The sequence below is a fragment of the Ruegeria sp. CDSA089 genome, from assembly GCF_059612205.1.
In genome coordinates, this window is sequence record NZ_JBXWQD010000002.1 from 1 (window position 1) to 111,748 (window position 111,748).

The 111,748-nt window shown below is 59.2% G+C and carries 109 protein-coding genes and 1 tRNA gene (1 of these 110 cut by a window edge); 59 read left to right on the top strand and 51 right to left on the bottom strand.

Annotated elements, in window-relative coordinates; translation table 11 throughout:
- Window positions 1–60 precede the first annotated feature (60 nt).
- Window positions 61–135 (bottom strand) — tRNA-Gln (locus tag AC2FJ6_RS05620).
- A 303-nt stretch (window positions 136–438) separates the two neighbouring features.
- Here AC2FJ6_RS05620 and AC2FJ6_RS05625 point away from each other — a divergent pair.
- Window positions 439–1,347 (top strand): haloalkane dehalogenase, encoded by a 909-nt coding sequence (locus tag AC2FJ6_RS05625; protein ID WP_170768959.1) that lies wholly within the window; start codon window positions 439–441, stop codon window positions 1,345–1,347.
- Between the two features lie 2 nt (window positions 1,348–1,349).
- Here AC2FJ6_RS05625 and AC2FJ6_RS05630 read toward each other — a convergent pair whose 3' ends face one another.
- Window positions 1,350–1,829: an SH3 domain-containing protein gene (locus tag AC2FJ6_RS05630; RefSeq protein WP_237217116.1), complete on the bottom strand. Its 480-nt coding sequence runs from the start codon at window positions 1,827–1,829 to the stop codon at window positions 1,350–1,352.
- A 179-nt stretch (window positions 1,830–2,008) separates the two neighbouring features.
- Between AC2FJ6_RS05630 and AC2FJ6_RS05635 the strand changes: the two genes are divergently transcribed.
- From AC2FJ6_RS05635 to AC2FJ6_RS05650, 4 genes are all read left to right on the top strand, one after another.
- Window positions 2,009–2,995 (top strand): 2-hydroxyacid dehydrogenase, encoded by a 987-nt coding sequence (locus AC2FJ6_RS05635; protein WP_170787414.1) that lies wholly within the window; start codon window positions 2,009–2,011, stop codon window positions 2,993–2,995.
- 45 nt (window positions 2,996–3,040) lie between these two features.
- Entirely contained in the window at window positions 3,041–4,834 is a 1,794-nt protein-coding gene (gene ggt, locus AC2FJ6_RS05640) for a gamma-glutamyltransferase (protein ID WP_480875689.1), read from the top strand.
- Window positions 4,835–4,861: 27 nt separating this feature from the next.
- Entirely contained in the window at window positions 4,862–6,259 is a 1,398-nt protein-coding gene (locus tag AC2FJ6_RS05645) for an FAD-binding oxidoreductase (protein ID WP_496668640.1), read from the top strand.
- Between the two features lie 137 nt (window positions 6,260–6,396).
- The gene (locus AC2FJ6_RS05650; RefSeq protein ID WP_170768963.1) at window positions 6,397–8,904 is read left to right on the top strand and encodes a GcvT family protein; all 2,508 of its coding nucleotides are present in this window, start codon (window positions 6,397–6,399) and stop codon (window positions 8,902–8,904) included.
- Window positions 8,905–9,255: 351 nt separating this feature from the next.
- Here AC2FJ6_RS05650 and AC2FJ6_RS05655 read toward each other — a convergent pair whose 3' ends face one another.
- Complete coding sequence (locus tag AC2FJ6_RS05655; protein ID WP_170768964.1) at window positions 9,256–9,909, bottom strand: DUF938 domain-containing protein; 654 nt, start codon at window positions 9,907–9,909, stop codon at window positions 9,256–9,258.
- Window positions 9,906–10,979 (bottom strand): NAD(P)/FAD-dependent oxidoreductase, encoded by a 1,074-nt coding sequence (locus AC2FJ6_RS05660; RefSeq protein ID WP_170768965.1) that lies wholly within the window; start codon window positions 10,977–10,979, stop codon window positions 9,906–9,908. Before AC2FJ6_RS05660 ends, AC2FJ6_RS05655 begins: the two co-directional genes overlap by 4 nt.
- 142 nt (window positions 10,980–11,121) lie before the next feature.
- On the opposite strand from AC2FJ6_RS05660, the gene AC2FJ6_RS05665 reads away from it, so the two are divergent.
- Together AC2FJ6_RS05665 and AC2FJ6_RS05670 are read left to right on the top strand one after the other, a co-directional pair.
- Window positions 11,122–11,490, top strand: coding sequence for a hypothetical protein (locus AC2FJ6_RS05665; RefSeq protein WP_170769817.1), 369 nt, complete (start codon window positions 11,122–11,124; stop codon window positions 11,488–11,490).
- A gap of 3 nt (window positions 11,491–11,493) precedes the next feature.
- Window positions 11,494–12,726 carry an HlyD family secretion protein gene (locus AC2FJ6_RS05670; RefSeq protein WP_170768966.1) on the top strand — a complete coding sequence of 411 codons (1,233 nt, stop codon included), beginning with the start codon at window positions 11,494–11,496 and terminating at the stop codon, window positions 12,724–12,726.
- A gap of 27 nt (window positions 12,727–12,753) precedes the next feature.
- On the opposite strand, the gene AC2FJ6_RS05675 is transcribed toward AC2FJ6_RS05670, so the two are convergent.
- The 8 genes from AC2FJ6_RS05675 to xdhA form a co-directional block, all read right to left on the bottom strand.
- Window positions 12,754–14,508, bottom strand: a complete 1,755-nt coding sequence (locus AC2FJ6_RS05675; RefSeq protein ID WP_170768967.1) for an adenylate/guanylate cyclase domain-containing protein — start codon at window positions 14,506–14,508, stop codon at window positions 12,754–12,756.
- 118 nt (window positions 14,509–14,626) lie between these two features.
- Window positions 14,627–15,700 carry a BMP family ABC transporter substrate-binding protein gene (locus AC2FJ6_RS05680; protein ID WP_170768968.1) on the bottom strand — a complete coding sequence of 358 codons (1,074 nt, stop codon included), beginning with the start codon at window positions 15,698–15,700 and terminating at the stop codon, window positions 14,627–14,629.
- A 32-nt stretch (window positions 15,701–15,732) separates the two neighbouring features.
- The gene (locus AC2FJ6_RS05685; protein ID WP_170768969.1) at window positions 15,733–16,653 is read right to left on the bottom strand and encodes an ABC transporter permease; all 921 of its coding nucleotides are present in this window, start codon (window positions 16,651–16,653) and stop codon (window positions 15,733–15,735) included.
- Between the two features lies 1 nt (window position 16,654).
- A complete protein-coding gene (locus tag AC2FJ6_RS05690) occupies window positions 16,655–17,737 on the bottom strand; it encodes an ABC transporter permease (RefSeq protein WP_170768970.1) in 1,083 nt (360 codons plus the stop codon).
- 62 nt (window positions 17,738–17,799) lie between these two features.
- Entirely contained in the window at window positions 17,800–19,317 is a 1,518-nt protein-coding gene (locus tag AC2FJ6_RS05695; RefSeq protein ID WP_496668642.1) for an ABC transporter ATP-binding protein, read from the bottom strand.
- The gene (xdhC, locus tag AC2FJ6_RS05700) at window positions 19,314–20,249 is read right to left on the bottom strand and encodes a xanthine dehydrogenase accessory protein XdhC (RefSeq protein WP_496668644.1); all 936 of its coding nucleotides are present in this window, start codon (window positions 20,247–20,249) and stop codon (window positions 19,314–19,316) included. Before xdhC ends, AC2FJ6_RS05695 begins: the two co-directional genes overlap by 4 nt.
- On the bottom strand, window positions 20,249–22,651 hold the full coding sequence (gene xdhB, locus AC2FJ6_RS05705; protein ID WP_170768973.1) for a xanthine dehydrogenase molybdopterin binding subunit: 2,403 nt from the start codon (window positions 22,649–22,651) through the stop codon (window positions 20,249–20,251). The genes xdhC and xdhB overlap by 1 nt, the downstream gene beginning before the upstream one ends.
- Window positions 22,648–24,045, bottom strand: coding sequence for a xanthine dehydrogenase small subunit (gene xdhA / locus AC2FJ6_RS05710; RefSeq protein WP_170768974.1), 1,398 nt, complete (start codon window positions 24,043–24,045; stop codon window positions 22,648–22,650). The genes xdhB and xdhA overlap by 4 nt, the downstream gene beginning before the upstream one ends.
- Window positions 24,046–24,389: 344 nt before the next feature.
- On the opposite strand from xdhA, the gene dnaE reads away from it, so the two are divergent.
- On the top strand, window positions 24,390–27,890 hold the full coding sequence (gene dnaE / locus AC2FJ6_RS05715) for a DNA polymerase III subunit alpha (protein ID WP_496668646.1): 3,501 nt from the start codon (window positions 24,390–24,392) through the stop codon (window positions 27,888–27,890).
- Window positions 27,891–28,100: 210 nt separating this feature from the next.
- On the opposite strand, the gene AC2FJ6_RS05720 is transcribed toward dnaE, so the two are convergent.
- Entirely contained in the window at window positions 28,101–28,295 is a 195-nt protein-coding gene (locus tag AC2FJ6_RS05720) for a SlyX family protein (RefSeq protein ID WP_170352274.1), read from the bottom strand.
- A gap of 124 nt (window positions 28,296–28,419) precedes the next feature.
- Between AC2FJ6_RS05720 and hisS the strand changes: the two genes are divergently transcribed.
- From hisS to hisG, 3 genes are read left to right on the top strand one after another with little or no spacing between them, the layout of a single operon-like run.
- On the top strand, window positions 28,420–29,940 hold the full coding sequence (gene hisS / locus AC2FJ6_RS05725; protein ID WP_170768976.1) for a histidine--tRNA ligase: 1,521 nt from the start codon (window positions 28,420–28,422) through the stop codon (window positions 29,938–29,940).
- Between the two features lie 3 nt (window positions 29,941–29,943).
- On the top strand, window positions 29,944–31,032 hold the full coding sequence (locus AC2FJ6_RS05730) for an ATP phosphoribosyltransferase regulatory subunit (RefSeq protein ID WP_170768977.1): 1,089 nt from the start codon (window positions 29,944–29,946) through the stop codon (window positions 31,030–31,032).
- Complete coding sequence (gene hisG, locus AC2FJ6_RS05735; RefSeq protein WP_170768978.1) at window positions 31,029–31,718, top strand: ATP phosphoribosyltransferase; 690 nt, start codon at window positions 31,029–31,031, stop codon at window positions 31,716–31,718. Before AC2FJ6_RS05730 ends, hisG begins: the two co-directional genes overlap by 4 nt.
- On the opposite strand, the gene AC2FJ6_RS05740 is transcribed toward hisG, so the two are convergent.
- Window positions 31,715–32,146 carry a DUF1489 family protein gene (locus AC2FJ6_RS05740; protein WP_170768979.1) on the bottom strand — a complete coding sequence of 144 codons (432 nt, stop codon included), beginning with the start codon at window positions 32,144–32,146 and terminating at the stop codon, window positions 31,715–31,717. The genes hisG and AC2FJ6_RS05740 overlap by 4 nt on opposite strands.
- Window positions 32,147–32,275: 129 nt before the next feature.
- Between AC2FJ6_RS05740 and AC2FJ6_RS05745 the strand changes: the two genes are divergently transcribed.
- The 4 genes from AC2FJ6_RS05745 to AC2FJ6_RS05760 all read left to right on the top strand — a co-directional run bounded on the left by AC2FJ6_RS05745 (window position 32,276) and on the right by AC2FJ6_RS05760 (window position 36,689).
- Complete coding sequence (locus tag AC2FJ6_RS05745) at window positions 32,276–34,558, top strand: adenosylcobalamin-dependent ribonucleoside-diphosphate reductase (RefSeq protein ID WP_170768980.1); 2,283 nt, start codon at window positions 32,276–32,278, stop codon at window positions 34,556–34,558.
- A gap of 180 nt (window positions 34,559–34,738) precedes the next feature.
- Window positions 34,739–35,233 (top strand): hypothetical protein, encoded by a 495-nt coding sequence (locus AC2FJ6_RS05750; RefSeq protein ID WP_170768981.1) that lies wholly within the window; start codon window positions 34,739–34,741, stop codon window positions 35,231–35,233.
- 200 nt (window positions 35,234–35,433) lie between these two features.
- The gene (gene rpsD / locus AC2FJ6_RS05755) at window positions 35,434–36,054 is read left to right on the top strand and encodes a 30S ribosomal protein S4 (protein WP_170325974.1); all 621 of its coding nucleotides are present in this window, start codon (window positions 35,434–35,436) and stop codon (window positions 36,052–36,054) included.
- Window positions 36,055–36,200: 146 nt separating this feature from the next.
- Entirely contained in the window at window positions 36,201–36,689 is a 489-nt protein-coding gene (locus AC2FJ6_RS05760; RefSeq protein ID WP_170768982.1) for a hypothetical protein, read from the top strand.
- Window positions 36,690–36,694: 5 nt separating this feature from the next.
- On the opposite strand, the gene AC2FJ6_RS05765 is transcribed toward AC2FJ6_RS05760, so the two are convergent.
- Window positions 36,695–37,156 (bottom strand): Lrp/AsnC family transcriptional regulator, encoded by a 462-nt coding sequence (locus tag AC2FJ6_RS05765; protein WP_170768983.1) that lies wholly within the window; start codon window positions 37,154–37,156, stop codon window positions 36,695–36,697.
- Between the two features lie 102 nt (window positions 37,157–37,258).
- Here AC2FJ6_RS05765 and AC2FJ6_RS05770 point away from each other — a divergent pair, with 102 nt between their 5' ends.
- The 4 genes from AC2FJ6_RS05770 to AC2FJ6_RS05785 all read left to right on the top strand — a co-directional run bounded on the left by AC2FJ6_RS05770 (window position 37,259) and on the right by AC2FJ6_RS05785 (window position 41,548).
- Window positions 37,259–38,674 carry an aminotransferase class V-fold PLP-dependent enzyme gene (locus tag AC2FJ6_RS05770; protein WP_170768984.1) on the top strand — a complete coding sequence of 472 codons (1,416 nt, stop codon included), beginning with the start codon at window positions 37,259–37,261 and terminating at the stop codon, window positions 38,672–38,674.
- Window positions 38,675–38,739: 65 nt separating this feature from the next.
- Window positions 38,740–39,825 carry a histidinol-phosphate transaminase gene (hisC, locus tag AC2FJ6_RS05775; RefSeq protein ID WP_480875654.1) on the top strand — a complete coding sequence of 362 codons (1,086 nt, stop codon included), beginning with the start codon at window positions 38,740–38,742 and terminating at the stop codon, window positions 39,823–39,825.
- Window positions 39,822–40,736 (top strand): prephenate/arogenate dehydrogenase family protein, encoded by a 915-nt coding sequence (locus tag AC2FJ6_RS05780; protein WP_170768986.1) that lies wholly within the window; start codon window positions 39,822–39,824, stop codon window positions 40,734–40,736. Before hisC ends, AC2FJ6_RS05780 begins: the two co-directional genes overlap by 4 nt.
- A gap of 2 nt (window positions 40,737–40,738) precedes the next feature.
- Window positions 40,739–41,548 (top strand): extensin-like domain-containing protein, encoded by an 810-nt coding sequence (locus AC2FJ6_RS05785; protein ID WP_480875652.1) that lies wholly within the window; start codon window positions 40,739–40,741, stop codon window positions 41,546–41,548.
- Here AC2FJ6_RS05785 and AC2FJ6_RS05790 read toward each other — a convergent pair.
- Window positions 41,545–42,546, bottom strand: coding sequence for a DUF2125 domain-containing protein (locus tag AC2FJ6_RS05790; RefSeq protein ID WP_496668648.1), 1,002 nt, complete (start codon window positions 42,544–42,546; stop codon window positions 41,545–41,547). The two genes, AC2FJ6_RS05785 and AC2FJ6_RS05790, sit on opposite strands and share 4 nt — an antisense overlap.
- Before the next feature lie 67 nt (window positions 42,547–42,613).
- Between AC2FJ6_RS05790 and AC2FJ6_RS05795 the strand changes: the two genes are divergently transcribed.
- The 3 genes from AC2FJ6_RS05795 to AC2FJ6_RS05805 all read left to right on the top strand — a co-directional run bounded on the left by AC2FJ6_RS05795 (window position 42,614) and on the right by AC2FJ6_RS05805 (window position 46,121).
- Complete coding sequence (locus tag AC2FJ6_RS05795; protein WP_170768989.1) at window positions 42,614–43,144, top strand: gamma-glutamylcyclotransferase; 531 nt, start codon at window positions 42,614–42,616, stop codon at window positions 43,142–43,144.
- A gap of 70 nt (window positions 43,145–43,214) precedes the next feature.
- Complete coding sequence (locus AC2FJ6_RS05800; protein ID WP_170768990.1) at window positions 43,215–44,396, top strand: biopolymer transporter ExbB; 1,182 nt, start codon at window positions 43,215–43,217, stop codon at window positions 44,394–44,396.
- A gap of 3 nt (window positions 44,397–44,399) precedes the next feature.
- Entirely contained in the window at window positions 44,400–46,121 is a 1,722-nt protein-coding gene (locus AC2FJ6_RS05805) for a peptidoglycan -binding protein (protein WP_170768991.1), read from the top strand.
- A 19-nt stretch (window positions 46,122–46,140) separates the two neighbouring features.
- On the opposite strand, the gene AC2FJ6_RS05810 is transcribed toward AC2FJ6_RS05805, so the two are convergent.
- The 3 genes from AC2FJ6_RS05810 to gloB form a co-directional block, all read right to left on the bottom strand.
- Window positions 46,141–47,028: a YHYH protein gene (locus AC2FJ6_RS05810; protein ID WP_170768992.1), complete on the bottom strand. Its 888-nt coding sequence runs from the start codon at window positions 47,026–47,028 to the stop codon at window positions 46,141–46,143.
- Between the two features lie 158 nt (window positions 47,029–47,186).
- Entirely contained in the window at window positions 47,187–49,511 is a 2,325-nt protein-coding gene (gene clpA, locus AC2FJ6_RS05815; protein WP_170768993.1) for an ATP-dependent Clp protease ATP-binding subunit ClpA, read from the bottom strand.
- A gap of 175 nt (window positions 49,512–49,686) precedes the next feature.
- On the bottom strand, window positions 49,687–50,454 hold the full coding sequence (gene gloB, locus AC2FJ6_RS05820; protein WP_170768994.1) for a hydroxyacylglutathione hydrolase: 768 nt from the start codon (window positions 50,452–50,454) through the stop codon (window positions 49,687–49,689).
- A 62-nt stretch (window positions 50,455–50,516) separates the two neighbouring features.
- Between gloB and AC2FJ6_RS05825 the strand changes: the two genes are divergently transcribed.
- From AC2FJ6_RS05825 to AC2FJ6_RS05855, 7 genes are all read left to right on the top strand, one after another.
- A complete protein-coding gene (locus tag AC2FJ6_RS05825; RefSeq protein ID WP_170768995.1) occupies window positions 50,517–51,251 on the top strand; it encodes a class I SAM-dependent methyltransferase in 735 nt (244 codons plus the stop codon).
- 313 nt (window positions 51,252–51,564) lie between these two features.
- Window positions 51,565–52,125, top strand: a complete 561-nt coding sequence (locus AC2FJ6_RS05830) for a F0F1 ATP synthase subunit delta (protein ID WP_170352320.1) — start codon at window positions 51,565–51,567, stop codon at window positions 52,123–52,125.
- Entirely contained in the window at window positions 52,126–53,664 is a 1,539-nt protein-coding gene (atpA, locus tag AC2FJ6_RS05835; RefSeq protein WP_170352321.1) for a F0F1 ATP synthase subunit alpha, read from the top strand. It abuts the gene before it with no gap.
- Between the two features lie 12 nt (window positions 53,665–53,676).
- Entirely contained in the window at window positions 53,677–54,555 is an 879-nt protein-coding gene (locus tag AC2FJ6_RS05840) for a F0F1 ATP synthase subunit gamma (RefSeq protein ID WP_170768996.1), read from the top strand.
- 20 nt (window positions 54,556–54,575) lie between these two features.
- The gene (gene atpD / locus AC2FJ6_RS05845) at window positions 54,576–56,000 is read left to right on the top strand and encodes a F0F1 ATP synthase subunit beta (RefSeq protein ID WP_170768997.1); all 1,425 of its coding nucleotides are present in this window, start codon (window positions 54,576–54,578) and stop codon (window positions 55,998–56,000) included.
- A gap of 12 nt (window positions 56,001–56,012) precedes the next feature.
- Entirely contained in the window at window positions 56,013–56,423 is a 411-nt protein-coding gene (locus tag AC2FJ6_RS05850; RefSeq protein WP_170768998.1) for a F0F1 ATP synthase subunit epsilon, read from the top strand.
- A 117-nt stretch (window positions 56,424–56,540) separates the two neighbouring features.
- Entirely contained in the window at window positions 56,541–56,891 is a 351-nt protein-coding gene (locus AC2FJ6_RS05855) for an H-type lectin domain-containing protein (RefSeq protein ID WP_170768999.1), read from the top strand.
- A gap of 12 nt (window positions 56,892–56,903) precedes the next feature.
- On the opposite strand, the gene rpiB is transcribed toward AC2FJ6_RS05855, so the two are convergent.
- Both rpiB and AC2FJ6_RS05865 read right to left on the bottom strand, forming a co-directional pair.
- Window positions 56,904–57,344 carry a ribose 5-phosphate isomerase B gene (gene rpiB, locus AC2FJ6_RS05860; protein WP_170769000.1) on the bottom strand — a complete coding sequence of 147 codons (441 nt, stop codon included), beginning with the start codon at window positions 57,342–57,344 and terminating at the stop codon, window positions 56,904–56,906.
- Window positions 57,345–57,404: 60 nt separating this feature from the next.
- Complete coding sequence (locus AC2FJ6_RS05865; protein ID WP_170753405.1) at window positions 57,405–58,424, bottom strand: ribose-phosphate pyrophosphokinase; 1,020 nt, start codon at window positions 58,422–58,424, stop codon at window positions 57,405–57,407.
- A gap of 108 nt (window positions 58,425–58,532) precedes the next feature.
- On the opposite strand from AC2FJ6_RS05865, the gene AC2FJ6_RS05870 reads away from it, so the two are divergent.
- Window positions 58,533–59,135, top strand: a complete 603-nt coding sequence (locus tag AC2FJ6_RS05870) for a 2-hydroxychromene-2-carboxylate isomerase (RefSeq protein ID WP_170769001.1) — start codon at window positions 58,533–58,535, stop codon at window positions 59,133–59,135.
- A gap of 8 nt (window positions 59,136–59,143) precedes the next feature.
- Window positions 59,144–59,956 (top strand): alpha/beta fold hydrolase, encoded by an 813-nt coding sequence (locus AC2FJ6_RS05875; RefSeq protein WP_331252062.1) that lies wholly within the window; start codon window positions 59,144–59,146, stop codon window positions 59,954–59,956.
- 40 nt (window positions 59,957–59,996) lie between these two features.
- Here AC2FJ6_RS05875 and AC2FJ6_RS05880 read toward each other — a convergent pair whose 3' ends face one another.
- The 8 genes from AC2FJ6_RS05880 to AC2FJ6_RS05915 form a co-directional block, all read right to left on the bottom strand.
- Window positions 59,997–61,031 (bottom strand): threonine aldolase family protein, encoded by a 1,035-nt coding sequence (locus AC2FJ6_RS05880; protein WP_170769003.1) that lies wholly within the window; start codon window positions 61,029–61,031, stop codon window positions 59,997–59,999.
- A complete protein-coding gene (locus AC2FJ6_RS05885) occupies window positions 61,031–61,504 on the bottom strand; it encodes a YcgN family cysteine cluster protein (protein WP_170769004.1) in 474 nt (157 codons plus the stop codon). The genes AC2FJ6_RS05880 and AC2FJ6_RS05885 overlap by 1 nt, the downstream gene beginning before the upstream one ends.
- The gene (locus tag AC2FJ6_RS05890; RefSeq protein ID WP_170769005.1) at window positions 61,501–62,433 is read right to left on the bottom strand and encodes a bifunctional riboflavin kinase/FAD synthetase; all 933 of its coding nucleotides are present in this window, start codon (window positions 62,431–62,433) and stop codon (window positions 61,501–61,503) included. The genes AC2FJ6_RS05885 and AC2FJ6_RS05890 overlap by 4 nt, the downstream gene beginning before the upstream one ends.
- Window positions 62,434–62,480: 47 nt before the next feature.
- Window positions 62,481–62,924: a MaoC family dehydratase gene (locus AC2FJ6_RS05895; protein WP_170769006.1), complete on the bottom strand. Its 444-nt coding sequence runs from the start codon at window positions 62,922–62,924 to the stop codon at window positions 62,481–62,483.
- 100 nt (window positions 62,925–63,024) lie between these two features.
- Window positions 63,025–63,900: a TIGR01459 family HAD-type hydrolase gene (locus tag AC2FJ6_RS05900; RefSeq protein WP_486533165.1), complete on the bottom strand. Its 876-nt coding sequence runs from the start codon at window positions 63,898–63,900 to the stop codon at window positions 63,025–63,027.
- A 106-nt stretch (window positions 63,901–64,006) separates the two neighbouring features.
- Window positions 64,007–65,083: a DUF389 domain-containing protein gene (locus AC2FJ6_RS05905; RefSeq protein WP_480496759.1), complete on the bottom strand. Its 1,077-nt coding sequence runs from the start codon at window positions 65,081–65,083 to the stop codon at window positions 64,007–64,009.
- A gap of 130 nt (window positions 65,084–65,213) precedes the next feature.
- Window positions 65,214–66,134, bottom strand: a complete 921-nt coding sequence (locus tag AC2FJ6_RS05910) for a manganese-dependent inorganic pyrophosphatase (protein ID WP_170788168.1) — start codon at window positions 66,132–66,134, stop codon at window positions 65,214–65,216.
- A 99-nt stretch (window positions 66,135–66,233) separates the two neighbouring features.
- Entirely contained in the window at window positions 66,234–67,214 is a 981-nt protein-coding gene (locus AC2FJ6_RS05915) for a TraB/GumN family protein (protein ID WP_496668650.1), read from the bottom strand.
- 139 nt (window positions 67,215–67,353) lie between these two features.
- Here AC2FJ6_RS05915 and AC2FJ6_RS05920 point away from each other — a divergent pair, with 139 nt between their 5' ends.
- The 6 genes from AC2FJ6_RS05920 (at window position 67,354) to AC2FJ6_RS05945 (ending at window position 73,217) form a co-directional block, all read left to right on the top strand.
- Window positions 67,354–68,028 (top strand): DUF2161 domain-containing phosphodiesterase, encoded by a 675-nt coding sequence (locus AC2FJ6_RS05920; RefSeq protein ID WP_170769024.1) that lies wholly within the window; start codon window positions 67,354–67,356, stop codon window positions 68,026–68,028.
- 152 nt (window positions 68,029–68,180) lie between these two features.
- Window positions 68,181–68,468: a co-chaperone GroES gene (gene groES / locus AC2FJ6_RS05925; protein ID WP_170352338.1), complete on the top strand. Its 288-nt coding sequence runs from the start codon at window positions 68,181–68,183 to the stop codon at window positions 68,466–68,468.
- Window positions 68,469–68,523: 55 nt separating this feature from the next.
- Window positions 68,524–70,164: a chaperonin GroEL gene (gene groL / locus AC2FJ6_RS05930; protein ID WP_170440794.1), complete on the top strand. Its 1,641-nt coding sequence runs from the start codon at window positions 68,524–68,526 to the stop codon at window positions 70,162–70,164.
- 250 nt (window positions 70,165–70,414) lie between these two features.
- Window positions 70,415–71,257, top strand: a complete 843-nt coding sequence (locus tag AC2FJ6_RS05935) for a DMT family transporter (RefSeq protein ID WP_170769025.1) — start codon at window positions 70,415–70,417, stop codon at window positions 71,255–71,257.
- Window positions 71,258–71,295: 38 nt separating this feature from the next.
- Complete coding sequence (locus AC2FJ6_RS05940) at window positions 71,296–72,069, top strand: alpha/beta fold hydrolase (protein WP_170769026.1); 774 nt, start codon at window positions 71,296–71,298, stop codon at window positions 72,067–72,069.
- A complete protein-coding gene (locus AC2FJ6_RS05945; RefSeq protein WP_496668652.1) occupies window positions 72,066–73,217 on the top strand; it encodes an alpha-D-ribose 1-methylphosphonate 5-triphosphate diphosphatase in 1,152 nt (383 codons plus the stop codon). Before AC2FJ6_RS05940 ends, AC2FJ6_RS05945 begins: the two co-directional genes overlap by 4 nt.
- Window positions 73,218–73,279: 62 nt before the next feature.
- Here AC2FJ6_RS05945 and AC2FJ6_RS05950 read toward each other — a convergent pair whose 3' ends face one another.
- From AC2FJ6_RS05950 to AC2FJ6_RS05965, 4 genes are all read right to left on the bottom strand, one after another.
- Complete coding sequence (locus tag AC2FJ6_RS05950) at window positions 73,280–74,347, bottom strand: 5-(carboxyamino)imidazole ribonucleotide synthase (RefSeq protein ID WP_170769028.1); 1,068 nt, start codon at window positions 74,345–74,347, stop codon at window positions 73,280–73,282.
- Between the two features lie 3 nt (window positions 74,348–74,350).
- Window positions 74,351–75,106 (bottom strand): NAD(P)-binding domain-containing protein, encoded by a 756-nt coding sequence (locus AC2FJ6_RS05955; protein WP_170769029.1) that lies wholly within the window; start codon window positions 75,104–75,106, stop codon window positions 74,351–74,353.
- A complete protein-coding gene (purE, locus tag AC2FJ6_RS05960; protein WP_496668654.1) occupies window positions 75,103–75,588 on the bottom strand; it encodes a 5-(carboxyamino)imidazole ribonucleotide mutase in 486 nt (161 codons plus the stop codon). Before purE ends, AC2FJ6_RS05955 begins: the two co-directional genes overlap by 4 nt.
- Before the next feature lie 66 nt (window positions 75,589–75,654).
- A complete protein-coding gene (locus tag AC2FJ6_RS05965) occupies window positions 75,655–75,879 on the bottom strand; it encodes a YdcH family protein (RefSeq protein ID WP_170736696.1) in 225 nt (74 codons plus the stop codon).
- 163 nt (window positions 75,880–76,042) lie between these two features.
- Between AC2FJ6_RS05965 and AC2FJ6_RS05970 the strand changes: the two genes are divergently transcribed.
- From AC2FJ6_RS05970 to AC2FJ6_RS05985, 4 genes are all read left to right on the top strand, one after another.
- Window positions 76,043–76,456, top strand: a complete 414-nt coding sequence (locus AC2FJ6_RS05970) for an Hsp20 family protein (protein ID WP_170769031.1) — start codon at window positions 76,043–76,045, stop codon at window positions 76,454–76,456.
- A gap of 5 nt (window positions 76,457–76,461) precedes the next feature.
- On the top strand, window positions 76,462–76,686 hold the full coding sequence (locus AC2FJ6_RS05975; RefSeq protein WP_170769032.1) for a DUF1150 family protein: 225 nt from the start codon (window positions 76,462–76,464) through the stop codon (window positions 76,684–76,686).
- Window positions 76,687–76,768: 82 nt separating this feature from the next.
- Window positions 76,769–77,653: a PhzF family phenazine biosynthesis protein gene (locus tag AC2FJ6_RS05980; RefSeq protein WP_496668656.1), complete on the top strand. Its 885-nt coding sequence runs from the start codon at window positions 76,769–76,771 to the stop codon at window positions 77,651–77,653.
- Window positions 77,653–78,519, top strand: coding sequence for a glycosyltransferase family 10 domain-containing protein (locus AC2FJ6_RS05985; RefSeq protein WP_480875605.1), 867 nt, complete (start codon window positions 77,653–77,655; stop codon window positions 78,517–78,519). Before AC2FJ6_RS05980 ends, AC2FJ6_RS05985 begins: the two co-directional genes overlap by 1 nt.
- Window positions 78,520–78,565: 46 nt before the next feature.
- On the opposite strand, the gene AC2FJ6_RS05990 is transcribed toward AC2FJ6_RS05985, so the two are convergent.
- From AC2FJ6_RS05990 to trxB, 4 genes are all read right to left on the bottom strand, one after another.
- The gene (locus tag AC2FJ6_RS05990) at window positions 78,566–80,284 is read right to left on the bottom strand and encodes a bifunctional sulfate adenylyltransferase/adenylylsulfate kinase (RefSeq protein ID WP_496668658.1); all 1,719 of its coding nucleotides are present in this window, start codon (window positions 80,282–80,284) and stop codon (window positions 78,566–78,568) included.
- 217 nt (window positions 80,285–80,501) lie between these two features.
- On the bottom strand, window positions 80,502–82,172 hold the full coding sequence (locus AC2FJ6_RS05995; RefSeq protein ID WP_170769036.1) for an adenylate/guanylate cyclase domain-containing protein: 1,671 nt from the start codon (window positions 82,170–82,172) through the stop codon (window positions 80,502–80,504).
- A gap of 58 nt (window positions 82,173–82,230) precedes the next feature.
- Complete coding sequence (locus tag AC2FJ6_RS06000; protein ID WP_496668660.1) at window positions 82,231–82,680, bottom strand: RES family NAD+ phosphorylase; 450 nt, start codon at window positions 82,678–82,680, stop codon at window positions 82,231–82,233.
- A gap of 4 nt (window positions 82,681–82,684) precedes the next feature.
- A complete protein-coding gene (gene trxB / locus AC2FJ6_RS06005; RefSeq protein WP_170769038.1) occupies window positions 82,685–83,626 on the bottom strand; it encodes a thioredoxin-disulfide reductase in 942 nt (313 codons plus the stop codon).
- Window positions 83,627–83,840: 214 nt separating this feature from the next.
- Here trxB and AC2FJ6_RS06010 point away from each other — a divergent pair, with 214 nt between their 5' ends.
- Window positions 83,841–84,341 carry an Lrp/AsnC family transcriptional regulator gene (locus tag AC2FJ6_RS06010; protein ID WP_170769039.1) on the top strand — a complete coding sequence of 167 codons (501 nt, stop codon included), beginning with the start codon at window positions 83,841–83,843 and terminating at the stop codon, window positions 84,339–84,341.
- A 116-nt stretch (window positions 84,342–84,457) separates the two neighbouring features.
- On the opposite strand, the gene AC2FJ6_RS06015 is transcribed toward AC2FJ6_RS06010, so the two are convergent.
- The 5 genes from AC2FJ6_RS06015 to lgt form a co-directional block, all read right to left on the bottom strand.
- Window positions 84,458–85,240: a Hint domain-containing protein gene (locus AC2FJ6_RS06015; protein WP_170769040.1), complete on the bottom strand. Its 783-nt coding sequence runs from the start codon at window positions 85,238–85,240 to the stop codon at window positions 84,458–84,460.
- A gap of 333 nt (window positions 85,241–85,573) precedes the next feature.
- A complete protein-coding gene (locus tag AC2FJ6_RS06020) occupies window positions 85,574–85,702 on the bottom strand; it encodes a hypothetical protein (protein WP_269149749.1) in 129 nt (42 codons plus the stop codon).
- Window positions 85,703–85,965: 263 nt separating this feature from the next.
- On the bottom strand, window positions 85,966–86,730 hold the full coding sequence (gene pgeF, locus AC2FJ6_RS06025; RefSeq protein ID WP_170769041.1) for a peptidoglycan editing factor PgeF: 765 nt from the start codon (window positions 86,728–86,730) through the stop codon (window positions 85,966–85,968).
- On the bottom strand, window positions 86,727–87,794 hold the full coding sequence (locus tag AC2FJ6_RS06030; protein ID WP_170769042.1) for a class I SAM-dependent methyltransferase: 1,068 nt from the start codon (window positions 87,792–87,794) through the stop codon (window positions 86,727–86,729). The genes pgeF and AC2FJ6_RS06030 overlap by 4 nt, the downstream gene beginning before the upstream one ends.
- Window positions 87,791–88,678 carry a prolipoprotein diacylglyceryl transferase gene (lgt, locus tag AC2FJ6_RS06035; protein ID WP_170769043.1) on the bottom strand — a complete coding sequence of 296 codons (888 nt, stop codon included), beginning with the start codon at window positions 88,676–88,678 and terminating at the stop codon, window positions 87,791–87,793. The genes AC2FJ6_RS06030 and lgt overlap by 4 nt, the downstream gene beginning before the upstream one ends.
- Window positions 88,679–88,775: 97 nt before the next feature.
- On the opposite strand from lgt, the gene AC2FJ6_RS06040 reads away from it, so the two are divergent.
- From AC2FJ6_RS06040 to AC2FJ6_RS06060, 5 genes are all read left to right on the top strand, one after another.
- Complete coding sequence (locus tag AC2FJ6_RS06040; protein WP_170352360.1) at window positions 88,776–89,024, top strand: accessory factor UbiK family protein; 249 nt, start codon at window positions 88,776–88,778, stop codon at window positions 89,022–89,024.
- Window positions 89,025–89,334: 310 nt separating this feature from the next.
- The gene (locus AC2FJ6_RS06045; RefSeq protein ID WP_170352361.1) at window positions 89,335–89,835 is read left to right on the top strand and encodes a type III secretion system chaperone family protein; all 501 of its coding nucleotides are present in this window, start codon (window positions 89,335–89,337) and stop codon (window positions 89,833–89,835) included.
- Between the two features lie 37 nt (window positions 89,836–89,872).
- Window positions 89,873–90,688 (top strand): pyrroline-5-carboxylate reductase, encoded by an 816-nt coding sequence (proC, locus tag AC2FJ6_RS06050; RefSeq protein ID WP_170769044.1) that lies wholly within the window; start codon window positions 89,873–89,875, stop codon window positions 90,686–90,688.
- Window positions 90,681–91,019 (top strand): tRNA-binding protein, encoded by a 339-nt coding sequence (locus AC2FJ6_RS06055; protein ID WP_170769045.1) that lies wholly within the window; start codon window positions 90,681–90,683, stop codon window positions 91,017–91,019. Before proC ends, AC2FJ6_RS06055 begins: the two co-directional genes overlap by 8 nt.
- Entirely contained in the window at window positions 91,019–91,969 is a 951-nt protein-coding gene (locus AC2FJ6_RS06060) for a 2-hydroxyacid dehydrogenase (protein WP_496668662.1), read from the top strand. The genes AC2FJ6_RS06055 and AC2FJ6_RS06060 overlap by 1 nt, the downstream gene beginning before the upstream one ends.
- Here the strand turns inward: AC2FJ6_RS06060 and AC2FJ6_RS06065 are convergent.
- Window positions 91,966–92,544 (bottom strand): thymidine kinase, encoded by a 579-nt coding sequence (locus tag AC2FJ6_RS06065; RefSeq protein ID WP_170769818.1) that lies wholly within the window; start codon window positions 92,542–92,544, stop codon window positions 91,966–91,968. The two genes, AC2FJ6_RS06060 and AC2FJ6_RS06065, sit on opposite strands and share 4 nt — an antisense overlap.
- Before the next feature lie 357 nt (window positions 92,545–92,901).
- On the opposite strand from AC2FJ6_RS06065, the gene AC2FJ6_RS06070 reads away from it, so the two are divergent.
- Window positions 92,902–93,363: a hypothetical protein gene (locus AC2FJ6_RS06070; RefSeq protein WP_170769047.1), complete on the top strand. Its 462-nt coding sequence runs from the start codon at window positions 92,902–92,904 to the stop codon at window positions 93,361–93,363.
- Window positions 93,364–93,434: 71 nt separating this feature from the next.
- Here the strand turns inward: AC2FJ6_RS06070 and AC2FJ6_RS06075 are convergent, their stop codons facing one another.
- Complete coding sequence (locus AC2FJ6_RS06075; RefSeq protein WP_480898441.1) at window positions 93,435–94,085, bottom strand: immunity protein Imm33 domain-containing protein; 651 nt, start codon at window positions 94,083–94,085, stop codon at window positions 93,435–93,437.
- A 121-nt stretch (window positions 94,086–94,206) separates the two neighbouring features.
- Complete coding sequence (locus AC2FJ6_RS06080; RefSeq protein ID WP_480898444.1) at window positions 94,207–95,331, bottom strand: beta-ketoacyl-ACP synthase III; 1,125 nt, start codon at window positions 95,329–95,331, stop codon at window positions 94,207–94,209.
- A gap of 169 nt (window positions 95,332–95,500) precedes the next feature.
- Here AC2FJ6_RS06080 and AC2FJ6_RS06085 point away from each other — a divergent pair, with 169 nt between their 5' ends.
- From AC2FJ6_RS06085 to AC2FJ6_RS06095, 3 genes are read left to right on the top strand one after another with little or no spacing between them, the layout of a single operon-like run.
- The gene (locus AC2FJ6_RS06085; RefSeq protein ID WP_170769050.1) at window positions 95,501–95,968 is read left to right on the top strand and encodes a MarR family winged helix-turn-helix transcriptional regulator; all 468 of its coding nucleotides are present in this window, start codon (window positions 95,501–95,503) and stop codon (window positions 95,966–95,968) included.
- The gene (locus AC2FJ6_RS06090) at window positions 95,965–97,002 is read left to right on the top strand and encodes an efflux RND transporter periplasmic adaptor subunit (protein ID WP_170783852.1); all 1,038 of its coding nucleotides are present in this window, start codon (window positions 95,965–95,967) and stop codon (window positions 97,000–97,002) included. The genes AC2FJ6_RS06085 and AC2FJ6_RS06090 overlap by 4 nt, the downstream gene beginning before the upstream one ends.
- Before the next feature lie 13 nt (window positions 97,003–97,015).
- Complete coding sequence (locus tag AC2FJ6_RS06095) at window positions 97,016–100,066, top strand: efflux RND transporter permease subunit (RefSeq protein WP_170769052.1); 3,051 nt, start codon at window positions 97,016–97,018, stop codon at window positions 100,064–100,066.
- A gap of 60 nt (window positions 100,067–100,126) precedes the next feature.
- Here the strand turns inward: AC2FJ6_RS06095 and carB are convergent, their stop codons facing one another.
- Window positions 100,127–103,471: a carbamoyl-phosphate synthase large subunit gene (carB, locus tag AC2FJ6_RS06100; RefSeq protein WP_170769053.1), complete on the bottom strand. Its 3,345-nt coding sequence runs from the start codon at window positions 103,469–103,471 to the stop codon at window positions 100,127–100,129.
- Between the two features lie 176 nt (window positions 103,472–103,647).
- Here carB and AC2FJ6_RS06105 point away from each other — a divergent pair, with 176 nt between their 5' ends.
- The 4 genes from AC2FJ6_RS06105 to aspS all read left to right on the top strand — a co-directional run bounded on the left by AC2FJ6_RS06105 (window position 103,648) and on the right by aspS (window position 107,900).
- On the top strand, window positions 103,648–104,775 hold the full coding sequence (locus tag AC2FJ6_RS06105; protein WP_170769054.1) for an aminodeoxychorismate synthase component I: 1,128 nt from the start codon (window positions 103,648–103,650) through the stop codon (window positions 104,773–104,775).
- A complete protein-coding gene (locus AC2FJ6_RS06110) occupies window positions 104,730–105,377 on the top strand; it encodes an aminotransferase class IV family protein (RefSeq protein WP_170769055.1) in 648 nt (215 codons plus the stop codon). The genes AC2FJ6_RS06105 and AC2FJ6_RS06110 overlap by 46 nt, the downstream gene beginning before the upstream one ends.
- Entirely contained in the window at window positions 105,374–106,045 is a 672-nt protein-coding gene (locus AC2FJ6_RS06115) for a CPBP family intramembrane glutamic endopeptidase (protein WP_331252063.1), read from the top strand. Before AC2FJ6_RS06110 ends, AC2FJ6_RS06115 begins: the two co-directional genes overlap by 4 nt.
- A gap of 79 nt (window positions 106,046–106,124) precedes the next feature.
- Complete coding sequence (aspS, locus tag AC2FJ6_RS06120; RefSeq protein ID WP_170769056.1) at window positions 106,125–107,900, top strand: aspartate--tRNA ligase; 1,776 nt, start codon at window positions 106,125–106,127, stop codon at window positions 107,898–107,900.
- A gap of 63 nt (window positions 107,901–107,963) precedes the next feature.
- Here the strand turns inward: aspS and AC2FJ6_RS06125 are convergent, their stop codons facing one another.
- Together AC2FJ6_RS06125 and AC2FJ6_RS06130 are read right to left on the bottom strand one after the other, a co-directional pair.
- Window positions 107,964–108,098, bottom strand: coding sequence for a hypothetical protein (locus AC2FJ6_RS06125; RefSeq protein WP_269149750.1), 135 nt, complete (start codon window positions 108,096–108,098; stop codon window positions 107,964–107,966).
- A 1-nt stretch (window position 108,099) separates the two neighbouring features.
- Entirely contained in the window at window positions 108,100–108,816 is a 717-nt protein-coding gene (locus AC2FJ6_RS06130) for a response regulator (protein WP_170769057.1), read from the bottom strand.
- 134 nt (window positions 108,817–108,950) lie between these two features.
- On the opposite strand from AC2FJ6_RS06130, the gene mce reads away from it, so the two are divergent.
- Both mce and AC2FJ6_RS06140 read left to right on the top strand, forming a co-directional pair.
- A complete protein-coding gene (mce, locus tag AC2FJ6_RS06135) occupies window positions 108,951–109,355 on the top strand; it encodes a methylmalonyl-CoA epimerase (RefSeq protein WP_170352375.1) in 405 nt (134 codons plus the stop codon).
- Between the two features lie 16 nt (window positions 109,356–109,371).
- Entirely contained in the window at window positions 109,372–109,647 is a 276-nt protein-coding gene (locus AC2FJ6_RS06140; protein ID WP_170769058.1) for a DUF1467 family protein, read from the top strand.
- A gap of 3 nt (window positions 109,648–109,650) precedes the next feature.
- Here AC2FJ6_RS06140 and AC2FJ6_RS06145 read toward each other — a convergent pair whose 3' ends face one another.
- The gene (locus tag AC2FJ6_RS06145; RefSeq protein ID WP_170769059.1) at window positions 109,651–110,340 is read right to left on the bottom strand and encodes an EI24 domain-containing protein; all 690 of its coding nucleotides are present in this window, start codon (window positions 110,338–110,340) and stop codon (window positions 109,651–109,653) included.
- Window positions 110,337–110,915, bottom strand: a complete 579-nt coding sequence (locus AC2FJ6_RS06150; RefSeq protein ID WP_496668664.1) for a nitroreductase family protein — start codon at window positions 110,913–110,915, stop codon at window positions 110,337–110,339. Before AC2FJ6_RS06150 ends, AC2FJ6_RS06145 begins: the two co-directional genes overlap by 4 nt.
- A gap of 136 nt (window positions 110,916–111,051) precedes the next feature.
- On the opposite strand from AC2FJ6_RS06150, the gene AC2FJ6_RS06155 reads away from it, so the two are divergent.
- A complete protein-coding gene (locus AC2FJ6_RS06155) occupies window positions 111,052–111,327 on the top strand; it encodes a DUF167 domain-containing protein (protein ID WP_496668666.1) in 276 nt (91 codons plus the stop codon).
- Here AC2FJ6_RS06155 and AC2FJ6_RS06160 read toward each other — a convergent pair.
- Complete coding sequence (locus AC2FJ6_RS06160) at window positions 111,324–111,563, bottom strand: DUF8831 family protein (RefSeq protein ID WP_170769820.1); 240 nt, start codon at window positions 111,561–111,563, stop codon at window positions 111,324–111,326. The two genes, AC2FJ6_RS06155 and AC2FJ6_RS06160, sit on opposite strands and share 4 nt — an antisense overlap.
- A 122-nt stretch (window positions 111,564–111,685) precedes the next feature.
- Between AC2FJ6_RS06160 and AC2FJ6_RS06165 the strand changes: the two genes are divergently transcribed.
- A protein-coding gene (locus AC2FJ6_RS06165; RefSeq protein ID WP_170769062.1) for a M48 family metalloprotease crosses the window boundary here: on the top strand, window positions 111,686–111,748 show its start. It continues 645 nt past the right edge of the window; the window shows 63 of its 708 coding nt (coding positions 1–63); it begins with the start codon at window positions 111,686–111,688; the stop codon falls past the right edge of the window.

The following is a 111,748-nucleotide window of genomic DNA, read 5'->3' on the forward strand; positions in this document are numbered from 1 at the left end:
GGGGCATTTCTCGGAGGGTTTAGCCCCAAGCGCCTACAGTCGTTCCATGTTCTGATGAGCTGGCTGGGGTGGTAGGATTCGAACCTACGATACACGGTACCAAAAACCGCTGCCTTACCACTTGGCTACACCCCAACGGTGAGGCGCTATCTACGATTGTTGTTTGGGGGGTTCAAGCCCTTTCCCGCAAAAATATGAACGCAGTCAGAAAAAAAGTTTGCCAAGATATGTAACCGTTGGAAACATAGCTTTGAGTTGCTTTTCCGTGCCGGTCATTTCGCGGTTTACCAAGAAAACGTCGGCGGCGCAGGTTGCTTGTTTCAAGTAGATGTCGTTGGTACGATTCTGCGGTAAGTTTCCCAGGGGGTTTTGGCGCGCCGGGATCGCGAAGACTGGCACTCGGCCAGGCCAGTGAAATTGCAAAAGGATAGACCGGAAATGAAGTTTCTACGCACGCCGGACGAGCGGTTCCAATCTCTGGAAGGTTACGATTTCGAACCGCATTATTCGATGGTCGATGATACCGAAGGCGGAGAACTTCGGATCCACCATGTGGACGAAGGTCCAGCGGACGCCAACCCTGTTCTGATGATGCATGGCGAACCAAGCTGGTCTTTCCTCTATCGTCACATGATCAAAGGCTTTGTCGCGCGCGGACATCGGGCGGTTGCGCCGGATTTGGTCGGGTTTGGTCGGTCTGACAAACCGACCGAGCGCTCGGATTACACCTATGCGCGCCACGTGTCGTGGATGGGGGACTGGCTGCGCGGGGTGGATCTGACGAATATCACTCTGGTCTGTCAGGATTGGGGCGGGTTGATCGGATTGCGCCTTTGGGCCGAGATGCCGGACCGCTTTGCCCGTATCGTGGTTGCCAACACGGCCCTGCCTACCGGCGATCAGCCGATGGGAGAGGCATTCGAAAACTGGCGTAAATTCAGCCAGGAGGTTCCCGTGTTCCCGGCGGGGGGGATCTTGAAAGGCGGTACGCAAAAGCCGATGTCAGACGACACGATTGCCGCCTATGACGCGCCATTCCCGGACGAAAGCTATAAGGCCGGGGCGCGGCAGTTCCCGATGTTGGTGCCAGCATCGCAGGACGATCCTGAGGCTGAGCCAAACAGAAAAGCCTGGGCTCTTATCCGCACTTTGCAGACCCCGGTGTTGACGGCTTTTGGGGCGGATGACAAGGTCATGGCTGGGATAGATACGGTGTTTCAGCGGCTCTGTCCGGGGGCCAAGGGGCAGCCCCACACAATCCTGCCGGACGCCGGTCATTTTCTGCAGGAAGATGTCGGGGCGGAACTGGTCGATCTGACCTGCGATTTCATCGCCCGAACGTCCTGACGCTATTCCCGAACTTCTTCGGGGTCGACGCCCCAGAGGTTGGATTTCAGCGTCCAGCCACGGTGCCCTCCGGCCGAGACATGGCACCAGTCCAATGTGCAGCTGCCCAGGCGCGCAACTACGCCGGATTCGAATTGCGCGCTGATCTGAGCGCTGGAACTGGGGTTGGCATAGACCGGCAACATATCCGTTTCGATCAGAACGGTGCGCGCACCGGATAACAGGGCGTAGTGCACCCAGCCTCCAGCGCCGTCACGGTCCTGAACCCTGCGCCAGTTGCCATATTCGGCGGTGATTTGCAGCGGCATGCCGCGCCGCTTGAACACCCAGTCGATTCGATGAGTCAGGGAGGGCCCGCGCCGCACATTGCCCTCGGCCGCCTTCATCGAGACATAGCGTGGCAGCGGCAGATTCGTGACCGGACCGCGCTTGTCCTGCGCGCTGGCGGCCAGACCTCCGGTCGAGATCAGAAAAACGCTCAACACCGACGCTAAACGGCGCTTTAGGGGTAGAAAACCTCTCACGGACTGCCTGCTCTTGTGCCTGTTGATCTTGTTGCGAAAAAAGCTTGGTTCAATGCCATGGGGTTCTTGTGCCCCGCCTTTTCCTGCGCCACGATGACATGGCGCGCGCAGGTTTGCAAAGCAGTGGGAGTGCACAGGTGCCAAGAGAACGTCTGAGTGTTGTCGTAACGCGACGGTTGCCCGAGGCGGTGGAAACGCGGTTGAGCGAGTTGTTCGATGTAAAGCTGCGCGACGACGACGCCCCAATGACGCGGGATGAGCTGGTCGCAGCGGTCAAAACGGCGGATGTGCTGGTTCCCACCGTTACCGATACGATTGATGGCGGGGTGCTGGGGCAGGCGGGTGAAAACCTGCGGCTGATCGCGAACTATGGCGCTGGCGTCGATAATATTGATGTGGCCACCGCGCGTCAGCGGGGCATCCTTGTCTCCAACACGCCCGGTGTGCTGACCGATGACACGGCGGATATGACGATGGCGCTGATCCTCGCCGTGACCCGTCGTATCCCCGAAGGCCTGACAACCATGCAAAAGGGCGAGTGGGAAGGCTGGGCCCCGACCGCCTTGCTGGGTGGCCGGATCGGCGGACGTCGGCTGGGTATTCTTGGCATGGGCCGGATCGGTCAGGCCGTGGCGCGTCGCGCCAGCGCTTTTGGAATGCAGGTGCATTATCACAATCGCCGCAGGCTGCGCGCTGAGACGGAACAGGCGCTTGAGGCGACCTATTGGGAAAGCCTGGACCAGATGGTTGCGCGTATGGACGTGATTTCGATCAACTGTCCGTCCACGCCCTCGACTTTTCACCTGATGAACGCGCGGCGGCTGAAGTTGATGAAACCCTCGGCCGTGATCGTGAATACCTCGCGGGGCGAGGTGATAGACGAAAACGCGCTGACCCGGCAGATCCGCGCTGGTGAGATCGCAGGGGCAGGTCTGGACGTCTACGAACACGGCACCGACGTGAACCCGCGATTGCGACAGTTGCCCAACGTGGTTCTGTTGCCCCATATGGGGTCCGCCACGCTGGAGGGTCGGATCGAGATGGGCGAAAAAGTTATCATTAATATCAAAACATTCGAAGATGGGCACCGCCCACCGGATCAGGTGGTTCCTGCCATGCTTTAATCGGCACGGCCGACTGGCCGGGTATCAATTTTTCAGGAGGATACTATGAAACGACGTCTGATTTCCGGCTTGTTCCTGTCGGCTTTGGCCTTTGCGTCACCGGTTTTCGCGCAGGAGGCTGCCGACGCGGTTTCGCCCGAAGGCGGGTCCGTAGGCCAGGTTCAAGGCCTGACCGCCGAGGTCATTGCCGCGCTTGAGGCGAAGATGGAGGGCAAGCCGGTCACTGCGCAGAACTGGATGGTTGCAGCGGCCAACCCGTTGGCGGTTGAGGCCGGGGCCAAGGTGCTGCGGGCAGGGGGGTCGGCTGCGGATGCGATGGTCGCGGTTCAGGTGGTGCTAGGCCTGGTCGAGCCGCAATCCTCTGGTCTGGGCGGTGGCGCGTTTCTGGTCTGGTATGATGCCGCGACTGGCAAGATGACCACGCTGGACGGGCGCGAGACAGCCCCGCTTGAGGCCACTCACCGGCTGTTCCACGACGAAAATGGCGAACCCCTGAAATTCTTCGATGCTGTAGTCGGGGGACTGTCCGTTGGAACACCGGGAACGCCAGCCCTGTTAGAAGAGGCGCATCGCCGCTGGGGTCGAAGCCCGTGGCCCAGCCTGTTTGCGGATGGGATTGCGCTGGCCGAGGACGGATTTCTGGTTTCTCCACGACTGGCGGGGCTGGTCGAAAAGGACGCCGAACGGTTGTCGCGCTTCCCTGTGACGGCGGAATATTTCCTGCCTGATGGCAAGCCGTTAGAGCAGGGTCAGCGCCTGATGAACCCCGACTATGCGGAAACACTGCGCACTTTGGCCAGCGAAGGCGCGGCAGGGTTCTACGGTGGCGAGATCGCAGCAGGGATCGTCAGCACGGTGCGTGGGGCGGAAGGAAACCCCGGTGTGCTATCGGGCATTGACCTGGCCCTGTATCAGGTGATCGAGCGCGAGCCGGTCTGTGCCGCCTATCGTGCCTACGAGATCTGCGGCATGGGGCCGCCCTCTTCGGGCGCGCTGACAGTTGGGCAGATTTTGGGCATGCTGGATGGTTATGGTCTGGCGGCCATGGGACCGGAAGATGTTCAAAGCTGGCGGCTGATCGGCGATGCCTCGCGCTTGGCTTTTGCCGACCGGGGGCGGTACATGGCTGATCACGACTTTGTCCCGATGCCGACCAACGGGCTTGTTGACCCGTCTTATCTGTCCGAGCGTGGCGGTCTGTTGAATGAGAGCGAAGCCTTGATCGACGTGGCGCCGGGCAACCCGGCCTTCGATCATGCATCAAACTGGGCGGATGATGAATCTCTGGAATTGCCGTCGACCTCGCATATCTCGATTGTCGATCAATATGGCAACGTCCTGTCCATGACGACCACGATCGAGAACGGCTTTGGCTCTCGATTGATGTCCAACGGGTTTCTGCTGAACAACGAATTGACCGATTTCTCATTCAAGACGCATCGCGATGGCGTGCCAATTGCCAACCGGTTGGAACCCGGCAAGCGCCCGCGTTCGTCGATGAGCCCGACAATCGTGATGCAGGACGGCGCGCCTGTTCTGGCTATTGGCTCTCCGGGCGGCAGCCGGATCATTGGCTATGTGGCCAAGTCGATCATCGCGTGGGCGGATTGGGATATGGACGTGCAGCAGGCTCTGTCCCTGCCGCATCTGGTCAACCGGTTCGGGACTTATGATGTTGAGCTGGGAACAGCGGCCGAAGGGTATGCAGATCAGTTGACTGCGCTTGGGTATGAGGTCAATCCACGGGATCTGACCTCGGGCCTGCACGCGATTGAGATCGGGGATGTCCTGATCGGCGGCGCAGATCCACGTCGCGAAGGAATTGCGCTGGGCGAATAGCCCCGGCGATCAGGGGGGAGGAACAGTATGGTGCAGGCAGTCGCTTTGCCTCGGAACGAGGCTGGGATCGAAACGGTCATAGGCGTTCTAAAGCAGAAATTCGGCGACCGCCTGCAAACCGGCCAGGCCATTCGGGAACAGCATGGGCATACGACGACCTGGATTGAAAATCAGGCCCCGGACGCTGTGGTGTTTCCTCAGACCACCGCAGAAGTGTCCGAGATCGTCAAAACCTGCGCCACGCACAAAGTGCCGGTGATCGCCTTTGGCACGGGTACCTCGCTCGAAGGGCATGTAAATGCGCCGGCAGGGGGTATCTCGGTCGACCTGACCCAGATGAACAAGGTTCTGACCGTGAATGCCAGTGATCTGGACTGTGTCGTGCAGCCCGGCGTCACGCGTGAGGATCTGAACACGCATCTTCGCGATCAGGGGTTGTTCTTCCCCATCGACCCCGGCGCCAATGCCTCATTGGGGGGGATGGCGTCAACGCGGGCTTCAGGGACGAATGCAGTGCGCTATGGCACGATGAAGGACAATGTCCTCAGCCTCGAGGCGGTGATGCCGGACGGGCGGATCATTCGCACCGGGCAACGGGCCAAGAAATCCTCGGCCGGGTACGACCTAACGCGGTTGTTGATAGGGGCCGAGGGGACGCTAGGGGTCATCACGGAAATAACTTTGCGGCTGCAAGGCATCCCCGAGGCGATTTCTTCGGCGCGCTGTTCCTTTCCAACCGTGGATGCGGCTTGCCAGGCGGTGATGATGACCATCCAATACGGCGTTCCCGTGGCCCGGATCGAGTTGCTGGACGAAATGTCGGTAAAGGCGGCCAATGCCTATTCCAATCTGACATTGCCCGAAACGCCACTTCTTTTGCTCGAATTCCATGGCTCGGAAAACGGCGCGATCGAGCAGGCAGAAACCTTCGGTCAGATTGCCGAAGAATTCGGCGGTACCGATTTTGCGGCAACCTCGACCACTGAGGAACGCAGTAAGCTGTGGCAGGCGCGGCACGACATCTATTGGGCTTGTCTGCAGCTGCGTCCGGATGCACGCGGGATTTCAACCGATGTTTGCGTGCCCATTTCGCGTTTGGCCGAATGTGTCACCGCCACACAAAACAAGGCAGAGGAACTTGGGTTGATCGCGCCTATGGTCGGCCATGTCGGGGACGGGAATTTCCATACCTTGTTGCTGATCGATATGGAAAACGCCGACGAGGTGGCCAATGCCGATCAGTTTGTCGGCTGGTTGAATGAATTGGCCATTTCGATGGACGGCACCTGCACCGGCGAGCATGGAATAGGGCAGGGCAAACGCCCCTATCTGATCAAGGAGCTGGGGGACGCAACCCGCTATATGGCGGCGATCAAGGTGGCGCTCGACCCGGACAATATCATGAACCCCGGCAAGATCCTGTAGCGGCTTTCACTGTCATTTGAGCGATTGCTGACGCCAAAAGTCGGTTTTGCACTTTTTTGCGTCGGCTGGACTTGGCGCTTAGGCCTCGGGCTTGGGCATAAACCTTGCAAATTAGACTCAATCCGGAGAACGGGCGAATGAAAACCCAAGTCAAAGCACTGGTCGTTGGCGGTGGTGCCGTCGGGACCTCGATTGCATACCACCTTGCCAAGGCAGGCTGGGACGATGTGATGCTGATCGAACGTGACGAGCTGACCTCGGGCTCCACTTGGCACGCGGCTGGCCTGCTGCCACTGTTCAACATGTCCTACGCGACAACCCACATCCACAAATACTCGGTCGATTTCTACAAGACACTTGAGGAAGAGACTGGCTTGAATGCTGGCTTTGCCGTGGTCGGCAACCTGCGCATGGCGCAGACGCAAGAGCGTATGGACGAATACATGCTCTATGCCTCGACCGCCGAGACCTGCGATGTAGCCTATGAATGGCTCACACCCGAACAGATCAAGGAACGCTGGCCGCTGATCGAAACCGGCGATCTGAAAGGTGCGATCTATCACACTGAAGATGGCTATATTAACCCCGCAGACGTAACGCAGGCGATGGCCAAGGGTGCCCGTCAGCGCGGTGTTGATATCGTGCGCAAGATGCAGGCTGACGCGTTCCACTGGAACGGCACCCATTGGGAAGTCACCTGCACCAAGATGGTCGAAAAGGGCGGCAACCTTGTTCCGTCCGACGAGCAGGTTGTCATCACAGCCGAGCATGTCGTGACCGCCTCGGGCAACCACGCACAGCGCACCGCCAAAATGCTGGGTATCAAGATGCCCGCCATCCCGGTCGAGCACACCTTCATCGTCATGGACAAAGATCCCGAACTGGTCAAATGGCGCGAAGCAGGCAACCCCGAGCATCCCGTCGTCCGTGACGCCGACAACGAGTCTTATGCGCGCGAGGAACGTGGTGGCTGGATTCTGGGCATCTACGAACACGGCGCGCCCGCACAGTTCGAATATGGTGTGCCGGACAGCTTCCGCGCGGACCTGTTCCCGCTGGATATCGACCGGATTGCCGACCAGTACATGGCGATGGCCGAGCGTGTACCCTCTTGCGCCGAATCCGGCCTGAAAGACGATTTCAACGGCCCGATCTGCTATACGCCTGATGGCAACCCGCTGGTTGGCCCCGCTCCGGGCCTGCGCAACATGTGGCTGGCCGAGGGCTTCTCGTTCGGGATCACTGCTGCAGGCGGCACCGGCTATTATCTGGCGCAGATGATGGTTGACGGCGAAGCCGAGATCGACATGGCCTCGCTGGACCCCAAACGGTATTCGTCGAACTGGATGACCACCGAATTCGCGGCGCGCAAGAACGAAGAATGCTACGAGCACGTCTACATCCTGCACCACCCCGACGAAGAGCGCGAAGCCTGCCGTCCGCTGCGTACTGTTCCGGCCTATGACCGCCAGAAAGCGCGTGGCGCACAATTCGGCTGGGTGAACGGCTGGGAACGTCCGAACTATTTTGGCCCCGTCGATGCGCCGGATAACTTCGACAAGGAAAGCCGCAGCTTCCGTCGCGGTGGTTGGTGGAAACACGCTGTGGAAGAGGCCAAAGCGATCCGCGAAGGCGTTGGCCTGATCGACGCGTCGGCCTTCACCAAGCATGTCGTCAAAGGCCCCGGCGCGACCCAGTTTCTGGATTGGTTCACCTGTAACAAGCTGCCCAAGGTCGGTCGCATCAACCTGACCTACGCGCTGACCTCGCATGGGACCACCCGCACTGAATACACCATCGTCCGCAATGGCGAGAATCACTACTACATCGTCTCCGCAGGTGCCTGGACCGAGTATGACGCGGACTATCTGCGAAAAGCGGCCGAGGACAAGATGGAGGAGTTTGGGTATATCGAGATACAGGATGTGACCACTCAGTGGGGTGTCTTCGCCATCGCCGGACCCAAGTCGCGTGATGTCCTGAAAGCGGTCATCAAAGACGCCGATCCGGAAACCGCACTGTCCAACAAGCGCTTCCCATGGCTGTCGGCCCGTCAGATCGAACTGGGCATGTGCCCCGTGAACGCCATCCGTGTGGCCTATACCGGTGAGCTGGGTTGGGAACTGCACCACCCGATCGAAATGCAGAACTATTTGTTCGATCTGTTGGAAAAGGCTGGTGAGAAACACGGTATGAAGCTGGTTGGTGCCCGCGCGCAGAACTGGCTGCGTCAGGAGAAATCCTATCGCGCCTTCGGCACCGAACTGGGCCGCGACGCGACCCCCCTCGAGGCCGATCTGCCGCGCTTTGTCGACCTGTCGAAAGACTTCTACGGCAAAACCAAGCTGGAAGAGACCGGCGTGCGCGTAAAGTGCTGCACACTGCTGATCGACGGACCAGACGATGCTGACCCGTGGGGTCGCGAAGCGCTCTATACGCCGGAAGGCGCGCGCGTGGGTCGTTTGACCTCGGGCGGGTATTCGGTGGCCTTCGAGAAATCGATCGGCATGGGCTATGTGCCCCCCGAGCTGGCAGTTGAAGGCACCAAGCTACAAGTCAAAATTCAGGACAAGCTTTGGGATGCGGTTGTGACTTGTGACAGCCCCTATGATCCTAAGAACGAAACGATCCGTAAAGACGGTTGATTCTGAGCTTAGCTTTAGGCGGGGCTCCAAAATGGGCCGCCTAAGGCGGCCCATGCCTCCGGCGGAGGTATTTTCAAACAGAAGAAGCGGGGGCTGGTGACATGATCCAGCCCCCCTGCTTTTGGCTAGGGGGGCCTTCTCCTGTTACGGCCAACGGCGCCTCCGCCTGTACCGCAAAATCACTATTGCTCATCAGAGTTAACGACCCGTTACTTCTTCTGTTCAAAAATACCTCCGCCGGAGGCAAACCTGCTTAAGCAGGTTTTCGTGGCGCATCTCCGGGGAGAAATATTACGTGGTTTCCGAAGATGGATTGGATAGGGCCCATCCTTGGCAGAGAACTTATTCTCATCAAGTGCCCGAGTTTTCCGCAATGAAAGCGATATTGTTTGCGGGCATCTCTGATGTTTTGAGAATCGTTAGACCTCGGGCCTGCATATACGCGGCAATTTCGGAGTCATTCTTATAGCCGATCTCGGGGTCTTGTTGGACCAGGGCCTGGTGAAACCGTTGATCACCATCGCTGGTCAATTTGCCCGCGCGCATGAAAGGACCGTATAGGATAAATCGCCCTTTAGGCTCCAGTGCCTTTGAAACCTCAGTTAGAATCGTGCAGGTTTCAACCCAGCTGATAAGATGGGTCAGATTAATCAGGACGATAAGATCCTTGCCGCCAAATTCTCGATGCCATCCCTCCGCCGTGGCGTCCAGAGTGGCGGCGACTTTGATGTTCTCTTGCTCGACCGCGTATGTATTGATGCTGGCGCGGCGGTCGGGGTCGATCTCAGTCGGGTGCCAGGTCAGGCCGGGCAGTCGCTGGGCAAAGGCGCTCACATGCTGGCCTGTCCCGCTGGCAATTTCCAATGCGTTCCCGCTGTCAGGGGCCCATTGCGCCAGCAGATCGCAGAGCACATCTGCATTGCGGGTCGCAGCAGGCGCGACCATTCGGGCGCCCTCGACCTGAGTTGCAACGCTGGCGTTAGGAGGAAGGGTTCGTTTGCTCATTGTCGCAGCCTGTCGGGTTTAAGGGCGTTCACAATTTCCGCGTCCAGTTCCGGCGGTGCGCCGATTGCCAAGTCGGCAACTAATTTAGACGCGGCCGCCGCCGTTTGAAACCCGTAGCCACCCTGGCCAGCCGACCAGATAAAATTGGGTTCGATCGGGTCCGGTCCCAGAACCAGCGTCCCATCAGGCGCAAAACTGCGTAGCCCCGCCCAGTTTGTCTCGACCCGCGTGACGGCTTCGGTCACCATTTCTTCATAGCGCGCAAGCCCTTCCGCCAAGACCAAGTCGTCGGCATAAGCGTCTTGCGGTGGTACCGGGTCAGCCTCGGATGGCGAGACGATCAATTTCCCAGCATCGGGCTTTGCGTACCAGCTTTCCCCAGCACCCAGCAGCATTGGCCAATCTCGCAAATCATGACCGCCCGGCGCGGGAAGACGCGCCATCGATCGACGTAGTGGAGATATCCCGATCGGTTCGATCCCTGCCAATGCCGCGACCTGGTCCACCCACGGCCCGGCTGCGTTGACAATTACGCGAGCTTCAAAGCTGCCGTTGGCCTCGACAATCCAGTTTCGATCCCGGCGCAGCGCGGTGACGCGGGATTTCGTCAGAATGTCTCCGCCATTGCGTCGGATCGCTTGTGCAAAGCTCTGCATAAGACGGTCGGTATCGATGTCGAACGCGGCGTCGCTGATCGCTGCAAAGCGAACGGCGTCAGCGTTGAGGATTGGGATTCGATTCACAGCTTCGGCAATTGATATGGGATGCATGTTCAAGGATGCGGTATCATTGGACATTTGCAGGGCTTGATCTGCTCGACCCACCAGCATCAGGCCACGCGGTGTCAGATAACCACCCTTGTCGGTCTTCAGAAAGCTGGCGCTGGCCCGGTTCAAGGCAACGACAGACTCTGGGCCGTAATTCTCTTCAAATAGTGCGGCTGAACGCCCCGACGCGTGATAGCCCAGGGCGTCTTCGGCCTCCAAAACCACAACCCGTCCATGGGCTGACAGGCGCGCGCCAGCGCTGAGCCCGGCGATACCGCCACCGATGACTAGGAAATCTATCATATCCCTCTCTTCGCAGAGTGCGGGGCGAAGTACACAAGGTTTGCTGCCGATCTACAAGCAGGGTTGAAATTGCACCTCAACCCATACAAAGAATGCCCCATTGATATAGGAGGATAGGGTGACTGGCGATAACTTACACCCGATGGCCACGGGACATATACCGTCCTACGTGACCCAGGCCGATGGCAGCGACTTTCTTTTAACGTTTATGTTCATTTTTACGGTTGGAGTGATCATTTTGATTGGGGTGGGATATTTCACCCTGCATTCGATCCCAGAAAAAATCGCACATGAATCCAACCACCCCCAGTTCCAACTGGTTGGTATTCTAGCGCTTCTTGCGCTGTTTACTCATAATGGTCTGTTTTGGATTGCTGCCATTCTGGTTGCCGGATTCCAGTTCCCTGACATTGGTGCCCCTTTGCGGGCCATCGCAGATGCGATCCGATCGTTGGGTCCGCAAGCGCAAGACCCAGCCACGCCTCCTCGGGCGGAACATCAGGAGCAATAAGGCATGCTTGAAACACTGATGTGTGCACTGATCACGGTGCTGCCTGATTTTCTGTTCCGTCGTTACGTGCAGGGCAAACGGATAGGCCATGAAATTACGCTGTTCACCATGTGGTACGAGCTGCGCTGGGGGCTGACGACCTGTGCCATTCTGGCACTGACGGTGATCACGACGCTGTTTTACTTTCACCCGGCCAGCCGGACGGCAGCGTCCTATTTCCGCACCGTGACGATCCTGCCGCAACTGGGAGGGCGCGTGTCCGAGGTCTATGTGTCCAACAACCAGCAGGTGGTCGCAGGTCAGCCGATCTTCCGAATGGAGGATTTTACCCAAACGGCGATGGTCGAGGCTGCTCATGCGCAGATCGCGCAGGTTCAGGCCTCGTTGAAAGTGGCCGAGACAGACCTGGCCGAAGCAACCGCCGGGATTGCGGGTGCCAAAGCCTCATTGGATCAGGCGATTGAAGACCTTGAGCGCAACACCACGCTGCGCGACGAGGGATCCAGCGCCGTGCGTCTGGCCGAGATCGACCGGCTGGAAAACATCGTCGCCGAACGCGAAGCCAAGCTGGTGGCGGCCGAGGCGCAACGGGCCGCGGTTGTGCAACAGATCGAAGAGCTGATCCCGGCGCAGCTGGCCAGTGCAAATGCGCAACTGGACGCCGCCCTGACCGAGCTGGACAAGACAGTGGTTGCCGCGGGCGTGACGGGCCGGATCGAACAATTCGGCCTGCAAGTTGGCGATTTTGTCAGCCCTTTGCTGCGGCCTGCGGGAATTCTGGTGCCGTCGCATTCGGGTCATGACCGGTTTCAGGCGGCGTTCAACCAGATGGCGGCCCAGGTAATCAAGCCGGGCATGGTGGGCGAACTGGGCTGCATGACCAAGCCTTTTACGGTCATTCCTATGGTTGTGGTCGATGTGCAGGACGTGATCCCATCAGGGCAACTCCGCCCTTCGGATGAACTGCGCGATGTGCAGACCAATACAAATCCGGGGTCCATTCTGGTCTATATGGAGCCGTTGTATAAAGGGATGGCTGACGACATTCCTCCGGGCAGCAACTGTTTGGCGAATGTCTATACCAGCAATCATGAACGGCTGGAACATGAGGATCTCGGCTTCTGGCACGCGGCGTTCTTGCACGTGGTTGATACAATTGGAGTGGTTCATGCGGCGGGCTTGCGCCTGCGGTTGATCCTGATGCCGGTGAACACGTTGGTGCTGAGCGGGCACTGATTTCAACTTGGTCTGGCCGGGTGCACGTTATACGGCCAGACCGTTGCGGTGCAGCCCCGCAAAAACCTTGTCGTTACGGGCGTCGTCGTAGGGCCGCCAGTCCCGCATCCGGTCGACATAGCCCTCGGACAGGCCTTCGCAGGCGGCCAGAGCCTCCTGTGCTTCATCCACGCGGTCCAAGGCAGCAAGGCAGATGGCGCGGCGATACAGCATGTTGGGATCGTTGGGGCGCACATTGACGGCACGATCTGCCCAGTCCAACGCTTCGATATTTTCACCCGCAACCAGATACATCCGGGCAATTGCCCAGAAATAGAACCCCCGGTCCGGTTCCCGCGGAGACAAGGCCAGAGCCTTGCGTATTTCCTCGGCTGCCTGTGGGCCGATACTGGGATCGGCAAGTTCGGACCGGTTGAAATAGGCCAGTTTAGCGCGTGTAAAAAAGGGGTTTAGGCGGATCGCGTATTCCAATTCCTTCAGGCTTAACGCCTTCTCTCCCTGCCAGACATAGGCTGTCGACATCACATAATGCGCAAACGGAGATTTATTGGCCAGTTCCAACCCTTTTTGCGCAGCGGCCACTCCCTTGGCCAACACGTCCTTTGAACGCTCGGACGCACCAAACCCATATTCCTTGAGATAGGCCCATCCCAGCCCCGCCCAGGCATCACCATAGTCTTCATCCAGTGCCACAGCGGCCTGAAACTCAACCTGTGCCGCTTGCAAATCTTCCAGCCCCGGCTTTCTAAGTCCCGACATCCCCCGCAGGTACCTTTCCCACGCCCCCAGATGGTCGGGGCGTTTACGGCGAATGCGGTCGATCTCTCCCTCGACCAGCTCGGTGTCCAATGCGGTGACGACACGCAAGGTGATGTCGTCCTGAATCTCGAACACGTCTTCGAACGGCCGGTCGTATTTTTCGGACCAGAGGGCAAGACCAGTTGTTCCCTCGATATATTCCACCGTCACCCGCACCCGCTGGCCCGACCGGCGCAATGTTCCGGTCACAAGATACTGCGCCCCCAAGACCCGCGCAGCGTCCTCGACGCTCAGTTCCGGGTTCAGCGACAGGCTGGACGCGCCCGAGACAACCGGCACCCGGCCCATCTGTTGCAACCCCGAGATGATGTCTTCGGCCAACCCTTCGGCGAAAAAGGCATGTTCGGGATCGGGGGAGTGGTTCTGGAAAGGCAATACCGCAAGGGTCGGTGGACCTGTTCGGATCACGGGTCGGGACGGCGCGGGCGACGTCCCCGCAGCCTGCCAGCGAAACACGGTCAGAGGGCGCGAAATGTTTTTGAGCTGATGTTGGCCATCATGTGTCAGGTCTTTTGTTTTGCCCTGCGGCAGCGCATCGACGAATGCCTGCGAGGCGGCCAGCCCTCCGGCGTCGCAAAGGCCTTCCAATCGGGCGGCAATATTGACGCCGTCCCCCAGAATGTCCTGATCGTCAACGAACACATCCCCAAGATGAGCCCCAATGCGCAGCAGGATGCGCGCGTCTGGCGGCTGCTGCCGAGCCTGCGCTGCGGCCTCGGTCTGAATCCGCATCGCAGCGGTCAGCGCGGTGTCAGGCTCCGGGAATTCGGCCAGAAATCCGTCGCCCATCGTTTTGACCAATCGTCCCTGATTTTGTTCCAGCGCGGGCGAGATGATCGCGTTCCGCAGATGGCGTACAGCGCGCAGGGTTCCGACCTCATCGGTTTCAGTCAGATGGGCGTAGCCCAGCACATCCATGGCCAGAATGGCGGCACGTCGTTTGCCGTCCAGAAAATCGTCCATCGGCGGTCCCTCGCAAGCCGTGCCTTGGGCAATCTTACGCGGTTTGCGCCATGAATGCATGACAAGAAAAAAGCCCGCCAAACGAGGCGGGCTTTGTCTAATGCTATTTACGCGTGACTTATTGCGGGATCTCGCCGTCCAAGCCTTCGACGTAGAAGTTCATGCCTGCCAGCGTACCGTCATCAGCGGTTTCGCCATCCGCCAGCCAGTCGCTGCCGTCCTGCTTCTTCAGCGGGCCGGTGAAGGGGTGGTATTCGCCTGCGGCCATCGCGGCTTTCAAGGCCAGCGCCTCTTCCTTGACGTCGGCAGGTACGGCGTCGGAAATCTCACCGATCTCAACCATGCCTTCTTTGATGCCGTCCCAGGTGCTTACGGTCTCCCACGAGCCATCCATGACAGCCTGCGTGCGGGCGATATAGTAAGGTGCCCAGTTGTCGATGATCGACGAAACACGCGGGAAGGGGGCGTATTCGCTCATGTCCGAGGCTTGGCCAAAAGTGACAACATTACCTGCCTCTTGCGCGGCCGCCTGCGGCGCGGTCGAGTCGGTGTGTTGCAGGATCACGTCGGCACCCTGTTCGATCAGAACGGTGGCGGCATCAGCCTCTTTCGCCGGGTCGAACCAAGTGTAGGCCCAGACGATCTTGAATTCGACATCCGGGTTCACCTTCTTGGCGTGGATATAGGCCGAGTTGATGCCACGGATCACTTCGGGGATTGGGTAGGACCCGATATAGCCGATGATGTTCGACTTGGTCATTTTGCCCGCGATGTGACCCTGCACCGCGCGGCCCTCATAGAAACGTGCCGAATATGCCGAGACGTTAGGAGCGGTCTTATATCCGGTCGCGTGTTCGAACTTCACGTTCGGGAATTTCTTGGCCACGTTGATGGTGGGGTCCATGTAGCCGAACGAGGTGGTAAAGATCAGATCTGCGCCTTCCAGCGCCATCTGGGTCATCACACGTTCAGCATCCGGGCCTTCGGGGACGGATTCAACGAACACGGTCTCGACCTTGTCGCCAAAGTGCTTTTCGACCGCCTGACGGCCCTTGTCATGCTCATATGTCCAGCCGCCATCGCCGACGGGGCCGACATAGACAAAGCCGACCTTGGTTTTGTCTTCGGCCATGGCCCCCGTGGCCAGACCCAGCGCCACGGCGGCGCTTGTCAGTAGAGTGGTGAATTTCATGTGTTACTCTCCAAGTTGGTTTTAGTTGGCCCCTAGTGCGAGGCATGGAAGGTTCGGCCCAATGCGGCAGGTGCGCTGCTCTTGTCGGCCGAAAGGATCACAAGCACAAGGATCGTGATGATGTAGGGCGACATTGCCAGATACTCGACCGGAATGGCAACGCCCGCTGCCTGCAAATTCAGCTGCAACACGGTGATACCGCCAAACAAATAGGCACCCAGCAAGGCGCGCCATGGCTTCCAACTGGCGAAGACCACCAGCGCAAGCGCAATCCAGCCGACACCGGCAGTCATGCCCTCGGTCCATTGCGGCACGCGGATTAGGCTGATGTAGGCTCCGCCCAGCCCGGCACAGGCCCCGCCGAACAGGATCGCCATAATGCGGATCTTGATTACTTTGTAGCCAAGCGCATGCGCCGCATCGTGGTTTTCGCCCACGGCGCGCAAGATTAGGCCGACGCGCGTATATTTCAGCGTGGCCCAGACAGCGGCCGTGAGCGCGATGCCTACATAAAGGATCGGGTCATGCTGGAACAGGATCGGGCCGATCACCGGAATATCGCTGATCACCGGGATATGAATGTCGCCCATGCTGGGGGGCTTGATCCCCACATAGCTTTGTCCCAACAGGGCGCTGAAGCCCAGACCAAACAGCGTCAGAGCCAAGCCGCTGGCCACCTGATTGGCCAGTGCTACCTGCGTCAGCAGAACGAATAGCAGCGACAGCACCGCGCCGCCGATAGCGGATGCGATGAACCCCAGCCAAGGTGAGCCGGTCTCGACCGAGATCGCAAAGCCGCTGATCGCGCCGACGATCATCATGCCCTCGACGCCAAGGTTCAGAACTCCTGCTTTTTCAACGACCAGTTCTCCGATCGCGGCCAGCAGCAGGGGGGTTGCGGCCACCATTAGCGAGGCGACCAGAAGGACGGGATTGATTTCACCAAGGTCCATATCACGCTACCTCGCTACGGGCCGCACGGATGCGGAAGTTTGTTAGAAGATCAAAGGCCAGCAGGAAGAACAAAAGCATCCCCTGAAACACCTGGATGGCAGCGGCAGGCAAGCCCAGTTGGGATTGCGCGATTTCACCACCGATATAGGTCAGCGCCATCAGGAAGCCGGCCAGCAGAATGCCCACCGGATGCAGGCGGCCAAGGAAGGCCACGATGATGGCGGTAAAGCCATAGCCCACGTTAAAGTCGATGCTGACCTGACCGGCAGGGCCGGACACCTCGAACATACCCGCCAACCCGGCCAACATGCCCGACAGACCCAGGCAGAACAGGATCAGCCGTGCCGGATTGACGCCTGCGAATTTAGCTGCACGCGGGGCCTCGCCCGTCAGGCGGATATGAAAGCCCAGCATGTGTCGGTTCAACAGAACATAGGCAAAGATCACTGCAATCAGCGCCGTCACCACGCCCCAATGCATCCCCGATCCGGCAATCAGCTCGGCATTGTGGGCGCTGTCATAGGACTGCAGGTTGCGCGAGCCGGGAAAGCCGAATCCTTCGGGGTTCTTCAGCAATCCAAGCGAGACCGAGGCCAGCATCTGTTCGGCCACATAGACCAGCATCAGCGACACGAGGATTTCATTGGTGCCAAAACGTACCTTCAGAAAGGCCGGGATCATCGCCCACAGCCAGCCCCCGAACGCGCCCGCAATCACCATGATAGGAAAGATGTAGAACGCCTCCAGCGGGTAAAAGGCCAAACCCGCACCGGCGCCAAAGATGGCGCCCATGATGTACTGACCCTCGGCCCCAATGTTCCAGATCCCTGCCCGAAACCCCAGCGACAAACCGATGGCGATCAACACCAAAGGCGCGCCCTTCACCAGCAATTGCGGGCGGTAGTAGAATGCGAACTCTCCGAACAGAGGCTCCCAGAATATGGTGCCGATGGCCTCGACCGGGTTCTTGCCCAGCAGGGCGAACAGCAAACCGCCAAACACCATCGTTGCCACCACCGCGACCAGAGGGGTCGCATATGACCACGCTTTCGACGGCTGAGGCCGTTTCTCCAACACAATCATCTGCTCAAACCCCCAGGTCTTCTTCTCGTTCCAAATACGGCCGCCGGAGACGGTTCCACGGCTTACACATGCGCCACCTCCATGCCATGAGCACCGCCCATCATCAGGCCGATCTCATCGACCGTCAGACCGGTGGTTTCTCGCGGCGCACTCAGGCGGCCTTCGTTCAGCGCCGCAAAGCTGTCGGAGATCTCCATCAACTCGTCCAGATCCTGCGAAATGCAGATCACCGCTGTCCCCTTTGCCGCCAAATCCAGAATGGCCTGCCGGATGGAGGCTGCGGCGGCGGCATCCACGCCCCATGTGGGCTGGTTCACCACCAGCACATCGGGGTTTTGCAACACCTCGCGCCCAATTACGAATTTCTGCAGGTTCCCACCCGACAAAGACCGCGCCGCGTTCTCGGGGCCAGGCGTGCGGACGTCAAAGGCGCTGATGATTTTCTCGGCAAAGCTTTTGGTTTCGGCCCATTTCAGGAAGCCATTATTTTCCAACCCTTCGCGGACGGATCCTGTCAGCAAGGCGTTTTCCGTCAGGCTCATATCAGGCGCTGCGGCGTGGCCCAGCCGCTCCTCGGGCGCGGTCAGCACACCGAGCATGCGCCGCGCGGTGGGGCCCAGCTTGCCAATCGGCTGGCCGTTGAACTTGATCGCATCGGCCGCAGTCGGGATTTCGCCCGACAGCACCCCCAGCAATTCATCCTGCCCGTTGCCTGCGACGCCGCCGATGCCCAGAACCTCGCCCTTGCGAACGGTCATGTGAACATTGCGCAGCGCGGTACCGAATTCCGACGGAGACGGTACCGACAGCCCGCTGACATCCAGAGCAACTTCGCCAAAATCCCGCCCTGACCGTTCCGGTGTTTGCAGGGTCGAACCCACCATCATCTCGGCCATGTCCCGCGCCGAGGTCTCAGAGGGAACACACTCGCCCACGTTCTTGCCCAGACGCAGGATTGTCGCGTGGTCGCACAGCGTGCGGATCTCTTCCAGCTTATGCGAGATATACAGGATCGAGGTACCTTCGGCGCGTAATTTGTTCAGTGTTTCAAACAAGATATCGACCTCTTGTGGGGTCAAAACCGATGTTGGCTCGTCCATGATCAGCAGTTTGGGGTCCTGCAGCAGGCAACGGATGATCTCGACCCGCTGGCGTTCGCCTGCGGACAGGTCGCCCACCGTGCGATACGGGTCCAGCGGCAGGCCATAGGTTTCGGACACTTCGCGGATACGTGCGGCCAGATCGCCCATGGGCGGCGGGTTCTCCATTCCCAACGCGATATTCTCGGCCACGTTCAACGCGTCAAACAACGAGAAATGCTGGAACACCATCGCGATCCCATCGGCGCGGGCCGCGCGCGGTTCGGGCGGGGCGAACGGCTGGCCGCGCAGCAGCATCGTGCCGCTATCGGGTTTCACCAGCCCATAAATCATTTTTACCAGTGTGGACTTGCCTGCGCCGTTTTCGCCCAGCAGGGCGTGTACTTCGCCTTCGCCGATATCGAAGGACACCTGATCATTGGCCACGACGCCAGGATAAGCCTTGGTTAGCCCTTGCAGACTTAATAGTGGAGTGGTCACGCGCTCAGGTCCTTCTTCAACTCGGTTTGTCGGGCAGGGCGCAGAAGCTGCGCAGCGACGCCGACGGCGATCATCTGCGGGTGTTTGCCCAAGGCGGGGTCGCCGATTGGGCAAGTGATCCGACTGATCCGTTCGGGGGAATGCCCGAGGGCCGCCAGCCGCGACCGGAATCGCGCCCATTTCGTAGCGGAGCCAATCAAGCCAGCAAACCCAAAACCACGCGTCAACAGTCGATTGCACAGCTCAAGGTCCAGATTGTGCGAATATGTCAGCACAAGATGTTCAGCGTCCTGCGGGGCGTGGCGGACAAGCTCGGCAGGTTTGGCTGCTGGAACTGGTGTGACGCTCGCAGGAATATTGTCGGGAAATCGCTCAGGCCCCGTATCGACCCATGTGATCGCCAGATCGGGCAGGGGGGCCAACACGTCGACCAGCGCCCGCCCGACATGACCCGCACCCCAAATCCAGAAGTTGCGGGTTGGTTGATGAACCGGCTCGACCATCCAGCCGTCCAGCAGTTGTGGCTCGGGCGCAATGCCCTGACCGCGCGCCTCGGCCAGCAGCCGTTTGACCGACAACGGCATGTCGCCGCCGGTCGGAGATCGCGCGATGACGGTATCGTCCAGCGCATTTACCGCTTTTTGATCATAGACTTCACTGAGCAGCGAAACCGCGCCGCCACAGCATTGACCCATGTCAGGACCCAGCGCGTGATGGGTCAGCCGCGCCGGCGCGGCCTGCGACCTTGCCGCCTGCGCAGCCTGATATTCCAACGTGCCGCCACCGATTGTGCCGCTTTGTCCGCCTTCCCAGACCAGCATGGCGGTACCGACCTCACGCGGGGACGAGCCCTTGATCACGGTGATGACCACGCGGACCACGCGTCCGTGGGTATTGACCGCCTCCCTCAAAGCCTCAAGATCAAATCCCATTAGATGCCCCCTTTCATCCGCTGGACGCCGTGCCAGACCTCTTCGGCAGTAGCGGGCGCATCCAAAGCGGGGTAAGCGTCACCGCAGGCTGCCACCGCATTCGACAGGGCCAGCCAAGCCGAGATACCCAGCATGAAGGGCGGCTCTCCCACCGCTTTCGAGCGATAGATCGTGTCCTCGCGGTTCTCGCCATCCCACAGCGCCACGTTGAAGATATCGGGCCGGTCGGAACAGGCCGGGATTTTATAGGTCGAGGGCGCGTGGGTGCGCAGGTTGCCCTTGCCGTCCCAGACCAGTTCCTCGGTCGTCAGCCAGCCTGCGCCCTGCACATAGCCGCCTTCGACCTGCCCGATATCCAGCGCCGGGTTCAGCGAGGCGCCTGCATCGTGAAGGATATCGGTACGCAGGATGCGGTTTTCACCGGTCAGCGTGTTCACCGCCACCTCGGTGACGGACGCGCCATAGGCGAAGTAGAAAAACGGTCGGCCCCGGCCTGCGATCCGGTCCCATTCGATCTTGGGGGTTTTGTAGAACCCCGTGGCGGACAGGCTGATACGGCCCTGATAGGCCAGAGCAGCGGCTTCGGCGAAGGTATAGCGTTCTGCGCCGACCGAGACGTGCCCATCCGCGAACGTGACCGCCGATGGATCAGCCTGATGCCGTTCGGCCAGATGGTCCGCCATCCGGTCGCGGATCGTGTCGCAGGCGGCTTTGACAGCCATCCCGTTCAGGTCACTGCCCGAAGACGCCGCCGTAGCCGAGGTGTTCGGCACCTTGGCGGTGTCGGTGGCGGTGATCTTGACCAACTCCAGCGGAATGCCGAACCGCGATGCGGCCACTTGCGCGACCTTTTGGAACAGGCCCTGTCCCATCTCGGTCCCGCCATGGTTCAGGTGGACCGAGCCATCCTGATACACATGCACCAGTGCGCCCGCCTGATTGAGGTGGGTCAGCGTAAAGGAAATCCCGAATTTGACCGGCGAGAAGGCGATACCCTTCTTTATCACCCGGTTCTTTGCGTTCCATTCAGCAATGGCGGTCTTGCGGACGGCATAGTCGCTGGATGTCAGAAGTGCTTCGGTCATGCCGTGCAGTTCGAAATCGCTGACCTCCATATCGTAAGGCGTGGTGTTTCCGCCGGCAGGTAGGGGACGAAGGGGGGCGTTCCCGGTTTCCACCGCGCCGCGACTGGTCAGGTCTTCATGCGGGTCGGGGTGGCCCAGCTGTGTTTTATGCAGCGGTTGATCGGCCACGTTATGCGCGGGCTCATAGTAATTGCGGCGACGCAGCTCGACCGGGTCCAGCCCAAGCACGTGCGCGGCGTGATCCATCACGCGTTCGATCCCGACCATGCCCTGAGGGCCGCCGAACCCGCGATAGGCTGTGGCGGATTGGGTGTTGGTTTTCAGTCGATGGCTTTCAATCCGGGCATTCGGCAGCAGATAGGCATTGTCGGAATGCAGCATCGCGCGGTCAGCGACGGGCAGCGACAGGTCCTGCGCCCAGCCACAGATGACGTAATGGTGGAAGGAGACACCCTGAACATGGCCGTTCTCATCAAACCCAGCCTTGTAGGCAATGCGGAAGGCGTGGCGCTTGCCGGTGATGATCATGTCATCATCGCGGTCATAACGCATCTTGCAGGCCTTGCCGGTGGCGCGGGCGGCGATGGCGCAGGCGACGGCCAGAGCGTTGCCCTGACTTTCCTTGCCGCCGAACCCTCCGCCCATGCGGCGAGTTTCAACCCGTACGGCGTGCATGGGCACACCCAAGGCATCGGCTACTTTATGCTGAATCTCGGTCGGGTGTTGGGTCGAGCTGTGGACCAGCATGTCCGCGCCCTCATTCGGCAAGGCCAGAGCGGCCTGGCCTTCCAAATAAAAATGTTCCTGCCCGCCGAGTTCAAAGGAACCTTCGATCACGTGGGGGGCCGACGCGATCGCCACGTCTGCATCGCCCTTGGCATAGATGCGGGGGCCGTCCTCGAACCGGCTGTCAGCGGCCAGAGCCTGTTCGATGGTCAGGATCGGTGTGTCTTCGGCATAGTCAATCTTGCCCAGCCGTGCAGCCTTGCGAGCGGCCAGATGGCTGGTCGCCACCACCAGAAACACGGGCTGGCCGATATAATGAACCGTGCCGTCCGACAGCAGCGGCTCATCATGGATCGAGGGCGAGACATCATTGGTAAAAGGCAGATCATCCGCCGTCATCACTTGCACCACACCCTTGGCGGCTTTTACTGCCGACAGGTCCATCGTGGTGATCGTGCCCTTGGCAATCGGGCTGAGGCCAAAGGCCAGATGCAGCGTGCCCTTGGGCGTTGGGATGTCATCCACATAGCGCGCGGCACCTGCGACATGCAGCGGGGCTGCGTCATGGGGGAGGGGTTTGGTCACGCTCATGCCGTCACCTTGAGTACGTCGGTCACTTCGCCCCGATCTTCAAGGAAATACCGCTCCAGCATCGCTTTGGCGGTTTCCAGACGATAGGTGGCCGAGGCGCGCATATCCGTGAGTGGTTGGTAATCGTCAGCAAAGGCGGGCAGCGCGGCCTGAATGGTCGCAGCGGTCCAGGGTTTGCCGATCAATGCGGCCTCGACATGGGTGGCCCGCTTCGGAGTGCCCGCCATGCCGCCAAACGCGATCCGCGCCTGGGTGACGGTGTCGTCCGTGACGGTGATGTTGAAACAGCCGCAGACGGCTGAAATGTCCTGATCGAACCGTTTGCTGAGTTTGTAGGTTTTCAGCCGGTCCGGTTGGCGGGGGAAGCTGACGGCTTCGACGAATTCTCCGGGCGCGCGGTCTTGTTTGCCGTAGTCGATGAAGAAATCTTCCAACGGGATCTGACGGCGAGTGTCGCCTTTGCGCAGATGCAGGGTTGCACCCAATGCGATCAGGGCGGGCGGGTTGTCTCCGATCGGTGAGCCATTGGCGATATTGCCGCCCACGGTTGCGGCGTGGCGGACCTGAACGCTGGCATAACGCCGGATCATCTCGGCGTAAGAGGGATGGAGGTCTGTCAACGTGTCGCACATGCGGTTCATGTCGACCATGGCGCCGATGTGGACTTCGTCATTGGTGATGGCGATGTTTTTCAGGTCGTCGCAGCGGCTCAGGAAGATGACCGGATCCAGGTCGCGCAGTTGTTTTGTGACCCAGAGGCCCACATCGGTTGCGCCCGCGATGAGCGTGGCGTTGGGATTTTGTGCATAGATCGCGGCCAGTTCGTCGGATGAGGTGGGGAGCAAGGGGGGCTCCGCCCCCCGGCCTGCGGCCTCCCCCCGAGGTATTTTTGAACAAGAGAAGGATTGGTCGTCTTTAACCCATGCTGGGACTGGCTGGGATTCGGCGGCTTGGGCCGCGCGGATGATGGGGGCGTAGCCAGTGCAACGGCAGAGATTACCCGCAAGCTGGGTGTCGTGGTCGGTGACGCCATTGGTGTGGCCCGCGACCATCGACATGACAAAGCCGGGGGTGCAAAAGCCACATTGTGAACCGTGTAGGTCGATCATGGCCTGTTGCACGGGGTGAGCCTGCTGGTCGGGGCCGTTTGCGCCCTCGATGGTGCGGATGGCTTTGCCGTGTAGTTGTGGCAGGAATAGGATGCAGGCATTCAGTGCTTTGCTGGAACCTTCATCCGTGACCATGACGGTGCAGGCCCCGCAGTCACCTTCGTTGCAGCCTTCCTTAGTGCCGGTCAGGCCGCGATCCTCGCGCAGCCAGTCCAGCAGAGTTGCCGTCGGATTGACGTCCGCCAGCTCCACTGTCTCTCCGTTCAGAAGAAACGTGATGTTCATTCGAGAAACCCGTCGCCTTACCCGGTTGCGCCCTTCGGTGCCCTCCTTCGATGCGACGTAGAAAAAGGGGCGGGCAGAGTGCTTGCCGTCAGATGTTAGAAACAGCGCGCCTTATCTGGCAAGAAAAACTGATTATGTGATGCACCATTGGACCTGAACGATCTGCGATTTTCGCCGTTGTCTAGACATCAGTTGCCTGTAAATAAAGCGCTTTTTGCAGATCGGGTCCAATTGCGGCCGAAGCACCTTCTGAAAAATCCGAATAATAGGTGTTGATTTTTTAGGCATCTCAAAGCGGCGGTTCCTGCTTTTGCCGCGTCGCTGGCTGGGATAGCGTAGCGGGTATGAGCAGTATTCCTCGATTCATTCACCTACGTGTTCACACCGAATATTCTCTGCTGGAAGGCGCTGTGCGGCTGAAGAAGCTGCCCGCTTTGTGCGAGAATATGGAGATGCCCGCTGTTGCGGTGACGGACACCAATTCTATGTTCTCGGCTTTGGAGTTTTCCGTGACTGCCAGCGGCGCTGGGGTGCAGCCGATCATGGGGTGTCAGGTTGATCTGACCTATGTGCAGCCGCAGCCAGGCGAGAAGCCCAAAGCTCCTGCGCCGCTGGTGCTGCTGGCGCAGTCCGAGGCGGGGTATGAGAACCTGATGAAGCTGAGTTCCTGCCTCTATGTGGACAAGGGCGGACAGTTGCCGCAGGTCACGTTGGACGAATTGGCCGAGCGCTCGGACGGGTTGATCTGTCTGACCGGCGGGCCGGATGGGCCCGTGGGGATGCTGTTGCAGCAAGGCCAGCGTCCGTCGGCGGAGGCTCTGGTGGATCGCCTGGCTGGGATGTTCCCGGACCGCCTGTATATCGAATTGCAGCGCCATCCGGGCGAAGGGGGCCAGCCCGAGGCAGAGCGTCTAACCGAACGTGGGCATGTCGAGATGGCCTATGCCAAGAATCTGCCTCTGGTCGCCACCAATGATGTCTATTTCCCGACCACCGACATGTATGAGGCGCATGATGCGCTGATCTGTATCGCCGAGGGCGCGTATGTCGACCAACAGGACGGTCGCCGCCGCCTGACCGCGCAGCATTATTTCAAGTCGCAGCAGGAAATGGTGACGCTGTTTGCCGACTTGCCTGAAGCGATTGAGAATACCGTCGAGATCGCGCGCCGGTGCGCTTTCATGGCGTATCGCCGAGATCCGATCCTGCCGAAATTTGCCGATGATGAGGTCGCCGAGCTGCGGCGTATCGCCAATGAGGGCTTGCAGAAACGTCTGACGGTGATCCCGCATGCGGTGACGCCCGAGGAATACCAGGAACGGCTGGATTTCGAACTCGGCATCATCGAGGGCATGGGCTTTCCCGGCTATTTCCTGATCGTTGCCGACTTTATCCAATGGGCCAAGGATCACGACATTCCGGTGGGGCCGGGGCGGGGGTCTGGTGCGGGCTCGCTCGTGGCCTATGCGCTGACGATCACCGACCTTGACCCGCTGCGCTATTCGCTGCTGTTTGAGCGGTTCCTGAACCCCGAGCGGGTCTCGATGCCGGACTTTGATATCGACTTCTGCATGGATCGTCGGGAAGAGGTGATCCGTTACGTTCAGCAGAAATACGGGCGCGACAAGGTGGGGCAGATCATCACCTTTGGTGCTCTGTTGTCGAAGGCCGCCGTGCGCGATATTGGGCGGGTGTTGCAGATGCCCTATGGGCAGGTGGACCGCCTGTCCAAGATGATCCCGGTGGAGGGGGTCAAGCCTGTCTCCATCGAAAAGGCCCTGAAAGACGAACCCCGCCTTCGCGAAGAGGCACGCAGCGAAGAGGTTGTGGACCGGCTTCTGACCTATGGCCAGCAGGTTGAGGGGCTGTTGCGGAATGCCTCGACCCACGCGGCGGGGGTGGTGATCGGTGATCGACCTCTGGATGCGCTGGTGCCGATCTATCAGGACCCTAGGTCCGATATGCCCGCGACCCAGTTCAACATGAAATGGGTGGAACAGGCCGGGCTGGTCAAGTTCGACTTTCTAGGTCTGAAGACTTTGACTGTGATCCAGAACGCGATGGATTTGATCTTCAAATCCGGGCGCGAACTTCATATCGCACCCGATGGCACCGAGTTGTATGAACCCGCCGAAGGCGCGGTGAATGAGATCAACGCCATCCCGCTGGATGATGAGGCGACGTACAAGCTTTATTCGGCGGCCAAAACGGTTGCGGTGTTTCAGGTGGAATCCTCGGGCATGATGGATGCGCTCAAGCGCATGAAGCCGGACTGTATCGAGGATATTATTGCTCTTGTGGCGCTATACCGTCCGGGTCCGATGGAGAACATTCCCAAGTTCTGCGAGGTTAAGAACGGGCTCAGTAAGCGGGACAAGCTGCACCCGTCCATCGACCACATCCTGGACGAGACGCAGGGCATCATCGTCTATCAGGAACAGGTGATGCAGATCGCGCAGGAAATGGCCGGTTACAGCCTTGGCGGCGCAGACCTGTTGCGCCGCGCGATGGGTAAGAAGATTCAGGAGGCGATGGATGCTGAGCGGCCCAAGTTCCTCAAAGGGGCTGCCGAAAATGATGTCGATGAGACCAAAGCGACCGAGGTCTGGAACCTGTTGGACAAGTTTGCCAACTACGGCTTCAACAAATCCCACGCTGCGGCTTATGCGGTGGTCAGCTACCAGACCGGCTGGCTGAAGGCGAACCACCCGGTAGAGTTCATGGCGGGTGTCATGAATTGCGATATCCACCTGACCGACAAACTAGCCGTTTACTTCGAAGAGGTCCGCAAAGGGCTTGAGTTGCCCTATGTGCCCCCTTGCGTGAACCGATCTCAAGCTACCTTCGATGTGGTGAACGGAGAGCTTGTCTATGCGCTGGGCGCCTTGAAAAACGTGGGCGTTGAGGCGATGAACCTGGTGGTCGATGGTCGCGCGGAAAAGCCCTTTGTGAACCTGTTCGATTTGGCCCGCCGGGTTGATCTGAAGAAGGTCGGTAAACGCCCGCTGGAGATGATGGCGCGGGCGGGTGCGTTTGATCAGTTGGATAAGAACCGCCGCCGCGTGTTCGAAAGCCTTGATCCGCTTGTGCAGTATTCGGCGGCTATCCACGAACAAAAGAACTCGAACCAGGTGTCGCTCTTTGGTGAGGCGGGTGACGACCTGCCGGAACCGCGCCTGTCGCCCACGCCCGATTGGCTGCCTGCCGAGCGGTTGAGCGAGGAATTCAAGGCCATCGGGTTTTACCTGTCAGGCCATCCGCTGGACGACTATATGCCCGCGCTGAAACGTAAACAGGTAATGACGCTGGATGAGGTGACGGAAAAGGCGCGCTCGGGGCCCTTCATCGCGAAGATGGCCGGTGTTGTTGCTGGTCGGCAGGAACGGAAATCTGCGCGCGGCAACCGGTTTGCCTTTGCGCAGCTTTCAGACCCCAGCGGCGCGTATGAGGTCACGCTGTTTTCGGAAACGCTGGAGAAATCGCGCGAGTATCTGGAAACCGGCGCGCAGGTGGTTGTGACCGCCGAGGCAACGATGGAGGCCGACCAGTTGAAGCTGCTGGGCCGCTCGGTCGGTCCGGTAGATACAGTCGTGGCCGAAGCGGGTGCAACCGGCCTGCGCATATTCGTGGATGAGGAACAGGCGCTGCCCACTGTGGCCAAAGTGCTGGAGGATGCTGCAGGTGCTGCCAAGAACGCCGCACGCGGGCCGATTCAATTGCTGCTGATGGCCCCCGGATTGCCGGGCGAGGTCGAGATGGACCTGGGCCAGAGTTTCCCGATCAACCCGCAGATCAAGGGTGCGATCAAATCGCTGGAAGGCGTGATGTCGGTCGAGGAGTTTTGAGCCCAACCCGATGCTGCCACACAGCTGTGTTGAATGCGCTTAGCTTCATGCGGTTGGAAAGCCTTTTTGCGACCATATCCTCTCTTGGACACGGATGGGCCGCGATCTCGGGGGTGACAATGCTGGCACCAGTTGCTGCCTAACCGCTGACAAAATTACTACGCCGGCGTAGCAGGTCTTGCGGTGAAACGAGCGCTAAGGTTTCAGCCCTTAATAATGCGGTGGGCGTTCGTCGCCGAACACAACCCCGCCGGAACCTTCCTGCGCCCGCTCAGCCTCGCGCTGCAACAGCATCTCGACGCGCCGGGTCAGGCGATCGATCTCGCTCTGTTGGGTTGTGACGACCGTGTTCAGCTCTTCGACCGTGCGGGTCAGGTGGGCGATCTGCTCTTCCAGATGCTGCATGGGGCTCTCCTTTGGGCGTGGTCATAGCGGCGCTTTGACCACAACACCAGCGAAAGCGCGCCTTGCCCCGATGCGGGCCATGGGATAGACCGCGCGCGGAACATGAACCGCAAGGACGCCCCACATGGCCAAGCCCAAGAAACAGCCCCGCCCCAAGGCCGTCACGCCGAAAGGGTTCCGCGACTATTTCGGCCAGGAAGTCTCGCAGCGCACCGAGATGCTGCGGGCGATTGCGGATGTCTATCATCGGTATGGGTTTGATGCGCTGGAAAGCAGCGCTGTGGAAACCGTCGAGGCGCTGGGCAAGTTCCTGCCCGACGTGGATCGCCCGAATGAGGGCGTATTTGCGTGGCAGGAGTTTGACGACGGCGGCAACGGTGACTGGATGGCCCTGCGCTATGACCTGACCGCGCCTTTGGCCCGTGTCTATGCGCAGCACCGCAATGATCTGCCGACGCCCTATCGTCGCTATGCGATGGGTCCGGTCTGGCGCAATGAAAAGCCGGGGCCGGGGCGGTATCGTCAGTTTTATCAATGCGATGCGGATACGGTGGGCACGGCCTCGATGGCGGCAGATGCCGAGATTTGTGCGATGCTGTCGGATACGCTGGAAACCGTCGGCATTCCGCGCGGTGATTATTTGGTGCGGGTGAATAATAGAAAGCTCTTGAATGGAGTGATGGAAGTAGCGGGTGTGTTGGACCCAGAAAATCCCGAAAAGTACTCGTTTGAGCGAGGAATTGTTCTCAGGGCCATTGACAAAGTCGACCGTTTGGGCCCGGTCGGAGTTCGAGAGCTCTTGGGCGAAGGTCGTCGCGATGACAGTGGTGATTTCACTCAAGGTGCGGGTCTCACTGAGATTCAAAAATCACTTGTTATGGCATTTGTTGCTAACGATACGAAAGGTTCGCCGAGCTTAAGCGTTATTTCGGACATTGTTCGCGGTGGTGGCACGGACAAGTTTTCTCAAACGGGAATGGATGGGGTTCGGGAACTCGAAGAAATATCCGAATTGCTTGAGGCGCAGGGCTATGGCCCTGACCGCATTGTCATCGACCCCTCGGTCGTGCGGGGCCTCGGGTACTATACCGGCCCGGTTTATGAGGCCGAGCTGACCTTTGAGATTTTCGACGAGAAAGGCCGCAAGCGGCAGTTTGGGTCGGTCTCGGGCGGCGGTCGCTATGACGATCTGGTCAAGCGCTTCACCGGGCAGGAAGTGCCTGCCACCGGCGTGTCCATTGGCGTTGACCGGCTGCTGGCCGCCCTGCGCGAGAAGGGCCGGATTGCGGCGCAAGCCACCGGTCCCGTCGTTGTGACCGTGATGGACCGCGACCGTATGGCCGATTATCAGGCGATGGTGGCCGAGCTGCGCAATGCAGGCATCCGGGCCGAGGTCTATCTGGGCAATCCCAAGAACTTTGGCAATCAGCTGAAATATGCGGACAAGCGGAACTCGCCCATCGCGGTGATCGAAGGTGGCGATGAAAAGGCCAATGGCATCGTGCAGATCAAGGACCTGATCCTTGGCGCCAAGATCGCCGAAAGCGCCACGCTGGAGGAATGGAAAGAGCGCCCCAGCCAGTTCGAAGTGCCGCGCGGCGAGCTGGTCGCCAAGGTGCGTGAAATTCTGGACAGTCAGGACTGACGCATGCCGAACCGTTCCCAGATACAAGCCCGCGCTGCCATGATGCGCGTGAGGTTCGAGGCCGCAGGCGCGCAGATCGTGGACCCTCCGCTGCTGCAACCGGCCGACACGCTGCTGGACCTTTATGGCGAGGATATCCGCGCGCGCGCCTATGTAACCTCGGACGCGCTGCGGGGCGAGCAGATGCTGCGCCCGGATTTCACCCTGCCCGTGGTGCAGATGCATATGTCCGACGGGGCGGAACCCGCGCGTTATACCTATTCTGGCGAGGTGTTCCGCCGTCAGGAGCATGATCCGGACCGCTCGAATGAGTATATTCAGGTCGGGTATGAGGTGTTCGACCGTAACGATCCCGCAGGCGCGGATGCCGAGGTGTTTTCACTGTTCGCGTTGCAATTACGGGGGCTGCCCTTGCGGGCCGCGACCGGGGACATCGGGATTTTGACTGCCGCTGTCGAGGGGCTAAAGACCACTGACCGGCGCAAGGCGGCGCTGATGCGGCACTTGTGGCGGCCTCGTCGATTCCGGGTGCTGCTGGACCGTTTTGCCGGTCGCAAACCGGGTCCTGAAGGGCGCGACAGCCTGTTGGATGCGGAAAATCCGCTGGATCCGGACATCCCAATGATCGGCAAGCGCCGTGCCTCCGAGATCGAAGCGCGGATCGCCGCCCTGCGCGAAGATCGCGACACACCGCCCATCTCCGACAACGAACTGGTTGGGCTGGAAACCCTGCTTAACGTGCGTGAGACCATGCCCTTTGCGTTGGAACAGCTGCGCGACGTGGAAGTGGATCTGCCGCAGATCACTCCGGCGCTGGACCGGCTTGAGGCGCGGATCGCCTCGCTGCAAGCCCGTGGCGTGGATGTGGAGCGTCTGGATTTCGAGGCCGCCTATGGCCGCACGTCGATGGAGTATTATGATGGGTTTGTCTTTGGCTTCTATGCCGAAGGTCGCCCTGATCTACCCCCTATCGCCACCGGAGGGCGCTATGATGCACTGACACGGCAGTTGGGGAACGGGGCCGAAATTCCGGCCGTGGGCGGGGTGATCCGCCCGGACCTGATGCTGGAGATCGAGGAGGACGCGCAATGACCCTGAAACTGGGCGTGCCCTCGAAGGGCCGGTTGATGGACAAGACCTTTGGCTGGTTCGAAAAGCGGGGCATCACCCTGTCGCGCAGCGGATCGGATCGGGAATATGCGGGTAAGGTTGAAGGCATCGACGGAGTCTCTCTGATCTTACTGTCGGCAGGGGAAATCCCGCGCGAACTGGCCGCCGGGCGCATTCATCTGGGTGTCACCGGCATTGATCTGGTGCATGAGAAACTGCCCCGCTGGGAACAGCAGGTTGAGGAGATATCGCAACTTGGGTTCGGAAAGGCCGATCTGATCATCGCCACACCAGCCTGCTGGGTCGATGTGGATACGCTGGACGATCTGGACGCGGCGGCAGCGGCGTTTCGCAAGACCCACGGCCACCGGTTGCGGATTGCCACCAAATATCACCGGCTGGTGCGCGAGTTCCTGACCGATGCGGGAGTTGCCGATTACACTCTGGTCGATAGCCAGGGCGCGACCGAGGGCACGGTGATGAACGAAACCGCCGAGGCAATTGCCGATATCACCTCGACCGGGGAAACGCTGCGGGCGAACCACCTCAAAATCCTGACCGACGGGTTGATCCTGCAATCGCAGGCGACCCTGTGGCGCAGTCGGGTGGCTAAATATGATGCGGGTGATAAGGCCGTTTTGTCCGAGCTGCTGGATCGGCTGCGCTAAAGCACGCCGATCTCGGCCAAGGCGCGGTTCAGATCGTCGGGCAGGGCGTCGTCCTGTTCGCGCCCCTTTGGCAGATCGGCCGGGGTGTCTTCGGGTTTCAGATAGCGCCAGCCTTGAAACGGTCGCTTCAGGGCGTTCTGCGTTCGGTGCACTTCGGGGTCCAACACGATGGCGCAGCGGCGGATGCCGTCCTCGCCCCTCACCTCGTCCAGACGCAATATGCGCTGGCGACATTGCACGACACCTTTGATCACCCAATAGATTGATCCGCCATTCAGAATCTCGGCCTCGCGCTTGGGCCACATGCGAGTGACATGGCGCGGGCAACCGTCCTCGTAAAGCGGCCTGCGGCTGTCCTGCCACGCCATCAGCGTATCAACGCTTTCCGATCCGACGGACAGTTTGATGAGGTTTACATACTTATCCACAGCTTTCCCACAGAGTCGTCCCAAGGCCCACCTTTATATTGTAGCTCGCAATGCAGCGTCATCAAGGTGTTGTGGTTTGGATGTGAATTGCGGTAATCTGGATGCCTCTTTCAAAACAGGGAATCACCAATGAGCCGCTTTGCCGCCCCCATCGCCGAGCAGATCTGGGACATGAAATACCGCTTTAAAGAAGCGGATGGCACGCCCATCGACCAGACGGTCGAGGATAGCTGGCGACGCATAGCCCGCGATCTGGCGCGGGTCGAGGATGACGCGGCCCATTGGGAAGATAAGTTCTATGAGGCACTGGAAGATTTCAAATATCTGCCTGCTGGGCGCATCACAGCAGGCGCGGGCACAGCGCGGCAGGTGACTCTGTTCAACTGTTTCGTCATGGGCACCGTGCCCGACAGCATGGGCGGTATCTTCGACATGCTGAAAGAAGCTGCGCTGACCATGCAGCAGGGTGGCGGGATCGGGTATGATTTCTCGACCATCCGTCCGCGTGGGGCCGATGTGAAAGGCGTGGCTGCGGATGCTTCTGGCCCGCTTTCCTTCATGGATGTGTGGGACGCGATGTGCCGCACGATCATGTCTGCGGGCTCGCGCCGCGGGGCGATGATGGCGACCATGCGTTGTGATCACCCTGATATCGAACAATTCATCACCGCGAAATCTGACCCCGCCCGCCTGCGCATGTTCAACATGTCTGTGCTGGTGACGGATCCGTTCATGGAGGCCGTGAAGGTCGATGGCCCATGGGAATTGGTGTTCGACGGCAAAATCTATCACACGGTGCAGGCGCGCGATCTGTGGAACAAGATCATGCAGGCCACTTATGATTACGCCGAGCCCGGCGTGATCTTCATCGACCGGATCAACAAAGCCAACAACCTGAGCTATGTGGAAACCATCGCCGCGACCAACCCCTGCGGCGAGCAGCCATTGCCACCCTATGGCGCGTGCCTTCTGGGCTCGATCAACTTGGCGCGGTTGGTGACAGATCCGTTCGAGGACGCGGCGCGTCTGGATGAGGCCGCGTTGCAAGAGTTGGTCGCGACCGCAGTGCGTATGATGGACAATGTTGTAGACGCGTCGAAGTTCCCGCTGGCCGAGCAGGAAGCCGAAGCACAAGACAAGCGCCGGATTGGCTTGGGTGTGACGGGTCTGGCGGATGCGCTTTTGATGTTGGGCCTGCGCTATGGGTCCGACGAAGCGGCGCGTCAAACCGAACGCTGGTTGCACGCGATCGCCCGCGCCGCCTATCTGGCCTCGGTCGATTTGGCGAAGGAGAAGGGTGCTTTCCCGCTGTTTGACGCCGAGAAATACCTGGGCAGCGGCAATATGCAGCAAATGGATGATGACGTGCGTGACGCGATCCGCGAACACGGTATCCGCAACGCCCTGCTGACCTCGATCGCGCCGACTGGGACGATTTCGCTCTATGCAGGGAACGTGTCGTCGGGGATCGAGCCGGTCTTTGCCTACGCCTACACGCGCAAGGTGCTGCAGAAGGACGGCTCGCGCACCGAGGAAGAGGTGGTGGACTATGCCGTGCAGATGTGGCGCGACAAGTTCGGCGAAGTCGCCTTGCCCGACTATTTCGTGAACGCGCAGACGCTTTCCCCGTCTGATCACGTCAAGATGCAGGCCGCCGCGCAGAAATGGATCGACAGTTCGATTTCCAAGACAATCAACTGCCCCGAAGATATCAGCTTTGACGCCTTCAAAGACGTTTACATGCAGGCCTGGGATCAGGGCTGCAAAGGCTGCACGACCTATCGCCCGAATGACGTGACCGGCTCGGTCCTGACAGTGTCCGAAAGCGCCGACAAAGCCCCCGGCGAAAGCGCGGATGCCCCGCATCAGGTGGATGGCGGCGAGGTTGTCTATATGTCCGAACCGCTGGACCGTCCGCAATCGCTGGAGGGGTCGACCTATAAGTTGAAATGGCCCGACAGCGAACACGCGATTTATCTGACCATCAACGATATCGTCATTGGTGGCCGCCGTCGTCCGTTCGAGGTGTTCATCAATTCAAAGAACATGGAGCACTACGCCTGGACGCTGGCGCTGACCCGCATGATTTCTGCCGTATTTCGACGGGGCGGGGATGTGTCCTTTGTCGTTGAAGAACTAAAGGCCGTGTTCGATCCGCGTGGCGGGGCCTGGGTGCAGGGGAAATACATCCCATCGATCCTGGCCGCGATTGGCGGCGTGATCGAGCAGCATATGGTCAATATCGGCTTTCTTGAAGGCGAAGGAATGGGTCTGAAATCCGACCCGCAGGCGCAGGTGGTCAATATTGACGCGCCCCGCGGCAAAGCCTGCCCATCCTGTGGTCAGTTCGATATGGCGATGATCGAGGGCTGCATGACCTGCCGAAGCTGCGGTCATTCTAAGTGCGGCTGACGCAGATCGCAGACAATTGCTGTGGCTTCTGGCGGGATCGTTTCCCGCCAGAAGCCAGAAGCTGAATCTCTTTAGCAACATTTTTATGAACGTTATGTTAACGTCTCTTTTCTGCCAGAATTTGCCCTGATAAGAACGCCAGCGTAAGCAGTGATACGTTGAAAGGTGCGGGCGGGAATAATGAGAGCCGGGCAAAACGGTCGTATAGCCATTTTATGGAAACAGACGGAACTGGATGGGCTTGAGGCGGCGCCTCTGTCCTTTTTGAATGTTGGGGCTGCGTGGTCCTGGCGCGGGCATGCCGCCTTTGTGGACGGTTCTTTGCCGCACGGCCGAGAGGTACCGCTGAATGTTCTGCATCATTTCATCTCGGAAGACGAATTGGGCAACGGTGCGCAGGGTGTTGTTATCCTGACCAACGGGGCACAGCAATTCTCGGCCCTGTTATATGTTTCGGCGACGCAGGCTGAACCTCTTTTGGTATTCGAAGAAGGATGTCCTGCACGCGAACAGGACTTTTGGGTCGATGAGTTTGTCGAAATCCGTCAGGCTGGCGGCGAATCGGCCAGCCACGCGAATACGGTGGTCTCGTTCCCGACTCGTCCACGCATGGACCCCAATCTTCACGCAGTGCCGCGCCTGCCTGCGGCGAATGCGGGACCGTTGGTGGATTGATCCGTTTCAACGGACCGGATTTTTTCAGGACCTGTTGACTCTGACGGAACTGCAGATATAAGCGCGGCTTCATTGGTGTTGGTGGCCCCCGCAAGGGGATGCCTGTCATGGGGGAAACCCCAAGAGGACAACGCCCTTCATAGTAGGCGCCTACTCTTGTAGCAGAGCAGCGCCTTCGAACATAAAGAAGGAGATCAGCCGTGACGAAACGCACGTCTGCCAAGTACAAAATCGACCGCCGGATGGGCGAAAACATCTGGGGTCGTCCGAAATCCCCGATCAACCGTCGTGAATACGGCCCCGGCCAGCACGGTCAACGCCGCAAGGGCAAACTGTCGGACTTTGGTCTGCAGCTGCGCGCCAAGCAGAAGCTGAAAGGCTACTATGGCGACCTGACCGAGAAGCAGTTCCGCCGCATCTACGCCGAAGCCGAGCGTGTCAAAGGCGACACCGGTGAAAACCTGATCGGTCTGCTGGAGCGTCGTCTGGACGCTGTTGTTTACCGCGCCAAGTTCGTGCCAACCGTGTTTGCTGCACGTCAGTTCGTGAACCACGGCCACGTCAAAGTGAACGGAAAGCGAGTGAACATCCCCAGCTACCGCGTCAAAGAAGGCGACGTGATCGAAGTGCGCGACAAGTCCAAGCAACTGGCCGTTGTTCTGGAAGCTGTTGCGCTGGCCGAGCGTGATGTGCCTGACTATATCGACGCCGACCACTCGAAAATGACCGCAACCTTCGTGCGCGCACCGGGCCTGAGCGATGTGCCTTACCCGGTCATGATGGAGCCGAACTTGGTCGTCGAATTCTACGCGAAGAACTAATCTTCGCCGATCTGGAAAGTTTCGAAAACCGCGCCATCCGGCGCGGTTTTTTCGTTTACACAGTTCTGTTGCCATCGCGCTGAAATTCCAACATTTTGGTCCGTGACCAAGCGCATATGAGACAACACAGTGAATTTGAGACCGCTATGACAGCACGTTTTCAGAAAATCCTGACCGCAGCAGGGCTGGCTGTTCTACTTGTCGGTTGCTCCGACGCCACCAGACCGCTGACATCAAGTGGGCTGCGGTCCGAGGACCCGCTTTTGACCGGCATCCTGCAAAGTTTTCAACATGGATGTATCGAGACCGCCCCGACATTCGAAGAATCGCGGGTTCGTGCCGGGTTCAATGCCAATGAGCCGAGACTTGAGCGGGGGATGGAATTCCTTGGGGGCAGTACCAGAGATCGGTCCTGTGAGGTTATCGTGCGTGGATATGGCACGACCCGGCCGGTGCCGACGGTTGGCGATATCAACCGGTTGGCGCGTGCCTTCGCGTCGAACACGCGGTTGGCCTATACCCCTGCGATCCCGGGTGAATCGACGCGGGCTTGGGTTTCGTCCGGAAATCGCAATTTCTTCGTGACCGGTTTTGTGACTGGAGACGGGGATTTGCAGCTGATTGTTGGTGAGTGATCCAGTCAGATCGGCAGCGGTCGCCCCTCGGCGATCGCTTCCATAGCGAAATAGGACGTGACGCTGTCCAGTTCGACCTTTTCGATCAGGCGTTGGTACACCTTGTCATAGGATGCCATGTCCTGCGTCACGACCTTGAGCTGATAGTCATAATCGCCCCCGATCCGGTGAAAATCCACAACCTCGGGGATGGTCAGTACATGGCGGCGAAACGCCTGCAGCCACTCGGCCGAGTGATGCCGGGTTCGTAGCATCACAAAAACCACAAGGCTGAGGCCCAGTTTCTCGCGCGCGATCTTGGCGGTCGACCCGGTGACGACGCCGCTTTCGTTCAGCGCCTTCAGCCTACGCCAGCACGCGTTCTGAGACAGGCCGACCCGATCCGCCAGTTCTCGCTGTGACAGGGTCGCGTCTTTTTGCAGTTCGCGCAGTATGCCTTGATCAATTTGATCTATTTTTTCGGTCATATCAGATCATATGACACAAAAAATGGAAAAACTACCCAAAGAAATGTGAAGTTTATCCAAAAAATAACAATCATATTGTCAGGGTAATACGGAGCCTGAGCCATGACCCTGAACCAATTCCGCGCGTCCATCCAATCCGCCGATTGCATAACCCCCTTTCGTGATGGGCTGATCGGAGAAGGCGTCATGATTCCGGGTCTGCGCGGGGACGTGCCGCTTGTGTATGCGGATTACGTTGCCTCGGGCCGCGCGTTGCGGCAGGTCGAGGATTTTGTGGCTGCGCATGTGTTGCCGTTTTATGCCAACAGCCACACCGAGGCTTCGTATTGCGGCGCGTATATGACGCGCCTGCGCGGAGAGGCCCGCGCAGAGATTGCCCGCATCGTTGGCGCCCAGGAAGAGGATTCGGTGATCTTCACCGGCTCTGGCGCCACTGCGGGTCTCAACCGGCTGGTCAGCCTGATGGGTGTTAACGAGGCGGACCGGCCGGTTGTTTTGTTGGGGCCGTATGAGCATCACTCGAACATTTTGCCGTGGCGCGAAAGCAAGGCGCGGGTGATCGAAATCCCCGAAGCATCGGACGGGGGTGTCGATCTGCAAGTGCTCGAACGTATATTGGTCGATCATTCTGCGTCCGATCTTATCATCGGGTCGTTTTCAGCGGCCTCGAACGTGACCGGCATCATCACCGACCCCGATCCGGTGACACGCTTGCTGAAAGCGCATGGTGCGCTGGCAGTTTGGGATTATGCCGGGGGTGGGCCTTACCTGCCGATGGATATAGGGGAAGGCGATACACGTAAGGACGCAATAGTTGTCTCTCCGCATAAATTTCCAGGCGGTCCGGGGGCTTCGGGCGTGTTGGTTGTCAACACGGAGGCCGTGCGTCGGACCTGTCCCAGTTGGCCCGGTGGCGGGACAGTCAGCTTTGTGTCGCCATGGCGGCATGACTACAGCGCTAACCTGTCCGCGCGCGAAGAAGCCGGAACACCCAACGTTATCGGCGATATCCGCGCGGCGCTGGCTTTTATCGTCAAGGATGTAGTTGGCGTAAAGGCGATCGCCAAACGCGAGGTACAGTATAACCAAATGGCGTTGAAAGGATGGGGGGACAACCCGAACCTCACGCTGCTGGGCGTGGATAATCCACATCGCCTGCCGATTTTCTCCTTCCTCGTGCGCGACAACGCGGGGCACCCGGTGCATCAGCAACTGTTCACCCGTATGCTCAGCGATATCTACGGCATTCAGGCGCGGGGCGGCTGTGCCTGTGCTGGGCCCTATGCGCATCGCCTGTTGGGCATCGACAGGGACACGTCCGAGGCGTTGCACGCCGCGCTGTCTGCCGGAGAAGAGATGAAGAAGCCCGGTTGGGTGCGGTTGAACTTCTCATATTTGATGAGCGAACAGACGGTGCAGTTCGTGATCGACAGCGTCAATGACTTGTCGCGCCGCACCGCTGAATTCGCACCATTCTACACGGCCGACCCGGCGACCGCCCGCTTCAAAGCGGCGTGACGGAATTGCCGCTTTTCTCAACGCCTTGAGACAGGTATGAGAGGCTCCAATCAACGGAGCCTCTTATGACCAAGATCACCCCGCAACCCGGCATTATGGACATCGCGCTGTATCAGGGCGGCCAGTCGCATGTGGCCGGGGTTTCGCATGTGATCAAGCTGAGTTCCAACGAAAACCCGTTTGGTCCCAGCCCCAAGGCGATCGAGGCTGTGCGCAACAGTGCCGCCAACCTGCATCGCTATCCCAGCACCGACCACGCGCCCCTGCGCGACGCAATCGGTGTACGGCACGGGCTGGACCCAGCGCGGATCATCTGTGGTGTCGGCAGCGATGAGGTGCTGCAATTCGTGGCGCAAGCCTATGCCGGGCCGGGGGATGAGGTCATCTATACCGAGCACGGCTTTTCCATGTACCCGATCATCGCGCGGATGGCGGGGGCAACGCCGGTGATGGTGCCTGAAAAGGACCGCCGCGTGGATGTTGACAACATCCTTGCCGCTGTAACGGATCAGACGCGGATCGTGTTTGTGACCAATCCGGGTAACCCGACCTCGACCATGATCCCCGAAAGTGAGCTTGTGCGCCTAGCCGAGGCTCTGCCCGACAGTTGCCTGATGGTGATCGACGGGGCCTATGCCGAGTTCGTCGATGATTTTGATGGTGGGGCATCCATCGTGGGTCGGTTCGACAACGTGATCATGACCCGGACGTTCTCGAAAGTGTACGGCCTGGGTGGGATGCGCGTGGGCTGGGGCTATGCCGTGCAGTCGATCATTGATGTGCTCAACCGAGTGCGTCAGCCGTTTAACTTATCACTGACCGCTTTGGCGGCGGCCGAAGCTGCGGTTAAGGACGAAGAGTTCTTGTCTCATTGTCAGGCCGAAAACACGCGCCTGCGGGTGTGGTTGTCCGACGAACTGGCCAAGATCGGGGTGCCTTCGGATGCGTCCTGTACCAATTTCATTCTCGCCCGGTTCACCGATCAGGCCGAGGCTGAGGCTTGCGACGACTATTTGAAAACCCAAGGTTTGATCGTGCGGCGTGTGGCGGGATACAACTTGCCAAATGCGCTGCGCATCACCGTGGGCGATGAAGACGCCTGCCGCCGGGTCGTTGCGGCAATCTCCGCATTCAAAGAGGGCGCAGCATGAGCCAGATCTACGACCGTGTTGCACTGATCGGGCTGGGGCTGATCGCCTCGTCCATGTTCTGGGCCATCAAACGCGCCGGGCTAGCGGGTGAAGTGACGGGATACGCGCGGTCCAAGGCGACGCGCGACACCGCGCGCAAGATCGGTCTTTGCGACCGGGTGTGCGATACCGCCCAAGATGCGGCAGAGGGCGCCGATCTTGTCGTTCTCTGTGTTCCGGTCGGCGCGATGGGTGCGGTGGCCGCAGATATCGCACCAATGCTGAAACCGGGCGCGACGGTGTCTGACGTGGGTTCGGTCAAACGTCATGTGATCGAGGCGGTGTCGCCACATATCCCCGAGGGCGTGCATTTCATCCCCGCGCACCCGCTGGCCGGGACGGAACACTCGGGCCCAGAATCCGGTTTTGCCGAATTGTTCGACAATCGTTGGAGTCTTTTGGTGCCGGTTGAAGGCACCGACCCCGCCGCCGTCGCGCGCTTGCGTGCGCTTTGGGAGGGGATGGGATCGAACGTTGATGAGATGGACGCCGACCACCACGATCTGGTGCTAGCCGTTACTTCCCACGCACCGCATCTGATCGCTTACACGATGGTCGGTGTGGCCGATGACCTGCGCCGGGTGACGGATAGCGAGGTTATCAAATATTCGGCTGCCGGGTTCCGGGATTTCACGCGGATCGCGGCCTCGGACCCGACCATGTGGCGCGACGTGTTTCTGACTAACAAGGACGCGACTTTGGAAATTCTTGGCCGGTTCACCGAGGAACTGTTCGCCTTACAGCGGGCCATCCGAACCGGAGATGGTGAACAGCTATTCGACTATTTCACACGCACCCGCGCGATCCGGCGTGGGATCATCGACGCAGGCCAGGATACGGATGCGCCGGATTTCGGCCGGGGGAAATCCTAACCATGAGGGTGATCCGGCGGAGCATTGCTTTTGCGCTTGTTGGGGCCTTGGCTTCAACAGCGCAGGCAGCGCCGGAACAGTCATTGATTCCCGTGGCGCGGCCATCGGTCGAGCAGGTTGTTGGCCCCACAAAGCTTCGCCCCGTGTTGCGTCCTGTTTCAGCACAGGTTCTGGCCGTCGCTGCGCGCCCGACAGCGCTGCCGTTCCTGGGGCCGGACACATCCCTGATGCCTTATCTGCGCCCGAAAGCTCTGGAACAGGAGGCGCTGTTCAAGAAACGCAAGCTGCGCAAGGGTTCGGTCTGCGGGGATATCGACATTCAAGGCAAACCGGTGGGGCAGGTTCCGGGCAAGATCAAGGCCTGCGGGATCCAGGACGCGGTGCAGATTACTTCGGTCGCCGGTGTCAAACTCAGCCGCCCGTCTACGATGGATTGCGGAACTGCCATTGCGCTGAACAAATGGGTCGATAAATCGGTCAAGCCAACCTTCAAACGCCGCGGTCCGGTGGTCGAATTACAAGTCGCCGCCCACTATGCCTGCAGAACACGAAACAATCAGAAAGGCGCGCGGATATCCGAGCATGGCAAGGGGCGCGCAATAGATATCTCGGGTTTTCGAATGGCGGACGGAGAGCTGGTGACGGTTCTAAACGGCTGGCGCAAGAACCCGTCGAAGAAACAACTGACCAAAATCTGGCGCGGCGCGTGCGGGCCGTTTGGTACGGTGTTGGGGCCAAACTCGGACCGCTATCACCGGGATCATTTCCATCTGGATACGGCACGCCACAGACGGGGTCCGTATTGCCGTTAACGTAGAATTAGCCGCGGGGCTGGGCCAAGGGGCAGGGGGCCGACCGCAACGAAGCCGTCTCGGAAATTCAACTGCAAATCCAACGCATTGGGGTTGCCGCCCAGTCCGGCCATGAAGTTCAGCGCGCGCGTCACCGGGTCCACGGCCTGATCAGGCAATGCGCCTGCCGCGTTGGCCATGGCGATCATATCTCGCCAGTTCTCGGCTTTTATGGCGATCTCTCCGGTGGGGATGCCTTGCGCGTCCACGTCCAGCTCTCCGGCAGCAAAAAGACGAAGGGCCCCCCATTTCATCTCGGCCAGCCGCAGATCAATTCTGGTGGGTTGCGGGCGACCCTGTTCCAGCGCGGACCGGTCCCATGGCTTGTCGAACACGGTCGTCATGTCCAGTTCGAGCGTCTCAAAGGATTGCGGCAGAGTGGTGGCCGAGCGCATGAGCTCGCGCAAGTCGTCACCGGGGGTGAAACCGTCAATCCGGGCGCTGATGGCATAGGTCTCAGGGCTTGCTGTCTGCGCCATGATCAGCTGCAGCGTCTCGCCCGCCGCTTGCGCTTCTCCGTCGTCAGCGATTGACCACGACCCGGAAGTCAGCGCCATCTTCTCAAGCACCAGCGCAATACCGGGTTGCAGTTGCAACTCTGCCACCAAATCCGCCGCCGTGATGGTCGAGGTTTGGTCGAAATACGATAACCGCTGCGGCGTGTCGGCAAATCGCAGCATTTGCTGGCCGGGCCAGATGGCGGGGCTTTGGAATTCGATCCAATCCGCGCTCCAGGCGGTGCCGTTGACCGGATCGGCCAGCGCGGGATTGTCCAGACGGGTGACATGGTTGAACGGATACCCTGCGGTGGCGACCTGCGAATACTCAGCCTGCCAGCCCCTGTCCTGTTGTCCGTCGAACCATGTGGTTATGGCATTGCGCAGGCCAAATCCGGCGACAAACCAATATGCGCTCCAGATCACAGTTATGACAATGACTAGCCGTATCAGCCCGCGCATGGCAGTTCGCCCTTTTTCCCGTACCTGAATTGATGTTTATAGGCGCAAACGGGCAAGGACCAGTGCTATGACAATGTGGGTATTCGGATATGGATCGCTGTTGTGGAATCCGGGGTTTCCCGTTGCCCGCAGCGCGCGTGCGACGTTGCACGGATATGCCCGATCCTTCTGCATGAGCTCGATCCACCATCGCGGGACCGAGGATCATCCCGGCCTTGTGCTGGCTTTGGACGAACAGGACAGCGCCCAATGCAAGGGTCTGGCCCTGTCGGTCGAGCCCGGTCACGAGGACCGCACCCTGCACGAGCTGCGCGAGCGTGAGCTGATCTCGTCAGCCTATGTTGAGAAGATGCTGGACGTGCATCTGGAAAGCGGCGAAACGGTCGAGGCTGTCACCTATGTGATCGAAAAAGACCACGTGCAATATTGCGGTGGAATGCCTCTTGAGGAACAGGCTCAGATCATCGCCCACGCCGTGGGCGGGCGCGGGCCGAACACCGAATACCTCTATAACACCGCCGAACATCTGGCCGAGATTGGCCTGCGCGACCCTGATCTTGAGTGGTTGGCGCAACGGGTGCGTAGCATTACCGCATAAACCCTTGGCGTCACCGGCGGATTTTCGCTAGATTCACTGTCAGAGCAGGTAAGAACCGGGAACCACGCGCATGGCGCAGGCACATCAGGGCGCGAGACCGCATTTCTCGCAACCCATTCGTCAGATCGTAACGATGCTGATCGCTATAGGTCTGGCGGGGGCGGGCGTGTTTATGGCGCTGCCCTATGTCTTGCCGGTCTTCTATGCCAACCCGTATCTCAATGGGTTTATCCTGCTGGTCTTTGCGATCGGTGTTCTGGCCTGTTTTCTTCAGGTAACACAGTTAATCGGCTCGGTCCGCTGGATCGAAGCTTTTGTCGGTGGCGTCGTCCGCGAAGATGCGCGCACCCCGCAATTGCTGGCGCCGCTGGCCTCGTTGCTGCGTGAACGTGGCGCGCGGTCTCAGATCAGTTCCAGTTCAACCAGGTCCATTCTGGACTCGGTGGCCGAGCGGATCGAGGAAGAGCGTGAGATCACGCGATATATCACCAACGTCCTGATTTACTTAGGCCTTCTGGGTACATTCTTCGGCCTCGCCACCACGGTCCCGGCCATTGTCGACACGATCCGCAGCCTCAACCCGCAAGAGGGCGAAGAGGGGCTGGCCGTGTTCAATCGCTTGATGGTTGGGCTTGAGGCGCAGTTGCAGGGCATGGGCGTGGCCTTTGGGTCCTCGTTGCTGGGTCTGGCCGGGTCGTTGATAGTCGGCTTGCTGGAGCTGTTTGCGGGCCATGGTCAGAACCGGTTCTACCGCGAGATGGAGGAATGGCTGTCCTCGATCACACGGGTCGGCTTTGCGCTGGGTGATGAAGGCAGCAGCGCAGAACTGGCCGTACTGTCCCCGGTGTTGGATACGATGTCAGAACAGATGGACGCCTTGCAGGACCTGTTCTCGGCACAGGAGGGGGATCGGGCCGAGCTGTCCGCCAAGCTGGGTCAGTTGGTGGACGTGATCACCGATATGAACCTGCGCCAATCCGACAACGAAGGCGTCACCGCCGCGCTGGAACGCGTGGCGCTGGGACAGGATGCCCTGCTGGATCACATGCGCGAACAGGGCACCGGCGACGGGATCGACGCCGAAAGCCGGATGCGCCTGCGGTCGATGGATGTGCAATTGTTGCGCATCCTCGAAGAAATCTCGGCCGGTCGCCAGGAAAGCATGAGCGAGATGCGCAAGGATATCGAGCTGCTGGTCAAGGCCCTGACATTGCCGCGCGGTGCTGTGCGCACGACGCCGGGCGGAGAATAAAAGATGGCCCTGTCCCGTCGCACAGGTCAACGGTTTCAGGGCTCGGTCTGGCCCGGCTTCGTGGATGCGATAACCGGGCTTTTGATGGTTTTGACCTTCGTTCTGACGATCTTCATGGTGGTTCAGTTCGTCCTGCGGGAAACGATTTCGGGGCAGGAAGACGAGCTGACAGCACTGTCTGACGAAGTTGCCGCGTTGGCCGGTGCGCTGGGGCTGGAAGAACGCGAAAACAGCCGACTTGAAGCGCGGCTTGGGGCGCTGAACGCGACCTTGTCTGAAACCGAAGACGAGTTGGCTCAGGCCGAAGATAGCCTTTCGGAGGCGCAATCGCGGATCACGGGGTTTGAGGCGCAGGTTGCGGCATTGCTGGCCGATCAGGATCGCGCGCAAGATGTCATTGCCTCGCTTGAGGCGGAACGGCAGGGGCTACAGGACCAACAGGATCAGTTGCTGTCGAAACAGGATGCTTTGAATCTTGCGCTGGCCCAAAGTCGCGCCGAGATTGATGCACAGGCCGAGGCCGCCCGGTTGGCTGCGGCCCGCCGCGAAGCGCTGGAAGCTCTGGTTGCCGATCTGGAGCAAAGCGAAACTGCCCAGGCGGCGCTGATCACGGAACTTGAAGATCAACTCAGTGCCGAAGAGGCAGCCCGTCTGGCCGAAGCGGCAGCGGCAGAGAACCTGCGCGACCGATTGCAGAACGCCGATGCCGAGCTGACTGCGATGACACTGGCGTTGGAAGCGCAGCGCAAAGAGGCGGAAGAAACGCTGACCCTTTTGGCTGCCGCCCAAGCCGCGCGTGCCGAGCTTGAGCGTCAATTTGGAGAGCTAAATACCGAAGAGCTTGAGGCGCAGTTGCAGGCTGCCCTTGCCGCGCAAACTCAGGCACAGACGGATGCACAGGAACAACGCACATTGGCCGAGGAGCGCGCTGCCCTGTTGGCCGTGGCCCGCGATGCGATTTCGACCGAAAAAGAGATATCCGAGCAGGCGCAGCGTCAAACCGCCTTGTTGAATCAGCAACTCGCTGCGCTGCGTCAGCAATTGGGCGGGTTGCAGGCGCTGTTGGACGATTATGAAGAGCGCAACGCCGCCGCCGATATCCGCATCCAAACGCTGGGGCAGGATCTGAATGCCGCTTTGGCCCGCGCGGCCTCGGAAGAACGCCGCCGCCGCCTGCTGGAAGAGGCCGAGCGCGCCCGTCTGGAGGCTGAAGCCGAAGCTCTGTCAGGCCAGAATGAAGAACTGGCCGCGCAGGCAGAGGATTTGCAGCGCTATCGTTCTGAATTCTTCGGCAGATTGCGCGATGTTCTGGGGGATCAAGACGGGGTGCGGATCGAAGGGGATCGGTTCGTCTTTTCGTCCGAGGTTCTGTTTGACACCGGCTCGGCCGTGCTGTCGCCCGAAGGACAGCTCGAGGTCGCCAAAGTGGCCAACATCCTACGCAGCGTGGCCGCTGAAATCCCCGAAGGGCTGAACTGGGTCATTCGTGTCGACGGCCACACGGACAATGTCCCCCTCGCGGGGTCGGGGCGCTATCGCGACAACTGGGAACTGAGCCAGGGTCGCGCCCTGTCGGTGGTTCTGTATATGGTCGAGGCGCTGGGTATTCCGCCCAGCCGGCTTGCGGCAAACGGCTTTGGAGAGTTCCAGCCCGTCAATCCGGCCGACACACCCGAAGCACGGGCCCAGAACCGGCGCATCGAGCTGAAGCTGACGGAACGATAACCAGCGCTTTGCCTTGTGCTCAGCGACGCCCAAAGCGATAGCTGTCGTCTGGCGTACCAGTGAAACACCGTGGGATGACCGGGTAGTTTTCAGTTAGGAAATAGGCGTATGTTCCATACGGATATTCGGGTGAGACCGTGAAGCCTCCGTTGCATTCGTCCAGATTTCCGGTTCCAGCGCGGTAAACATAGTCCTCATTGAAGGTGCCATCAAACTTTCCGTCTGGCGCGCTGCCTCCGCGTCGATTGCCGTTCTTCAGTTGGCAGGATGAGGTCATTTGCGTCACGTTCCCATCCTCAATACCAGTCATCGCATAGATCGGGAAACCATCTGCGGCATATCCGACCAGAGGCGAATGTCGGGTCGGCGTGTATTTCAATAGTTCGATCAAGCCGGTCGGGATACCGTGATAGTGGTACTTTCCGCCGGGCTGAACATGGGCGTGGTTTTCGTCAAGTCCCAGCGAAATTGCGCCGCCAAGCGCGTTGTATGACCAACCCGATCTTGGATCTCCATTCCAGTATTCTACCGCCAGCGGATCAAACACCACACCGTCTATCGACACGCCGAAATTCCAACCCAGCTCCAGAGGCTTAGGCGTGCGACTTGGTTTTGGATGCGCGGGTACGCTGAGATTGACTCGTTGCTCGGAAAGGCTGTGCGGGTTGCCTCGGTTTGGAAAGCGACCGACCAGATGGTCCGGTATCCCATTTGCGGAAACGCTTACGCGATTTTTGGCTTCGGTGAGATCAACGTAACTGACCCCCGGATCAATCGTGGCCGGTTGCAGAATTAGTGGCCGCGTTGTCGTTTCATCATGATAGCGAAACCTGTGTTGTGCGGTCATTATTGTGGCGATCACGGCAAAGGTTAAGGAAGAGCCCCAAAGGACGGCGGGTTTAAGCATTCGACTCTCTAATTCGCTTCAACGGTGATTGTGAAACGTGCGCGAGAAGTCGTTCCGTCGAAAAACGCGCCCACGGGCGCGCAATCGTCTGGCGTTGATACAAAATCGCCCGGATGCAGGTGCAACCGGGCGATCAATGTTTCTAAACGCTTGTGCAATCAGTCTGCTGTTAGCAGCGGCGGCTTGTCGCCCGGAATGCGGGGCTGATCGGGGCCCAGAATTTCCAGGTTCAGATCGCCTTTCTTAACCGAAACGCGAACCACACCACCCTTGGCCAACTTACCGAACAATAGCTCTTCAGCCAGAGGCTTCTTGATGTGTTCCTGGATCACCCGGCCCAGAGGGCGTGCGCCCATCTTGTCATCATACCCCTTGTCCGCCAGCCATTCGGCGGCTTTGGGTGTCAGGTCAAATGTCACATTGCGGTCCATCAACTGTGCTTCCAGCTGCAGGACGAATTTCTCGACCACTTGCAGGATGACCTCTTTCGGCAGCGGTGCGAAGGAAATCACAGCGTCCAGACGATTGCGGAATTCCGGTGTGAAGGTCCGTTCAATCGCAGCCGTATCTTCGCCTTCGCGGCGATCACGGCCAAAGCCGATTGCCGCCTTCGCCTGTTCCTGTGCACCGGCGTTCGAGGTCATAATCAGCACCACGTTGCGGAAATTCACCGTGCGACCATTGTGATCGGTCAGCTCACCATGGTCCATCACCTGCAACAGGATGTTGAACACATCCGGGTGCGCCTTCTCGATCTCGTCCAGTAGCAATACGCAATGGGGATGCTGGTCAACGCCGTCGGTCAACAGACCGCCCTGATCGAACCCAACATAACCCGGAGGTGCACCGATCAAGCGTGAGACCGCGTGCTTCTCCATGTATTCCGACATGTCAAAGCGCAGCAGTTCAACACCCAGCGTATCGGCCAGCTGTTTCGCCACTTCGGTTTTGCCCACACCGGTCGGACCTGCGAACAGGTAATTGCCGATGGGCTTTTCAGGCTCACGCAGGCCAGCCCGCGCCAGTTTGATCGCGCTGGAAAGCGCGACAATGGCGTCGTCCTGACCGAACACCACCCGTTTCAACGCGGTCTCAAGGTCTTTCAGAACCTCGGCATCGTCCTTGGTGACATTCTTGGGCGGGATGCGGGCAATCTTGGCCACCACGGCCTCGATCTCTTTCACGCCAATGGTTTTGCGACGCTTGCTTTCCGCGACCAAATGCTGAGCTGCGCCGGCTTCGTCAATCACGTCGATGGCCTTGTCAGGCAGCTTGCGGTCATTGATGTAGCGCGCCGACAGTTCCACCGCCGTTTTGATCGCGTCCGCAGTGTATTTGATCGCGTGATGCTCTTCAAAATACGGTTTAAGGCCGCGCAGAATTTTCACGCTGTCCTCGACCGAAGGCTCATTCACGTCGATCTTCTGGAACCGGCGGCTGAGCGCGCGGTCCTTTTCGAAATGCTGCCGGAACTCTTTGTAGGTGGTCGAACCCATCGTGCGCAGTTTACCGCCCTGTAAGGCTGGTTTCAGCAGGTTCGACGCATCCATTGCGCCGCCCGAAGTGGCGCCTGCGCCGATGACCGTGTGAATTTCGTCAATGAACAGCACCGCATCGGGATGCTCTTCCAACTCGGTCACGACCGCCTTCAGCCGTTCCTCGAAATCACCGCGATAGCGCGTACCGGCCAGCAGCGCGCCCATATCCAGCGAATAAATCGTTGTCTCGGACAGCACATCGGGGGCTTCGCCCGCGACGATTTTGTGCGCAAGACCTTCGGCAATAGCCGTTTTGCCCACGCCCGGATCGCCAACCAGCAACGGATTGTTCTTGCGGCGGCGGCAAAGCACCTGGATACAGCGTTCAACCTCGTCCGAGCGCCCAATCAGCGGATCAACGTCACCCGCGCGGGATTTGGTGTTTAGATCGACACAGTACTTTCCAAGAGCGCTTTCTTTTTGCTCGCCTTCGCCCGTGCCAGACTGCGGTTCCTCTTCAACCTGATCCGCGCCCGAAACTGAGCGGTTTTCGCCGTAAGCAGGGTCTTTAGCGACGCCGTGAGCGATGAAATTCACCGCGTCATAGCGTGTCATGTCCTGTTCCTGCAGGAAATAGGCTGCGTTGCTTTCACGTTCCGCGAAGATGGCGACCAGAACATTGGCGCCCGTCACCTCAGTCCGGCCAGAGCTTTGCACGTGGATCGCGGCGCGCTGGATCACGCGCTGGAAAGCGGCTGTTGGCACGGCTTCTGACCCGTCAATGTCGGTGACGAGGTTGGATAAATCTTCGTCAATGAATTCGACCAGAGTGCTACGCAAGTCCTCAAGATCAACGCTGCAGGCTTTCATGACGCGGATCGCATCCGGTTCTTCCAGCAGCGCCAAAAGCAGATGCTCCAGCGTGGCGAATTCGTGTCGCCGTTCGTTCGCTGCCGCAAGGGCCGCGTGAATGGCTTGTTCTAAAGTGCTCGAGAATGAAGGCACGCGGGTGCTCCTCTGTCTTGGGTCGGAAGGGGCGCGGGCTTTCGGCCGGATCCCCATCCCAACCATGTCCTCATACTATTAGAGTTTGGTTGATCATGGCCCGGCTTCAAGGGTTTTCTTTCACTTGACAGTCACATTTATTGTGACCGTGGCTGTGAAGTTGGGGAAATAGGCATCAAAAGCGGTCTTTTCTAGCCCGGATTTCCGCAAATACAGCCGCCGGATCCGCGCCCGCCATGCCCAGATGCGCTTGAATCGCCGGATCTGCGGCGCGCAGGAAAGGATTTGTTGCGTTTTCCAATGCCAATGTCGAGGGCACCGTTGGTTCATTCGCTGCCCGCGCGCGGTCGATATCGGCAGCGCGGTCTTGCAGCGCAGCATTGTCCGGATCGACCGTCAGGGCAAACTTGGCGTTCGATTGTGTATATTCGTGACCTGAACACACTATAGTATCGTCGGGCAGGGCGGCCAATTTCGACAGGGAGGCCCACATTTGAGGCGCTGTGCCTTCGAACAGACGCCCGCAGCCGAGGGCCATCAGGCTGTCTGCGGTAAAAACGGCAGCACTTTGGGGCATGTAAAACGCGATATGTCCGACCGTATGGCCTGAGACATCCAACACCTGAACTTGCTCTCCGCCCAGTTCAAACGTATCGCCATCGCTGACTTGTTGATCCAATGGTGGCAAGCGGTGCGCGTCGGCAGCGGCCCCGATCACTTTGGCGGTGTGCTTTTCCAGAATGGCCGGCAAGCCGTCCACATGGTCATAGTGGTGATGAGTCAACAACACGTGGCTGAGCGTCCAGCCGCGCCGGTCCAGCTCGGCCAGAATGGGTCCTGCTTCGGGCGCGTCGATCAAAGCGGTGTTGCCGCTTGCGGCGTCATGCGCCAGAAAAGCGTAGTTATCGCTGAGACATGGAATGGTGACGATTTCAAGAGGCATGGCCTTTTGCCCTTTCGTTGCTAGACTGCGCCGAAGCTAAGCCGATTGACCGGGTGTCCGCAATGCATCTTGATGTGCAGGATCTGAGGAATTTCTACTACCGCAGCACATTGGGGCGTGCGGCGCAGGCGGCGATCCGGGGCCGGTTGATCGAACAATGGCCCGAAGCCAAAGGCCAGACAGTCGCCGGGTTTGGCTTTGCCGTACCCTTGCTGCGCCCTTACCTGGCAGATGCCCGGCGGGTGATTGGGCTGATGCCTGGGCCGCAAGGCGTTATGCCGTGGCCCGCGGGGATGCCCAATGTCTCGGTCCTGACGGAAGAGACGATGTGGCCGATAGAGACCGGGCACGTGGACAAGCTGGTGGTGATGCACGGGCTTGAGACCTCGCAGCGGCCAAGCGAACTGTTAAATGAATGCTGGCGGGTTCTGGGCCCCGGTGGGCGCGCGTTCTTTATTGTGCCCAACCGCGCGGGATTGTGGTCACGGACGGATCGGACGCCGTTTGGCTTTGGACGTCCGTATTCAGCATCGCAGCTAGAAAACCAGCTTCGGGCGCATCATTTTGAACCGGAAAGCCATTGCTCGGCATTGTATTTGCCTCCCTCGTTCCGGCGGTTCTGGCTCAAGTCGGGCAATCTGATCGAAAAGACGGGCCAGCGGATACCCACCGTCATGGCTGGAGGCGTTCTGATGGTCGAAGCAACAAAGCATATTCGACCCCCAAGCGGCAGCGTCACCAAGGATCCTGTCCGTCGTCCGATCAAGGCACTAGACGGTCTGTTGAAGCCCGCCTAACTCTTGCCTGCTTTTTTACGCCACGTCAAAGCGGGAAAACGCGGCAAAAACGCCTCAGGAATCGCAAAAACCTACACTTTCGTAACATTTTTCGCCCCTTGCAGCCGGACAAAAGGGTCGCACCCTGTGTAAATATTTGAAATCAAACACTTTGTGGATAAAGTCACCCCCGTGATAATATGTTGCTAGCTGGGTTCGGCTCTGCTACATCCCCGGTGATTTTGATCCCCGCCCTAAAAGGACGGGGTTTCCTCACGCCCCAAGGTAGCGGCCGCTACCCGAAATCGGGGCCTCAAATATCGGAAGGGTGGACGTGTCCGAACCAGCTTCGATTTCCACAGGCATCGCCGAGCGCTATGCCACCGCGATCTTCGAGATCGCGAAAGAGAATAAAGACCTCGCAGGTCTGGAGACCGGAATTAACGATCTGGCAGCAGCATTGGGCGACAGCGCCGAACTGCGTAACCTGATCGCTTCGCCTCTGGTTTCGCGCGCCGAACAGGAAGGCGCCATTACCGCAATCGCCGACAAAATGGGCCTGAACGCCATCCTGCGCAACACGCTGGGCCTGATGGCACAAAAACGCCGCCTGTTTGTCGTACCGCAGCTGGTGCAGGTTCTGCGCGACATGCTGGCCGAAGAGCGTGGCGAAGTGACTGCCGATGTTGCCTCGGCCAAAGCGCTGACCAAGACACAGATGGAAAAACTGTCCAAGACGCTGTCCGAGCGTGTGGGCAAGACCGTGACAATCAATGCGACCGTGGATGAAAGCCTCATCGGCGGTCTTGTCGTTAAAGTGGGCTCGAAAATGATCGATAGCTCGATCCGTTCGAAGCTGAACTCCCTACAGAATGCAATGAAAGAGGTCGGATAAATGGGAATCCAAGCTGCAGAGATTTCTGCAATCCTGAAGGACCAGATCAAGAATTTTGGTCAGGAAGCCGAAGTGGCCGAGATCGGCCGCGTGCTGAGCGTCGGTGACGGGATTGCCCGTGTATACGGCCTGGACAACGTACAAGCCGGTGAGATGGTCGAATTCCCCGGTGGCATCATGGGCATGGCGCTGAACCTGGAAAGCGACAACGTCGGTGTCGTTATCTTCGGTTCCGACCGTGACATCAAAGAAGGTGACACAGTCAAGCGCACCAACTCGATCGTGGACGTTCCGATCGGTGACGAACTGCTGGGCCGCGTTGTTGACGGTCTGGGCAACCCGCTGGACGGCAAAGGCCCCATCAACGCTTCCAAGCGTGGCGTTGCAGACGTCAAAGCCCCTGGCATCATCCCGCGTAAATCGGTGCACGAGCCGATGGCAACCGGCCTGAAATCGGTTGACGCGATGATCCCGATCGGCCGTGGCCAGCGTGAGCTGATCATTGGTGACCGTCAGACCGGTAAAACCGCCGTTGCTCTGGACACCATCCTGAACCAGAAAGTCTACAACGACGCAGCAGGCGACGACGAGTCGAAGAAACTGTACTGCATCTACGTGGCTGTTGGGCAGAAGCGTTCGACCGTGGCACAGCTGGTGAAGAAGCTGGAAGAATCCGGCGCGATTGAGTACTCGATCGTTGTGGCCGCAACCGCGTCTGACCCGGCGCCGATGCAGTTCCTGGCGCCGTACTCGGCGACCGCGATGGCCGAATACTTCCGCGACAACGGCCGCCACGCGCTGATCATCTATGATGACCTGTCGAAGCAGGCTGTGTCCTATCGTCAGATGTCCCTGCTGCTGCGTCGTCCGCCCGGACGTGAAGCCTACCCTGGTGACGTTTTCTACCTCCACTCCCGTCTGCTGGAGCGTTCGGCGAAGCTGAACGAAGATTTCGGCGCAGGCTCGCTGACCGCTCTGCCGGTTATTGAAACCCAAGGTGGCGACGTTTCGGCGTTTATTCCGACCAACGTGATCTCGATCACCGACGGTCAGATCTTCCTGGAAACCGAACTGTTCTACCAGGGCATCCGTCCTGCTGTGAACACCGGTCTGTCGGTTTCGCGTGTGGGCTCGTCGGCCCAAACCAACGCGATGAAATCGGTCGCTGGACCGGTAAAACTGGAGCTGGCTCAGTACCGCGAAATGGCTGCGTTTGCGCAGTTCGGTTCGGACCTCGACGCCGCGACCCAGCAGCTGCTGAACCGTGGTGCGCGCCTGACCGAGCTGATGAAACAGCCGCAGTACTCGCCGCTGACCAACGCGGAAATCGTCTGCGTCATCTTCGCGGGCACCAACGGTTACCTCGATAAGATCGACGTCTCGGACGTTGGCCGCTATGAGGCCGGTCTGCTGGCGCACCTGCGCGGCAAGCACGCCGACCTGCTGAAATGGCTGACAGACGAAGATCCCAAGATCAAAGGTGACGCGTCCGACAAGATCAAGGCAGCGATCGACGAATACGCCGCGACCTTCGCGTAACGGGGGGTTCCGATGCCTAGTCTGAAGGACCTTAAAAACAGGATCGAGTCGGTCAAATCGACCCGCAAGATCACCAAGGCCATGCAGATGGTCGCGGCTGCAAAACTGCGCCGCGCCCAGGAATCTGCTGAAGCCTCACGCCCCTATGCCGAGCGGTTCAATGCCGTTATGGCGGGGCTGGCGGCTTCGGTCGGGGGCAGCGACAGCGCCCCCAAGCTGCTCCGTGGTACGGGCAGCGATGATGTCCATCTGCTGGTTGTGATGACAGCTGAACGCGGCCTGTGTGGCGGCTTCAACTCGAACATCGCCAAGCTGGCCCGCCAAAAGGCGGAAGAGCTGCGCGGCAAAGGCAAGACGGTCAAGGTTCTGACCGTTGGCAAGAAAGGCCGCGACGCGCTCAAGCGCGATTTGGGCGATCTGTTCGTTGGACATGTCGACCTGAGCGAGGTCAAGCGCATTGGCTATGCCAACGCGCAGGACATCGCGAAGGACATCCTGTCCCGCTTTGACGGGGCTGAGTTCGATGTTGCCACGATCTTCTACTCGAAGTTCGTCAACGTCGTGACCCAGATCCCGACGGCACAGCAAATCATCCCCGCCTCGTTCGAGGACGACGCGGCAGGTGACGACAGCGGTGCCATCTTCGACTACGAGCCCAGCGAAGAGGCCATTCTGGCCGACCTGCTGCCCAAGGGGGTTGCCACCGCGATCTTCTCGGCTCTGCTCGAAAACGGAGCGTCTGAACAGGGTGCACGGATGTCCGCAATGGACAACGCGACACGCAACGCGGGCGAAATGATCGACAAGCTGACGATCCAGTTCAACCGCTCGCGTCAGGCCGTGATCACCAACGAGCTGATTGAAATTATTTCCGGCGCCGAAGCGCTGTAGAGACATACCGGAGACGAAACATGGCGAATGCAAAAGGCAAAGTCACACAGATCATCGGGGCCGTCGTCGACGTGCAGTTCGATGACGCACTGCCTGAAATTCTGAACGCGCTGGAAACCACCAACAACGGCAAACGCCTGGTGTTGGAAGTTGCTCAGCACCTGGGTGAAAACACCGTCCGTACCATCGCGATGGACGCGACCGAAGGTCTGGTCCGTGGCGAAGTTGTGACCGACACCGGCGCACCGATCTCGGTTCCGGTTGGCAACGCCACCCTGGGCCGCATCCTGAACGTGGTCGGCGAGCCGATCGACGAAAAAGGCGACGTTGTTGCGTCGGAAACCCGCGCAATCCACCAGCCCGCACCTGAGTTCGCGGAACAGTCGACCGAGTCGGAAATCCTGGTGACCGGCATCAAGGTTGTTGACCTGCTGGCTCCTTACGCCAAAGGCGGTAAAATTGGCCTCTTCGGTGGCGCGGGCGTTGGTAAAACCGTTCTGATCATGGAACTGATCAACAACATCGCCAAAGTGCACTCGGGCTTTTCCGTGTTCGCGGGTGTTGGTGAACGGACCCGTGAAGGGAACGACCTGTACCACGAGATGATCGAATCGAACGTGATTAAGCCCGACAACCTGTCGGAATCGCAGGTTGCCCTGGTTTACGGTCAGATGAACGAACCTCCGGGTGCGCGTGCACGTGTTGCTCTGACCGGTCTGACCCTGGCCGAGCAGTTCCGCGACCAGTCCGGTACCGACGTTCTGTTCTTTGTCGACAACATCTTCCGCTTTACGCAGGCGGGTTCCGAGGTTTCGGCTCTGCTGGGTCGTATTCCTTCGGCGGTGGGCTACCAGCCGACGTTGGCCACCGACATGGGCGCCCTGCAAGAACGCATCACCTCGACCAAGTCGGGCTCGATCACCTCGGTGCAGGCCATCTACGTTCCCGCGGACGACTTGACCGACCCCGCGCCGGCAACATCGTTTGCTCACTTGGACGCAACCACCGTTCTTAACCGTGCGATCTCGGAAAAGGGTATCTACCCGGCGGTTGACCCGCTCGACTCGTCGTCGCGTCTGCTGGACCCTGCGATTGTGGGTGAAGAGCACTACGGCGTTGCGACCGACGTTCAGCAGATCCTTCAGCGCTACAAGTCGCTGCAGGACATCATCGCCATCCTCGGCATGGACGAACTGTCGGAAGAAGACAAACTGACCGTGGCTCGTGCCCGTAAGATCGAGCGCTTCCTGTCGCAGCCGTTCGACGTGGCCGAGGTTTTCACCGGTTCGCCGGGCGTTCAGGTTCCTCTGGATGTCACCATCTCGTCGTTCAAAGCCGTTGTGGCTGGCGAATATGATCACCTGCCCGAAGCGGCCTTCCTGATGGTTGGTGGCATCGACGAAGTGATCGCCAAAGCGGAAAAGATGGCCGCAGAAGCCGCCTAAGGAGTATCCCTGATGGCAAACACGATGCAATTCGACCTCGTCAGCCCAGAGCGGAGCCTTGCTTCGCTTGAGGCCACCGCGGTCCAGCTACCCGGCGCGGACGGGGACATGACGGCAATGCCCGATCATGCCCCCACCATCACCACGCTACGCCCCGGTCTGCTGAAGGTTGAGGCACCTGCCGGAGCCAGCGAATACCTAGTCACTGGCGGGTTTGCCCAGATCAACGGCGACGGCCTGTCGGTTCTGGCTGAAAAAGCCATACCGGTTGCCGAAGTGACCCGGTCGCATCTGGATGACCTGATCGCTGAAGCCCGCGCCTCGCACGAGGCGGCAAAGGCCGGGGACGATCAGTCCATCGTTGACGATGCAGCCAAACTGCTGGCCGACATGGAAGCGCTTGGGACGCATATGAGCCTGTAACGGCTTGTTGCAAATGGATCATTCGAAACGGCCTCGCAATGCGGGGCCGTTTTTTTGTCGTGATTTGCTTGAAGTCTCAGATTAAGTTTTCAGTGTAAATGGTTATAGACGATAATGATGAAGACATTTCGCACCCACCCGATTGGTATCGACCAAGGCGAGACTGTACTGTTTTCCGAATTTTCCAATGGCGGGGACATGTGGACAGGCAACGGAACCCGAGAACGGCGCGCGGCTGTTACGTTCAGCCAGCCGTTCAGGACCACGCCAGTGGTTCAGGTTGGCATATCCCTATGGGATGTGGACACAACCACCGCCCTGCGCGCCGAGGTCAAGGCCGAGGATATCTCAGCCGAAGGCTTCAGCGCCGTTTTCCGCACTTGGTCAGACACCCGCATCGCGCGGATCAGGATGTCCTGGACAGCGATCGGAGAGGTGGCGCATGAGGATGACTGGGACATCTCCTAGCCATCCGACGTTTCAGGATTCGATCATGTCCACCCGTGTTGCGTGACGGCCGCCTTCGAAATCGGCTCCAAGGAAAGCATCCACGATATCCAGCGCCTGACCTTCACCTACGACGCGTGCACCGATGGACAGCATGTTGGCGTCGTTATGCTGGCGGATCATCCGGGCTGAGAACGCGTCGGAACACACACCGCAGCGAATGCCGGGGACCTTGTTCGCCGCCATCATGATGCCCTGTCCCGTGCCGCAAAGGATGATACCCAGTGCGCAATCACCCGAGGCAACGGCGTCAGCGGCGGCTTTGCCGTGGATCGGATAATGCGTGCTCTCAGGTGTTTGAGGGCCGATATCCATGACCTCCCATCCTTGGTCCGCGATATGTTTGGCAACCGCTTGGCGCAGCTCGATGGCGGCGTGGTCGCTGGAAAGAACGATGCGTTTGGGGGCTGTCACGGAAAGCTCCTGCCTTAGAGGGGTCACGAAAAAGGGCGGCTGCAAGGCCGCCCGTTCAGATCAGTCCATGTGGTACATGGATTCGTAGATCGGGGTCAGGGTCTTGTCCTCGAACAGCGACGAGACCGAGGTGCCGTTCCAAATGTTCAGGATCGCCTGCGTAAAGATGGGCGCTGTCGGAACAATGCGGATATTTTTGGCTTTGGCGACTTCTTTGGTGGGTTGGATTGTGTCGGTCAGAACCAGTGATTTCATCACCGAGTTTGTCACACGCTCAACCGCCGGGCCGCTCATGACACCGTGGGTGATATAGGAATGCACCTCTTTCGCGCCGTTATCCAGCAGCACTTGCGCGGCCTTGCAGAGAGTACCCGCTGTGTCGCACATGTCGTCCACGATCAGGCAGATCTTGTCTTTGACGTCGCCGATGACAGTCATCTCGGCCACTTCGCCGGCCTTTTCGCGCCGCTTATCCACGATCGACAGCGGCGCTTCGATCCGCTTGGCCAATTCACGCGCGCGGGCCACACCGCCCACATCGGGTGAGACCACCATGATCTCATCCATCTGGTCCTTGAACTGGTTTTTCACATCCAGCGCGAAGATCGGTGAGGCATAAAGGTTGTCCACCGGGATATCAAAGAACCCCTGAATCTGGGCTGCGTGCAGGTCCATCGTCAGAACCCGCTCGATCCCGGCGCCGGTCAGCATGTTGGCAACCAGCTTGGCGGAAATCGGCGTGCGCGCCTTGGTGCGACGGTCCTGACGGGCATAGCCGAAATAAGGGATCACAGCAGTGATCCGCTGCGCGGATGAGCGGCGCAGCGCGTCGGCGATGATCAGCAGTTCCATCAGGTTATCGTTTGCCGGGTTCGAAGTCGGCTGGACGATGAACATATCCTCGCCGCGTACATTCTCGAACACTTCGACGAAAATCTCGCCGTCGTTAAAACGTTCGACCCGTGCGTCAACCAACCCCTGGTCAACGCCGCGATACAGGCTCATGCGGCGTGCAATGGTCTGGGCAAGCGGAAGATTGGCGTTCCCAGCGATCAGCTTGGGTTCGTTGAGTGTCGGCATCGGCTGAGGTCCCCGGGCAGCAAAGGCTAATGTGACAGATTCGTGATGTTGACACCGCTTAGCATGGCCTTACCGTCTCGCAAAGATAACGCAGCGGAGAAAGTGAACATGGCCACCATAGACTACTATTTTGCGACAATTTCGCCCTTCACCTATCTGGCCGGAACCCGGTTGGAAGAGGTGGCCGCGAAACATGGCGCGACAATTAACTACAAACCACTGGATATCATGGCCCTGTTTGGCCGGACCGGAGGCACCCCACCCAAGGACCGGCATATTTCGCGCACCGAATACCGAGCACAGGAATTGCAGCGTCAGGCCAAAAATCTGGGGATGGAATTCAACATTCAACCAGCACATTGGCCGACGAACATGGCGCCATCGTCCTATGCCGTGATCGCGGCGGCCAAGGATGGCTCAGGCGATGTGGGCAAGCTGGTCCATTCCTTCCTGCGCGCCTGCTGGGCCGAGGAAAAGGACATCGCGCAGGATGACGTGATCCGCGATTGCCTGTCGGCAGCCGGGTTCGACCCGAACCTCGCGGATAGCGGGTTGCTGGACGGTGCCGAAACCTATGCCGCCAATCTGGAACAGGCCGTGGACAGCGGTGCCTTTGGCGCGCCCTTCTATGTCACCGAGGACGGACAGCGGTTCTGGGGTCAGGACCGGATCGAGGACCTCGACCGTCACCTTTCCGAGATGAAAGGGTGAAGGACGGGGTGACTCTACCTTCCATATTTGTTCGATCACTGGGGCAGGGCGCGCGACAGGTGCTCGCCCTGCACTGCACGATTGCACACTCGGGGGCTTGGGCCGGTTTGGCGGCCTCTTTGGGCGCGCAGGCCACGCTTGTTGCGCCCGACATGCTATCGCACGGCAAAAGCCCTGATTGGGATGGGCAGAGCGACTTTTATGACCTGACCACCGCTCTGTCTGCGGCACAATTGACCCAGCCGATGGATGTGATCGGGCATTCCTTTGGCGCGATGATTGCCCTGCGCCTCGCGGTTAAACACCCGGAACTGATCCGCAGCGTGGTCCTAATCGAACCCGTATTCTTCGCTGTCGCCAAGTTGGATGCGCCCGATCTTCTGGCACAGCACGATGCGGCGGCACAGCCTTATGTAGAGGCGCTGGAAACAGGGGATATGCCGCTGGCGGCCCGCCTGTTCAACCGGATGTGGAGCACCGAGGAAAGCCCGCGCTGGCCGGATATGCCCGAGAAAACGCGCGCGGCGATGATCCGGGGGATCCGGGTCGTTCCAGATGTGGAACAAGCTCTGTTCCAGGATACAAAAGGGCTTCTGACGCCAGGTGTTCTGAACGAAGTCAAACGACCAACCTTGCTGATGACCGGCGGACACTCTCATCCGGTCATGCCTGCAATTTCACATGGATTGCAAAAACGCCTGCCCAACGCGTCCATCATCACTATCGAAGACGCAGGGCACATGCTGCCAATCTCGCACCCTAAGGAAACCGCCGCCCAGATAACCAATTTCTGGCACAGGCTGCCTCCTTCTTCTGTTTGAAAATACCTCGGGGGTTTGGGGGCAGAGCCCCCAACCAGCTTCAGATCAAACCCAAAAACCGGTCGATCTCTTCGGGCGGCAGTGACCAGTCACACACCAGCCGACAGGCAATGCGTTCGTCCTCATCCACCCCTTCCAATTCGGCGCCCCACAGATGATAGACCGCTCCGGCCTCGTGAAGCTGTTTGTGCCGGGCGCGCGAGAATTCCGCGAAGATCATGTTCGCCTGCGGTTCATGCAAGAATGAGGCCCCCTTGGCCCGCAACCCATCCGCCAGACGTGCGCAGTTGTCATTGGCCTGCCGCGCCATCCTCAACCAAAGATCATCCTGCAGATACGCAGCCATCTGCGCCGACAAATAACGGTGTTTCGAAAACAGATGCGCGCCGCGCTTGCGGCGCAGCTCGAATTCCCAGGCTTTGGCCTCGTCGAAAAAGACCACCGCCTCGACCCCCATCAGCCCGTTCTTTGTGCCGCCAAAGCTGACCCCATCAACCCCCGACTTCCACGTCATCTCGGCGGGGGAACAGTTCAGCGCGACCAGCGCATTGGTGAACCGCGCGCCGTCCAGATGCACCGGCAGGCCGTAATCCTTGGCCACACGGCACAGCGCCTGCAACTCTTCCAACGAATAAACCGAACCTCTCTCGGTCACCTGCGTGATCGAGACCGGTCCGCGTTGCGGCCCATGCACACCGCGTGTCTCTTCAGCCAAAATCGTCGCACGCAGCGCATCCGGGGTCATTTTGTCGCCACCGGGCACCAGTGTCAGCTTGGCGCCGCTATAGAATTCCGGCGCGTTGCACTCGTCCTCGTGGATATGCGCCACGGGCGAACAGAACACGGTATCCCACGGGTTCGCCAGCGTCGACAAAGCCAAAGAATTCGCCGCAGTCCCGGTCGCCACCAGATAGACAGCTGCCCCCGGCGCTTCAAAGATACCACGGATACGGTCGCGCACCTCGTTCATCAGCGTGTCGGCCCCGTAGGCCATCTGATAGCCCTCATTCGCGGCGCTCAACGCGGCCATCACTTGCGGGTGAACCGGCCCGGAATTGTCAGAGGCGAAATACATCAGTTGGGCTCCTCGATGATATAGTCTTCCCACTCTTCCATGGGGGTTTCGAACTCGGACACCGTGCGCCCCTGAACCGAAACCCCGGCGACGTGTACGCTGTCGGGCGTACCAGATATCAAAGGGTGCCAGTCGTAAAGGGGTTTGCCCTCCCACAGCAGCCGATAGGCGCAGGTCTGGGGCAGCCAATAGGCGTGTTCATCGATATTTTCGGGCGTCATCACGATGCATTCCGGCACGAATTGGTGGCGGATGTCGTATTGGGTGCAACGGCAGGTCTCATCGTCAAGCAGCCGGCAGGCGACGCAGGTCAGGGCAACCTCGCCAGTGTCTTCGTCTTCCAGCTTGTTCAGACAGCACTTACCGCAGCCGTCGCACAGCGCCTCCCACTCGCGCTGGTTCATCTTGGTCAACGGTTTGCGTTCCCAGAAGCGGGCGGACAGGCCGTTGCGGTCAATCGGGTCGGTGGTCATAGCGCCGCCAGTAGCGCACGGGCCTTTTCGCAATCGGCATCCATCTGGGTGATCAGCCCGTCCAACCCGTCAAACGTCATCTCGGGGCGCAGGTATTCGACCAGACCAACCGAGAGCGTCGCGCCATAAAGATCACCCGAGAAATCGAACAGGAACGTCTCGATATTGGGGACTTCGCCGTTAAACATGGGGCGCGTGCCCACCGAGGCCGCGCCGTGATAGCTGCCTTGATGCGGGCCATCCAGCACATCAACCAGCACCGCATAGACGCCGAATTTCGGCGGGTGCAGTCCCTCGATCGACATATTCGCGGTGGGATAGCCCAACTCGCGCCCGCGCTGTTCGCCGCCAATCACCTCGCCCTCGATCCGGTGCCAGTGGCCCAGCATCGCGGCGGCATCCCGGGGGCGACCTTCCGACAGCGCAGTACGGATCGCGGTCGAAGACACGACGTTTTCCGACCGCTCCATCAAGGGGGCGATGGTGGCACCGAAACCCATCTGGGCCCCAAACCGCACCAGATCATCGGCGGTGCCGCTGCGGCCTTTGCCGAAACAGAAGTCGGCCCCGACCACCACATGCGACAGCCCCAGCCCGTCACAGATCACATTGCGTGCGAATTCTTCGGGCGTCAGCCCGGCCAGCGCCGCGTTAAAGGGTAATTCATAGAGCTTCTGAACTCCCAGCTTCTGCAAACGGTGCGCACGGGCATTGCCGCGCATCAGGCGAAAAGGGGGGCTGTCGGGTGCAAAATACTCCCGCGGATGTGGCTCGAACGACATCACACCCAGTGGCGCGTCTGGCGCGGCGTTGCGGGCCAGTTCGATCACAGAGCGGTGGCCGATATGCACGCCGTCAAAATTACCGATGGCGACACTGGCACCACGGTCCTGCGGCTCAACAAACTGGAAATCCCGGATAATGCGCATAGCGCCTGCCTAGCGGGACTGCGAGGCAGGTTCAAGGGTCTGAGACGTCAGTCGAACTTGCGCGATGGCGCCAGCACCATAGCCTCGCCCATCAACACCTTTTTGCCGTCTACCGCACAGTGGCAATCCAGCTTGACCCGGCGCTTGGCAAAGTCGATGTCGATCACCTTTACCTCGGCATAGACCATGTCACCGGGGCGGACCGGGGCCAGGAATTTCAGCGACTGCCCCATATAAACTGTGCCGTGGCCCGGCAGTTGTTCCCCTATCACAGCCGAGATCAGCCCCGCCGTCAGCATACCGTGGGCAATGCGCCCCTCAAAGATCGTGTCGCGGGCATAATCGTCATCAAGATGCACCGGGTTGCGGTCGGTTGAGACCTGCGCGAACATTTCGATATCTTCGTTCGTCACCACTTTGCGCAGGTGGCGGGTCATGCCCATTTCGATGTCTTCAATACAGATCGTGCCGCGCGGAAGATTGTCCAACATGTCACCCTCACTCGATTTCAATGGGCAACAAAAAAACCAAAGTCACCCAAGTTGGGTAACTTTATTACTTCGCAGCTGCAGAAAATCAAGTCTTTTCTGACTAGCGCAAGCGGCCGATTGTGAAGGTGGGGTTGATGTTTTCCCTTGCGATATAATCAGTTAGGGATTCGTGATGCGGATGGTGCGACGTTTTAGTTTCCGCCGCCGCCAAGCCGCCCGAGATGAACAGAGAATCAATCCCCTCACCCATACCGCCCAGAATGTCGGTATGCGGTCCGTCGCCGATCACCAGAATATCGCCGTCAGGGATATCATGGCCCAACTCCTGCAGTCGCCGACGTGCCAGATCATAGATCGGCGGATGCGGCTTGCCGAAGTAAAGGCTCTCGCCCCCCATCTCGGTGTAAAGCTTGGCCAGAGCGCCCGCGCACCATTCCCGAACCTCGCCCCGGTCGACCACGATATCTGGATTGGCGCAGAGAAGTTTCATGCCCTTCTGCTTGGCATAAAGGAAATCCGCGCGGTTGACGTCAGGGTCGGCCATCGGATCGAATGGTCCACAGCAGACAATCCCTTCGGCCTGATCCAGTGGCACACGCTCGATCTGAATTGGGTGGTGCAAAATCTTCAGCGGCTCGAAAAAGCCAGCATCGCGCGCCCATTCTCCCATGAAGTAAACTTTTTCGCCCACAGCGCCTCGAAACATAGCTGAGCGCGCCGAGTCTCCGCTTGTGGCGATCGTATCATAGGCGTCGTTGGGAACGTTGAATTGTTCCAGTTGCTCAGCCACCCCTGCGCGGGGCTTGGGCGAGTTGGTGACCAGAACAACAATGCCCCCTTTGGCGCGATAACCTTGAAGCGCTGCCACGGCTTCGGGATAGGCGGTTATGCCGTTGTGTACACAGCCCCAGAGATCGACAAACAGCGCTTTGTAGCGATCGGAGATTTCATCAAGTTTGTGAATAATCTGAGTCATTGAGCTGCCCCCGAGGGTCTGGAGTCGAAGTTGTGCCAGCTATGTCAAAGCTTCGGTCTTTTGACCATCCCAGCTGCAACTTTTCTGAATGAATAGCCGTATGCGTTCAGTTGTCTTCACTGATTTCCTCGACGTCTGGTGCCTGTTGAACGTTTTCAGTGCCTAGAATGACCTGGGCGCCGATCCTGTTCTGAAAGCGAACGACAACCAGATAACCCGGCCCCAACTCGTTGCGCAGTACGTCGACTAGGGGGGTCTCGCGCAGACTTTCCGGCAGGAGGCCTGCGATTGAAGACACCTTGAACGCGGCTTCAATTGGCAGGTCAACGATCAGCCAGATATCGGCTTGCTTGCGTTGAGCGTTGACGTCGACGCGAACAATCTCGACCGAGACTGGGTCAGCCCAATCGCGAATTGTCTGCGCCAATTGCGCTTCGGTCCGGGTTTCCAGATAGCGGTTATATGTCGACTTGCCCAATTGAATGACAACGAAGGTCAAGAACGCCAAGGTCACAACGACGCTGGCAGTAAAATTCAGCTTGCGACGCCCCTTGCTGAAAACCACCGAACGAGCAGCGTACACGATGTAAACCGCGCAAGCCGATAGGATGATCGCCCCAAGGTTTGTTGCGAACAGCAAGCCGGCCTCATAAGCTTCAGCCGCTTCTTCAAAATACATCAATACCCCCGAGGCGGATAACGGGGGCACCAAAGACACGCCGATCGCAGCACCTGGCAGCAGGCTAACTTCTGATCGATTTATCTGCACATACGCCCCGGCGACGCCGGCTGCCAAGGCAACGATCAGATCTTCAGTCCCGGGATCGGTGCGCGCCAGAACCTGATCAGGGATCAGAATTCCGCGAGGAACATCGGCGATATAGACAAGAAACCAGGCCAGAAAGACGCAGATAACTGCCGCCCCGCTTACAATCAGGGCAAGCTTGAACGCACGTCCCAGCCACCCCATAACCATCGAGGCAGCAATGCCCAGTATCGGTGTCATCAACGGTGCGACCAACATGGCGGCAATCACCACGGCGCCTGAGTCGCGAAGCATCCCCATGGTCGCGATCACCACCGACAATGTCAAAAGCATCGCAAATCTGCGCCAGTAGGCCGCTCGGTCATGCCCTTCGAACCGAAGGATATCCCTGGTGGTGCTGAATTTTCGTTTACTCATTCCTGCGACCAAGACCCAAGCAAGACTATCCGCACCAGACTATCAACGGATACGCTCTATGCAAAATCTTGTGTCTTAACGAAAAAAGGCGCCCCGATACAGGCGCCTTTTGTTTGTGGTGCAACGAAGATCACACTTTGAGGTTGGGGATGATCTGCTTTTTCCGGCTCATGATTCCGGGCAGAACCACGGCGTCACCGTCTACTGACGCACCAAAGCTCTTCTCGGCCACGCCTTTCACAAGGTCATTGGGCACAAGCAGGGTGGCTTCTTCGTTGAGGATGTCGACGACAAACAGCAATACCTGATCAACGCCGTCTTCCTTGGCAACATCCACCATCGACGCGGCCAGGCTGTCTTTGCGGTCCAGAACGACGCCCGGAGCGGTGGTTTCCAGAACTGAAACGCGGAATTTGGTGCCGTCGACTTCGTATTCCTTGCTATCCATGCGGATCAGTTCTGCGTCCGAGAACGAGGATACGTCCGACTTCGCGGCAAACATGTCAGCCGCATAGGCCGAAACGTCCAGACCCAGTTCAGCCGCCAGTTTTTCAGCCACTGCGCGGTCATGGGCGGTGGTGGTGGGCGAGCGGAATTCCAGCGTGTCCGACAGGATGCAGGTCAACGCTGCGCCTTTGACGGCGTCAGGCATTTTGGCAGCGTCGTCGCCCATCAGGTCAACCATGATCGTCGCGGTGCAGGCCAGTGGGCGCACGGTGATGTCGATTGGGCCTTTGGTTTCCAGTCCGCCGACCAGCTTGTGGTGGTCGATGATGGCGCGGATGTCTGCGCTGTTGACGTTGGCGGGCAGTTCGGCGGGGTTGTTGGTGTCAACGATTACAACTGGCACGTCCGCGTCCACGTCGGCGATAATACGCGGCTTGGGCAGGTCCCAGCGCTGCAGCATAAAGGCGGCCTCGGTGTTGGGTTCACCCAGCAGTACGGGTTCAGCCTGTTCACCTTTGACTTCGTTCAGATACCACGACCACAGGATCGGGGAGCCGGTGGAATCGGTGTCGGGGGATTTATGTCCAAATACGAGGGTTGTCATGTCAGCGTCCTGAGGATGGTAAATTTGCGCGCCTTATAGGGTGGTCAGACGCGCTTGTCACCCGGTCTCGGTTACACTGCGACGATAGGTAAAACCGGCTTAGAACGGCCCGCGCTCCAGAGTGTAGCCAGCCTGTTCCAACAGGTTCAGAAGCCCATGTTCTCCTCCAAGGTGTCCAGCGCCGACCGCGATCACGGCAGTCTGGTCCTGAATGTCCAGAATATGCGCCATCCAGTTATTGTTGCGACCGATCAGAAGCTGTTCTTCGAACCCGTCCCATTCCTCGTCGAAAATCTCTTCCGTCAGGCCCGAGTTCTCAAGCCCCTGCAACCGCGCGAATTGTAGGATTTCGCCGTGTTTCTCTTCGAGATAGGCGTTCAGCATCGTGGCCAGCTGGTCTTCGCTGCTTTCGAAGGCGTCGGCCATTCGGACGAGGGATTGCACCTGCTGTTCCATCGGGAATTCGTTGAACATCGCCATCAATTCCGCCGTTGTCTCAAGCGAGAACTGAGGGATGTCGTATTCGGCCGCCAAATCGGTCAGACGGGCATCCATCCCGTAACTGGCGTTCGGTTCGTGCACCATGCAGGGCGGCACGCCCAAAGTCATGCTGAGAAACCAGGGGCGCATTTTGGCCCCCATCCAGCTTGGGATGCCGCGATCGGCTAGACCTTGTGACAGGGTCTCCCACTGCTCGGCGGGGATCATGTCAATCAGCGTCGGACCCGAGGTGATCAGAACCGGGCTCAGATCCTCGGCCAGACCTTGTTGAAAGGCGTCCATCTCGGCCTTGGTGACTTCGAAATAAAACGCATCCGCCTGGCTGAGCGTTGGCTCTAGCCGTTCGACCACCGCGTCCATGCGGGCGTCATTGGTATGAACGGTGCCGATCAGATGCAGGGTTGCACCGTCCTTGGTGGCGATCCAGTGATTGCCTTCGGGGTAGGGGAAATTAACAAGCGCCTGTTGAATCTGATCCTGCATTTCAGCCGATAAATCTGGGCGCAGGTCGCGCCCCTCGCAGGCCGCATAAGCGCTCAGCGGTAGAAATAGACAAATGAAGATGAACAGAAAACGCATTGGAGCTACCCTTTAAACCTCGGACTTTTTTATTTGTGCCGCGACCTTGCATTGCGCAAGGCATGGGATCAAGCGGTGCAAAGCGCCGCCGGTCCGATCTGTGTCTGGCATTCCACAGCAAATCCCCTAGCATGGCCGTATGGAGCGTGAGCAGGATCTTTACCCCCCCATCAAAGGGTTGTTGGAGCGTCAAGGTTACACCGTCAAGGGTGAGGTGGGTGCTGCCGATATAGTCGCCGTGCGCGCTGAGGAAGATCCGGTGATTGTCGAGCTGAAGCTGCGGTTCTCGCTGGCCTTGTTTCATCAGGCGATCACGCGGCTGAAAGTCACGGATCAGGTTTACATCGGGGTGCTCAAACCCAAAGGGCGCACAGCCCGGCGGGCGCTAAAGGATAATCTGGCTTTGTGTCGCCGTTTGGGGCTTGGTCTGATCACCGTGCGTTCGGATGGTGTGGTTGAGGTTCAGTGTGATCCGGGTCCATATGCGCCGCGAAAGGACAAGGCGCGAAAGGCGCGACTGTTGCGCGAGTTTGACCGGTTGGAGGGCGACCCCAATGCGGGCGGGGCCACGCGTCATGGGATTGTCACCGCCTATCGGCAAGATGCGCTGAAATGTGCGGCGCATCTGGCAGAGTGCGGCGCTACCAAAGGGGCCGAGGTTGCAAAGGCAACCGGTGTGGCCGCAGCTACCCGACTTATGCGAGAGAACCACTATGGGTGGTTCGACAAGATTGAAAAGGGCGTTTATGCCCTGACTGATGCAGGGCAAGAGGGCCTGAAACACTGGGCCTATAGCTGGGAACAGCCCGAATAAGGGCAGAGGTCCAAAAAATCCTTCACAGCTTGTTGACACGGGGAATTGCACCCCCTAGCTATGCGTCGTTATCACTCGACAAGCATGAGTGCTAACGCCCCGCCATCCGGCGAGGGGAGGATTAACAACTTTGAGCCCAAGGAGCTGCAAAGATGGCATTGAAACCGCTTCATGACCGCGTGCTGGTTCGCCGTACCGAAAGCGAAGAAAAAACCGCAGGCGGCCTGATCATTCCTGACAGCGCAAAAGAAAAGCCCAGCGAAGGCGAAGTCGTCGCAACCGGCGAAGGCGCACGCAAGGACAGCGGCGAGCTGATCGCAATGGCTGTGAAAGCTGGCGACAAGATCCTGTTCGGCAAATGGTCGGGCACCGAGGTTCAGGTCGACGGCGAAGAGCTGCTGATGATGAAAGAAAGCGACATCATGGGGATCATCGAGTAAGCCGCGCGCTTCACTCTGATCTTCATTTACAACTTATTTCTCAAGGAGAAACGACATGGCTGCAAAGGACGTCAAGTTCGACACCGATGCCCGTAACCGCATGCTGGCAGGCGTAAACATCCTGGCCGATGCTGTTAAAGTGACCCTGGGCCCCAAAGGCCGCAACGTGGTTCTGGACAAATCCTTCGGTGCACCGCGCATCACCAAAGACGGTGTTTCGGTTGCCAAGGAAATCGAACTGGAAGACAAGTTCGAAAACATGGGCGCGCAGATGGTGAAAGAAGTCGCCAGCCGCACCAATGACGAAGCCGGTGACGGCACCACCACTGCAACTGTTCTGGCTCAAGCAATCGTTCGCGAAGGTCTGAAGCAGGTTGCTGCTGGCCTGAACCCGATGGACTTGAAGCGCGGCATCGACCTGGCAACTGCCAAGGTTGTCGAAGGCATCAAGTCGGCCTCGCGTGAAGTCAAAGACTCGGCAGAAGTTGCTCAGGTTGGCACCATCTCGGCCAACGGCGAAGCCGAAATCGGCCAGCAGATCGCAGACGCGATGCAGAAAGTTGGCAACGAAGGCGTTATCACCGTCGAAGAAAACAAAGGTCTGGAAACCGAGACCGATGTTGTCGAAGGTATGCAGTTCGACCGCGGCTACCTGTCGCCTTACTTCGTCACCAACGCAGACAAGATGATTGCAGAGCTCGATGACTGCATGATCCTGCTGCACGAAAAGAAACTGTCCTCGCTGCAGCCGATGGTTCCGCTGCTGGAGCAGGTGATCCAGTCGCAGAAGCCGCTGCTGATCATCGCAGAAGATGTTGAAGGCGAAGCGCTGGCAACTCTGGTTGTCAACAAACTGCGCGGCGGCCTGAAAATTGCTGCTGTCAAAGCACCGGGCTTCGGCGATCGCCGCAAAGCCATGCTGCAAGACATCGCGATCCTGACCGGCGGTCAGGTCATCAGCGAAGATCTGGGCATGAAGCTCGAGTCCGTCACCATGGACATGCTGGGCACCGCCAAGAAGATCGAAATCACCAAAGACGAAACCACCATCGTCGACGGTGCAGGCGAAAAAGCCGAGATCGAAGCACGTGTTGCTCAGATCCGCACTCAGATCGAAGAAACTTCATCGGACTACGACCGTGAGAAGCTGCAAGAGCGCGTTGCCAAACTGGCAGGCGGTGTTGCTGTTATCCGCGTCGGCGGCATGACCGAAGTTGAAGTGAAAGAGCGTAAGGACCGTGTGGACGATGCTCTGAACGCGACCCGCGCTGCTGTGCAGGAAGGCGTTGTCGTGGGCGGCGGTGTTGCTCTGGTTCAGGCCGGTAAAGCACTGGAAGCTCTGGAAGGTGCAAACGCTGACCAGAACGCAGGCATCAACATCGTTCGTAAGGCAATCGAAGCGCCGCTGCGCCAGATCGCTGAAAACGCAGGCGTTGACGGTGCAGTTGTTGCTGGCAAAGTCCGCGAAAGCGGCGACGCAGCGTTCGGCTTCAACGCGCAGACCGAAGAATATGGCGACATGTTCTCGTTCGGCGTGATTGACCCGGCCAAAGTTGTCCGTACTGCACTGGAAGATGCAGCATCGGTTGCTGGCCTGCTGGTCACTACCGAAGCAATGGTTGCCGACAAGCCCCAGAAAGACGCACCCGCTGCTGGTGGCATGCCCGACATGGGCGGCATGGGCGGCATGATGTAAGCACATCGAATTCGCTCAGGCGAATTCTGACGATCCCCCCGATAGGTGCTTGGCCACTATTGACCAAGCTGTCGAAAGGGAAGCCGCAATATCACGATGGGGTCGCCTTCGGGCGGCCCCGTTTCGTTAGGAATGCCCGCTGCGCGGACATGCCTCCGGCGGAGGTATTTTTGAACAGAAGAAGAGCGGGCACGGTTTGTCGCCGGGAATGTGAGTGTGCAAATGCGTCCGAACACGCTATGCGGTGGGAATGCGACTGTTTTTGCTGACTGCCCTGACTATGTGCGCCTTTGCGGCGAATTCGATCCTCAACCGTTTGGCCATTGATAGCGGCGCGAGCGACCCTGCCGGGTTTGCCATCGTGCGTGTGTTGGCCGGGGCAGTGGTGTTGGCAGCGCTGGTTTCATTCCGAGGGGGGCAGTTGCCTTTGCGGAACAGGCGCCGCATTGCGGGGGCCGGATCCTTATCCCTGTATATGATCGGGTTTTCTATTGCCTATCTAACCTTGGATGCGGGGTTAGGGGCTTTGATTCTGTTCGCAGTGGTTCAAATCACCATGTTTGCCGTGACATCCGTCACGGGGTCGGCGCCTAGCGCACGGCAGATCGCAGGAGCTGGTATCGCTTTGGCTGGTCTAGCATGGGTTCTGTGGCCGAGCGGAGAGATTCAGGTGAACCCGGTGGGAGCGGCATTGATGATTGCGGCGGGGGTCGGATGGGCAATCTATTCGCTGGTTGGCCGGTCGGAACCAGATGCGCTGGCCGGAACAGCCGCCAATTTCGTCGTTGCTCTGCCTATCACAGGGCTAGCGTTGTTGCTGGTTGGAGGAGAGTGGAAGATGACAGCCGCCGGGTATGTACTGGCCGCTTTGTCTGGCGGTGTGACATCTGGGATGGGCTATGCCCTGTGGTATAGGGTTCTGCCGCAGCTGGCCCCGACGACCGCCGCCGTTGTGCAGTTGAGTGTGCCGATCATTGCCATTGTGGGGGGCGTTGCCTTGTTGGGTGAAACCGCCAGCCTACGTCTGATCCTTGGTGCCGGGCTGGTTCTGGGTGGCATTGCGTTGGCTGTTCTGCGCCTGTCGCGGCGCTAGGGGTTTCATCGCGCCCGCTTTGCCCTTATCTGGCCGCTATGAGATATGTGTTGGCCATTATTCTGTTTTTGTTGCCCGCCGCGGCCCATGCGAAATGCGTGGTGCTGCTGCACGGGCTTGCCCGGACCGAGGCGTCCTTTACGGTGATGGAGCAACTCTTTCAGGCGCATGGCTACACTGTTGTGCGGCCCGGATATCCCTCGACCGATCTGCCGATTGCCGAATTGGCAGCTCAGACCCTGCCAGATGCCTTTGCGGCTTGTGGTGACGATACCGTCAACGTGGTGGCGCATTCCATGGGGGGTATCCTGTTGCGTTTCTGGTTGCAGGACAACATGCCCGAAAACCTGGGCCGCGTGGTCATGCTTGGCCCGCCCAATCAGGGTAGCCAACTGGTGGATGAGTTAAGCGCCTACGAGGTCTTTGGTATCCTGAACGGCCCTGCCGGGCTGGCGCTGGGCACAGGTCCCGAAGGTATCCCGCGCAAGTTGCCGCCGGTGGACTTCGAACTTGGGGTGATCGCCGGTGAAAATTCGCTGAACCCGCTTTTTTCATCGCTGATCGAGGGCAAAGATGACGGTAAGGTCTCGGTCGAGACGACCAAGGTCGAGGGCATGAAGGACCATATCGTTCTGCCCGTGACCCATACTTTTATGATGAACAATCCTCGCGTGATGGCGCAAGCACTGCATTTCATCGAATTCGGCCAGTTTGACCCTCAGATTACATGGCTGGATGGCGTGCAAGCCATCATAGATGAGATCTGCCTCGGTTGGGATTGCTCAGAACCAGAATCGGAACCCTCGGAATGAGCGATCTGGCCCTGACGTTCACCGGCGCCGAGGTTCTGTTGCCAGGGGACGGTCTGGCCTTAGCTAATTTGTCGCTTGCAAAAGGAGTCATTCAACCCGATCGCGCTGGCCGCGCCGTTGACCTAAACGGATTTCTCGTTTTACCCGGCATTATCGACCTGCACGGGGATGGGTTCGAACGTCACATCGCGCCGCGCCGTGGGGCGATGAAACAGATGGTTGAGGGTATTCTGGCGGTCGAGGCCGAACTGGCGGCCAATGGCATTACCACCGCCGTGCTGGCGCAGTTTTACAGTTGGGAGGGCGGCGTGCGCGGTCCCGAATTTGCAGGGCAGGTCTTTGATGCAATTGCGTCCGTCAGAGACAGCGTTGTGACCGATCTGTTGCCCCAGCTACGGTTCGAGACGCATATGCTGGACGACTATGTTGATTTGCCGGAGCGAATTGCGGCGTGGCAGGTGCCCTATGTCGTGTTCAACGACCATCTGCCGCATGATCGCCTTGCCGAAGGGCGCAAACCACCGCGCCTGACCGGGCAGGCGTTGAAGGCTGGGCGTAACCCTGAAATGCATTTCGAAATGCTGCTGTCCATGCACGCGCGGGGATCAGAGGTTCCAATGGCATTGGATAGCTTGTGCACGGTGTTGGAAAAGCAAAACGTGCGCATGGGCAGCCATGACGATGCCACTGCCCAAACCCGCGCAGATTGGCGCGCGCGTGGGGCGAAGATATCGGAATTCCCCGAAACGCTCGAAGCTGCCGAAACCGCTCGCGCCGCAGGGGACCATATCATTCTCGGCTCGCCCAATGTGGTGCGCGGGGGCTCGCATAAAGGCAATGTCAGCGCGTTGGACCTGATCACGATGGGGCTCTGTGATGCGTTGGCCTCTGACTATCATTACCCAAGCCCCCGCCGCGCCGCACTGATGCTGGCTAAGTCTGGTTTGTTGGATTTTGCCGAGGCTTGGGCGCTTGTGTCCTCGGGCCCTGCGCGCGTTCTGGGTCTGAATGACCGGGGTACGCTGGCCCCCGGAAAACGCGCGGATCTGACCATTTTGGACAAACAAACCCACCGCGTTGCCGCGACCATGGCAGAGGGGCGCTTCAGCTATATGGCCGGGGATATCGCGGCCCGGTTCCTTGTCTGATCCGCAAACTTCATCTGGCTAAAAATATCCCCGCCGGAGGCATCGCGCACCAGCGCGATTTCCTAGCGCGAAATGCGGTTGAAATGCCCCATCTTGCGGCCTGCCTTGACCTCGGCCTTACCGTAAAGATGCAAGGCTACATCGCGCTCTCTCGCCAAATCAAGCACCCGATCCATGTCATCGCCGATCAGGTTCTCCATCACCACATCACTATGGCGCTTACCGTCGCCCAAGGGCCACCCGGCGACCGCGCGGATATGCTGTTCGAACTGATCCACAGCACAACCGTTCTGCGTCCAGTGGCCCGAGTTATGCACCCGCGGCGCAATCTCATTCACGATCAATCCGCGCGCGGTCACGAACAGCTCGACCCCCATGACGCCCACATAGTCCAGCGCGTTCAGGATATTGGCTGCCAACAGCACCGCATCGGTGCGTTGCGCCGGAGGCAGTCGGGCCGGGACAGTCGTAGTATGCAAGATACCATCGCGGTGGACATTCTCGCCGGGATCGAAACAGGCGACCTGACCATCCAGCCCGCGTGCGGCGATGATCGAGACTTCGTGGCTAAACTCTACAAACCCTTCAAGGATCGCTGGTGCACCCGCCATATCGGCCAGAGCAGCCTCGGCATCTTCGGGCGCGCGCAACCGGGCTTGCCCCTTGCCATCATAACCAAAGCGGCGGGTTTTCAGGATCGCGGGCGTGCCGATTTCCTCAATCGCGGATTTCAGGCTGCCCAGATCGGTGATATCGGCAAAAGGCGCGGTTTGTAGGCCCAGCCCTTGCAGAAAGTTCTTCTCGGTCAGCCGATCCTGACTGACTCGCAACGCCTCGCGGCCCGGGCGAATGGGGCGGTGTGCCTCCAGCAGGTCAAGAGCCTCGGTCGGGATGTTCTCGAACTCATAGGTGATAATATCGACCGACTCGGCAAAGGCGCGCAGGGCGTCGGCATCGTCATAGGCGGCTGTGGTCACGCGGTCTGCGACCTGACCAGCGGGTGGGTTCGCGCCAGGCTCGAATATATGCGTCACAAAGCCCAGTCGCGCTGCGGCAACGGACAGCATCCGGCCCAGTTGTCCACCGCCAAGGATGCCAATCGTGGCTCCGGGTGCAAGCATGTCGGTCATTCTTCAGGTCTCCAGCCGTTTGCCGATTGCAGTCAGGGCGTCGCGCAGGGCCTCATGGGCCTTGCCCGCTTGCAGGGTTTGCGTCATTTGCAAGCTCAGTGTTCCGTCGGTTGCCAGCGCATCGCGTTCTGCGGCAAGCCGTCCAGTCTGACCCTTTTCCATGCTGGCCAGGAAACCCGCCATCAATTGGGTCGTGTAGAATTCCGCACCATCCGCATTGCCGGTCTGTTCGGTTAGCCAATCCACGCCGGTGGTCAGCAGGTCCAGAACACCCGGAACCATCGCGCAGATAGCAAAATGAGCATTAAGCGAGGTCTCATTGGCTACTTTCACAACCGGATTTTCGGGGGCCATCAGACCCGCCAGCAGATCATCGTTCCCATAAGCCGCCAAGGGGCAGCCGCCCTGTTCCAAAAAGCCCAGAGGGATCGTCTGCACGAAATCCCCCGCGGGGGCGCAGAGCGATCTGAGATCCGTCTCGGACACCGCCGCCATCACCGACACGATCCGATGGTCGGCCCGAAAGGACAGGGGGGCAAGCACATCCGACGCAATGTGCGGACGCAGGCACAGAAACAAAATCTCGGACTGGTCGATCACCGATTGCGGACGGCCGACCGTTGCGTTGATGTCGGCCTTCAGTGTAGCCGAAACGGTGGCGTTACGCTCCGTCACAAAAATCTCATGCCCTTTACGTGCCAGCAGCCGGGCTATTGGCGCTGCGATGTGGCCGGTGCCGATGAACCCGACACGGCTCATCCCTGTGGCTCTTCGGGGATCGAGGCCGACAGCGCATCGCGCCACGCATCCAGCCGCTGCGCCAGAGCGTCATCCTGCAAGGCCAGAATACCAGCCGCCATCAGACCCGCATTGGCCCCGCCTGCCGACCCGATGGCCATGGTCGCCACAGGAAACCCCTTGGGCATCTGAACGATGGAATAAAGGGAATCGACGCCCGACAAGGCGCGCGTCTGTACTGGCACCCCAATAACGGGCACTCGCGTCTTCGAGGCCATCATACCGGGTAGGTGCGCTGCCCCTCCGGCTCCTGCGATGATCACATGCAGGCCACGCGACACTGCGGTCTTGCCATAGTCCCAAAGACGGTCAGGGGTACGGTGGGCGGACACGATACGCTTTTCATAGGCAATGCCCAACTCGTCCAGAATATCGGCGGCCTCTTTCATCGTGGGCCAGTCCGATTGGCTGCCCATGATGATCCCCACTTTCACATCGCTCATCCGCTTTACGCCCCTGCCTGATGAAAGAGCGCGCACTATAGCCAAATCCGCATTCGTGGCAATGCGTCAGGCGATGATGTCAGGGGTCAGACGGTCTTCGATCAGACGAATAATGTCCTTGAGCCGCAGTTTCTGCTTTTTCAAGCGCTTGACGGTCAGTTGATCGGCCGTTCCGGTGGATTGCAGCGCCTCGATCGCTTCGTCCAGATCGCGGTGCTGGCGGCGAAAAACCTCCAGCTCGACCCGCAAAACGTCATCGGTTTTCATCGAAAGATCGGTGGGCGCGTTCATGAGCGACTCAGTGACTATTGTGGTGCTTGTCACACAAGATAGTGTGTCAGGGTTTATCCTGCCAGACCTTGTGGACATCCAGGTACATTCCCATATTCTATTGTACGCGGTTGCCGGAACGGGGCCGCACAACACGTCGCTTTGGCAATAAAGGACGAAATACGTGTCTAAACTTACCTTGGGCTCATACCCGCATCTTTTGGGGTTCGAGCAACTGGAACGCCTTCTGGAACGGTCTGCAAAGGCCGGAAATGAGGGGTATCCGCCCTACAATATCGAACAAACCTCGGATTATTCCTACCGCATCACGCTGGCCGTAGCCGGATTTGCCGAGCAAGATCTGTCGATCACCATCGAGGATCGCCAACTGGTGATCCGGGGCCGTCAACGCGACGACAGCGAGGGGCGCATCTTCCTGCATCGCGGCATCGCGGCACGTCAGTTCCAGCGAATGTTCGTGCTGGCCGACGGAGTCGAGGTGGGCGAGGCGATCATGGAAAACGGTCTGCTGCATGTGGATCTGACCCGCGCCGTGCCGGAAACCGTGGTGCAAACGATCAACATAAGAAAGGGGTAAGAGCAATGAATACACCGGTACAAATAGACGCTAATGGCGACCGTATCGTCTATGTGAAGAAGGTCGAGATTACCGACCTGCCGCGCGAGGTGCGTGAACAGGCGGGTGATCTGGATACGCTCTATGCGGTACATGATTCCGATGGCCAACGCCTGGCTCTGGTCGCCGACCGCAAGCTGGCGTTCAACCTCGCGCGCGAGCATGACTTTTCGCCGGTGGCCGTGCACTGACACGGCCCCTGAGGCGTTTTCCCCGTGACATCCGCCGCTCGCCGGGCCAGATATGCCGTGCAATGGCATGGGATGCGCGGGAATGAGCTGGTTCGATTTTGACTGGGTGGATGCTTTTACCGACCGGGCGTTTGGCGGCAATGGATGTGCTGTGGTGCATAACGCAGCCCATCTGTCGGACACAACCTGCATGGCCTATGTGCAAGAGACGTCTTTGGTCGAATGCACCTTTACCGGCCCCTCTGACGTGGCCGACATCCGGGTTCGGTATTTCCTGGCCAGCCGTGAAATTCCCTTTGCCGGACATCCCACCATTGCCACCGTCGCGGCCATGCGGTCGCGTGGTCTGTTTCAGGGCGATGCCCTGACGCTTGAGACCGGTGCCGGGATCGTCGATATCCGCCTGAATGGTGATGAGATCGAGATGACGCAGATCGCGCCCCAATTCGGCGCGCAGGTCCCAGTTGAACTGGTGGCCGAAACGATCGGCCTGCCGACCGATGCCATCATTTCCCCGCCGCAATTCGTGTCTACCGGTCTGCCGTTCTGCATCACGGTTCTGCGCGATCACGCGGCGTTGCGCGCCGCAAAACTGGTGGAAGGTCCATTGCGAGAGGTTGCGGCCAAAGCAGGATTTTCCGGATCGGACATGGCCGAGCCATTTCTTGTGACGCTGCAAGGCGCGACCGGGGCGGGTGACACGTTCTCGCGCCTGCTGCTGGCCCCACCCAGCCCACCCGAGGATCCGTTCACAGGTTCTGCCACCGGTGCGATGGCGGCTTATCTGTGGAAATACCGGCTGATGGACAAGGACAGCTTCATCGCCGAACAGGGCCATGACATGGGCCGTCCGGGTCAGGCCACCGTCACGCGCGTTGGCCCACCAGAGGCAATGACCGGTATCAAGGTCGCCGGACGCGGCCATGTGCTGATGCGTGGGCAGGTCGACCTGCCCGAGGGGGCCTGATGTCCGAGCCCGCGATTGCCATTCTGCCCTATGGGCACCGGTTGGGGCCGAAACTGGCCGCGGTTCCCCTCAGCGATCTGATCTGGCCCGAGGGTTGCCCGGATCGCCTGATCGGTAAAACCGTCGGAGATCTTGAATCTACCGATCACCTGATCATGTATCCCAATTCTACCGTGCATCTGCGGTTGCGCCGGGGTACCCGCGCGCAGATTTCGCTGATGATGGGGGAACCCTCGGCCATCCACGCAAAACACGACCGGATGCTGCGCTGGACATGGCGGCGGTTCTTTCGCGTGCTGACCTTCCATGACGTCCTGCTGCAAGGCATCCCGAACGCGGTTTTTCTGCCCTATGGCGTCACCATGGTGCCGGAGTGGCAGGCGTTGTCCGTCGAAAAGACCAAATCCTGTTCGCTGATCGCCTCGGCCAAGCGCGATCTGGAAGGTCACCAGCTGCGCCATTCGGTGATCGACTGGGTGCGCGAAACGGGCGCGGATGTCGATATCATGGGCCGTGGTTATATGCCGTTTGAGCAGAAATCCGACGGGTTGGCACCTTATCGCTATTCCGTGGTGATCGAGAATGTGCGGGAGCGGAATTATTTCTCGGAAAAACTGACCGATGCAATCCTCTGCGCCACCGTTCCGATCTATTGGGGCTGCCCGAATATCGAGGATTTCTTCGACACATCGGGCATGATCCTGTGCGAATCCGAGGCCGATATTCACCGTGCCATTCAAGTCGCCTCGCCCGAGGACTACGCTGCGCGCCTGCCACATCTTCAGGCGATCCAGCCCAAAGCGGCCGAGGTCGGAGACTTCGAATCCCGCGCCGTTGCGGCCATCCGTGCCGCGCTTCGAACATGAAAAAAGGCCCCCGCGGTGCGAGGGCCTGTGACTGTTTGGATGCAGCTTAGGACGCGGCGATCAGGCCCATGCTCTCCAGTTTTAGCAGCACCTGATGGGCGCAGTTGTCGACATCGACATTCTCGGTCTCGACGCTCAGTTCAGGGTTCTGCGGCACATCATAAGGGTCCGAGATACCGGTGAATTCCTTGATCTTGCCTTCGCGCGCGAGCTTATACAGGCCCTTGCGGTCGCGGCGCTCGCATTCCTCGATACTGGTGGCGACGTGGACCTCGCAGAAGGCACCGAATTGCTCGACCTCTTCGCGCACGGCGCGGCGGGTGGTGGCATAGGGCGCAATGGGCGCGCAGATGGCGATGCCACCGTTCTTGGTGATTTCCGAGGCAACGTACCCGATGCGACGGATGTTGAGGTCGCGGTGCTCTTTCGAGAAGCCCAGCTCCGACGACAGGTTCTTACGCACGATGTCACCGTCCAGCAGTGTCACGGGACGGCCGCCCATTTCCATCAGCTTGACCATCAGTGCGTTGGCGATGGTGGATTTGCCCGAGCCCGAGAAGCCGGTGAAGAATACGGTAAAGCCCTGCTGGCTGCGCGGTGGCTTGGTCTTGCGCAACTCGGCCACAACTTCGGGGAAGCTGAACCATTCAGGAATTTCCAGACCTTCGGCCAGACGGCGGCGCAGTTCGGTGCCCGAAATGTTCAGGATCGTGACGTTGTCCTTGTCCAGAATTTCGTCATTCGGCTCGTACTGGGCGCGTTCCTGCACATAGACCATGTGTTTGAAATCAACCATCTCAACACCGATTTCATCCTGATGCTGGCGGAACAGGTCTTGCGCGTCATAGGGGCCATAGAAATCTTCTCCGGCCGAGTTCTTGCCGGGGCCCGCATGGTCGCGACCCACGATGAAGTGGGTACAGCCGTGGTTGGCACGGATCAGGCCATGCCAGACCGCTTCGCGCGGGCCAGCCATACGCATCGCCAGGTTCAGCAGGCTCATTGAGGTGGTCGAGGCTGGATACTTGTCCAGAACCGCCTCATAGCAGCGCACGCGGGTAAAGTGGTCGACGTCGCCGGGCTTGGTCATGCCGACAACCGGGTGGATCAGCAGGTTGGCCTGCGCCTCTTTGGCGGCGCGGAAGGTCAGTTCCTGGTGGGCGCGGTGCAGCGGGTTGCGGGTTTGGAATGCAACGATGCGACGCCAGCCCAGCTTGCGGAAGAACGCGCGCAACTCGTTCGGAGTGTCACGCCGGGCGCGGAAATCATAGTGGACAGGCTGCTGGATGCCGGTGACAGGGCCGCCCAGATAGACCTTGCCCGCCACATTGTGCAGATAGTTCACCGCAGGGTGCGCATCGTCATCCGCGCCGAACACCTTTCCGGCCTCGCGCGCTTTGTCCGGGGTCCAGCGGTCGGTCACAGTCATGGTGCCCAGAATGACACCTTCCTGGTCGCGCAGGGCGATGTCCTGACCCAGTTCGATGCTTTCGGCAAAGTCTTCGCTGACATCCAGAGTGATCGGCATCGGCCACAGCGTGCCATCAGCCAGACGCATATTCTCGACCACATTGTCGTAATCGGCCTCGGACAGGAAACCTTTGAGCGGGTTGAACCCGCCGTTCATCAGCAGTTCCAGGTCGCAGATCTGGCGCGGGCTCAGGTCCCAGCTGGTCAGGTCGGCAGCTTCTACTTTCAGTTTCTGCGCCGACTCGTAGGAAACATACAGTTCAGGGATCGGAGCCAGATTGCTCAACATCGTCATGGGAATACTCTTGTCGAAGTTCGGTTTTTTTACCGGTGGTTCAGTGTCTTTGCGGGGCGTTTGCCCCGACCGTGGGGCGAAGTCCATATACATTCAGGTAATTAAGGACGATATGCGCAGTTTTTACTGCGTTTGGAAGGATTTTTTGACCGGTAGAAGCTTTGAGGACGAAATTCCCGACGATTTACGGTTCGCAGGTGAATTCAGTACGTATGTTCTATTCTGCGGCGGTGGCTGCAAGATCGGTAGCGCTGGTCACAGGTAAGGCGGGAATCGGTCGCGTGACCCCGCGTAAGTCAAACGACTTCAAGCCACTTTGATCGCCGCCAAATCCGGCGGCCTGAAGCAATTCGGACGACACCAGCAGCTCGACCCCAAGGTCCTTGGTTTGCCCTTCTAGCCTGCTGGCAACGTTAACAGCATCGCCGATGATTGTGCGCGTTGCGGTGCCTGCTGCGCCAATCTCACCCAAAACCAGATCTCCCAGATGCAGACCCATTCCGATGCGGATGCGTGGGCTGCCTTCAGCCTCCAGCCGCTGATTGAACTGAACGAGGGCGCGACTGACATTTATGGCTGCCTGCAGCCCTGCGCGGGCCGAACTTTCTATATCGGGTGTTTCAAACACCGCCAGCAGACCATCCCCCATATATTTATCGACCACTCCATGTTCGGCAGTGATGGCGGGCACGATGGCGTCAAAGAACCGGTTCAGCAGGAACACGATGTCGTAGGGCAATTGACCCGTCGTCCGAGAGGTAAAACCACGCATGTCCAGAAACAGAACGGCCAGTTTGCGCTCTTGTCCCTGGCTGGAATGTGCGCGTTGCCGACCGCCGTCGGGGCGGAACATGCGAAACGCGGTCAACGGTTCTGTTGGTCGAATCTGACAGGCCAGGCGCGCTTTTCTTGGGGCACCCACGGCTGCAAGGCTGCGCGCCTCGACCACGCTAGGCGAGGGGAGGGCGTCTGCCCCATCCTCGACAATCACCCGACAAGTTGTGCAGCGTCCTTTACCCCCGCACAATGCAGTGTGCGGGATGCCATTGGCTTGCGAAATCTCCAGCAATGTCATGCCTTTTTCGGCGACGACTTCGGGGCCTTCCACGTATTTCACCCGGACCGAGTGCCTGCGCCGCAGCAATTTGCGCACTGCAAAAACAGTTAACGAGGCCCCCAGCGCGATCCAGAAAGCCGTGACCGCATTGCTCTTGATGCTGAACAGTGCCTGAAAGTCCTGTTGAGACGGCCAGTTATAGTGGTCGATATACTGGTCACGCAGAAACGGATCGGCGAAATCCATCCAGAGACGCCGTCCCTCGGTCAGCAATCCGGCCAGCGCGAACGACGGGACAAACACCGCCAACCCGATCAGGTAGGGCGCAGTTTTTGACCACCAATCGGTCAGGCGCAGCCACATGTGAAGGCCAATGCAGCTGTGAATCCAGACAATCAGCAGCAATGCGCTTTGCAGCCAGATCGCGCTGCTGTTCCACATCAGGATGATGATATAGCCCATCTCGTCATTGACGTCATAGACCTCGTGCGCGTAGCGCGTATAGACGATATGAGTGATCAGCTGCAGCGGGATCAGCAGGCCCAGAACCACCTGCAGCGCCGTGCTGACCGGCATTCTGAGCGTCCTGCGCTGGCTGATCGAATACAGCGCCAAGCCTGTGTGCACAAACAACGCCAAATACAGAAACGCACTGCCGATGTCATGGCGCGTCACTGCGTGGCGGCCATCCTGCATCCCGTGCAGGTAATCGGTATGAAACAACCCCAACCCGATGTTGATGAAGTGAAAAAAGGCGAAGGCAAACAGGACCAGGCCGCTGCCGATCCTCAGCCGGGTTGCCCACCCGCCTTGCCATAGAACGCTACTCAATCAAATCACCTGCACGCGCTTTGTCTGAAGCCGAGTCTGGTACGGGGGAGGCGACGGGTCAAGAATAAGGCGGAACCCAAGCGGTCGCAGGCGCATCGACATGGATCACGTCAGCCGAAATTTTGAACAGCACGAGATGGCTGAGGTCTGGCCGGGACCGAGAGCTGTAGATCAGCCCGTCCGCCTCTTGCGCGCGGGCCGCTTCCGAGAACTGCCAGGTGGGCGAGGGACGGTCCATCTCCTGCCACACGACCGAGGCTGTGCGTTGTCCGCGCAGGTCGACAAGGCGTGCTTTGGTGATCCGGGCTTGTTGCAAAACACGCGGGGGATCATCCTTGCCGACATAGCGCCGGATCGCGACCGCAGCCCCCTCGGCGCTGAGCGACGCGTAAAGCGCTGTCTGCCCTGCAAAATGAAAACGCCCCTCGGGCGCCTTTGCAGGGGCCAGAGGGGCGTCGCATTGGGACAAAAACAGAATTCTCCAGACCGGGCCGGAGAATTCCAACACAGTGTTATTCCTGCTCTGCCAGGAAGCGTTCGGCGTCCAGCGCAGCCATACAGCCCATACCAGCGCTGGTCACGGCCTGGCGATAGATGTGGTCGGTCAGGTCCCCGGCGGCGAAAACACCGGGGATCGAGGTTTCGGTCGAGCCCGGCTTGGTTACGACATAGCCGCCCATATGGGTTTCCAGCGTGTCCTTGACCAGCTCATTGGCTGGGGCATGACCGATGGCGACAAAGACACCCTTACACGGGATCTCGGTGATCTCGCCGGTTTTGACGTTCTTGACACGTACACCTTCGACGCCCAGCGGGGCATCAGTGCCGACGACCTCGTCCAGTTCATGAAACCAAAGCGGTTCGATCTTTTCGTTTTTGAACAGACGGTCCTGCAGGATTTTCTCGGCTCGCAACTCGTCGCGGCGGTGGATCAGAGTGACCTTGCTGGCGAAGTTGGTCAGAAACAGCGCCTCTTCCACGGCGGTGTTGCCGCCGCCGATGACCACGATCTCTTGCCCGCGATAGAAGAACCCGTCGCAGGTGGCGCAGGCCGAGACGCCAAAGCCCTTGAACTTGTCCTCGGACGGCAGGCCCAGCCATTTGGCGCGGGCGCCTGTCGCCAGAATGACGGCGTCGGCCGTATAGGTCGTGCCGCTGTCGCCCGTGGCGGTGAAGGGGCGTTTGCTGACATCCAGATCGCTGATGATGTCGCCGATGATCTCACACCCCATAGCTGCGGCATGTTCCTGCATCTTGATCATCAGATCGGGGCCCTGCACCTCGGTAAAGCCGGGGTAGTTTTCGACTTCGGTCGTGGTGGTCAGCTGACCGCCGGGCTCGATGCCCTGAACCAGAATCGGGTTCAGCATCGCGCGGCTGGCATAGACGCCCGCCGTGTATCCGGCAGGTCCCGACCCGATGATCAGAACCTTGGTGTGTTTCGTTTCGGCCATGGTACCCCCAACTCGATATGCCTGACTTGGGCGCTTGGCCCCTTGGCGATTGGATATAGCGACCCAGTGGCGGCGCTTAAAGCCCCTTCCTGATGGGTATCGGCCTTGCGGCTATGGAATGGCAATGAAACAAAGAATGTTGCGCAGAGGCGAAATATTATTGCGCATCAAGTGGGTGCTGATATAACAACTGAAAAAAATTCAGGAGCATTTTATGGTCGCGACCCGGCTGGATGAGATTGACCGCAAGATTTTGGCGGAATTGCAGGCAGACGGTCGCATGACCAATGTCGAATTGGCGAAACGTGTCGGGATTTCAGCCCCTCCTTGCCTGCGTCGGGTTCGCACGCTTGAGGAATCGGGTTTTATTCGCGGGTACCATGCCGAGGTAAACGCGCGCGAATTGGGGTTCGAGGTTCAGGTCTTTGCCAGCGTCGGTCTGGAAAGTCAGGCCGAAACGGAACTGACCGCCTTTGAGGAACGCTGCCGCGAATGGCCCTTGGTCCGGGAGTGTCACATGCTGAACGGTGAGGTGGATTTCATCCTGAAATGCGTCGCCCCCGACCTCAGCAGTTTTCAACAGTTCCTGACCGGAGAGCTGCTGACGACGCCGAACGTGGCCAGTGTTAAAACATCACTGGTCATTCGTGGCGCTAAGGACGAGCCCGGCGTGCCTTTTGACGTGCTGGAAGAACGAATGAACCGGACGGCGTAAAGCGCGTCCGTTTGTGTGCGGCACAACACCTTGGCAGGATGGCCGTCACGTACAAAAACAGTACCCAACCCAATAGAATCTGCATAAAGCCCCCACTTTGCAGTATCTGGTAATTTTTAAGCTGTGATCGCGTCGACCTCACCATCGCCAGCGCGCGGCATCAGCAGCGGTCCGAAATCGTTCAGCGAATCGGCATGCGCGAACAGGTTCAGAAAGATCGACCTCAAGGAGTGGCTGATCATGCGCACCGCGTTCACGCCGGGATGATAGGTTTCAAACTGCAACCCATCGATTTTGATAACCGCGTGACGTTTCAGGCAGATGTGAAACAGTTCAACTGGCGTCGGCGGCAATGTCTCGATCACGTTCATTCCGTCCTGGAATTCGTGAACCGGGGTCAGGATCGTCTCATTCCCGTGTAGATGCCGAAGATGCGCCGGAGTGCCCACGATCCGGGCTGATGGCCCCGCGATCACGCCTGAAAGAGGTTTTTGCATGCCGAATGTGTCGGCCATGATGCGGGTCAGCGGGCGGGTGCGCCCACGCGAATCTTCGCGCCCCGGTACCAGCGTTACCGAGCCTTTCCACAACACGATTTGTGAGGTGCCATCCTGTGTCAAAACAGTGTCTCCGGGCAGTAGGTCTTCGATGGCGACCGGCCCGGTTTCAGTGTCGACCAGAGATCCGCGGGTAAAGGCGCAAAAGGCATCCTCGAACATCGGCAGGGCTGGTGCGATATGGCGGGTTTGCGCAATGTCACCATTGGGCAGAAGCGCACTGACCTCATAACGCCGCAGCTGCGCCTTGGGTTTGTTCGGTGCACGTGACGCGTCGCGCAGCATCGCTGACGTATCAACCGCATTTCTGGCCGCCCGCGAGAGCGAATGTGGAATAGGCATTGTTATTCCGTCCCTTCTAAAGTCCGCTCAGACAGGTTGACCCCTCCGTCCATGCCCGTCTGACCAGTTTTCTTCTTTGTTTTGAATGAAAGGGCGACCTTGGGGCGATCGTCGCACTGACGTCGCATCGCAGCAGTATCGCGTATCCCTTTGGTCAACATCTTGACCCCCCAGACAAACTCACAACAACGCGGGCGGAAATTGCCTGCGCACACATGCCCCTCACCCGCGCCGCGTAAAATACCTGCGGCAGGGTACGCGTCAGGCCGGAGCACCCCTCTGACGCCGGTCTTGGCCCAGGGAACCGGCAGCTTGGTACCCTGAACATCGCGATCAACGCCGTGCCGCCAAGCGGCGGGCAACCCTGATCGAGTGGCTGGAAACGCCCTTCCACGGCATGTCCAGACCTTTCTCTCTGCTCGCCGCGATGACGGCGCTTAGAAAGCGAGATTTTCCCTTCATTCCTGTAGTCCTGCTCTTGTCGAGGTCGTGGCCTCAATTCCCTTTGGACCTAATCTGACGCCATATTGCGGCAGCGATAAGGCTGATCCGGGATCAATTCAGGACAAAATGAAGGATGGCAGCTCCTCTTTCTTTATACTGTCCTGCACTGCTGGAGCATCGGCAGATAAGCACCTGAGACCGGACAATAAAACTTGGTTTCTTCCGACTCAGGTAGACACAAAGAATGTGGCGAAAAGGTGGCGATATTGCCACAATTCGGTCTAGGTTAACAATTTGATTGCAGAAATCAGGCGGCCATAATCTGCTTCTTTGGCGTGCGTGGCCCGGCGGTAGGAATAAAACCGGTCCGGGTCCGAATAGGTGCAATGGCGCGTCCATTCCGCTTGGCCGATTCCCGCCTGTCGCAGGCGGTGCAGGCCAAAAGCGGGCAGGTCGAATTGCAGTCGGTCGCCTTCACCATTGGCAAAGAAACGCAGGTTATCGGGTGATTCGGCGACAAAACTGTCCAGAAAATCCGGACCGACCTCATAGGCCCGCTGCGAGATCGTCGGGCCGATGACAGCGACTGTATTCGCGCGGTCCGCGCCAAGCGCCTCCATCGCGTCCAGTGTTGCCTCAAGCACACCGTCCAAGGCCCCGCGCCACCCGGCATGGGCGGCACCGATCACTTTGGCTTGAGCATCCGCAAACAGAACCGGCTGACAGTCTGCGGTCAGAATCGAAAGCGCCAGACCCGGTGTCGCTGTCACAATCGCATCCGCTTTTGGCCGGTCGCCGGTTTGCGGGCCATCAACGGTCACCACGGTCGGCGAATGCACCTGATGCACGCCGACCAGCGAGTCGGGGTCGACCTCCATCGCGTCAGCCACGCGGCCCCGGTTGATCGACACTACCTCGGTTTGATCCGAGGACCCGTAGCCGCAATTTAGTCCAGTAAAAATCCCCGAGGAGGCACCACCCCGGCGGCTGAAGAAACCGTGGCGCACGCCTGACAACATGTCCGAGGTCAGTATTTCCAGTGTCATGGTTCCAATCCCGGTGGAGGTGCCGCGTAGGAGGGGTAGAGACCCAGTAGTTTGAACAGGTTTCCCATTTCCTCGGGATGCGTCAACCTGCGATGTGCGGCCACCAGCATATCAAGCTTCGCCCCGCCGAGCGGTTTGGCCAAAGCTTGCGCACGGGCGGTAATGCCCAGCCGTTCCAGAAACACGCCCTGAGGGGTCAGACGGGAATGGGCGCAACCCGCGGCACGTGCTGCCAATGCGAGTGGTTCGAAATCTACATGGGCGGTCAGATCAGCCTGACCGGGTGAATCTAGCGGATCCACACGCTCATGCCCGCGCAGGGCCTGAAACGTGTCGCCCAGTGAATGCCAGTCGCCATAATCCACGATCAGACCGGCACCGCCGTGGCTGGCGATTCGACCCGCGATGACGGTCAGGATGGGGATTGCCGCCGCGCAAAGCTCAACCAGATCGCCATCTTTCGTGTCTTGCAATCGGTCCGTCAGCGCAACCTGATCCGCCTGAGCACCCAACCCGAAGGTCAGCGATTCGTCCTCGGCCCCGATCAGGCGTTCGCGCCACGCAGGGCCATCGCGCAGGAACTGGCGGATGGGCAGGGCGTCAAAGAACTCGTTGGCGACCAGAAACAAGGGCGCGTCGGGCAGGTCGGTAAGCGTTGTGATCCAGCGCGGAGCAAATTCCTTTAACGTTTCTGCCTGAATGTCGCGCAGGGTCGGTGAGGCTTCGAACAACACGATTTCAGCCGCGTCATGGAAGCCTCGGACACCGCGCGTTGCCCGCAGAATGTCCGCCATCAGTGTTCCGCGCCCCGGCCCAAGTTCGGCCAGGACGAAGTGGTCGGGGTGACCTTGATCCATCCAGCTTTGCGCCAGACTTAGGCCGATTAATTCACCGAACATTTGACTGATCTCAGGCGCGGTGACGAAATCGCCCTGCACACCCAAAGGGTCGCGGGTGGTGTAATAGCCATAGGTCGGGTGCAGCAGGCATTCGGTCATGTAGTCGGCTACGGTCATCGGGCCGTCTTGCGCGATGCGCTCCAGCAGATGGTCGGTCAGGCTCATCGCGCGTTTCGCGCGCGCAGGGCGAACCATAGGCCAAGCGCGATCATTGGCAGCGACAAGAGCTGCCCCATGGTCAGGCCATATCCGCCAATATGCCACGCCAGACCCAGAGGATTCCCGACCGAGATAAACTGTGCGTCCGGTTGCCGAAAGAACTCAACGATAAAGCGAGACGCGCCATACCCGGCCAGAAACACGCCCATGACCAGTCCGGGTTTGCGCAGCGCGCCCTTGCGGTAGACCAGCCAAAGCAGCGCGACCCCCAGCAGCAACCCCTCCAGCGCGGCCTCGTAAAGCTGCGAAGGATGGCGTGCACACATGCCCACTAGTACGCCGGGACAGTCCTGCGCGGCAGGGCCGGGGAAGATTACCGCCCAAGGCACCTCGCTTGGGCGGCCCCAAAGCTCGGCGTTGATGAAGTTGGCCAACCGTCCCAGCAGTAACCCCGGCGGAACAGTGTGGGCGATCAGGTCGGCCAGCGGCAGAACCGATATCTGGTGACGGCGCGCATAGATGTAAGAGGCGACAATCACCCCCAGCAGACCGCCGTGAAATGCCATGCCGCCCTGCCAGACTTTCAAAATGTCCGCTGGGTTCGCAAGGTAATAGGCGGGCTGGTAAAACAGCACGAACCCTAGTCGACCGCCCAGAATCACCCCAAGAATGATCCAGGTGATCAGATCCTCAAGCTGCTGGGGTTTCATCGGCGGCGTGTTATCTGCCCAAAGCGCGGGGCGTTTCAGCGCCGCTGCCCCCAGCCTCCATGCGATCAGGATGCCCGCGATATAAGCCAGCGCGTACCAACGCAGCGCGAACTCCATCCCGAAGAGTGAGATCGAGAACAGCTCGGGCGACAGATCGGGGAAATTCAGAACAGCCAGCATGTGCGTCTCATTGCCCGTGCTTTGCAGGGCAAGTCAACCTTGAGCCTGACGCAAAGTTTACCCATATAGAGAACAACCGCGATTTCGGAGAAAAACTATGCAGACCCGCAACAAGATCCTCGACGATGTATCCCAACTGATGACCAACGCCATGGGCGTGGCGCAAGGTGCACGGGAAGAGGCCGAGAACGCGATGAAGTCGATGATCGATCGCTGGCTGGCCGACCGCGATTTCGTCACCCGCGAAGAATTCGATGCCGTCCGCGCCATGGCGCAAAAGGCGCGCGAGGAAAACGCAGCCTTGGAACAGCGTATCGCCGCGCTAGAGGCAAAGCTGGACAAGTAACGTCCGCTGAGATTCATCGACAACAAGAAAAGCACCGCGCAATCCTTAGTCGGGTTGTGCGGTGTTGTGCATCTTGCCGCCTTGCGGAATTTAATCAAGACAAAGCTGTACCCGGCGCCAATATTTTGATCGCCGTGGCCATTCGTCCACAACTTATTGCTGTTATCCTCAAGAAATAGGGTTGCCAGACGGGTGCGCGCGGCGCACCATATTTAGTACAGGCACATGGGGGAAGCCCGGCTTGTAGAGCAGGCAACTAGCGCTGGGGCGCTGCCAGCCCCAAATTGCTAGAGATAAGTGAGGTGGCATTATGGCCCTATCCGAGCAGTTTCTCGAAGAAGACCTTCATCCGATTGATATTGTTGAACACCTGGCCGAACATCACGACTGGGATTTTGATCGTATCGGCGACGATCAGATCGCCATGGCTGTCGAAGGACAGTGGCGCACCTATTCCATCACTCTGGCCTGGTCGAACTATGACGAAACCCTGCGCATGGTGTGCTCGTTCGAAATGGACCCGCCATCCGAGCGGGAAAGCGAGCTGTATGAGCTTCTGAACAAGATGAATGATCAGTGCTGGGCCGGGGCGTTTACCTATTGGGCCAACCAGAAGCTGATGGTTTATCGCTATGGTCTGGTTCTGGCGGGTGGTCAGACGGCCAGCCCGGAACAGATCGACACGATGATCACTGCTGCGGTTCTGAGTGCTGAACGCTATTACCCGGCGATCCAACTGGTCACATGGGGCAATCGTGATCCCGAAGATGCGATGCAAGTCGCCATTGCAGAGGCTTACGGCCGCGCGTAAAGCTTTGCCCCAAGCCAGATAATGGGGAGGGGCAATCATGGATATGTCGCGTGTCGCGGATCAGGGGCTGGTGCTTCTGGGATGCGGTAAGATGGGATCGGCCATGCTGGCGGGCTGGCTGGAACACGGCCTTCCTGCCTCTTCGGTCTGGGTCGTTGATCCGTACCCCTCGGACTGGCTGAAAGCACAAGGCGTCAATATAAACACAGCAATGCCCGAAGCGCCCGCCGTGGTGCTTGTGGCCGTCAAACCGCAGATGATGGGCGAAGCATTGCCCGCGATCAAAACGCTGGGCGGGGGCGGCAGTCTGTTCGTCTCGGTCGCGGCGGGGACGTCGATTTCCACATTTGAGTCCGTGTTGGGCGCGGGCACGCCGATCGTGCGTGCGATGCCGAATACGCCTGCAGCAATCCGGCAGGGAATCACGGCGCTGATCGGTAACGTACAGGCCTCCGAGGCCGATGTGACCATGGCCGAAAACCTGTTGTCCGCGATTGGTGAGACTGTCCGGCTGACGGATGAAGCGCAGATGGACGCAGTGACTGGCCTCAGCGGGTCGGGCCCGGCCTATGTGTTCCACCTGATCGAAACGCTGGCTGCTGCGGGTCAGGCGCAAGGCTTGCCGCATGAACTGGCGATGAAACTGGCGAAGTCCACCGTGGCTGGGGCAGGCGCACTGGCCATGGCCGCCGACGAAGACCCCGCGCAGCTGCGGATCAACGTGACCTCGCCCAATGGCACCACGCAGGCCGCGCTTGAGGTGCTTATGCACGAAGAACAGGGTTTCCCCGATCTGCTGCACCGCGCCGTCAAAGCCGCCACCGACCGATCCAAGGAGCTGTCCCGTGAGTGAGATTACCTTCGACGATTTTCTCAAGGTCGATATCCGCGTAGGTGAAGTGATCCGCGCCGAGCCGTATCCCGAGGCCCGCAAGCCTGCGATCAAGATGTGGATCGACTTCGGCGATGAGATCGGCGAGCGCAAGACCTCGGCCCAGATCACCGCGCATTACGACCCGGCCACTCTGGTCGGCAAGCAGGTGATGGCTGTGGTGAATTTCCCGCCGCGCCAGATCGGCAAGTTCATGTCTGAAGTCCTGGTGCTGGGCCTGCCCGACGAAAACGGTGAGATCGTTCTGATCGGACCGGATGGCAACGTTCCCATCGGCGGAAGGATGCACTGATGAAGGTATTTATTGCCCGGCCGATGACGCCAGCGGTCGAAGCGCGCGCAAGGGCTGAATTCGACGTTGAATTCCGGCCCGAGACTGCGCCGATGTCTGAGGAAGAAATGATCAACGCGCTGAACACGTTCGACATTGTCGTTCCGACGCTGGGCGATCAGTTCTCGGCGGATATCTTTGCGCAGGTGCCTGACCCGCGTTGCAAGCTGCTGGCCAATTTCGGCGTTGGGTATAACCATATCGACGTAAGCGCCGCGCAAGCTGCCGAAATCGCCGTCACCAACACCCCCGGCGCAGTCACGGACGCGACCGCCGATATCGCCATGGCGCTGCTGTTATCCACGGCCCGTCGCGCGGGGGAGGGTGAGCGCCTTGTTCGCGCCGGTGATTGGGAAGGCTGGCATCCGACCCAGATGCTGGGCTACCACGTCACCGGCAAACGGGTTGGTATCGTGGGCATGGGTCGCATCGGTCAGGCCATCGCGCGGCGTTGCCACTATGGGTTCTCGATGCAGGTGGCCTATCAATCGCGAAGCGCGAAGGATCTGGATTTTGCGGCAGAGTTCATTCCCGATCTGTCTGCTTTGGCGGCTTCGGTCGATTTCCTTGTGCTGGCGGTTCCCGGTGGCGCCGCAACCCGGCATCTGATCAATGCGCAGGTGCTAGAGGCGATGAACCCCAACGCCCTGCTGGTCAACATCGCGCGCGGAGAGGTCGTGGATGAAGCTGCCCTGATCGCAGCCCTTCAGGCGGGGCAGATCGCCGGGGCTGGGCTGGATGTCTATGAATTCGAGCCCAAGGTCCCACAAGCTCTGATCGACATGGACAACGTGACCCTGTTCCCGCATCTGGGTACCGCGACGGAGGAAGTGCGCACGGATATGGGCAACATGGCGCTGGATAATGTCGCCGCCTTTGTCACGGGGCGCGCGCTGCCGAACCCGGTTTAGTCGCCCATCGCCTCGCGCCAATGCTTGCGGCAAAGCGAGACATAGGTCTCGTTCCCGCCAATCTGAACCTGTGCGCCTTCGGTGATGGTGTTGCCGTTCTCGTCCTGCCGAATGACCATCGTAGCCTTGCGACCGCATTCGCAGATCGTGCGCACCTCGCGCATTTCATCGGCCAGCGCCAGCAGCGCGGCAGAGCCCGGAAACAGACGCCCCTGAAAGTCCACGCGCAACCCGTAGGCCAGAACCGGTATTTTCAGATCATCCACGGCACGCGCCAGTTGCCAGACCTGATCCTCGGTCAGAAACTGCGCCTCATCAATGAACACGCAGGCCACCTTGCCCTGTTTCAGGCGCGCGTCGATCATGGCAAAAACATCGTCCTGCGCCCCGAATGTGTCGGCATCCGCCGCAATCCCGATGCGCGAGGCGATCTTGCCCACACCCGCACGTCCATCCAGCCGGGCCGTCATCAGATAGGTATCCATGCCGCGCTCACGGTAGTTGTGCGAGGCTTGCAGTAACACGGTCGATTTGCCCGCGTTCATGGTCGAATAATTGAAGTAGAGTTTTGCCATACGCCCGGGTCTAAAACGCCAGACCGGCGCGGGCAAGGGACCAATATCAGCCAAGAAAGCGTCGTCGCCGTTGTCGTTGCAAGGGTCGAGCGCAAGCTCATTGGGGATGGATACCCCCGCTTCAACAACAGCGACGCCGTCGGCCGTCATACGGCCTAACCATTGCAGGACCAGAAAAACGCCCCACGGATACTCATAACCGGCTGGAAACGCCGCCACTCACTCACAAAATCCCTTCAATTCTGAGGGATAGTCAATTTATGCCATTTCAATTATGACTCGAGTATGGGAAATTTCCGCACCGTTTCCCCCACACTGGCAGATGTGGTGGTGAAGCCAGGCAGCAAAGGTTGAAACATGGCAGATATCGGGGCCTACCTGAAAAAGCATACCGAGGCATTGGTCAAAGACGTGGGCATCGAATCCGCCTGCGAGATTACCGGGAAATCCAAGGCGACCCTGGGCCGGTATTATTCCGACAATGCCGAGCACGCCGACCGGTTCATGCCGGTGGACGCGGTTGCCCGGCTTGAGGCCGTGTCCAACTTTCCGCATGTGACCTCGGCTTTGGCGGACCTAAAGAACATCACGCTGTCCTATGATGGTCGCAACTCGGACGCGCCCCGAACCGGAGGGGTGAATGCAGACGTTATCGCGCTAAGCCAGCGCTTTGCCATGCTGATGACCGAATACCAGGCCGCCATCGAAGACGGCATCATCACAGTGAACGAAGCCAAGCGTTTGTTGAAAGAGACCAGCCAGTTGCAGCAGGTTTTGATCGAGATGAAGCTGCATCTGGAAGAGGAAAGCGTGAGCTGAGCGCTTCTCATATCTTCGAGCAAAAAAAACTTGAGCGGCGCGTTCTACGAACGGCTATGCCTGCACTTGAGCTATTCCTCTTCCTGACAGCGTTCGTAGCTATCGCCCTGCGTTCTCAAAAAACGGCTTCCAACGGGTTCTGACAGGAGATGAACAAAACTGTCATCACGGTTTAACACCGCACCAATAGCGACATAGCTGCATGGCGTGTCATCGTATTCTTCTTGCGACAGTTGTTCTACATCCGCGCGGATGCGCCAGCCGGTATCGGGATACTTGTCTTCTTCTTCATGTTCGGAATCTTCACGATAAACATATCCCACGCGGGCGCGCCGTTCCAAAACTGCGTCATCAACGAAACAGCGGCCAAACCACTTGTTGAAGTCGTTTGAAAAACGCATTTGCAATTCCGGGTCATCCCAATCTATTCCAACTATGTGGTGGATTTTGAACTCGACCGGATCGCCGAGTGTCAATGCGGGTATGTCTTCTGGGGTGTTGTCGAGCCTACCTAGCAAATTTGAGCCGTCGCGGCGTTCTACGATAACCCACATTCTCTCCGCATCGTATTGTTCGGATTCAGGAACAGCGCTGAAAATCAGCTTTACGATTGTTCCAATACCGACTTCAGCAAGCTCTTCTTCGCTTGGTAAATGGAACGTGTATGGGTTTTCTTTTTGCGTTGGGCGCGGGTCGTGAAGGCGAAAACTGGGGCTTGTCACAAATGCAACCTTGATCTGCTTTACATTTCATCTTCTTGTTTGTTTTCAGCGCTAATGTGGTCAAGCTGCGGGTTAAAGGTAAGAATACCCTGCTGTGAAAGTCGCCACTTGCAGATGATGTTTATCCGCACCGCTTCACGATCACTGAACCCACGGAATACCCCGCCCCGAAGGAGCAGATCAGACCGACATCGCCATCTGCGAAATCGTCCGAGTATTTCGAGAACGCGATGATCGATCCGGCCGAAGATGTGTTGGCATAATCTTGCAGGATGTTGGGCTGTTCGCCCGGTTCGGGTTCGCGGCCCAATACCTTTTTGCCGATGAAATCGTTCATCGTCTTGTTGGCCTGATGCAACCAAAGACGTTTCAGGTCCGAACTGTTCAGCCCTTCGGAATCCATATGGTCGGCGATGTGCTTACTGACCATCGGCAGCACTTCCTTGAAGACTTTGCGTCCGTTCTGCATGAACTGCATATCACGCCGGTCGACCACGCCATCAGGGCGCGAGCGGCGCAAGTAACCGTTATTGTTGCGGATATTGTTGGAAAATTCGGTGGCGCAGCGGGTTGAGAGAATCTCGAAATAGGGGCCGGTTGCGTCCTCGACGCGTTCGATCAGGGTGGCGGTGGCGACGTCTCCGAAAATGAAATGGCAATCGCGGTCGCGCCACTCTAGATGACCCGAGCAGATCTCGGGGTTCACCACCAGCGCAGATTTCACCGATCCCGACCGGATCATATCCGCCGCCGCCTGAATGCCAAACGTGGCCGAGGAACAGGCTACATTCATATCAAAGCCAAAGCCTTTGATCCCCAGCGCCTGCTGGATTTCGATCGCAATCGCTGGATAGGCACGTTCGTGGTTCGAGGCGGCGCAGATCACCAGATCCACGTCCTCGGGTGCGCGCCCGGCTTGCGCCAGCGCCTTTTTGCACGCATCTACGGCCATCTCGGTCATGATGCCGGGTTCATCATCACTGCGCTGACGCAGCAACGGGTGCATCACGTCGGGGTCAAGCACGCCGGTCTTGTCCATCACATAGCGGTTGTGGATGCCCGAGGCCTTGACGATGAATTCTTCCGAGGAATGTTGCAGCGGTTCCATGTCACCTGCGGCAATCGCGTCGGCATGCTCGGCATTGACCTTGTCGGCATAGGCGTTGAAGGCGGTGACGAGTTCTGCGTTGGTGATGATGTTCTCTGGCGTGAATACACCGGTGCCGGTGATTGCTGGCGTGTGCATATGTGAACCTGCGTTTTTCGGATTTGCTCAAAATGCCGCCAATACCCGGTCAGTTCAAGAGAGATTGACCCAAGGGAATGCCAAAGTTGGCGTCCGTATGCGCTTCAATTCTTGAATAGTTCATTTTTTGAAGTATATGCGGTCGCGAGGTCTCTAAGGGATTCGGTCCATGACATTCGATGACAGTGCGCTGGTAAAACGGCTCAGTCCTGAAATGCAGGCCATGATGGGCGTGTATGCCTTGTACTGGAAGCTTGAAGAAAGCTTTGACTCGTTGGAAATCGAGCTGACCCATCAGGAATGCCACATGTTGATCAAGCTAGACCAGCCCAAGCGCATGGGGGTTCTGGCGTCGGATATGCTGACGGTGCCCTCCACGATCACCTCTACGGCGGACGCGTTGGAAGCATCGGGGTATCTATCGCGGCAACGCGACCCTGAAGATCGCCGCGCCTGGTTGTTGGTGCTGACCGACAAGGGGCTTGAAATGCGTCAGGCCCTGGTGGCCGAAGCGGGTGCTTTGTTTCACCGCGCGTCGGGTTTGGATGCTAATGAGACGGCAGAATTTGCGCGTCTGGCCCGGAAAATCCGGGAAAACATATTGAAAACGGGAATACCCGAGGGGTTGAAGAAATGAAATTGATCTCTGTTTTGGGCATTGCCCTTGCCCTGCTGGCCACCTCTGCCACGGCGCAAGAGACGGCCAAACCAGTCAAGCTGATGGTTGTTCAGGAAACTACACCGGGGTTTTCGCGTCAGTTCTTTGGTCGTGTGGCTGCGCGCCAAACGGTCGATCTGGCGTTTCAGGTGGCTGGGCAGATCATGGACATGCCCGTGACCGAGGGGTTCGTGATCCCCAAGGACGAGTTGATTGCCGAGCTAGACCGTGAGCCGTTCCAGCGCCGCTATGACCGGGCTGTGTTGCAAAAAGAACAAGCCGATCGAACGCTGGCACGCTTGTCCCGTTTGCGCGGTACGGCGGCCAGTCAGGTTGCTGTGGATGACGCCGAAACAGCGGCACAACTAGCCGATATCGCGGTGCGCGATGCGCTTTATGATCTGGAACAGGCGACGCTGACCGCGCCCTTTGACGCGCTGGTCTCAAGCCGCGCGGTGGAATCCTTTACAACCGTATCGGCCGGAACCCCCATCGTTCGTATCCACGACATGTCCGAGCTGCGGATCGAAGTGGATGTGCCCGAAATTCTGTTTCAACGCTCGGGCCAGCAGGATGACATCACCATCACCGCCAAATTCCCTGTCAGCGATGAGGTGTTCCCGCTGCAAATCCGCGAGTTTGATGCTGAATCTTCGAGCGTTGGTCAAACCTTCCGCATTCAGTTCGGCCTGACCCCGCCGGAAGGGCTGCAGATTCTGCCGGGGTCTTCAGTGACGGTGAACGTGCAGGTACAGGATCAACGTACAGGCATCGTGGTCCCGGCGACCGCGATTGTGGCGGATGCCGAAGGAACGCTTGGCATTTTCGTATTCACGCCGACAGGGGCCGATGAAGGCACGATCACGCGGGTGCCGGTGACGATCGAACCCACGGAAAGTGGGGACGTGCGCGTTCTGAGCGGGCTGAACAATGGCGATGAGGTCGTGGTCGCAGGCGGCGGAGCATTGACCGACGGGCAGACGGTGCGCCGTTTTGCCGGTTTTGCGAATTAAAGAGGGCAGGGTCATGAACATCGCGCGCGCATCCATTGACCGGCCGATCTATACGTGGCTGATCATTCTGATCGCTCTGTTTGGCGGCATCTGGGGGTTCCTGTCGCTGGGTCGGCTGGAAGACCCGGCCTTTACGATCAAGAACGCGGTCATCGCCACGCAATATCCCGGTGCCACTGCCGAACAAGTGGCGCTTGAGGTCTCGGAACCTCTGGAATCGGCGATCCAGCAGATGGGAGAGGTCAAAACCATTACTTCGGTCAACCAACCGGGGTTCTCGCTGATCGAAGTTGAGGTGAAGTCTACCTATGACGGAACCGAATTGCCCGAAATCTGGACCAAGCTGCGCGCCAAGGTCCGCGATGCGGCTCGCGCGTTGCCGTCAGGTGTCAGCCAGCCGCTTGTAAATGATGGATTTGGCGATGTTTTCGGGCTGTTCTATGCGGTCACCGCGGATGGATTCTCGGATGCTGAAAAGCACGAGTTGTCGACCTTTCTGAGGCGCGAATTGCTGACCGTCGAGGGCGTAGCGGATGTCGAGGTGATGGGCCTGCCGGAAGAAGCTATTTTCGTGGAGCCCGACCTAGCCATCTCGGTCAATCAGAATGTGCCGTTGCAGGCGATCAACGATGCCATCGTCAATGCGGATTCGGTGAATGCATCGGGTTCGCTGCGGTCAGACAATGACCGTACCACGGTCCTGACTGCCGAAGGGTCCGATACGGTTTCGGCCATCGCGGGGCTGTCGGTTGGCTCGCAAGGGCAGGTGATCAACCTGTTTGATATGTCCAATGTCTATCGCGGGCGCCAAACCGACCCCGAGGTCATCATCCGCTTTAACGGCGCCGAGGCGTTCACGCTGGGCATCGCGGGCCTGTCGACCGAGAACATTGTCGAGGTCGGCAAGCGCGCCGATGCGAAATTTGCCGAACTGGACGGGCAGATTCCCTATGGTGTCGAAATCCTGCCGATCTATCAGCAACATGTTGTGGTCGAGCAGGCCTCGAACGATTTTCTGGTGAACCTGGCTTTGTCGGTGGCGATTGTAGTGACGGTTCTGGCCATCTTCATGGGCTGGCGCGCCGCGATTGTGGTGGGCTCGACCCTGCTGCTGACCGTGGTGGGAACGCTGCTGTTCATGGCCATCTTCTCGATCGAGATGGAGCGGATTTCGCTAGGCGCGTTGATCATCGCCATGGGGATGCTGGTCGACAATGCCATCGTCGTGGCCGAGGGGATGCAGATCGCCATGCTGCGCGGCAAAAACGCGCGCGATGCGGCGGATGAGGCTGCGTCCAAAACACAAATCCCGCTGCTGGGCGCGACGATCATCGGTATCATGGCGTTTGCTGGTATCGGTCTCAGCCCGGACGCATCGGGTGAGTTCCTGTTCTCGCTGTTTGCGGTCATCGCGATCTCATTGCTGCTGAGTTGGATTCTGGCACTGACGGTGACGCCCATGCTGGGGCACTATTTCTTCAAACAGGGTAAAGAAGGCGCGGTGGATGCTTATGGCGGACTGATGTTCCGTATCTACGGGACCGTCCTGCGCTGGGCTTTGCGGTTCCGCTGGCTGGTGATCGCCGCCTTGGTGGGGGTGACGGTGGCCTGTTTCGCCGGGTTCGGTCTGGTCAAGCAGCAATTCTTTCCGGATTCGAACACGCCACTGTTTCTTGTGCATTATAAATTGCCGCAAGGTACTCCGATTTCCCGCACCGCTGATGATATGTCCGTGTTTGAGGAATGGTTGACCAACAGGGATGAAGTCGTGTCGGTCGCAACTTTTGTCGGACAGGGCGCGACCCGGTTTTTGCTGACCTATTCGGCCGAAAAGCCGAACCCCAGCTATGGTCACCTGATCATCCGAACCGAAACCCTTGAAGACATCCCGCAACTGCGCGCAGATCTGGAAGAATTCGGCTCGGCCCAGTTCCCTGAGGGTGAGTTTCGCACCCGCCGTTTGATCTTTGGTCCGGGTGGCGGCGATCCGATCCAGGCGCGGTTCTCGGGCAGCGATCCGGTAGTTTTACGGCAACTGGCAGAGGAGGCGGTCCTGCGGATGCGCGCCGCGTCCGATAATGCCCTGCACGTGCATCACAACTGGCGTGAAAAAGAGCTGGCGGTTCAACCGATCTACGCGACCGAGCGCGCCCAAACTGCAGGTGTCAGCCGCGAAGACATCGCAGCCACGTTGCAGTTTTCAACCGATGGCATCACCGGCGGGGTGTTTCGTGAACGCGATCGCCTGATCCCAATCATCCTGCGCCGCGCCGCGAATGGCGATTACTCGATCGTGGATCAGGTGGTGTATTCCGATCAGTCCGAACGCTTTGTTCCGATCGAGCAGATGGTGGACGGGTTCGAATACAAGGCCTTGAACACGCTGGTACATCGGCGGGATCGGGTCCTGACCATCACTGTTGGTGCAGATATCCCGGCAGGGTTCACGGCGGCTCAGGTCCATTCCGAAGTCCGGGCGGCCATCGAAGACATGGATTTGCCCGCCGGATACCGGATGGAATGGGGTGGTGAATTTGAAAATGCCGGTGAGGCCAATGAAAGCCTTGGACGGCAACTGCCCTTGAGCCTGCTGATCATGGTCTTGATCTCGGTGCTGATCTTCAACGCGATCCGGCAGCCGATCATCATTTGGCTGCTGGTGCCGATGTCGGTAAATGGGGTAGTCATCGGGTTGCTGGGCACCGGGTTACCATTTACCTTTACGGCTCTGCTTGGGCTGCTGAGCTTGTCGGGGATGCTGATCAAAAACGGCATCGTTCTGGTGGAAGAGATCGACCTGGTTCGCGCAACCGGTAAGGGACTGCACGAGTCGATCGTCGAAGCCTCGGTCTCGCGTTTGCGCCCGGTGATGCTGGCGGCGATTACGACCATTCTGGGGATGGCACCGCTGTTGACGGATGCGTTCTTCAAATCGATGGCGGTGACGATCATGGGGGGGTTGGCCTTTGCCACGATCCTGACCATGGTGGCCGCGCCCGTGTTCTACATGGTGTTCTTCCTGCCGGAATACCGGCGCAAATCAGCGCCGCAACCTGTTGTTTAAATGAAAAACCCCCGGTCAGAGACCGGGGGTTTTGCTTTTTTCTGTAACCGGGCGGTGGGGTTAACCCTGCAGGGATTTGACCTCGACATCGCCCTCGGCCTGCGCCTTGATCGCCAAAGCTGCGGCATGGCTAGCGGCCGCAGTGGTGAAATAGGGGATCTTGTCATACAGCGCGATGGAGCGGATGGACTTGCTGTCTTCGACCGCCTGTGCGCCTTCGGTGGTGTTCATTAGCAGCTGCACCTGACCGTCTTTGAGCATATCGGCCACGTCGGGTCGGCCTTCATAGACCTTGTTTACCACGTCGCAGTCGACGCCTTGCTCTGCCAGCCAGGCTTGCGTGCCGCGCGTTGCAACCAGTGAGAAACCCTGTTCGGTCAGCACCTGCGCCGCCTCAAGCATTGCGGGTGTCTTGTCGGCATCCTTGATCGAGATAAATGCGCGGCCCTCGGACGGCAGCACCATACCAGCGCCCATCTGCGCCTTGAGGAAGGCGCGCGGGAAGTCGCGGTCCCAGCCCATGACCTCGCCGGTCGAGCGCATTTCGGGGCCCAGAATGGTATCAACGCCGGGGAAGCGGGCGAAGGGCAGCACGGCCTCTTTCACCGAGAACCACGGCATGTCCGGGTCGGCCAACGTCATCTGGTCGGCAATCTTGGTGTCCTGACCTTCCTTGTACGCGGGGCGCATCGGGAAGGTTGAGAGCTTCTCACCAGCCATGATACGCGCTGCGATGGACGCAATCGCGCTGTCGGTCGCCTTGGCGACGAAGGGCACGGTGCGTGAGGCGCGCGGGTTCACTTCGATCAGGTAGATCTCATCGTCTTTGATCGCGAACTGAACATTCATCAGACCGACCACGTTCAGAGCCTTAGCCAATTTGAACGCCTGATCCTTGATCTGATCGAGGATCTCCTTGGACAGCGAGTAGGGCGGCAGAGAACAGGCCGAGTCGCCCGAATGCACGCCGGCCTCTTCGATATGCTGCATGATACCTGCCACGTGCACATCGGTGCCGTCGCACAGCGCGTCCACGTCCAACTCAACCGCGCCCGCCAGATAGCTGTCCAGAAGAACGGGGCTGTCGCCCGAGACGACGACGGCCTCGTTGATATAGCGCCGCAGCTGATCCATATCGCGCACGATTTCCATGGCGCGCCCGCCCAGAACGTATGAGGGGCGGATGACCAGCGGGAAGCCGATCTCGTCTGCAATCTCAAGCGCCTGTTCGTCGGTCGAGGCGATGCCGTTCTTGGGCTGTTTCAGGCCTAGTTCGTTGACCAGCGCCTGGAAGCGTTCGCGGTCTTCGGCAAGGTCGATGGCGTCGGGCGTGGTGCCGAGGATCGGAATGCCTTCGGCCTCAAGCGCGTTGGCTAGTTTCAGCGGGGTCTGACCGCCGAACTGAACGATCACACCGTGCAGCGTGCCGTTTTCCTGCTCTTTCGTCAGGATCTCCATGACGTGTTCGAAGGTCAGCGGCTCAAAGTACAGGCGGTCCGAGGTGTCATAGTCGGTGCTGACGGTCTCGGGGTTGCAGTTGACCATAATGGTCTCATAGCCCTGTTCGGTCAGCGCGAAACAAGCGTGGCAGCAGCAATAGTCGAACTCGATCCCCTGACCGATCCGGTTGGGGCCACCGCCGAGGATGACAACCTTTTTACGGTCGCTCGGGCGCGCCTCACACTCGACCTCACCCATCATCGGGGCTTCGTAGGTCGAGTACATGTAGGGTGTCTGCGCTTCGAACTCGGCGGCGCAGGTGTCGATACGCTTAAACACGGCGGTGACGCCTAAGTTGAGACGGGCACGGCGGACATTGCTCTCATCTCGGCCGGTCAGGCTGCCCAGACGGGCATCGGTGAAGCCCAGCATTTTCAGCTTGCGAATACCGTCCTCGGTGACGGGCAGGCCATCTTTGCGCACCTGACGCTCGGCTTCGATGATCTCGCGGATGCGGGCCAGGAACCACGGGTCGAACTTGGTGACGCCGAAAATCTCGTCGTCGGTCAGACCATGGCGCATGGCCTGCGCGATGGTGCGCAGGCGATCCGGTGTCTGCTGGCTGATGGCCTTGATCACAGCGGCCTTGTCGTCGGCTTCATCCCATAGACCAACGTTCAGACCGGGGATTTCAATCTCATCAAAGCCGGTCAGGCCCGATTCCATCGAGGCCAGCGCCTTTTGCATCGATTCGTGGATCGTGCGGCCGATGGACATGGCCTCACCCACCGACTTCATCGCGGTGGTCAGGTAGGGTTCCGAGCCGGGGAATTTCTCGAAGGCGAATTTCGGGATTTTAGTGACCACATAGTCGATGGTCGGCTCGAAAGACGCAGGCGTGACCTTGGTGATGTCGTTGTCCAGCTCGTCCAGCGTATAACCCACGGCCAGTTTCGCGGCGATCTTGGCAATCGGGAAACCGGTAGCCTTGGACGCCAGCGCCGAGGAGCGCGACACGCGCGGGTTCATCTCGATCACGACCATGCGGCCATCGACCGGGTTGATCGCCCATTGCACGTTCGACCCGCCGGTCTCGACACCGATCTCGCGCAGCACGGCAATCGAGTGATTACGCATGATCTGGTATTCTTTGTCGGTCAGCGTCAGGGCAGGGGCCACGGTGATCGAGTCACCCGTATGCACACCCATCGGATCGACGTTTTCGATGGAACAGACGATGATGGCATTGTCGGCAGTGTCGCGCACCACCTCCATCTCATATTCTTTCCAGCCCAGCAGGCTTTCGTCGATCAGGATCTGACCCACGGGGGACGCATCCATGCCTGTGCGGCAGATATGAATGTAATCCTCGCGGTTATAGGCCACGCCGCCGCCGGTGCCGCCCAATGTAAAGGCGGGGCGGATGATGGCGGGCAGACCGACGGTCTCCAGTGTCTCAAGCGCCAGCGCTACGCCCGCGTCCAGATCTTTCTTGCCGCCCGCGTCCTTGGGGGCGGTAACGATCTCGGCTTTGGGGTTTTCGATGCCCAGCCTGTCCATCGCCTCGCGGAACAGTGCGCGGTCTTCGGCCATCTCGATGGCGTCACGCTTGGCCCCGATCATCTCGACGCCGAAATTGTCCAACACGCCCATCTCTTCCAGCGCCAGCGAAGTGTTCAGCCCGGTCTGCCCGCCCATGGTGGGCAGCAGCGCGTCGGGGCGCTCTTTCTCAATGATCTTAGCAACAACTTCGGGGGTGATCGGCTCGATATAGGTGGCGTCGGCCAGACCTGGGTCGGTCATGATCGTGGCGGGGTTCGAGTTCACCAGAATGACCCGGTAGCCTTCTTCGCGCAGCGCTTTACATGCCTGAGCGCCGGAATAGTCGAACTCGCATGCCTGACCGATGACAATGGGCCCCGCCCCGATGATCATGATCGACTTGATGTCGGTTCTTCTCGGCATGGCCACGTTCCTTCAATTGTTCGCGAGTCAGGGCACCCCCAAGCGCCCAAATTGTCCTGCGTTATAGGGACAGCGCGAAAAGGTTCAAGGGGTATCGGAAACAGGGGTGAAATTGCCGCTTTCCCCTCTTTCCCTCAGCCCCGTATTCTCTATACCGCGCAGCACGGCAAATGAGGATGCAGGTGCGTATTCGTTTTGATCAGGGCCCGGCCGGGCAGGGGACCACTTTTGACCGGCCCACGCAGGTGATCCGCGCCGACCGCGCGGAGGACGTGCCTCACGCGTTGGAGGCGCTGGATTCCGCGCGCGCGGATGGTGCGTGGTTGGCCGGTTATGCCAGCTATGAGCTTGGTTATGCGCTGGAGCCAAGGTTGTCCGCGCGGATGCCCGAGGGCCGCCGCCTGCCATTGCTGTGCTTTGGCGTCTTTGACACGCCAGCCCAAAGCGACCTGCCTGCGCCTGCGGGTGGAGTGACCGGTTTCGCGCCTCGCTGGGACGAGGCGCGCTATACCCAAGCCTTCGCGCGCGTGCATGAGGCGATCGGCGCGGGAGATATCTATCAGGCCAACCTGACCTTTCCGATTGATCTGACGGTCGAAGGTACCAGCGCTGCGCTTTATGCCGCGCTGGCGGCGGGTCAGCCCGTGGGCCACGGCGCGCTTGTGCAGCAGGACGGTTTGCCTGACTTGCTCAGCCGCTCGCCCGAGCTGTTTTTCCGTACCGATGCCGACCGTTTGATCGAAACGCGCCCGATGAAAGGCACCCAACCGCGCAGCGAGGATTTGGCCGAAGACGCCCGCCGCCGCGATTTCCTGTCGAGTGACGCAAAGAACCGGGCCGAGAACCTGATGATCGTCGACCTGCTGCGCAACGATATCAGCCGTGTGGCGCTGCCCAGTTCGGTCAACGTGCCCGAACTGTTCAAGGTCGAAACTTATGCGACCGTGCATCAGATGATCTCGCTGGTGCAGGCGCAGCTGCATCTGGGGGCCGAGCTTTCGGACATTCTGATGGCGCTTTTCCCCTGCGGCTCGATCACGGGTGCGCCCAAAATCCGCGCGATGGAGATTCTATCCGACCTCGAACCTTGGCCGCGCGACATCTATTGCGGCGCGATTGGCTGGGCCGCGCCGGATGGGCGGTCGGAGTTTAACGTGGCCATCCGCACGCTGATGGTCGAGGGCGGCAAAGCCACCCTGAATGTGGGCGGCGGCGTGGTCTGGGACAGCACCGCCCCATCCGAATATGAGGAGGCGCTATGGAAAGCCCGCTTCGCCCGCCAGATGACCCTGACTTTCGCCTGATCGAAACGCTGGCCTTCCGGCCGGGGCAGGGGTTTGTGCGCCGTGATCGCCATCTGGCGCGCATGGCGCGATCGGCTGAGGCGTTGGGAGTGCCGTTTGATCGGGCCCGCGCCGTGGCCGCTTTGGAAGATGTCGCGGGTCCATCCCCTCTGCGTTGCCGGCTGACGCTAGATATGGCAGGCGCTGTGGAGGTGACGACCGGTGTGCTGCTCGAGAACCCGCCGTTCTGGCGCGTGGCAATCGCGGATCAGCGTTTGCGGGCCTCGGATGTGTGGTTGCAGCACAAGACCACACAACGCGCGCTGTATGATGACGCCCGCGCATCGCTGCCACCGGGAATTGACGAACTGCTGTTCCTGAATGAACGCGACGAACTGTGCGAGGGCACGATCAGCAATCTGTTTCTGCGCATGCCTGATGGACGCGGCCTGACGCCCGCGCTGTCCTGCGGCGTGCTGCCCGGCATACTGCGCGAAGAGGCGCTGAAAAATAAACAGGTTGCTGACGCCGTGTTATCCTTGACCGACCTGAAGGATGCGACAGAAATATATGTCGGAAATTCCTTACGCGGCCTGATCCGGGCGGAGTTGGTAGAACTGTGAGCAAACAAATCGAGTGGGCCGAGAGCGCGCCTCAAACGCTGCGGCTGCGTGTCGAGTTCGGACTGTTCTTCATCGCTGTCCCGGTGCTGATCGCGGTATTCTTTCCGCCCAGTTGGATGTTCCCGTCGCTGTTCAGTTTCACCGCACTTGGCATCTTACTGCTGCACTATACACCGGGCTTTGAATGGGCCGAACTGCGATATAATCATGGCAACTGGTCCTGGACCGAAGTTGCCCTGTTCGCCGTTGTGATGACTCTGTTCTGCGTGGCGGTCGTGATAATCGCCCGCCCCGAGGCCGCCTTTTTTCTGCTGCGCGAACGGCCCGAGATCCTGCTGATGATCTGGGTCTTCTACCCCTTCATCTCGGCCCTACCGCAAGAGCTTCTGTTTCGGTCGCTGTTCTTCCGCCGCTATCATGCAATCCTGCCGGGCGAGCGCGCGGCCTATCTGCTGAACGCCGTGCTGTTTTCGCTGGCGCATCTGATGTACTGGAGCTGGATCGTCGCTGTCATGACATTTGCGGGTGGGCTACTGTTCACTTGGGCCTATCGCAAACGCGGCTCATTTTTCTATGCGGTGCTGTTGCATGCGATTGCGGGCAATATCATCTTTGCGGTCGGTCTGGGCATCTATTTCTACTCGGGCAACGTGCAAAGGCCGTTTTGAGCGGGATACCTGCCTTGACTTTCGCGGCCCGACGGGGTGTATCGGCGCGACGAATTCTGCGCCCGAAGGGATATGATCCATGCACGCCTATCGCAGCCACACCTGCGCCGCTCTGACCGCCGCCAATGTCGGTGAAACCGTCCGCCTGTCTGGCTGGGTGCATCGGGTCCGCGACCACGGTGGCGTGCTGTTCATCGACCTGCGCGATCACTTTGGTGTGACGCAAGTTCTGTGCGACGGCGACAGCGCCGCCTTTGCCGAGCTGGAAAAAGTACGCTCCGAATGGTGTATCCGCATCGACGGTACCGTCAAAGCGCGTGACCCCGAACTGGTGAACCCGAAACTGCCCACCGGTGAGGTCGAGGTTTACGTGCGCGAGCTGGAAGTTCTGGGCGCAGCCGACGAACTTCCGTTGATGGTGTTCGGTGATCAGGAATACCCTGAGGAAACCCGCCTGCGCTATCGCTATCTGGACCTGCGCCGCGAGGCGATGCAGCAGAACATGACCCTGCGCTCGGACGTTGTCGCCTCGATGCGCCGCCGCATGTGGGATCAGGGCTTCCGCGAATACCAGACGCCGATCATCACGGCGTCCTCTCCCGAAGGCGCGCGCGACTTTTTGGTGCCCTCGCGCCTGCATCCGGGCAAGTTCTATGCGCTGCCGCAGGCCCCGCAGCAGTTCAAACAGCTGATCATGGTGTCGGGCTTTGACAAGTATTTCCAGATCGCGCCGTGCTTCCGCGACGAAGACCCGCGCGCCGACCGCTCGCCCACCGATTTCTATCAGCTTGACCTTGAGATGTCCTTTGTCGAGCAGCAGGACGTGTTTGACACGATCCAACCGGTTCTGACCGGTGTGTTCGAAGAATTCGGCGGTGGCCGCAAAGTGGATCAGGAATGGCCGCAGATATCCTACAAGGACGCGGCCCTGTGGTACGGCAGCGACAAGCCCGACCTGCGGAACCCTATTAAAATGCAAGTGGTCTCCGACCACTTCCGCGGGTCTGGCTTTGCGATTTTCGCAAAGCTGTTGGAGCAGGAGGGTACCGAAATTCGCGCTATCCCGGCGCCGACCGGCGGCAGCCGCAAGTTCTGTGACCGTATGAATGCGTTTGCGCAGAAAGAGGGTCTGCCGGGAATGGGCTACATCTTCTGGCGCGATCAGGGCGATGGGATGGAAGCCGCAGGTCCGCTGGCCAAAAACATAGGCCCCGAGCGCACCGAGGCGATCCGTCAGCAACTGGGCCTTGGTGTCGGGGACGCGGCGTTCTTCCTGGGTGGCAAGCCGAAGGCCTTTGAAAAGGTGGCTGGTAAAGCTCGTGACGTGATCGGTGATGAGCTGGGTCTTACCGAAAAAGACCGCTTTGCCTTTGCCTGGATCGTCGATTTCCCGATCTATGAGCAGGATGAAGAAACCGGCGCGATCGACTTTGAACATAACCCGTTCTCGATGCCGCAGGGCGGCATGGAGGCGCTAAACGGCAACCCTCTGGACGTGCGCGGCTATCAGTACGATCTGGCCTGTAACGGGTATGAGTTGGTCTCGGGCGCGATCCGGAATCATAAGCCCGAGATCATGCTGAAAGCTTTTGAGCTGGCAGGCTATGGCGCGGATGAGGTGAAATCTCGCTTTGGTGCTTTGTTCAATGCGTTCCACTATGGCGCGCCGCCGCACGGTGGCTGTGCCGCGGGTATCGACCGGATCGTGATGCTGTTGGCTGATGAGGCCAACATCCGCGAGGTCATGATGTTCCCGATGAACCAGCGCGCCGAAGATCTGATGATGGACGCACCGTCCGACCCTAGCTCGGATCAGTTGATGGAGCTGGGATTGCGGATCATCCCGCAGGAATGACAAGAAAACCCGTCGCAACGCTTGCGGCGGGTTTTTTCTTTGGTCGGATGTTTCGCGAAGAGGTCAAAGCTGTCCGGTTTGCTCCAGTGGATCGTTGACCAAGGCACGGGCGGCGCGAATGTTGCGGGCCGCCGCGCGGGTTTGGCAATAGATCCAAAGGCTCAGCAGCGTAGCCGTCGCGAAATAGGCTGTTGCCATCTCAGATCGCCTCACGCTGTTCCAGGCGAGCTTGAACGATCCCTGCGACCTGAGCGGCCAATGCGGTGACGGGCGTCCCTTCGGCACGGGACGCGGCCAAGCGTTTGGCCGCGTCTGCCAGCACTTTGTCATCGGCATCGCGGGCAACCCCCCGCAGGAACTGGGCGGCATAGTCCAGCGTGCGGTGATCATTCGGGCCAGCCAGCACATCGGCGATATGGGCCATGTCATCCTGATAGGCCAGCGGATCGGGGTTAATGACCTGATCCCGGACAGCGTTCAAGCTGCTGGGGCGGCGATCCTCGGGCAGGTGCTGCAGCACCATGGATTGAAAGTAAGAAAGCGATTTCAGAGGCTTGGCCAGAAAACCGTCAGCCCCGGCCTGCGTGGCTGCGTTTTCGGTATAGGTGTCGCCGGACATCGCCAGAATGGCCCCGATACGCGGCGATGCTTCGGTCAATTCGGCAATCAGCTCGGCCCCTGAGCCATCCGGCAGCCCCATATCGACCAAGATGACCGAGGGACGGTAGATCTGCAAATGCCGCCTTGCCGATTTCAGGCAATCCGCGCGTCGGATCCGGGCACCGGAATGCAGGCACATCAGTCGGATCGCGTCGCAAGCATAGCGGCTGTCTTCGACAACCAGAATGGTTTGTCCCAGCAAAGGCCGCATCGCCGTTGGCTGTGCGGCTGAGGTGAAGGGGCTCGAATCGTCCATGGCAGAACTCCTAATCAGCAGATGCCTCACGCTAGGAACTTCTGGCTAACACGACGTTAACGGCAATTTGGCGCACTTGTTCTTTGATTGAACTGCCCCCATAACCGCTGCAACGCAGAATAGAGGAGAGTTCTATGATCGGTCGCCTGAACCATGTTGCCATCGCCGTGCCTGACCTTGAGGCCGCGTCCGCGCAATATCGCAATGCATTGGGAGCCAAGGTCGGCGCGCCTCAGGACGAACCCGATCACGGCGTAACCGTGGTGTTCATCGAACTGCCAAACACCAAGATCGAACTGTTGTACCCATTGGGCGATGATAGCCCGATCAACGGGTTTCTGGAAAAGAACCCGGCTGGTGGCATTCACCATGTCTGCTATGAGGTCGAAGATATCATCGCGGCCCGTGACCATCTGAAGGAAACCGGTGCGCGCGTGCTGGGCTCGGGTGAACCCAAGATTGGGGCCCATGGCAAGCCGGTGCTGTTTTTGCACCCCAAAGACTTTAACGGCTGTCTGGTCGAGCTAGAACAGGTCTAACCCAAGCGAGGCTGCCATGACGATCACCGCTGCATTGGTTCTGTTTGCCGTTATCTGGTTTCTGACATTGCTGGTCGTATTGCCGATCCGCATCAAGACACAGGGCGATCTGGGCGAGATCGTTCCGGGCACCCATGCGGGTGCGCCGGAAGTGCATCATATGAAGAAAAAGCTGTGGATCACCACCGGGTTGACGGTGGTGCTTTGGGCGATCATCGCGGGGATTATCATTTCTGGCGTCATCTCAGTGCGTGATTTCGACTGGTTGAACCAGCTTGAGCCGCGCGGTTGAGCCTCAGACGGACAGCCTGTGGTAGATATGGGTGAACGTGGCCACTCCGACAATCGGGATGACAAGGTTCACCAGCGGCACGGTCAGAGGAATGGCCATCAAAGTGCCCGCCAGCCAGATTGTGACCATATGTTTGCCCCGTAGCTTGCGCGCGCCTTCGCGCCCGATCCGCCGCATCGCGACCAAAGTGAAATATTCCCGACCCAGCAGAAACCCGTTCATGCCCCAAAAGATGAACGGGGCCAGCGGCGTGAAGATTACATAGAGGATCAGCGCCAGCAAGTTGGCGACGATCAATACCCCCATAAAGCTGAGCGCATCGCGCAACCCGTCACTGATGGCAATTCCGGGCACCTTTGGCAGGGTGGGATAGTGTTTGTCCTCGACCGCCTGCGCGACCTCTTCCAGAAACAGCGAGATGATGGCCGAGGCGACAGGCATCATCAGGAAGACCGGCAGAATCACCACCGCGAAAATACCGGAATAATTCAACACGTCGTTCAGCCACGGAACGGCTCCGACGAAGGGCAGGGTGATTTCATCGCTGGACAGCCAGTTGATCAACCAGATCGCGCCTGCGCAGGCGGCGATCAGCAACACGATCGTCAGGCCCACGCCCCGGAACAGAACCGAACGGAATCTGGGATCTCCGATCTGTCCGATTGCCGCGAAAAATGCGTTGAGGATGATCATTCAGGAACCCATTTGGTCAGTGCGGCCACGTCCGGGCGGGGACGTTCTGGCGGGGCTGCGGATTCGGTGGCAATGTGGATCAGACCAGCGATCCGTTCATTGTCTTGCAGCCCAAAGGCGGTGCGGCAAAACTCGGCGTCATGTGACGGCCAACCCGACAGCCAGTTCGCGCCCCAGCCCGCCGCCAATGCCGCGTTCAGCAACGCCAGACACACCGCACCGGCGGAATAGGTCTGTTCAATCGCGGGGACTTTTTCGGATGGTTTTTGAACCTCGACCACAGCTACGGCCAGATGACCCATGTCGAACTGGCTGCATGCTTTGGCGATCTCTTCAGGCGATTTACCCAGCCGTTCGCCGCATTCCTGCGTCAGCGCTGACAAACGGGGCATCGCGCCGCTTTCCAGCACGATGAATCGCCAGGGCTCGAGCTTGCCGTGATCGGGGCTACGGGCGGCGGCGGTCAGCAATGGGGTCAGTTCATCCCGCGTCGGGGCGGGAGCGACCAGGGTTTTTGCAGGGCGGGACCGGCGGGACAGCAGAAACTCAAGTGCGGCCGGGTTCTTCAAGGACATATGTTAACTTCCTTTACATGGGCTTTCTGTATTTGGTTGAGCCTCTGGCGGGTTTCAAGTGCAAAGGGCTGGGCTTGGTGGATCAATTCCATCCCGGCGCCAGCCGTGCAACAGTGTTTTGGGATCGGAGGATGAGATGGCCAAACCTAAACTGCGCAATCTGCCGGATCTGAGCGATCTGACCGACGCGGGGGCCGAGATTGCGGTTAAGGTGACGCCTAAGGCAGCTTCGGACCGGATCACGCGGGATGGGGGTGTAGTGCGCATCCATGTGACCACTGCGCCCGAAGACGGCAAGGCGAACGAGGCTGTGCGCCGCATCCTCGCTGCCGCCATGGGGGTGGCCACGTCATCGCTGAGCCTGAAGCGCGGACATACGGCGCGGGACAAGGTCTTTGTCTACGATCCTTAATCCGGTGTTTCGTGGATTTGGTACACCCCCTCGGGCAAATCCAGCGCAGCGGCCAGATCGCGAACCTGTTCCGGCGACAGCGTGATTTTCTGGACCTGATCGGTTCGAGGATCAAACTGCTCTAGCGTCACGCATTCTGCGAAATTGTTGATCACCACATCCTCTTGCAAAGGCTTTTCGCCTTCGTCCACCAGCGTAATGACCGTCGAGTCGAATTCATGCTCAATCGAAAACATGATGGCAGAGTGCAGGGCGATGTTCCGCTTGGCAACCCGTACTATCGCATTCAACCGGTGGCAGTCCCAAGGGGTCTGCGCTATGGTCAGCCAAACGGCGTGACCGTTTCAAAGGATGATCCATGCACCGTTTGATGTACCTGTTGTTTCCCGTGTTTCTGGCCGCCTGCGACGCCGATGCGCTG

Bases quoted from the DNA above. Each gene is read 5' to 3' on its own strand.
- AC2FJ6_RS06015 (WP_170769040.1), bottom strand. From the start codon at position 85,240: ATGCCTATTCCACATTCGCTCTCGCGGGCGGCCAGAAATGCGGTTGAT.
- AC2FJ6_RS06105 (WP_170769054.1), top strand. From the start codon at position 103,648: ATGCAGGTGCGTATTCGTTTTGATCAGGGCCCGGCCGGGCAGGGGACC.
- AC2FJ6_RS06020 (WP_269149749.1), bottom strand. From the start codon at position 85,702: ATGAAGGGAAAATCTCGCTTTCTAAGCGCCGTCATCGCGGCGAGCAGA.
- AC2FJ6_RS05690 (WP_170768970.1), bottom strand. From the start codon at position 17,737: ATGATTGTGTTGGAGAAACGGCCTCAGCCGTCGAAAGCGTGGTCATAT.
- AC2FJ6_RS05645 (WP_496668640.1), top strand. From the start codon at position 4,862: ATGGTGCAGGCAGTCGCTTTGCCTCGGAACGAGGCTGGGATCGAAACG.
- AC2FJ6_RS06110 (WP_170769055.1), top strand. From the start codon at position 104,730: ATGGAAAGCCCGCTTCGCCCGCCAGATGACCCTGACTTTCGCCTGATC.
- gloB (WP_170768994.1), bottom strand. From the start codon at position 50,454: ATGCCTCTTGAAATCGTCACCATTCCATGTCTCAGCGATAACTACGCT.
- AC2FJ6_RS06125 (WP_269149750.1), bottom strand. From the start codon at position 108,098: ATGGCAACAGCCTATTTCGCGACGGCTACGCTGCTGAGCCTTTGGATC.
- AC2FJ6_RS05890 (WP_170769005.1), bottom strand. From the start codon at position 62,433: ATGCGCATTATCCGGGATTTCCAGTTTGTTGAGCCGCAGGACCGTGGT.
- dnaE (WP_496668646.1), top strand. From the start codon at position 24,390: ATGAGCAGTATTCCTCGATTCATTCACCTACGTGTTCACACCGAATAT.
- AC2FJ6_RS05850 (WP_170768998.1), top strand. From the start codon at position 56,013: ATGGCAAACACGATGCAATTCGACCTCGTCAGCCCAGAGCGGAGCCTT.
- AC2FJ6_RS05950 (WP_170769028.1), bottom strand. From the start codon at position 74,347: ATGACCGACATGCTTGCACCCGGAGCCACGATTGGCATCCTTGGCGGT.
- xdhB (WP_170768973.1), bottom strand. From the start codon at position 22,651: ATGAGCGTGACCAAACCCCTCCCCCATGACGCAGCCCCGCTGCATGTC.
- AC2FJ6_RS05865 (WP_170753405.1), bottom strand. From the start codon at position 58,424: ATGCCGACACTCAACGAACCCAAGCTGATCGCTGGGAACGCCAATCTT.
- xdhC (WP_496668644.1), bottom strand. From the start codon at position 20,249: ATGGGATTTGATCTTGAGGCTTTGAGGGAGGCGGTCAATACCCACGGA.
- AC2FJ6_RS06045 (WP_170352361.1), top strand. From the start codon at position 89,335: ATGGCCCTATCCGAGCAGTTTCTCGAAGAAGACCTTCATCCGATTGAT.
- xdhA (WP_170768974.1), bottom strand. From the start codon at position 24,045: ATGAACATCACGTTTCTTCTGAACGGAGAGACAGTGGAGCTGGCGGAC.
- AC2FJ6_RS06130 (WP_170769057.1), bottom strand. From the start codon at position 108,816: ATGGACGATTCGAGCCCCTTCACCTCAGCCGCACAGCCAACGGCGATG.
- atpD (WP_170768997.1), top strand. From the start codon at position 54,576: ATGGCGAATGCAAAAGGCAAAGTCACACAGATCATCGGGGCCGTCGTC.
- AC2FJ6_RS05795 (WP_170768989.1), top strand. From the start codon at position 42,614: ATGACAATGTGGGTATTCGGATATGGATCGCTGTTGTGGAATCCGGGG.
- AC2FJ6_RS05975 (WP_170769032.1), top strand. From the start codon at position 76,462: ATGAATACACCGGTACAAATAGACGCTAATGGCGACCGTATCGTCTAT.
- AC2FJ6_RS06080 (WP_480898444.1), bottom strand. From the start codon at position 95,331: ATGCACACGCCAGCAATCACCGGCACCGGTGTATTCACGCCAGAGAAC.
- proC (WP_170769044.1), top strand. From the start codon at position 89,873: ATGGATATGTCGCGTGTCGCGGATCAGGGGCTGGTGCTTCTGGGATGC.
- AC2FJ6_RS05785 (WP_480875652.1), top strand. From the start codon at position 40,739: ATGAGGGTGATCCGGCGGAGCATTGCTTTTGCGCTTGTTGGGGCCTTG.
- AC2FJ6_RS05955 (WP_170769029.1), bottom strand. From the start codon at position 75,106: ATGAGCCGTGTCGGGTTCATCGGCACCGGCCACATCGCAGCGCCAATA.
- AC2FJ6_RS05805 (WP_170768991.1), top strand. From the start codon at position 44,400: ATGGCCCTGTCCCGTCGCACAGGTCAACGGTTTCAGGGCTCGGTCTGG.
- AC2FJ6_RS05765 (WP_170768983.1), bottom strand. From the start codon at position 37,156: ATGACCGAAAAAATAGATCAAATTGATCAAGGCATACTGCGCGAACTG.
- AC2FJ6_RS06065 (WP_170769818.1), bottom strand. From the start codon at position 92,544: ATGGCAAAACTCTACTTCAATTATTCGACCATGAACGCGGGCAAATCG.
- AC2FJ6_RS06040 (WP_170352360.1), top strand. From the start codon at position 88,776: ATGCAGACCCGCAACAAGATCCTCGACGATGTATCCCAACTGATGACC.
- AC2FJ6_RS05625 (WP_170768959.1), top strand. From the start codon at position 439: ATGAAGTTTCTACGCACGCCGGACGAGCGGTTCCAATCTCTGGAAGGT.
- carB (WP_170769053.1), bottom strand. From the start codon at position 103,471: ATGCCGAGAAGAACCGACATCAAGTCGATCATGATCATCGGGGCGGGG.
- AC2FJ6_RS05880 (WP_170769003.1), bottom strand. From the start codon at position 61,031: ATGTATTTCGCCTCTGACAATTCCGGGCCGGTTCACCCGCAAGTGATG.
- ggt (WP_480875689.1), top strand. From the start codon at position 3,041: ATGAAACGACGTCTGATTTCCGGCTTGTTCCTGTCGGCTTTGGCCTTT.
- pgeF (WP_170769041.1), bottom strand. From the start codon at position 86,730: ATGACACTGGAAATACTGACCTCGGACATGTTGTCAGGCGTGCGCCAC.
- AC2FJ6_RS05990 (WP_496668658.1), bottom strand. From the start codon at position 80,284: ATGACGATGTTGAGCAATCTGGCTCCGATCCCTGAACTGTATGTTTCC.
- AC2FJ6_RS05745 (WP_170768980.1), top strand. From the start codon at position 32,276: ATGAGCCGCTTTGCCGCCCCCATCGCCGAGCAGATCTGGGACATGAAA.
- AC2FJ6_RS05810 (WP_170768992.1), bottom strand. From the start codon at position 47,028: ATGCTTAAACCCGCCGTCCTTTGGGGCTCTTCCTTAACCTTTGCCGTG.
- AC2FJ6_RS06140 (WP_170769058.1), top strand. From the start codon at position 109,372: ATGACGATCACCGCTGCATTGGTTCTGTTTGCCGTTATCTGGTTTCTG.
- AC2FJ6_RS06090 (WP_170783852.1), top strand. From the start codon at position 95,965: ATGAAATTGATCTCTGTTTTGGGCATTGCCCTTGCCCTGCTGGCCACC.
- groL (WP_170440794.1), top strand. From the start codon at position 68,524: ATGGCTGCAAAGGACGTCAAGTTCGACACCGATGCCCGTAACCGCATG.
- AC2FJ6_RS05780 (WP_170768986.1), top strand. From the start codon at position 39,822: ATGAGCCAGATCTACGACCGTGTTGCACTGATCGGGCTGGGGCTGATC.
- hisS (WP_170768976.1), top strand. From the start codon at position 28,420: ATGGCCAAGCCCAAGAAACAGCCCCGCCCCAAGGCCGTCACGCCGAAA.
- AC2FJ6_RS05760 (WP_170768982.1), top strand. From the start codon at position 36,201: ATGACAGCACGTTTTCAGAAAATCCTGACCGCAGCAGGGCTGGCTGTT.
- AC2FJ6_RS05910 (WP_170788168.1), bottom strand. From the start codon at position 66,134: ATGACAACCCTCGTATTTGGACATAAATCCCCCGACACCGATTCCACC.
- AC2FJ6_RS05650 (WP_170768963.1), top strand. From the start codon at position 6,397: ATGAAAACCCAAGTCAAAGCACTGGTCGTTGGCGGTGGTGCCGTCGGG.
- AC2FJ6_RS05665 (WP_170769817.1), top strand. From the start codon at position 11,122: ATGGCCACGGGACATATACCGTCCTACGTGACCCAGGCCGATGGCAGC.
- hisC (WP_480875654.1), top strand. From the start codon at position 38,740: ATGACCAAGATCACCCCGCAACCCGGCATTATGGACATCGCGCTGTAT.
- AC2FJ6_RS05905 (WP_480496759.1), bottom strand. From the start codon at position 65,083: ATGAGTAAACGAAAATTCAGCACCACCAGGGATATCCTTCGGTTCGAA.
- groES (WP_170352338.1), top strand. From the start codon at position 68,181: ATGGCATTGAAACCGCTTCATGACCGCGTGCTGGTTCGCCGTACCGAA.
- atpA (WP_170352321.1), top strand. From the start codon at position 52,126: ATGGGAATCCAAGCTGCAGAGATTTCTGCAATCCTGAAGGACCAGATC.
- AC2FJ6_RS05885 (WP_170769004.1), bottom strand. From the start codon at position 61,504: ATGACCACCGACCCGATTGACCGCAACGGCCTGTCCGCCCGCTTCTGG.
- AC2FJ6_RS05750 (WP_170768981.1), top strand. From the start codon at position 34,739: ATGAGAGCCGGGCAAAACGGTCGTATAGCCATTTTATGGAAACAGACG.
- mce (WP_170352375.1), top strand. From the start codon at position 108,951: ATGATCGGTCGCCTGAACCATGTTGCCATCGCCGTGCCTGACCTTGAG.
- AC2FJ6_RS06085 (WP_170769050.1), top strand. From the start codon at position 95,501: ATGACATTCGATGACAGTGCGCTGGTAAAACGGCTCAGTCCTGAAATG.
- AC2FJ6_RS05675 (WP_170768967.1), bottom strand. From the start codon at position 14,508: ATGGACGATTTTCTGGACGGCAAACGACGTGCCGCCATTCTGGCCATG.
- AC2FJ6_RS05900 (WP_486533165.1), bottom strand. From the start codon at position 63,900: ATGACTCAGATTATTCACAAACTTGATGAAATCTCCGATCGCTACAAA.
- purE (WP_496668654.1), bottom strand. From the start codon at position 75,588: ATGAGCGATGTGAAAGTGGGGATCATCATGGGCAGCCAATCGGACTGG.
- AC2FJ6_RS05825 (WP_170768995.1), top strand. From the start codon at position 50,517: ATGCATCTTGATGTGCAGGATCTGAGGAATTTCTACTACCGCAGCACA.
- AC2FJ6_RS05670 (WP_170768966.1), top strand. From the start codon at position 11,494: ATGCTTGAAACACTGATGTGTGCACTGATCACGGTGCTGCCTGATTTT.
- AC2FJ6_RS05790 (WP_496668648.1), bottom strand. From the start codon at position 42,546: ATGCGCGGGCTGATACGGCTAGTCATTGTCATAACTGTGATCTGGAGC.
- AC2FJ6_RS05730 (WP_170768977.1), top strand. From the start codon at position 29,944: ATGCCGAACCGTTCCCAGATACAAGCCCGCGCTGCCATGATGCGCGTG.
- AC2FJ6_RS05655 (WP_170768964.1), bottom strand. From the start codon at position 9,909: ATGAGCAAACGAACCCTTCCTCCTAACGCCAGCGTTGCAACTCAGGTC.
- AC2FJ6_RS05985 (WP_480875605.1), top strand. From the start codon at position 77,653: ATGTCCGAGCCCGCGATTGCCATTCTGCCCTATGGGCACCGGTTGGGG.
- AC2FJ6_RS05660 (WP_170768965.1), bottom strand. From the start codon at position 10,979: ATGATAGATTTCCTAGTCATCGGTGGCGGTATCGCCGGGCTCAGCGCT.
- lgt (WP_170769043.1), bottom strand. From the start codon at position 88,678: ATGCTGGCTGTTCTGAATTTCCCCGATCTGTCGCCCGAGCTGTTCTCG.
- AC2FJ6_RS05840 (WP_170768996.1), top strand. From the start codon at position 53,677: ATGCCTAGTCTGAAGGACCTTAAAAACAGGATCGAGTCGGTCAAATCG.
- AC2FJ6_RS05965 (WP_170736696.1), bottom strand. From the start codon at position 75,879: ATGAACGCGCCCACCGATCTTTCGATGAAAACCGATGACGTTTTGCGG.
- AC2FJ6_RS05680 (WP_170768968.1), bottom strand. From the start codon at position 15,700: ATGAAATTCACCACTCTACTGACAAGCGCCGCCGTGGCGCTGGGTCTG.
- AC2FJ6_RS06150 (WP_496668664.1), bottom strand. From the start codon at position 110,915: ATGTCCTTGAAGAACCCGGCCGCACTTGAGTTTCTGCTGTCCCGCCGG.
- AC2FJ6_RS06010 (WP_170769039.1), top strand. From the start codon at position 83,841: ATGGTCGCGACCCGGCTGGATGAGATTGACCGCAAGATTTTGGCGGAA.
- AC2FJ6_RS05685 (WP_170768969.1), bottom strand. From the start codon at position 16,653: ATGGACCTTGGTGAAATCAATCCCGTCCTTCTGGTCGCCTCGCTAATG.
- AC2FJ6_RS06060 (WP_496668662.1), top strand. From the start codon at position 91,019: ATGAAGGTATTTATTGCCCGGCCGATGACGCCAGCGGTCGAAGCGCGC.
- AC2FJ6_RS06030 (WP_170769042.1), bottom strand. From the start codon at position 87,794: ATGAGCCTGACCGACCATCTGCTGGAGCGCATCGCGCAAGACGGCCCG.
- AC2FJ6_RS05980 (WP_496668656.1), top strand. From the start codon at position 76,769: ATGAGCTGGTTCGATTTTGACTGGGTGGATGCTTTTACCGACCGGGCG.
- AC2FJ6_RS05945 (WP_496668652.1), top strand. From the start codon at position 72,066: ATGAGCGATCTGGCCCTGACGTTCACCGGCGCCGAGGTTCTGTTGCCA.
- trxB (WP_170769038.1), bottom strand. From the start codon at position 83,626: ATGGCCGAAACGAAACACACCAAGGTTCTGATCATCGGGTCGGGACCT.
- AC2FJ6_RS05800 (WP_170768990.1), top strand. From the start codon at position 43,215: ATGGCGCAGGCACATCAGGGCGCGAGACCGCATTTCTCGCAACCCATT.
- AC2FJ6_RS05935 (WP_170769025.1), top strand. From the start codon at position 70,415: ATGCGACTGTTTTTGCTGACTGCCCTGACTATGTGCGCCTTTGCGGCG.
- AC2FJ6_RS05720 (WP_170352274.1), bottom strand. From the start codon at position 28,295: ATGCAGCATCTGGAAGAGCAGATCGCCCACCTGACCCGCACGGTCGAA.
- AC2FJ6_RS05915 (WP_496668650.1), bottom strand. From the start codon at position 67,214: ATGCGTTTTCTGTTCATCTTCATTTGTCTATTTCTACCGCTGAGCGCT.
- aspS (WP_170769056.1), top strand. From the start codon at position 106,125: ATGCACGCCTATCGCAGCCACACCTGCGCCGCTCTGACCGCCGCCAAT.
- AC2FJ6_RS06160 (WP_170769820.1), bottom strand. From the start codon at position 111,563: ATGTTTTCGATTGAGCATGAATTCGACTCGACGGTCATTACGCTGGTG.
- hisG (WP_170768978.1), top strand. From the start codon at position 31,029: ATGACCCTGAAACTGGGCGTGCCCTCGAAGGGCCGGTTGATGGACAAG.
- AC2FJ6_RS06095 (WP_170769052.1), top strand. From the start codon at position 97,016: ATGAACATCGCGCGCGCATCCATTGACCGGCCGATCTATACGTGGCTG.
- AC2FJ6_RS05870 (WP_170769001.1), top strand. From the start codon at position 58,533: ATGGCCACCATAGACTACTATTTTGCGACAATTTCGCCCTTCACCTAT.
- AC2FJ6_RS05920 (WP_170769024.1), top strand. From the start codon at position 67,354: ATGGAGCGTGAGCAGGATCTTTACCCCCCCATCAAAGGGTTGTTGGAG.
- AC2FJ6_RS05855 (WP_170768999.1), top strand. From the start codon at position 56,541: ATGAAGACATTTCGCACCCACCCGATTGGTATCGACCAAGGCGAGACT.
- AC2FJ6_RS06155 (WP_496668666.1), top strand. From the start codon at position 111,052: ATGGCCAAACCTAAACTGCGCAATCTGCCGGATCTGAGCGATCTGACC.
- AC2FJ6_RS05770 (WP_170768984.1), top strand. From the start codon at position 37,259: ATGACCCTGAACCAATTCCGCGCGTCCATCCAATCCGCCGATTGCATA.
- AC2FJ6_RS05895 (WP_170769006.1), bottom strand. From the start codon at position 62,924: ATGTTGGACAATCTTCCGCGCGGCACGATCTGTATTGAAGACATCGAA.
- AC2FJ6_RS05940 (WP_170769026.1), top strand. From the start codon at position 71,296: ATGAGATATGTGTTGGCCATTATTCTGTTTTTGTTGCCCGCCGCGGCC.
- AC2FJ6_RS06070 (WP_170769047.1), top strand. From the start codon at position 92,902: ATGGCAGATATCGGGGCCTACCTGAAAAAGCATACCGAGGCATTGGTC.
- AC2FJ6_RS06145 (WP_170769059.1), bottom strand. From the start codon at position 110,340: ATGATCATCCTCAACGCATTTTTCGCGGCAATCGGACAGATCGGAGAT.